We start from the raw sequence: 113070 nt of genomic DNA, 5'->3' as shown, positions 1-113070 counted from the left end.
CCGCGAAGTGTGCATCTATCGCCCCGTCGACCGTTCGCTGTCGCCGTCCGCCGATGGCTTCGCGGAGTTTCTCGGCGTCTGTCTGAAGACGTGGGACCGCAAGACCCAGGGCGTGGGCGCGTCAAGGTGACCTTTCGGCAGTACCGTTGCACGAAGCAGGCAAGCTTCCCGGCGAGGCGCACATTCGTCGCCATCGATCGCATCGCTCGTCAGTCGAAAGACTCGGGCGCGATCTTACCGCCCGCTATCACAAGGTGCGCGGCATCGACACCGGGCGCGAAGAATCGCCAGTCTTCATGATCCTCCACAACATCGGGGATAACGGTGAGGCGGAAGCCACGCGACATGGAAAGCACGACGCTGGCCGCTTCGCTCACTGAGACCGCGTCGACAGTCACGGTGCCATGCTCAACCAATATTTCCCGGAGACGATGAGCGCTCGCGTGCGCCTTTTCATCCGGCCCACGAAGATCATCCTCCATTGCTACAACTCGACCCGCTTCTTCGAGCCGCCACGCGCATTGCACATGAAGCGCCCATTCACCAACGTGTTTGAGCTTCCCTCTAAAGTTGGTGACCGGCCGCAGAGCGCCAAAGCTCAGTGTAAGCATGTCGGCGGCGTGATTCACGCCACTTAGAACCAGCCCGCGTAGCACCGACAGCCGCTGCTCAATTTCTTTTCGAGTATCGATCATCGAATCATTCCGTTCGTGTGCTGGTGCGCTACCACAGATCGAACATATCCTTTGCGCGTTCCATGAGATCGTGGAAGCCAAGACCTTCGCCAGAAATCTCGTCATGAAGTCGCCAGGATTGACTGGGAGTCAGGCCCAAAATCCGGGCGACATCATTGGTCTGTTTGTTCTGCGCCTGATTATTTCGGGGCGTGCCTTCGCCGCCCGCCAGCTCGTCGACGTCGCCATCGGACGGTGTGTTCGGCTGGTAGTCGAATGGCTGCGCATCGCTGAGCGGTGTTGATGCATCGTCATCAGGATCAGAGCCGTCCGTCAGGCTCTCGACCATGTCGGGTGTACCTTCGCCATCATCGTCCGGGTCTGATCCGCCGCTGAGCACGGCCCCGGCCACGCCGAGCAAACTGCCGCCGTCATCGCCCCCGCTGTCGTTATCGCCGCCGCTCGCACTCAACGCGGCGCGCGCCGCCTTCAACTGTGCCTCTACGGTAGAGGGATCGTATGGCCCTCTCAGCACCGGTTCACCATCCCATACCAAAGGCCCTGGCCCGGCATTCCTGAAGGCGGCCCACACCGTGCCGCCGCCGCCGCTGCCGAATCCGCCACCGCCTGACTGCTGCGGCCAGCGCAGCGGCGCAGGCGTGGGCCTGAACGTCATCGGAAGCGAGCGCCAGTAGGCTCAAGCCGGCTCACGCGCAGCGACCATCTCGATCAGCCCCTTCGCCTTCGAAAGCGGCTCGACGATCGACGCGTCCAGCCCATAACCGACGACGAGCGCATCCGTCACGTCGTCGATAGCAAGCCAGGTGGCGCGCGCATCGTCCTCCCACACGAGCGCCTTCAACGGCAGCAGCAGCGCCGCACACGGATTCGCCTGCATCACGGGCGTGCCGCTCTTCGGGTTGCCGAATACGATCAGGCGCGTCGGGCGCAGCGTCATGCCGACCTGCGCGGCGGCGTCGGCCTGATCGATGTCGACGAAGATCGTCATGCCCTTGTCGGCGAGCAGGCCGCGCAATCGCGCGACCGTCACGGAAAATCCATGCGCGCTCTTGAACGTCGCAACCGACGCGGGAGCTTTCCCTGCGCAAATATTCGTAGCTTCAGTCATCGCATACCCCGGTGATGGCATTCACCGCAGTTTAGACATCGCACCGCGACAACAAAAGCGCGCAAGCGAACGATCAAGCCTGTACGTGAGCTTGAGCTTGCGCGGCGAGTGCGCGGAAATTCTCGGGCGTCGCGAACCTGCGATACTGCGCCTGCATGTCGGGCGTCAGCAGCTCGATCAGCGTACCGTTCTCGATCCACAACTCGATCACGTCGAAGAAGTTGTTGCCGCGCGTGCAGCGCACCGCGCGCCACCCTTCGCGCTCGCCGATCGCGATCACTTCCTGCTCGGAAAGCGGCGTCGCGACGGCCATATGGAAGCCGCTGTATTGCGCACGCGTGCCCATCTTCGAAGCAAGCGGCTCCTGTGCGTCGCCGGGCGTGAGCGTGAGATCGCTTGGATAGGTCTCGATGATGGTGCCGCGATCGTCGCCCGCGACCGCCATCCAGGCGCCTTCGAAAGGCGAAAACGGCGCGGCGAAACCGCCCCACAATTCGGCGAGCGTGCGCGCGACGCGCTCAGGGTTGTGCGTGGGAATGGACGCGTGAAAGATCATCGAAGCTCTCCAGTGACTCGTGCAGTGACTTTTGTTGAACGACACTCAGGCGCAAAGACGGTCTCGAGATCCGCGCGACGATTGCACGCGTGAACGCCCGAGGTCTGCTGCGTCGTGCGTTTTCGTTTTTGTTTTCACGCGCGCGGCACGCGCGATGTCGAGGGCTGCTGCATGCGCCTCGCCTGCAGCGAACCATTCAGTGATCTGTGAGCAATACGACGAGAACGGGGCCGGCTTGCCGCGTTTGAAAAGACGGCAACGGTATGAGCAATGCGATCCGAACGAACCGCCGACCCATCGATGCCGCGTGTCTGAACATCGCACAGCAGGAGTCGCGGGCACGCTGCATCGATCGCCATGCTAGAAGCGCATCGCGACGCGACCAATCGGGAGTTTTACCAACGGCTTTCGATTCGTCCGACGAACCGCTTTCGCGCGCGTTCGCGGACAGCCTATGGCAGCTCGATGACTGACGATTACGATAAGCCGCCCGCCGTTGCAGCGGGGCGGCATGTTTGACATTTGTGTCGACGTTAGACGGCCATCACCGTCACGGCCTTCGTCACCAGATAGGCTTCCATCGCCTCCGGTCCGCCTTCCGAACCATAGCCCGAATCCTTCACGCCGCCGAACGGCATTTCCGGCGTCGGCGTGGCGGGCTGGTTGATCCACAACATGCCGACTTCGAGGTTTTGCGACAGCAGATGCACGTTGCGGAACGACTTCGTGAACGCATAGCCTGCGAGACCATACGGCAGACGATTCGCTTCCGCGATCGCGTCTTCGAGTTTGTCGAAGCCGCGAATCGCGGCGACGGGGCCGAACGGCTCGTTGTTGAACACATCGGCTTCGAGCGACACGTTGGTGAGCACCGTCGGCGCGAAGAAGTTGCCCTCCGAGCCGACGCGCTCGCCGCCCGTCGCGATCGTCGCGCCCGTTGCGCGCGCGTTCTCGACGATGCTCGCCATCGCCGTCAGACGCCGTGCGTTTGCGAGCGGCCCGAGTTGCGTGCCTTCGGCAAGACCGTCGCCGATCTTCAGGCCTTCGGCGTGCTTGATGAGCGCGGCCGCGAATTCCTCGCGGAGACTGTTGTGCACGAGAAAACGCGTCGGCGAAATGCAGACCTGGCCCGCGTTGCGGAACTTCGCGGCGCCCGCTGCCTTGACGGCGAGCGCGACGTCGGCGTCTTCCGCGACGATCACGGGCGCATGGCCGCCCAGTTCCATCGTCGCGCGCTTCATGTGCTGGCCGGCCATCGCGGCCAGTTGCTTGCCAACAGGCGTCGAGCCCGTGAACGTGACCTTGCGGATCACGGGATGCGGGATCAGGTAGCTCGAAATCTCAGCCGGGTCGCCGAACACGAGGCCGACAGTGCCGGGAGGCACGCCTGCATCGACGAAAGCCTTCAGCAGGCCCGCGGGCGACGCGGGCGTTTCTTCAGGCGCTTTCACGAGGAACGAGCAGCCGCTTGCGAGCGCGGCGCTCAACTTGCGGACGACCTGGTTGACGGGGAAATTCCACGGCGTGAACGCGGCGACAGGACCGATCGGTTCCTTGATCACGAGCGACTGCGCATTCAGGTTGCGCGACGGCACGATGCGGCCATAGACGCGGCGGCCTTCGTCGGCGAACCACTCGATGATGTCGGCGGCCGACAGCACTTCGATGCGCGCTTCGGCAAACGGCTTGCCCTGCTCCTGCGTCATCAGGCGCGCGATGCTTTCGGCGCGCTCGCGCACGAACGCGGCCGCCTTGCGCATCGTCGCGGCGCGCTCGTTGGCGGGAACCTTGCGCCACGCTTCGAAGCCCTTTTGCGCAGCTTCCAGCGCGCGGTCCAGATCGGCCTTGCCCGCGTGCGCGACCTTGCCGATCGGCTTGCCCGTCGCGGGATTGATGACGTCGAGCGTCTTGCCGCTGGCGGCGTCGCACCACTCGTTGTTGATCAACAGACGGGTATCGGTGTAGCTGCTGGATGTGACCATGCTGTATTCCTGAAAGTGGAAAGACGCCGGGCCGCGAGCGCTGCACGCGGTCCGGATCGGGCTGCTGGGAACGTCGATCTTAGCCGATTGCGCGAAACCTTACCTGCGAGCCGCACGACCGCCTGCCGCGCGAAGCCCGAAAAAGTTACCGGTCACAACGCATGGAGCGGTAAGGTTGCATCGTCATCGAAGGGGCGACGCGGCGTCACGCGTACTTGAACACGCCCTGCGCGCTCGCGATCAGCACCTTGTGGTCGACCCACGCTTCGGCGCGCGCAAAGAACACCGAACGGCCACGGCGTTCGAGAAAACCCTTGCCGATCACGTTTTCTCCGAGGCCCTTGTCGAGGTAGCTGATGGTCAGCGATAGCGTGAACGCATGGATCGGATCGCCGTCGCTATAGAGGCCCGAATAGCCCGCCGCCGCATCGAGCAGCGTGGCGATCGCGCCGCCTTGCAGCACGCGCTGGCGATTGAGCGTCGCGGGCCGGATCGGCATGGTGAGTTCGGCGTAGCCGTTTTTCCATTCGGTCAGCTCGACCGACAGCGATTCGAGAAAAGGATTGTCGAGAGTGGGTCGCGGCATGACGGGCTCCTGGTGAGCCCCCAATGCTAATGCAGCCGCGCGCACAGCGTGAAACGGCCCGCGCTTATCACGTGCATGGCCACGGCCGAAGGCGGCATGAGATCACGCCGATTTCGGCCGCGCCACTGACGCGCGCATCGTCACCGTCACCGGAAACTCGCGGAAGATCTCCCACTTCGTGCCATAGCACTGGTTGACGAGCCAGCGCACCGCGTTCTGCGTGAGCTGCGCGGTGGGAATGTGCACGGACGTCAACGCGGGCGCGGCATAGACGGCCGAGTAGTCGTCGTCGTAGCCGATCACGGAGACATCGCCGGGCACCGAGATGCCGACTTGATGAAAACGCGCGAGCGCGCTGACGGCCATCATGTCGTTCGCGCAGAAGAGCCCCGTGAACGGCACCTTCGAATCGAGCAGCTGGCACGTCGCCGCATAGCCGCCTTCGGGCGAGAAGTCCGATTCGATCAACGGCACCGTATCGCGCTCGATGCCGTGACGCGCGAGCTCGTCGAAGAAGCCGTCGAGCCGCTCGACGTTGTCCGATGCCGTAAACGGCCCGGAGATCACGGCGATTTGCCGGTGCCCGTGCTCGAGCAGCGTTGCCGCCGCCAGTTCGCCTCCGCGCCGATGGTCCGCGCAGAACGACGCATCGGGCGACTGCTCGAATGAACGATTGAGAAAGACCATCTTCGGATGCATCCGGTGCAACTCGTCGAGGTCTTCGTCATGCAGGTCGTGGCTGATCACGACGACGCCGTCGCAATCGCGCCCGATCAGAAAGCGCACGGCTTCGAGCGCCTGCTCGCGCGGCGACGACTGCCCGCAGCCCGTCGCCACGACCACATGACGATGCACCGCGCGCAGTTCGAGATCGGTCTGCGTGAGGATCGTGCCGTAGTACGAGCCGAAGAACGTCGGCACGAACAGGCCGATGATGCCGAGCTGCTGCGTGGCCATCGCGCGGCCGATCGACGACGGCCGGAAGTTGAGCTCGGCGATCGCGGCCTTCACGCGCGCGGCCGCATCGGCCGATACAGGTCCTTTGCCGGAAATGGCGCGCGAGGCCGTCGACAGCCCCACGCCCGCCAGCTCCGCGACATCCTTGAGAGTCGCCACGGTATCTCCGTCCGCTTGTGTTGTTGCGCGTACTGCTCAGAGGCGCGCGCCGCCAGCCTCGTCGAACAGCGATATATGCGCGTCGTCGATCGCAAACGCGATGGAATCGCCTACGGCAACGGGCGTTTTCTCCTGGTCAATCGACGCGATCTGGATGCCATGATAATCGAGCCAGACAACGCGGTGGTTGCCCATTGGTTCGATAAGCGACACTTGTCCGCGTTGATCCGGGTCCGCGCCGATCCGCACGCGCACGTCCTCGGGTCGCACACCGAGCACGCTCGGCTGGCCATGCACGGGCTGCGCGGCGAACGCGTAGCGCGACACGTCGACGTCGAGCTTCGCGCCCGTGAAGCGCACGCCGCCGCCTTGCACCGCGAGCGTGCCGTCGAGCAGGTTCATGGACGGCGAGCCGAGGAAGGTCGCGACGAAGAGATTCGCGGGCCGTGCGTACACTTCGGCGGGCGTGCCGAACTGCTGGATCACGCCGCTCTTCATCACGGCCATGCGCGTGGCGAGTGTCATCGCTTCGACCTGATCGTGCGTCACGTAGATCATCGTCGCGCCCAGGCGCTGATGCAGTTGCTTCAGCTCGCGGCGCAATTCCGTGCGCAGCTTCGCGTCGAGATTCGACAGCGGCTCGTCGAACAGGAACACATCGGCTTCACGCACGATCGCGCGTCCGATCGCGACGCGCTGCCGCTGTCCACCCGACAGTTGCGAGGGCTTGCGCTTGAGCAGCGGACCCAGTTGCAGCATGTCGGACGCACGCGCGACGCGCCGCTCGATTTCCGCCTTCGGCGTGCCGTTGATGCGCAGCGCGAACGACAGATTGCGCTCGACGCTCATCGTCGGATAAAGCGCATACGACTGGAACACGAGCGCGACGCGCCGGTCTTTCGGATCGGCCCACGTCATGTCCTCGCCGCCTATTTCGATGCTGCCTTCCGTCACGTCGATCAGGCCCGCGATGCTATGAAGCAACGTCGACTTGCCGCAACCCGACGGGCCGAGCAGCACGACGAATTCGCCCGCGCGCACGTCGAGATCGAGCGCGTCGATCACCGTGTTCGCGCCAAGCTGGATCTTCAGGTCGCGGACTGCGACGTTGGCCATGTTCGCCGCGGTTGCCATATCCGTTGCCATATCGGTTGCCATATCAGCCTCGATCTGTGCTCTAGCCCTTCACTGCGCCCGTCGCGATGCCGCGCACGAACCAGCGGCCCGACACGAAATACACGGCAAGCGGCACGATCGACGTCAGAATGGTCGCCGCCATGTTGACGTTGTAGATCTTCTCACCCGTCGTCGTGTTGATGATGTTGTTGAGTTGCACCGTCATCGGCAGATTCTTCGTGCCCGCGAACACGAGGCCGAGCAGGTAGTCGTTCCAGATGTTCGTCACCTGCAGGATCATCGCGACGACGATGATGGGCAGCGACATCGGCAGCATCAGCTGAAAGAAGATGCGCCAGAAACCGCCGCCGTCGATGCGCGCGGCCTTGAACAGTTCCAGCGGAATGCCCGCGTAGTAGTTGCGGAACAGCAGCGTCATCACGGGCATGCCGAAGATCGTATGGATGATCACGATGCCGGGCAGCGAGCTGAACAGATGCACGCTCGCGAGCACGCGCACCATCGGATAGATCATCACCTGATACGGAATGAACGCGCCAAGCAGCAGCACGCCGAAGAAGAGCCCGGCGCCGCGCGGCCGCCAGAACGACAGCGCATAGCCGTTGATCGCGCCGATCACGATCGAGAACACCGTGCTCGGCACGACGATGCGCACCGAGTTCCAGAAGCCTACGCGGATGCCGTTGCAATCGAGCCCCGTGCACGCCGACTGCCAGGCGTCGCCCCACGGTTGCAGCGTGAAGTGCACCGGCAGCGCGAGCAGGTTGCCCAGACGTATCTCGCTCATCGGCTTCACCGACGTTACGAGCATCACGTAAAGCGGCAACAGGAAGAAGAGCGCGGCGACGATCAGAAAGCCGTACACGCCCAGACGCGCGGGAGAAAGGCGCCTTTTGCGCGCATGGCGGCGGCGCTGCGTGTGGGCGGAAGGCTCAAGCGTCACGCTCATCACAGCTCCTTGCGAGATGAAGCGCGGCTTCGCGCATACAGGAACGGCGCAAGAATCGCGAGCACCGTCGCGAGCAGCACGATCGACGCCGCCGACGCGAGACCGATGTTCGCGCGCCCGAACAGATAGTCCATGATGAACTTCGCGGGCACTTCGCTCGCGGTGCCGGGGCCGCCTTGCGTCATCGCGACGACGGCGTCGAACAGCTTCACCACGGCGACGAACAGTAGCACGAAGGCCGTCGATATCGACGGGCCGAGCATCGGTATCACGATGCTCACGTAGACGCGCCAGCGCGGAATGCCGTCGATGCGCGCGGCCTTCCACAACTCGTCGTCGATGCCGCGCAGGCCCGCGAGCATCACCGCCATCACGAGCCCCGACGCCTGCCACACGGTCGCGATCACGATCGTGTAGATCACCCAGTCCTGATCGACGATCCAGTCGAAGCGCGCATGCGCGAAGCCCAACCTGTGCAACAGAGACTGCGCGCCAAGCCCGGGATTGAGTATCCATTGCCACACGAGGCCCGTCGCGACAAACGACATCGCGTACGGATACAGGAACACCGTGCGCAGCACGCCTTCCGCCATCACGCGCTGATCGATGAAGATCGCGAGCAGCGTGCCGATCGCGAGGCACGCGACGATGAAGCACACGCCATAGATCGCGATGTGCTGCAGCGACACGAGCCAGCGGTCGTTATGAAAGAGCCGCGCGTATTGCGCGAAGCCGGCGAAGTCGCTCGACGGAAACGTGTGCGAGTTGCTGAGCGACACGCGCGCCGTCCACAGCATCGTGCCGAGATACGCGAAGACGACCGTCAGCATCATCGGGATCAGCGCGATCCATGCGGCGAGTTGCCAGCGCTTGCGCAACGGCCGCGCGCGCGTTCTCGCGACGGGTGCGCCCTTCGTGCCCTTCGTGCCTTTCATCCCCTCGGCGGCCATCTCCGGCAGCGCGTGCGACTTGAGCATCCCCATCGTGCGTCAGCCCTTGAGTGCGCTCGCAAAGGCCTTTTGCGCGTCGTCGACCGACTGGTTCTTGTTCCAGAAGTTCGTGATGACGTCCGTCAACGCGCCCTGCAAGTCAGGCGACACGAGCATCTCCGGATTCGGCAGCTGACGCGACTTGTCCTTCATGATCGCGATGCCCTCCTTTGCGCACATATCGAGCTGGTTCACGTCGACGTCGGGCCTGATCGGAATCGAGCCCTTCTTCGCGCTGAACGCAACCTGCGCCTGTGGCGACGTCATCACGGTCGCGAGCAGGTTCTGCGCCTTGATCGAGTTCGCGTTGTCCGTCTTCGGGAACACGAACACGTCGCCCGCCACCAGATACGGCGAGTGCGGACCGAAGCCAGGAAAGCAGCCGAAGTCCTTGCCCGGCAACTGCTTCGCCGCCGAGAACTCGCCCTTCGCCCAGTCGCCCATTATCTGCACGCCCGCCTTGCCGGAAATCACGAGCGCCGTCGCATCGTTCCAGTTGCGGCCCGGCGAGCCCGGGTCGACATAGTCGCGCAGCTTCTTGAACGACGCGAGCACCTTCTTGAACGCATCGGAGTTGACGGCGTTCGCATCGCGGTCTCGATACACCTTCAGATAGAGATCGGGCCCGCCGACATCGGCGAACACAGCGTCGAAGGTGATCTTCTCCTGCCACGGCTGGCCGCCGAGCGCGAGCGGTATCACGCCCGCTTTCTTCAGCCTGTCGAGATCGGAGAGAAATTCGTCGAAGCTCTTCGGGTCGCCGGCAATGCCCGCCTTCGCGAACACCGGCTTCGAATAGAAGAACCACGCGGGCATGTGGATATCGACGGGCGCCGCGTAATAGTGGCCGTTGACCTTGATGCTGTCGAGTATCGATTGCGGAAAGATGGTCGCCCAGTTCTCTTTCGCGGCGACGGCATCGACGTTGTTGAGCAGGCCCTGATCGATCAGGTCATGGAACTGCTTCGACGTATTGAACTGCGCAGCCGTGGGCGGATCGCCGCCGACGATGCGATTGATTGCCGTCGCGCGCGCCTGGTCCGCGCCCGCCACCGCGTTGTCGACCCATTGGCCGCCCGCCTGGTTGTACGCGTCGGCGAACTGGCGGATGGCCGCCGACTCGCCGCCCGAGGTCCACCAGTGGATCACATTGGCCTTCAGCGGCTCGGCGTGCGCGACGACGCCCGCGATGGCCAGCGCGAGTGCGGCAGCGCTTTTCAACCCCCACTGCTTCGTGCTGTTCATTCCGTCTCCTTCGGGCTCGAGGTCCGAATTTTCAGGTCGCGAACCAGGCAGCTTGACGCGGCCATGTGTCATTTTTTCCGGTCAATTCTTCGGGTCGCTTTCGGTCGCTTTGGGTTGCTTCTTCGGGTCGATTCTATTGCGTCAGTGCTTCTCGCTGCGCTCCCTGATGAACTTCGCGATCAGCTCGCCGCTGCGCTTGACCGTGCGCTGCTGCGTCGCGTAATCGACATGCACGACGCCGAAACGCCGCTCGTAGCCGAACGCCCATTCGAAGTTGTCAAGCAGCGACCACACGAAGTAGCCGCGAATATCGACGCCCTGCTTGACGGCCTGATCGACGGCGGCCAGATGCCGCCTGAGGAACGCGATGCGTTGCGTGTCCTCGACGCGGCCGTCGCGCACCGTGTCGTCCGAAGCCATGCCGTTCTCGGTGATGTAGATGGGCGGCAGGTTCGGATACGCGCGATCGAAGCCCGTCAGCAGATCGCGCAGTCCGTCCGGACATACCTCCCAGCCCATCTGCGTGCGTTCGACATCGGGCAGCGGCACGTCGACGAAACCGCGCGCGCCGTCGCTCTTCACGTTGGTGCGGAAATAATAGTTGATGCCGAGGAAGTCGAGCGGTGTCGCGATGGTTTGCAGATCGCCTTCGAGCACGAGCGGCTCGGCGCCGGGCCACAACGCCCACAGGTCCGCCGGATACTCGCCCTTGAGCAGCGGGTCCAGAATCCACGCGTTGTGCTGCACTTCGAACAGATGCGCGGCGCGCACGTCCGCTTCGCTCGCCGACGCCGGCGTGCCGCGCCCGACGTTCGCGACGATGCCCTTCATCGACGCGGGATCGTTCGTGCGCAGCGCCTGCATCCCATGGCCATGCGCGAGCAGCAGATGATGCATCGCCTGCGTCGCGTAGCGCACGTTCGCGCGGCCCGGCGCATGATGCCCGTTGCCATAGCCGAGGAACGCCGAGCACCACGGCTCGTTGAGCGTCATCCACGCATCGACGTGACCTGAGAGTTCGCGGCTCATCAGGTCCACATAGTCGGCGAAGCGATAGACAGTCTCGCGGTTGAGCCAGCCGCCGCGATCCTCCAGATGCTGCGGCAAGTCCCAGTGATAAAGCGTGACGAAGGTCTGCAAGCCCTTGTCCTTGAGCTTGCCGAGCAGACGCTTGTAGAAGCCGATGCCCTTCGCGTTGGGACGGCCCGCTTCGTCCATCACGCGCGGCCATGCGATCGACAGCCGGTACGCCTCGAAGTTGAGCCGCTTGAGCAGATCGAGATCGCTTTCCCATCGGTGATAGTGATCGCAGGCCACGGCGCCCGTGTCGCCCGCGAGCACCTTGCCGGGCGTCGCCGAAAAGGTGTCCCAGATCGACGGCAGACGGCCGTCCTCGTCGACGGCGCCTTCGATCTGATACGACGCCGTCGCCGCGCCGAGCAGGAAGTCCTTGCGCCATAGCGCGGAATCGGGCGGCGGCGTGAAGGGGTCGTTGAGAGAATCGCTGCGGGAGCAGGTCCTCGTGTCCCGATGAGTGTCGCGCTGATCACGTTTTGCGGATGCCACTGCGTCGTATGCCACGGAACCTCCTCTCGCTGAACGGATTGGATTGGTCGTTTGACTGGTCGGCTGGACCGTGCGGAAGCATCGCGTGGAAGCGCTTCCACACATGACCCGCGCACGATAGCAGCGGCGCTTTCGGCGCAGCAATCAGGGTTTGTCTGGAGCGCGCCAAGGCTCTCGCGAAGCGTCATGCAAAGGACATCGATGGCGCAGCGCGAACGTCTGCGAAGCCGCCGAAGAGGCAGGCGCAAACGGACCAAACACCGAAAGACGAACGGCGCTTGTCGCGCCGTTCGTCTTTTGTCTTTCGTCTTTCGTCGTTCGAAGCAGGCGTTCGTTATGCCCAGTGCGCGGGCACCCACACGCGGCCGACCCAGTGGCCCGGAATCAACACGAGGGGACGCGGCTTCGGCGCGACGTAGACGACGTGCGGCGCGGGCGGCGGCACAGCCACGACGACGTGCGGCGCAGGCGGCGGGACCACGATGGGAGCCGGCGCGACCACGACAGCGGGCGGGGGCGGCGGCGCGACCACGACAGGCGCAGGAGCCGGAACGGGAGCCGCGACGACCACAGTCGACGTAGGCGGCGGCACGACGACAGCCGCGCCGACCGTGGTCGTGGTGCCCGTCACCACCGTCGTTCCGCCCGTCGTGACGGTGCCGCCATGCACGACCGTGCCGCTCGTCGTCACCGTGTTGCCGTGCGTGCCCGTCGCGCTGCCCGACGTGACGACGACGCCCGGTGCGACGCTCGTCGCGCTGCCCGAATGCGTGACCGTTCCGCCGTTGCTGCCCGTCACGGAGCCCGAGCGCGAGCACGTCCAGCCGGCGCAGTTCGTCGACGCCGAGTGGTTGTACGTGTTGCCGTTGCCGCCCGTCACCGTGCCCGACGATGTGTACTGGCCGGGCGCCGTGCGCGTCACGTCGCCCGAGGTCGAGGCCGTTCTGCCGTCCGAGCCCGTCATCGAACCCGTGTGCGCGCAGCTGCCGTTCGCGCAACTGGTGTCGCCGGAATGCTGGACCGAGCGTCCGTTGGGACCGTAGGCCGTGCCCGTGTTCGAGAACTGGCCCGGCGCCGTGCGCGTGACGCTGCCCGAATTGCTCGCGATGCCGCCGTACGGGCCCATTGCGCCGCCTGCATGATTGCAGGTGCCGCCGCCGCACGAAGCCGCATGCGCGCCGCTATACGTGCCGTGCGACGTGTAAGCCGTGCCGTGGCCGTACCATCCTGCCCACGCCGGCACGCTGACGAGCGACGCGCTTGCGCCGACCACGGCGGCCGCCGCTGCGAACGCGATGCGCCGCGACACGCCGCGCGCCATCGTCGCGGACGACGAGCGCTTCAGCAGATCGGAAAACGAGGAGAAGAGTTGCGAGCGGATTTTCACGGCGGTGTCCTTCACGGTTCGGGCCACTTCGCAGATGCAGCGTGGCGACGGATCAAACTGTAGAAGAACCTGCCCGCCAAGTCAGTTCAAAAACTATGTCGGGAAATGTCATGGCGGCGTGCAAGAACTGCCCGCGCACGGTGGGCGTCGTGACCGCCGTGACATAAATGGACTCGCGCGCGTCGGCGCATGAAAAAAAGACTTTAAAAAGGCTGTGAAAATCGTCGCGCTATGAAGAGCGGTCGCGTCCGCGCGCGCGGGTCGCGCCCGTGACGATGCCGATGCCCAGCAGGATGACGGCGACGATCGCCACGTAATGCTGCGCGACGTGCATGGTGATGAGAGCCCACGAAACGCCGCCAATAAAAATCAGCCAGCCGATCAGATAAATGACCAGGGTCATCCGGGTTCTCCCTTCTCGCTTCGACACGCAAGCCATCCGCAAGAAGCGTGCCGCCACGCGGCGCGAAGATCCCGTGATTTACCTCGTGCAAAGGCTCGCGCGAAGGCTCAAGCGATTACATCGGCCCCGTCTGCGGCGCTCTCGGCCCTGGCGGACGCGCTCTGGCCAGGCGGCATGTCGCGCCCGGCTCGCGCGCGTTGCAGCGCGAGCACTTCCTGATACGAGATCCACGCGCCCGAGCCGCCCGATTTCGCCGCATACATCGCGGCATCCGCGTTGAGCAGGAGTGTTTCGGCCGAGTCGCCGTCCGTTGGAAACTGGCTGATGCCGATGCTCGCGCCGACGGCTATGTGACGATCGCCGACCATCACTTCGTCGTCGAGCGTGCGCACGATGCGCGCCGCGATCGCGGGCGCCGCATCGGCCGAGCGCTCGCCCTTCACCAGCACGATGAACTCGTCGCCGCCCAGCCGCGCGACCATATCGCCGCTATACAGCACGTGCAGCAAACGCCGCGCGACGATCGCGAGCACGTCGTCGCCGACCGAGTGGCCGTACTCGTCGTTGATCTGCTTGAAGCGGTTCAGATCGATGAACAATACGGCGAGCCGCTCGCCGTTCGCCTTCGCCTCGTCGATCGCTTCCTGCAGCTTCTGCATGAACAGCATCCGGTTCGGCAAACCCGTGAGTCCATCGTGACTCGCGAGATGCGTCAGCTCGTGCTGCTTGCTGTGCAACTCGTCCATCTGCAAATGGATTTCGCGCCGCATCCGGTCGAAGCAGCGCGCGAGCACGCCGATTTCGTCGGTGCGCTTGAGCGGCAGCGCCATCATCGCGTGCTCGGAGAAGAAGTGGGTCGCCGCGTCCGCGAGCAGATGCAGCGGACGCGTCAGCGCGCGTGCAAAGAGAATCGCGAGCAGGATCGCGAACGCGCTGAAGATCAGCACCATGCGCACGATGCGGTCGCCGAGCATGTTCGCGCCCGTCAGCACGTCGTGCAGCGGCTTCGCGAGTCCGAGCACGATGAAGCGGTTGCCCTGCGATTTGCCGAATGGCCGGCGCACGAATGCGTAGACATGTCCATGCGCTTCTTTCGGCCGCGACAGCCCGTTCATCAGCACGGGCTGGGTCGACTGATCGAAAAGCGGTTTCGTCGCCGCGAAGCTGTCCTGCATGAAGACGCGCCGGCCCTTGTCGAAGCCGAAGGTCTGCGAAGGATCGGGATGCACGAGAAAGTCGCCCCACTCGTTCGCGAGATAGACCTGATAGTCGGCGGGCAGATCGGCCTGCGAGAGCCGCAGCAGGCTCGCGAGATCGACGTCGATGACGACCGCGCCGACCACGTCGCCGTGCGGATCGGCGACGGGCGTGCCGACCCGCAGTGTCGGCTTGCCCTCCGCCGCATGCGCGCCGTGCTCGTGATTGACGGCGATCGGCGAAATGTAGATGCGCCCCGGCGTCAGCGCGAGCGTATCGAATACATACGCGAACTGGCCTTTTTCCTGCAGCGCGCTTTCCTGCACGCGCACGGTGCCGCCCGCTTCGCGATCGATGCGGATCAGCTCCAGCCCGTAGTGATTGCGCGCGATGAGCCGCACTTGCAGATACTCCGGATGCTGCGCGATGAAGCTCGTGAACACCTGCGCGAGCCGGTCGCGCATCGGGTTTTCCGGCGACGTGCCGTCGTCGCTGATCGCGACAGCCGCTGACGATGGCATCGTCGACAGCACGAGCGCGTCGGCGGCGATATCGCTGATGGCCACCGTGAAGCGCTGGCCGAGCAGTTCCGTCGACGTGAGCAGGCTGCGCTCGGCTTCGCGCACGAGCATCGTGCGGTTTGCCTGATACGCGTAGAAGCCCGTCGTGCCCGACGCGAGCACGCCGATCAGCGCGAGCAGTACCGAGAGCTTGAACGTGAGACCCTGGCGCATGATCAGAAACGCTCCGGGCGGTCGCCCGATACGATGCGGCTCCACAGCGCCTCGCGCTTCTGGATGTCCTCGACGGGCTCGATCCAGATGATGTGGCTCTTGCCCGTGCTTTCGGGCGGCTCGGTGAGCGTGTTCGCGAGCCCCTGGCGCTGCGTCAGCAGCTGGCTCACGCCGGGTTCGATCATGTAGTTGATCCACGCGAGCGCGAGCGGCCGGTTCGCGGCCGCAGTCGTCATCGACCAGCAGTCGAGCCATGCGAGCACGCCTTCGTCGGGAATCACATAGCCGACGTCGGCGCCCGCGCGGCGCAGCAGTTCGACCTGCTGCGTGCCGTAGTTGCCGAACATCAGCGCGGCCTTGTGCTGCACGAAATACGCGGCGGCTTCCTCGGGCAGGTTGTAGTAGGTGAGCAGATTGCGCCGCAGATCGACGAGCTTGCGGGTGATCGTCTGGATCTGCGCGCCGTTCAGCTGGAACGGATTCGAATAGCCGAGCGCGAGCGCCGTGAACGAGAAATTGTGCTGCGCGCTGTTGTAGTCGAGTACCTTGCCGCGATAGCGCGGATTCCACAATTCGTTCATCGAATGCGGCGCGACGCTCACCTGCTTGCGGTCGTAGATCAGGCCCATCGTCGAATACGTGAACGGAATCGCGTAGACGTTGCCTTGATTCGTGAGCCCTTCGATCGAAGAGAGCGCGCGAAAGCGCGGCAACTGACGGCTCGTGTTCGGCAAGCGCGCGAGATCCAGCGGCGCGAGCAGGTTCTCGTGCGCGTAGCGCTGGATTTCGGCCGTATTCGCCGCGAGCACGTCGAATTGCGGCTGCGAGCCCTGATGCATCTTGTCCCAGAGCGCTTCGTCGGAATCGACGAGCGTGACTTCGACTTTCGCGTGATAGCGGTCTTCGAATGTCTTGACGACGTCGGCATCGGCATAGCCCGGCCATGCGAGCACGCGCAGCACGTTTTCGCCGGCGCTCGCGTGCGCGATCAGCAGAAAGCTGCAGACGAAAAGGATGACCGAGTCAACGAAATGCCTTCGATGCGCGTCGGTGCATGCGATGCTCGAGAGCACGCTTCGCCGTGAGACACATGAGCAGCACCACCGCATTTCGTTTTCCTTTTTGCGATTCGTGTTCGATGCACTCCAAACCACGCTTCAAACCGGCTTTCGTCAGACGCGATCCACGCGATGCGCTCGTTGCCGGCGTTGCGCCGGCGAGCGTCGCGGGAACACGGCGTCGCGTCGCGTGTGAACGATGCGTGACGAAATCTTCAGGTGAAGGAACAGCAGTCTAGCTGGAATCGCGCGCGCCAAAAATAGGCTTGCCGGCGTGTACACGCTGATAACGGCGCGGGCGAGCACATCTTTAACCCGTCGTTAACGATTAAAGCGCTCCAACTTTTCAACTGCTATTTTCAGAGGATTTTAACGGCGCGATATTTCGCGAGTGTTTTAAACCCGCGTTTGTTTTTGCTTTTGCCGCGCGTTTTCGTGCGTTTTCCGCGCGTTTTCCCGTAAAGCACGCGATGCAGGCTGCGCGCGCTTTACGCTGTCATAGCGCTCACTGCGCGGATACGGCCACGCGTCCGCCCTTCTGCGCGGTGCCCGCCGGATGCAGCTCGAAGCAGAACGTCGTGCCTGCCCCTTCGCGCTCGACGAGCCGTATCTGGCTGTCGTTCAGTTGCAGCATGCGCTGGACGATCAGCAGGCCGAGTCCGCCGCGATGCGCGCCGCCCGACGTGAACGGCCGCTGGAACAGGCCCTCGCGCACATCGGCGGGAATGCCGGGCCCCGTGTCGCTCACCGTCACCGACACCTTGCCGTCGCGCACCGCGAGATCGACATCGACGGCACCGTCATCGGGCGTGTGACGGATCGCGTTGTCGAGCAGATTGGTCAGCACGCGCTCGATCATGCCGAGGTCCGCCGTCACGTTCGGCAGTCGCGGCGCGATGCCCGCGCGCAACCGGATGCGCCGCGCCTCCGCCGACAGCTCGAACTTCTGGAACACGTCCTGCACCAGATCGACGAGCGAAAAGTCCTCAAGCGCGAGCTGCACGTTGCCGTGCTCGAGACGCGCAAGCTCGAACAACGACTGCGCGAGCTTGCCGACCTTCACGCTTTGCGCGAGCGCGATCGCGAGATAACGTTTGCGCTCCGTGTCGCTCAGCGAATCCGCTTTCATCGACAGCGTTTCGAGGTAGCCGTGCAGCGAAGTGAGCGGCGTGCGCAGATCGTGAGAAATGTTCGCAACGAGTTCGCGCCGCTCCTGGTCCTGCTTCGTCAGCGCGCGCCATTGCTGGCCAATGCGCTCGGCCATTTGCGCGAACGTCGATTCGAGCGTCGCGATCTCGTCGCGCGAACGGGACGGCGCGACGCGCGCAGCGGCACCACCCGATGCGGAAACGGGAGGCTGCGCATCCGGCTCGCCGTTCGCGTCGAACTTGCGCATCGCGTCCGTCAGACGTCGCAGCGGCCGCGTGATCAGCCCGAACGCCACCACGCCCGCGACGAGGCCGCACAGCGCGACGACGCCCATCGACCACAACGTCGTGCGCAACACCGAGCTTGCCCTGAAGCGCGCCGCAAGCTCGTCGTGCGCTTCGCCTTGCAGCACGACGTAGATGTAGCCGGGCGGCCGGTTATCCGCATGCGGCAGCAGCGCCGCGCTGAACACCTTGCGGCCGTCGACGCTGCGCGGATCGTCGCCGAGTATCGGCAGCGGGTCGCCCGCGACGAACTTGCGCACAGGGGCAACGTCGACCTGCATCCGCTTCAGATGGCCGGCGGGCGCATCGTCGCCTTCGATGTGCCCGTCCTGATCGAGCAGATACACTTCGACGCTCGGATTGACCACCATCAGCTGCCCGAAGATCTGCCGCAGCGCGTCCTTGCGCGCCGCGCCGCCGCTGTCGCCGGAGAGCGCCGGATTGAGGGCGGGATTGAGCACAATATGCGACGCGAGATCGCGCGACAGGCTCTGTATCACTTCCTTTTCGTGCAAATCGCTGGAACGGATCTGCAGCCACGCCGACGCGCCGCAGCACGCGAGCAGCAATACGGAAAACACCAGCAACAGCCGTTGCGTCAACGACAGGTTCACGGCGCTTCTCCTTCGCGTGCGGCGGGATCGGCGACGAACTTGTAGCCGCGTCCCCATACCGTGAGGATGCGCGTCGGCTCGGCGGGATCGGCCTCGATCTTCGCGCGCAGCCGGTTGATGTGCGTGTTCACCGTGTGCTCGTAGCCTTCGTGCTGATAACCCCATACGGCATTGAGCAGGTCCATCCGCGAGAAGACCTTGCCGGGACGGCTCGCGAAAAAGTACAGCAGGTCGAACTCGCGCGGCGTCAGCTCGATCCGCTTTCCGTCGACGCTCGCTTCGCGCGTGAGCGGATCGACGAACAGACCCGCGAGATTCAGGCTGCCCGATTCCATCCGCGCGTCCTTTGCCATCGCATCGGCGCGACGTAGCAGCGCCTTCACGCGCGCGACCAGTTCGAGCACGGAAAACGGCTTCGCGAGATAGTCGTCGGCGCCGAGTTCGAGGCCGAGTATCCGGTGCACCTCGCTCGAACGCGCGCTCGTGATGATGATGGGCGTATAGCGCGCCATCGCGCGGGCGCGCCGGCAAATCTCCAGACCGTCGACGCCCGGCAGCATCAGGTCGAGGATCAGCGCATCCCAGTTGCCCTGCTCCAAGAGCCGCAGGCCTTCGTTGCCGTCGGCGCTATGGACGACTTCATAGCGCTCGTCCCGCAGATGCAGGCTCAGCACATTCGCTATATCGACATCGTCTTCGACGATCAGTACGCGCTTCGGATGGTCCATCGGCTTGCTTGATTGGAGGCGGCCATGGCCGCTGAAACCCGCCTTTCACACAAGCGGCTGGCGGAACGAAAAGCTGGATTAAACACTGCATTGCAACGTTTACAGGTGTAGACATTGTGCAGAATTTTCGGCCGCCGAGTTATCACAATTAATTTAAGTTTCCGTGAGGACCCCGATACCAGGGTGGACTTACGCTACGGCCACGTTCAGTCGAGTTGCACGAAGGAGCACACGATGAAAAGCCGCAGGCAGTTCCTCTTATCGGGCGGCAGCGCGCTCGCCGCGCTGGCCGCGCTCACGCAGTGGCGCGTGTTCGCCGCCGACACGGCACACGCCGGCGACGGGGAAAATGGCAGTACGGCCGGGCGCTTCGAAGTCACGCATACGGACGCGCAATGGCGGCAGATGCTCACGCCCGCGCAGTATCACGTGCTGCGCGAGGAAGGCACCGAGCGCCCATACAGCAGCCCGTTGAACGACGAGCATCGCAGCGGCGTGTTCGTGTGCGCCGGCTGCAAGCTCGATCTTTTCTCGTCGCGCACGAAGTTCGAAAGCCACACCGGCTGGCCGAGCTTCTGGGCGCCGCTCGATCACGCCGTCGCGACGCGCGAGGACGGCTCGTTCGGCATGGTCCGCACGGAAGTGCACTGCCGACGCTGCGGCGGCCATCTGGGCCATGTGTTCGACGACGGACCGAAGCCAACGGGGCTGCGCTACTGCATGAACGGCCTGGCGATGACCTTCACGCCGCAAGCCGCCTGACGCCCTTTTCCATTTCGACGCCTTATTCGACGAGTTCTCTCGACGCCTTCATTCCGCACGATCCATCGGCTAACCATCATGCTACTCATCGTTCTTGCTTACCTTGGCGGCGCGCTCACGATCCTGAGTCCGTGCATCCTGCCCGTGCTGCCCTTCGTGTTCGCGCGCGCCGACCAGCCGTTCGCGCGCAGCGGCCTGCCGCTGCTCGGCGGGATGGCGCTCACGTTCGCGCTCGTCGCGACGCTCGCGGCCATCGGCGGCGGCTGGGTCACGCAAGCGAACCAGTACGGCCGCTGGGCCGCGATCGTGCTGCTCGGCGTGTTCGGGCTGGCGCTGCTGATGCCGCGTCTCGCCGATCGCCTGATGCACCCGCTCGTCAGCGCGGGCAACCGGCTCTCCGCGCTGGCTCAGTCCGACGAGCACAAGCCGCGCATCGGCGCGTCGTTTCTGCTCGGCATCGCGACGGGCCTGCTGTGGGCGCCGTGCGCCGGTCCCATCCTCGGTCTCGTGCTGACGGGCGCGGCGTTGCGCGGCGCGAGCGTCGGCACCACGCTGCTGCTGCTCGCCTATGCGGCGGGCGCGGCGACGTCGCTCGCCGTTGCATTGCTGATCGGCGGACGCGTATTCACTGCGATGAAGCGCTCGCTCGGCGCGGGCGAATGGGTGCGGCGCGGCATCGGCGCAGCGATGCTGGCGGGCGTCGCCGCGATCGCGCTCGGCTTCGATACGGGCGTGCTCGCCCGCGTGTCGACGGTAGCGACGGGCGGGCTCGAACAGCATCTCATCGACACGCTCTCGCCCTCCAAAGGCACGGGAAACGCGATGAAATCCGCGAATGCCGCGAGCGACACGAACGCGACGATCGCTGCGACCGCGGCGAACGAAATGCAACGCGCCGCCGACGCTTCGAACGCAAAGCCGGGCGAAACCAACGAAGCCGCTACGGGCGCAATGATGCGGGCGTCCGCGGCAGCCGCGCCGCTTCCCGTCGAAGGCACGCTGCCGCCGCTCACAGGCGCCGTGCAATGGCTGAACTCGCCGCCGCTCACGACTGAGCAGTTGCGCGGCAAGGTCGTGCTGATCGACTTCTGGACGTATTCGTGCATCAACTGCCTGCGCACGCTGCCGTATGTGAAGGCGTGGTCGCAGAAGTACCGCGACATGGGGCTCGTCGTGATCGGCGTGCACGCGCCGGAGTTCGCGTTCGAGCGCAATATCGACAACGTGAAGAAGGCAGCGCACGATCTCGGCGTCGATTACCCGATCGCGATCGACAACAACTACGCGATCTGGCGCGCGTTCGGCAACCAGTACTGGCCGGCGCACTATTTCGTCGATGCGCAGGGGCGCATTCGTCATCATCATTTCGGCGAAGGCGAATATGAGCAATCGGAGAAAGTGATCCAGCAACTGCTCGCGGAAGCAGGCCATCCCGACGCGATGAAAGTGACGACGGGTCTCCCGCAGCGTGCCAATGGCGTCGAGGCGGCCGCCGACGGCAACGACATGCAGTCGCCGGAGACGTACATCGGCTATGAACGCGCCGAGAACTTCGTATCGCCGGGCGGCGCGGCCGCGGACCGCGCGCATGCGTACGCCGCGCCGTCGAAGCTCGGCGTGAACGACTGGGGGCTCGCGGGCACCTGGAAAGTGGGCGCCGAGCACGCGACGCTCGCTGCGCCGGACGGACGCATCGTCTACCGCTTCCATGCGCGCGACCTGCATCTGGTGCTCGGCCCGGGCGCGGATGGCAAGCCGGTGCGCTTTCGCGTGACGATCGACGGCGCCGCTCCCGGCGACGCGCGCGGCACCGACGTGAAGGCCGACGGCACGGGCGTCGTCACGGAACAGCGGCTGTATCAGCTCGTGCGTCAATCGGGCGACGTGGCCGACCACACGTTCGCGATCGAGTTTCTCGATCCGGGTGTCGAAGCCTATGCGTTCACGTTCGGCTGATCACGCAGCGCTTCTATGAACCAATCGCCAGCAACGCGTATTCGAGGACCTCTCACCATGAACATGACATTCATCACCCGCGCATTCGGTTGGACCCGCACATCGACGGGCCGAGTGATCGCGCTGATCGCACTTGGCGTGGGCGCCGTCGCCTGGCAGCACGTCGCATCGGCGGAACAGGCGGTCAGGATTCCGCCGCCCGCGCAGGACGAAAAAGCCGCCGGCGCGCACACGGAGACGGCCGTGTTCGCAGGCGGCTGCTTCTGGGGCGTCCAGGGCGTGTACGAGCACGTGAAAGGCGTGAAGCAGGTCGCGTCGGGCTATTCGGGCGGCGCGGCGGGCACCGCGCAGTACGAGACCGTCAGCGGTGGCGACACGGGACACGCGGAGTCGGTGAGCATCACGTATGACCCGACGCAGATTACCTATGGCCGCCTGCTGCAGATCTTCTTTTCGGTCGTCCACAATCCGACCGAGCTGAACTACCAGGGCCCCGATCACGGCACGCAGTACCGGTCGGCCGTGTTTCCGCAGAACGCGCAGCAACGCGCGATCGCGCAGGCCTACATCGCACAGTTGAACAACGCGAAAGTGTTCTCCGCGCCGATCGTCACGCGAGTCGAGGAATTCAAGGGCTTCTATCCCGCCGAGGCGTATCACCAGAATTTCCTCGTGCGGCATCCCGACTATCCGTATATCGCGATCAACGATCTGCCGAAGATCGACGAGCTGAAGCAGATGTTCCCTGACGTCTATCGCAGCGACCCTGTGTTGCTGAAGGCGTCCGCGTCCTCGTCCGCTTCGTGAGACATCAGGCGCCGATGGCTTCGACGATCCGCTTGCACATCGCCTTGTCAGGATACGGTCCGACGCCCGCGTGAATGTTGTCGCTCATGTATTCGGGCCGGCCCGTGCCCGGAATCACGACGGTCACGGCCGGCTGCGCGAGCACGAATTTCAGCAGGATCTGCGCCCATGTCGTGCAGCGGATATCGGCGGCCCACGCGGGCACCCGCTGCTTCATCACGCGCGACAGCAGCCCGCCCCCGCCGAACGGCTGATTGATCACGACGCCGATGCCCAGATCGTGCGCGAGCGGCAGGATGCGGGCTTCGGCGTCGCGATCGTCGGCGGCGTAGTTGATCTGCACGAAGTCGGGCTTCTCGCTGCGCATCACGCTCGCGACTTCGTCGAAAGCACTCGACGTGTAGTGCGTGATGCCGATATAGCGAATGCGTCCGCGCGCTTTCCAGTCGCGCAGCGTCGCGATCTGGGTGTGCCAGTCGACGAGGTTGTGCACCTGCATCAGATCGATGCGCGGCTGCTGCAGACGGCGCATCGACTCCTCCATTTGCGCGATGCCCGCCTCGCGGCCCTGCGTCCACACCTTGGTCGCAACGAAGGCCTTGCGATGCGCGTCGAGCCGCGTGAGCAGCGTGCCCGCGACGGCTTCCGACGAGCCGTACATCGGCGATGAATCGATCACCGAGCCGCCCGCCGCGAACAGCACGTTCAGCACTTGCGCAAGCCGCGCCTGGCCGTTCGCGTCGTCGCCGACGTCGAACGTTCGCCACGTGCCGCAGCCGACGACGGGCAACGCTTCGCCCGTCGATGGAATCGCGCGGCGCTCGACGCGCGGCATCGGCGTTTGCTGTGCGTGGTCAAATGACGGAATGGACATGGCGAACGGCACCATCGATGCGCGTAGCAGGAAATCGCGCCGCGTGGACGGTTCGACGGAATCGGACATCGGCGGTCTCGGATGTTTCGGCGCGCGGCGCATATCAACGCGGCATCAACCCGGACGGCGCGCGATGAAATCGATTTCGACGAGCGCATCGCGCGCGAGTCCCGTCACGCCGACGCAGGTGCGCGCCGGCAGGCGGCCGGGCGGAAAATGCGCGGCGTAGACAGCGTTCATCGTCGCGTAGTCGCGCTTGAACTCGGTCAGGAAGATCCGCGCCGATACCACGTGCTCCAGCCCCAGACCGATGCCCTTGAGCACCAGCACGAGGTTGTCCATCACGCGTTTGGTCTGCGCGGCGACGCCTTCCGGCAAGGGCGCTGCATCGTCGTCGGGCGACGTGGGCATCTGGCCCGTGACGAACACCCAGCCACCCGATTCCGTCGCGTGTGAAAACGGGCCGACGGGCGTCGGCGCGCCTTCGACCATCCAGCACTGCGTGGTTTCGCTCATCTGATGACGCTCCATAGACATTGAAGACTTGCGCGGCCATCGCAATGGCGCGCGCTCGATCGAGACTGACGCATACCTTAGCGCGCTTCGCCCGATGCTGCATGAGCCTGTGTGCAAACGCACCGCATACTCGCCGGACAAAAAGAAGAGGCGCCTCTCTTTGCAGAGAAGGCGCCTCGCTTTACGGCCGTTATGCGCAGCGGCTCAACGTCATGGGCCCAACGTCATGTATTGCTCTGCCCCGCCGGCCTGCACGCGACGCGTCGGCGCGATGGCTCGCGCAGACGGGCCACCTCCACGACTTCGACGACTTCGCGCCACCAGCGCTCGCCCCGATGCGGCGACGCCAGATGGAGCCGTTCGCCCATGCGCGGCGTCGCGAGCGCAATGCCGCGCGCGGCCGCGAGTCCGACGACACGCTCGAACGGCTCCTGCCAGCGATGCATCGCCAGATCGAACGTGCCGTTGTGAATGGGGACGAGCCAGCGGCCGCGCAGATCGATATGCGCCTGCACGGTATCGTCGGGCTGCATGTGGACGTACGGCCATTGCGCGTCGTACGCGCCCGTTTCGAGCAAGGTCACGTCGAACGGCCCGAGTCGCTCGCCGATCGTCTTGAAGCCGTCGAAGTAGCCGGTGTCGCCGCTGAAGAACACGCGCAGGTCGCCGTCGACGATGACCCACGACGCCCACAGCGTGCTGTTGCCGTCGAACAGGCTGCGCCCCGAGAAATGCTGCGCGGGCGTCGCCGTGAACTGCACGCCGTCGATCTCGACGCCTTGCCACCAGTCGAACTGGCGCACCTTCGACGCATCGATGCCCCACTCGATCAGCCGGTCGCCGACGCCGAGCGGCGTCAGAAACACGCCCGTCGTTCCGGCGAGCGCGAGCACCGTCTCGCGATCCAGATGATCGTAATGATCGTGCGAAAGAATCACGCCGCGCAGCGGCGGCAACGCGTCGCGCGCGATGGGTGGCGCATGGAAGCGCTTCGGCCCCATCCGCTTGAACGGCGACGCGCGCTCAGCAAAGACGGGGTCCGTCAGCCAGAACTGACCGCGCAGCTTGAGCAGCAGCGTCGAATGGCCGAGCCGGAACAGGCTCCTGTCGGGCGCGGCGTCGAGGTCCTCGCGCGTCAGCGGATCGACGGGCAGCGAGCCGGAAGGCACAGTGCCGTCGGGCTTGTTGAGCAGCACATTCCACATGATGCGCAGCGTCTTGCGCAATCCTTGCGCGGGCCGCGGCTTCACGTTGCGAAAGCGTTGCCCGTCGTGCTGCGGCGACATGCTGGACAGCGCGCGCCCGCGCTCCGCCGCCGCGAAACCCAGAATCTGACTGAGGTGGCCGATGATCGAGTTCATTCGAAGCGTGATGTAGTCAAAGGTAGACTGCACAGTGTAGTTTATTATCTCAAAAAGTAAACCCGTCGGTGTAAAATCGACGGATGGACGACAGCGACACCCCACAACGTCTGACCGATCGCAAGCGCGCGGCCGTGATCGAAGCGGCCATCGACGAATTTCGCGCATCCGGTTTCGAGGCCACCAGCATGGACCGCATTGCGGCGCGCGCGAGCGTGTCGAAGCGCACGGTCTACAACCATTTCCCCAGCAAGGAAGCGCTCTTCGCAGCGATTCTTCAGCGGCTATGGGACGCGAGCGCGGCGGGCGAATCGCCCGGCTATCGCGCGGACGCACCGCTGCGTCCGCAGTTGCTCGAATTGCTTGCGCAGAAGATGCGGCTGCTGAGCGACGAGGCGTTCATGTCACTTGCGCGGGTCGCGATCGCGGCGGGCATTCATTCGCCGGAGCGCGCGCGGGACATGGTCGCGCGCATCGGCGAGCGCGAAGAAGGACTGACCGTCTGGATACGCGCAGCGACCGCCGATGGCCGCCTCGCGACGCATGATCCCGCGTTTGCCGCGCAGCAGCTTCAAAGCCTCGTGAAGGGCTTCGCGTTCTGGCCTCAGGTGACGATGGGACAGCCGCCGCTGACGGCCGCCGGGCAGAAGGCAATTGCGGAGACTTCGGCCGATATGTTTCTCGCGCGCTATGCGGCGGCGGCAACGGCCGGCTCCCATCGATAAGGCCTGAGCCGCGCAACGCAACAGGCGTTCACGGCGCGGCAAGCGCAGTCAGCGTATCGCCGAACCCGACCTCACTCTCGACGCGATCCGCGCGCCCGTCACTAGGCGTGGCGCCGCGCTTCACGCGATCCGCGCGCCCGTCGCGACGAGCGCCGCATCCTCACTGCATGCAAGCGGCGTAACTCCGCCCGCGCGGAAACAGGCGAGCGCCGACACGCCGACGTTTGCGCCATGAACATGTCGATGCCCGTCGCGTTCACGTACGCGCGAGAACGCATCGCGCGCCATCGTTTGTATCGCGGCGCGAATGTGCGCTTCGTTCGCGCCCGATCCACACCGCATTCAGGCTTCATTCGTGAGCGAGCTTGCAGTGCTCGCCCGCGTCTTCGTCATCGAGCAGCAACTTCCCCAACGCGCATTCATCGCGTTCCGCGTGGCTCTGCCGCAGGAACACGGGCAGATCGGCGATCGCGTGCGCGAACCATCCGTGTGTGCAGAACGGCACAGCGCCGAGCGCGCGCGACACGTGCTCCATCACCCGCGCGGCCGCCTGTTCGACGGCGACACGCACGCGCAGCGCGCATTGCCGCGCGTCATCGCGCGGATGTTCGTCGATCCATGCAGCCGACTCGCGCAACAGCGCGGCGACGGTTGACAGTTCGGCATCGACGGCGCCGAGATGCACGCGCGCACGCGGATCGGCGTGGCGTCTGACACTGCCGCGCAGCACCGACGCGAGCGCCGCTGCGCACCCATACCAGCACGCTGCGATGCCCGCGCCACCGTGCCAGAAGCCATGACGCGCGAGATACGCGCCCGCCCCGCCGACCTTGACGGCGCGCGCGCCATCGAAGCGCACCGCGCCCGTGCCCGTCGCGCGCATGCCGACGGCTTGCCAGCCGCTGATATGGACCGTGATCGCGGGTTGCGACAGTTGGACGGCGGCCAACACCGGCTCGCCGCCGCGCCATGCCGTCACCAGCGCATGCGTCACGTGCTGCGCGCCCGAGCACCACGGCCTGATGCCTTCGAGCGTCAACGCGTCGCCGCCTGCCTCGCGCGCCATCAGTTTGTGGTCGGGCGGCTCGGCGGCCCACACGGCCCAGCGGCCGTCATCAGCGAGTTCGGCGCGCTGAAGTTCCGCGAGAATCGCGAGCGCATCGGTGTGGCCCTCGTAGAGCTTCACGAGCGACAGGTCGCACGCCGCGACGGCCGCGAGGCCGCGCCAGCGCGTCGCCGTTTCGCCACGCCCCGGAAGCGGCAGCCAGTCCATGCCGCGAGCGCGCAGCGCATCGAGCGTCGCGGCACGGCTCGCGGAATTCTCATCGGCGTAGCGCACGGTCGCGAGATAGCGCTCCAGTGCGGGCACGAGCGCATAGCGCAAGCGCATCGGTGGCTCGGACTCTGCGTCCGGTTCCTCGTCGTTCAGACGCAGTGCGCTGTTGATGTACCACGCAGCGGGCGCGGCGCGCCGCAACGGATCGTGGCCGATGTCGTTCATCTGTTCCTCCGTGGCAAAACCAGGCGACGGCATCGCGCTGTGTTGGGGCGCAACTGACAAATGCCGGCGCGAGCGAACTGCACGCAAGCGATGTGCCCATTTTGCGCGTGCGTCGTGCTCGCGATGACATGCGTGCGCCGTGCTGCATTCGCACATGCGCGCCCGCTGCGCATTCGAAATCTTGTACGGCATGGCGCTTGCGGAAAGGAAGTGGATCGACGCATCGCACGGCTGCGCCGCGGACCCGAATGAGGAAGACGATGACTCATACCAGCGACATGCAGAAGGTGGCCCGGCTCTCCGATCTCGCTAGCGGCATGAAACGCGTCGACGCAGATGGCACGCCCATTCTGCTGATCCGTTCGGGCAAAGCCGTCCATGCACTCAGCGCGGAATGTCCGCATGCAGGCGCGCCGCTCGAAGAGGGCGCGCTGTGCAATGGGCGACTGGTGTGTCCATGGCACAAGGCGACGTTCGACATCGCGAGCGGCGCGATCATCGAGCCGCCTGCGCTGCTGCCGCTGATGCGCTACCCCGTGCATCTCGCAGATGACGACGTGCTCGTCAGCAACACGCCGGAGCCCCAGCCGGATGCGCGTTCGGCCTCTGCTTCTTCCGACAAACGTACATTCGCGATCGTCGGCGCGGGCGCGGCGGGCGCCGCTGCGTGTGCTGCGCTGCGCGAATTCGGTTTTGCGGGACGCATCGTGCTGATCGACCGCGAGCCGCGCACGCCCTACGACCGCACGGTGCTGAGCAAATTCGTGCCGTCCGGCGAGATGCCGCCCGACGACATTCCGCCGCTCTTGCCCGACGATTTCTTCGCGACGCATGCGATCGACGCGATTCAGGCCGACGTCACGGCACTCGATGCAAGCGCGCGGCGCATCGATATCGGCAGCGCGCCGTCCATTCGCTACGACGCGGCACTCGTCGCAACGGGCGGCGTGCCGAAGCGTCCGTTGTTGCAAGGCATCGACGACGACGGCGTTGCGGAGCGTATTCGTCTGCTGCGCAATCGCGACGATGCACGAAGGCTCGTCGAAACGGCTGCGCAATGCGAGCATGCTGTCGTATTGGGCGCGAGCTTCATCGGGCTGGAAGTGGCGTCGGCGCTGCGCGAGCGCAAGCTGCGCGTGACGATCGTTTCACCCGGAAACGTGCCCTTCGAGAGGCAGTTCGGCCCGGATCTCGGCAGGCTTTTCATGCGGCTGCACGACGCGCATGGCGTGCGCTTCCGGATGGGACGCCGCGCGCAGGCCGTCGAGCGCAGCGAAGCCGACGATGGCGCGTTGCGCGTCACGCTCGACAACCGCGATACCTTGTCGTGCGATTTCATCATCGTCGGGATGGGCGTTACGCCCGCGACGGGTTTCATCGAAGGCGTGACGCGCAACGACGACGGGAGCCTCAATGCCGATGCGTCGATGCGCGTAACGGATGATCTGTACGCAGCAGGCGACGTCGCGCGCTTCGAATTGCAGGCGCTTGGCGGCGAACGCGTGCGAATCGAACACTGGCGCGTCGCGCAACAGCATGCCCGCCTCGCCGCGCGCGCAATGCTGGGGCTGCCCCCGGGCGAACCGCTCGTGCCGTTCTTCTGGACCTATCACTTCGGCAAGAACTTCAACTATGTCGGCCACGCGCGGCATTGGGACGAGACGATCTTCGCGGGTACGCCCGATACGTTCGAATTCATCGCGTTGCTCGCCGAGAAAGGAAGACTGGTTGCCGCGGTGGGCTGCAATCGCGATGCGCAGATCGGCGCGCTGGGCGAAGCGATGCGCAAACCGCTGGACATCGCGGACGCGATCAGGCTTGCGGAATCGCCGTGATGGACGCGTGATGGACGCGTGAGAGGCACGCGAGCGCATTGCGCCCCGCATCATGGTGCGAAGCGCAATGCGATGGATGAAATTGAAGCGATGTCGTGAAGGACTACTCGTCGTGCCGTTTCGTCGACGCCGCGCGATGCGAAGGACGTCCGCCGCCGCCCGGCGGTTCCGGATGATCGCCCGTGCCGAGCGGTACCTCCGCCGTTTGCTTCGGATGAGGATTCGACCGTTGCGGCGTGGTGTCCTTCATCGTCTCCGTCGGCTCGCCAGGCTCAGTCGTCGTGCCTCTCTTCGGCTGATCGCGTGGTTTGGTCTTTTGAGTGTGATCCATGTGGGTGCTCCTTCTACTGCTTGCGCCGGTGCTGGAAGATCTACATGCCCGGCTGAAAGCTTTGCATGCGGCGCTATGCTGCCCGTGGCGCGGCTGCGCGCACGCCGTTGCGTTACGGTTGACGCTGCCCGCCCTGATGTGGAGGCGGCTTCTGATTTTGCTGTTGCTGACCGCCATCGCGATTCGGTTGGCGAGGATTCGCGGGTTGGTTCTGTGTCGACTTCTGATTCACGTGCGACCTCCTTTCGTTGGTTGCTGCTACGTGCCTTTTCTGTTGCGGCAAGCGGTGTTCCTGTCGTGCGCGTCGTCATGCTCGTTGTCGCAGAGCGTGATAGAGGAATGGGACTTGCTTGATCCGATGTCGTTTCATGACCCGCAATACGAAGCGAGGATTTCGACAAAACGCACAGCGCACCGATGAATCAGGCCCTCAACGTCACACCACAATTGCCTTCTCGAAACGGCGCACACTCGCTGCTCCGTCCCACGCGCAACTGCCAGCAGCGAGAAAATGCCGACCACTTCCGCATCCTGGTCGACGCCGCCGATTACTTCTCGACGCTTCGGGCCGCGATGATGCGCGCGAACCACTCGATCTACATCGTCGGATGGGATATCGACAGCCGCCTGAAGCTCGTCCCCGGCGAGCCGCAGGACGATCTGCCCGCAGGGCTCGCGGACTTCCTCTGCGCACTCGCGGAAAAGAACCACCACTTGCGCATCCACATTCTCGCGTGGGACTTCGCGATGCTCTACGCGTTCGAACGCGAATGGCTCCCCGTGTACAAGATGGGCTGGCGCACGCATCGGCGCATCCGCTTTCGCCAGGACGGACGGCATCCGCTTGGCGCGTCGCATCATCAGAAGATCGTCGTCATCGATGACGCGCTCGCCTTCGCGGGCGGCATCGACCTCACGCGTTCGCGCTGGGACACGCCCGCGCACGACCCCGACTCGCCGCTGCGCCGCAATGCCGACGATGCGCGCTATCAGCCGATGCACGACGTGCAGGCGATGTTCGACGGCGATGCCGCGCGCGCCATCAGCGTGCTCGTGCGCGAGCGCTGGCAGCGCGCGACGGGCAAGCCGCTCGACCTCTCGCTTGCCTCGATGCACGAAGCGCATCAAGCGCATCAAGCGCATCAAGCGCATCAAGCGCATCAAGCGCATCAAGCGCATCAAGCGCATCAAGCGCATCAAGCGCATCAGGCACATCAAGCGAACGATGCGAACGATCGCGCGGACATCTGGCCCGCCAATGTGGCCCCCGATATCGAAGACGTCGAGCTCGGCATCTCTCTGACGGAGCCTGCATACGAAGGAAGGCCCGTCGTCGCGCAGATCCAGCAGCTGTATCTCGATGCGATCGCAGCCGCGACACGCAGCGTCTACATCGAGAACCAGTACTTCACAGCGAGCCGCGTCGGCGCGAGCCTCGTCGCGCGTCTTGCCGACAGCGACGCCCCGGACATCGCCGTGGTCGGCCCCGAGCGGCAAAGCGGCTGGCTTCAGGACGCGACGATGGGCGTGCTGCGCGCGAAGCTGCACGAATCGCTGAAGCGCGCCGACGGCCACGGACGTTACGCGATGTACGCGCCGACCATCGGCGGCATCAGCGGACAGATCATCAACGTGCACAGCAAGCTGATGATCGTCGACGACGAACTGCTGATCGTCGGCAGCGCGAATCTGAACAACCGCTCGATGGTGCTCGACACCGAATGCAACATCGCACTCGACGCGCGTGGCGAGCCGCGCGTGCAAGCGGCCATCGCGTCGGTGCGCAATCGCCTGCTTGCCGAGCATCTCGACGTGTCGCCCGACGATGTGCGGCGCGCGCTCGACACGCAGCGCCTCAACGAGGCCATTGCCGCGCTGCGCCACGGCAAGCGCACGCTAATGCCGCTCGATCCCGTCGTATCCGGCGACCTCGAAGATCTCGCGGCCCGCGTGTCGGTGCTCGATGCCGAAGCACCCGTTGCGCCGCATGAGCTCGTGCAGCACTTTCTGCCCGAAGAGCGCAGCCGTCCGCTGACGGGCAAGCTGCTCGCGTTCGGCGCGCTGGCGTTGATCGTCGTCGTGCTCGCCGTGCTGTGGCGCTTCACGCCGCTTCGCGACGCGATCAGTTTTTCGGCGCTCGTGCACGGCGCGCAGCAGTTGCATGCGTCGCGTCTCGGCCCGCTTGCGATCGTCGCGGTGTATGCGATCGCCGCAAGCGTGTCGGTGCCCGTCACGCTGCTGATCGCCGTGAGCGGCTTCGTGTTCGGCGCGCTCGCGGGCAGCGCCTACGCGTTCACGGGCACGATGATCTCGGCGTTCATCACGTACTACGCGGGCGCGTCGCTCGGTCACGACGCGGTGCGACGGCTCGCGGGCAGCCGTCTCAACCGCATCAGCGAAAAGCTCGGCAAACGAGGCCTCGCCGCGATGATCGTGCTGCGCGTCGTCCCCGTCGCGCCGTTCACCGTGATCAATCTCGCGGCGGGCGCGTCGCATATCGGGCTGCGCGATTTTCTCGTGGGCACGGCGCTCGGCATGGCGCCCGGCATCGCGCTCGCGACGACCTTCGCGCATCAACTGGTAGCCGCCGTCCGGCATCCGACGGCGGCCGGGCTCGGACTCGTCGCGTTGATCGGCGCGGCGTTGATCGGACTGTCGATTGCCTTGCATCGTCTCTTCGCGCGCCGCACATGAACGACACGCTAACGAACCAGCACGCCGAAGCACCCGACGCTGCGCCCCATGTCGACGCGCAGGCGTTGCGTATTGCCACGTACAACATTCACGGCGCGATCGGCACGGACGGCGTGCGTTCGGCCGAGCGGATCGCCGCCGTGATCGCCGAACTCGACGCGGACGTCGTTGCATTGCAGGAAGTCCCGCTCGGCGGCAGCTTCGCGCCGAATGCGCTGCCGATCTTGCGCGAAACGACGGGTATGGAGGCCATCGCGGGTCCGACGCTCGATACGCCCGAGCGCCGCTATGGCAACGCGATCCTGAGCCGCCTGCCGATTCGCGCGACACGCGCGCTCGATCTGTCGTTCGGCAAGCGCGAGGCGCGCGGCGCGCTCGATGTGGATGTGGATGTGGAAAGAAGCTGCGTGAACGGCCTGCCCGGCGCGCTGCGCGTCGTCGCGACGCATCTGGGTCTGTCCGCGCGCGAACGCCGCGCGCAGATCCGCGCGCTGATCGCCGCGTTCGACACGCCGCGCATGCCCGTGATCCTGATGGGCGACATCAACGAATGGTTCGTCTGGGGCCACGCGCTGCGCATGCTCGTCACGCACTTTCGCGCCGCGCCCGCACCGCGCACGTTTCCGTCGCGCTTTCCCGTGTTCGCGCTCGACCGCATCTGGATGCACCCTGCGAGCCGCCTGCTCGACGTGCATGTGCAACGCAGCATGCTTGCGCGTGTTGCATCGGATCACTTACCACTGGTCGCGCGGATCGCACGAGAGCATCATGTATAGTCAGCCGGGAGACGCAGGAGCACTGCCTGCTCGCTCTGCCGGTCCGTTCAACTTCCTTCATGGAGCTGCCAATGGTCAGAAAGAATTACGCCCCGGACGAAAACGCCCCGCGCCAACCTTACGCGGACAAGGATGTGGGCGTCGGTATGGGCCGAATACTGCTCGAAGACGAAGACGAACTCGAGGACGACCTGGATGATGAAGAAGACGAGGACCAAGGCCGCTGATCCCGCGAGCGGACGAGGCGAAGAGCCACCCGGCATTGCATCGCTAAACGCGTAAAAAATCCGGCTCAGTGACTCCTCATTGACTCGTAATTGCATCGCACTTGCCCTGCACAAGGGCAACGAACGCGGCGAAAGCCCAATGAAAGAACGCAGCGCGCGGCATCACCGCGCGCTGCGTTCGTTTCGTCCATACAGCTGCATTCAATGCTTCGAACAGCCTGTTTGAACACCCTGTTTGTTACGCATGCCGTTCGCGCGGTCCGTCCCCGGCGGTTCGTTCGGCTTGCACCGGCTGCGGCGGTCGTGTCGGATCGAAGTCCGCCCAGCGTCCCTGCTGCCAGCGTCCCGTCGCGCGCTCGATCGACGCGCCTCCCGCGTCGCGCAGCACTTGCGCGGCCTGCTGCTGCGTTTCCGGCGTCACATGGACGGCGAGCAGCACGCCGGAGTCGCGCTGCTCGTAATGGACGTGCTCGGACCGTACGTTCTGGCCGGTGTCGCGCGTCCTGTACATCGCGCCGACCAGCGAGCCGATATACGCACCGACCCCGGCCGCAATCGCGGATACCAGCACAGGCGCCGAAAACGCCGTAAAAATGCCGACGCCGACGATCGCGCCGATCACAGCGCCGATCGTCACACCCATGCCAGCGCCTTTGGGCGCATCGACAGATGCGGCGTCCGTCTTCTGGTCTCCGCCGATCGGATAGCGCGCGTGCTGCCCGCGCGGATTGACGAAAAACAGCGACACGTCTTCTTCGACGAAACCGGCTCGAAAGAGCCGTTCCGCAGCGGATTCGGCTGCCGGAAAAGTGATGAATCGTGCGGCAACGATGAGCGACATGATGCCTCCCTTCTTTCAGACTTCATACGATCAGGACGGCAGTGCTCTGCCGTCCCGCTACGCATTGAATCGAGCAAGGCATGCGCCCGCGTGCGCTGCCCGTTCTTGTCCGCTGTTCTGCTTCTTGCCTTCGTGCGGCGCATCGCGATGCATCAGGTCTTTCGTTCGTCCTGCTCGTCATCGGTCTGCTCGTCGTCGGTCTGCGCGTCTTCGACGGAGCCTTCGGCCAGATCGTCCTCGATGCCTTCTTCCGACTCCTCTTCTCCCGTCGCGCCGATCACGCGGTCCACATCGATGTCTTCGTTCTGTTCGAGCGTCGAATCGCCGTCAGCGGATGCGCGTTCGCCCGTGCCTGCGCGGTCCGAATCGCTCGACAGTTCGGCTTCGCCTGTTTCGAGCGCGTGATTGTCGAGCTCGTCTTCCTTGTCGAAGTCGTGACGCTTCGCGCCCATCGAGTCGCTGCCGCTATCGGAAGAATCGCTCGGGCCAAGCGATGCATTGTCGTGCCCCGTCTTTCGCACCACGGGACGTCCTTCATCGTCGGGATTCAGTGTGCTCATATTGGCCTCCACAGTGGGTCATGATTCGGGTACTGCCCCGCCCTGTCGTGCCGCAAAAAGCATTCCGCTGCGTTGGTCGGCTCTTCGGCTCCATATTGCAGCTTGAATCGCGAAACGTGAATTGACACCTGCCTCGCAAAGGAAAGGAACGTCTATTGCTCGCAATGACCGTACATGCCGCGCACACATCTTCGAACGACGTCATGAGCACTCGCAAATCCACTTCGCCATCCGATGACACGGCTCCATCGAAACGCGCCGCGCGCGACGATGCAGACGTCGCCCCCGATCAGCAGCCCGAGCGCCTCGACGATTGCAGGCGCTGCGCGTTGTGGTCGAAGGCGACGCAAGCCGTCGGCGGCATGGGTCCGAAGCGCGCGCCGATCATGCTCGTCGGCGAGCAGCCGGGCGACTACGAGGACCAGCAGGGCACGCCATTCGTCGGTCCCGCCGGCCAGTTGCTCGACGATGCGCTCGAAGAAGCAGGCGTGGCCCGCCATGATGTCTACGTGACCAATGCCGTCAAGCATTTCAAATGGGAGCCGCGCGGCAAACGGCGGATGCACAAGACACCTGCACAGCGCGAGATCGATGCATGTCACTACTGGCTGGAGCGCGAGCTAAGCTCAGTCGGGCCGCGTGTGATCGTCGCGCTCGGCGCGACCGCATTGAAGGCGATCCTCGATGATCGCGACGCGCGGCTTCAGGCGGTAGTCGGCAAGGTGATCGAGCACGGCGGCCGCCATGTCGTGCCGACCTATCACCCGTCGTTTGCGTTGCGCGCGCCGGATGAAGCGACGCGTCATCGCGCGTATGCGGCGATCGTCACGGCGTTGCGCGAGGCGGGAACCGTTGCGCATCGTGAAGCAACGCGAGAGCGCGGCAACGACGAAGAGCACGACGGCAAGACGCCGGATCGCAAGCAATGAATCTCGCGCACTACGCGTGCGAATCGAGCGCGTGCTTCAGTTGATCGAGCGAATACGGCTTGCGCAACGAAATCCATGCGAACGTCAGCGACGCGTCGCGCAGCGGCGCTTCGGCGCCCGAAGCGAATACGACCCGCTCCGCCGACTTCATCCTCATCGCCTTGCGCGCGAGGTCGAGACCCGACATGCCGGGCAACGTGAGATCGGTGAACAGCACATCGAACGGCTGACGTTGCAGCCACGCCAGCGCCTCTTCCGCGTCGCCCGCCGCTTCGTATCTGTGACCCAGCATGCCGAGCAGCTCGCACAGCGCCTCGCGCGCATCGGCCTCGTCTTCCACCACGAGTATGCTCAACGCACGAGTCGTCGCGGGCTCGTCCGCACGCGTCGCGAGCGGTGTGCCGTCGAGCATGTCGCGCAGCTTGCGCGCCAGCTGCAAACGGCTGTACGGCTTTTGCAGCAGATCGGCGCCTTCGCGGATCTGCGTGTCGAGCCCCGTCGTGTCGCGCGTATGGCCCGACGTGAAAAGCACCTTCAACGCGGGCCGCATCAACAGCGCCTGGCGCGCCATCTCCGGGCTCAACAGCGTCCCTGGCATCACGATGTCGCTGAACAGCAAGTCGACTTTCGCGCCGCTGCGCAATACGGTCAGCGCTTCGGACGCGTTGTTGGCCGTCAGCACGCTATAGCCGAGCTGCGACAGCATGTCGACCACGGTTAGCTGCACGCGCCGGTCGTCCTCGACGACGAGCACCGTTTCGCTTCCGTGCAAATCCGTCTCCAGCTCCGTCACGGCTGACTCGACGGGCCGCGTGACAGCCGCTTCGAGCGAGCGCGGCAAATAGATCGTCACCGTCGTGCCCGCGTCCGGCGTGCTCGACAGTTCGATATGGCCGCCGCTTTGCAGCACGAAGCCGTATGCCATGCTCAGCCCGAGGCCCGTGCCCTGGCCCTCGGGCTTCGTCGTGTAGAACGGATCGAACGCGCGCTCGACGACTTCGGCGCTCATGCCCGTGCCCGTATCGGCGACAGTGAGCTTCACATAGTCGCCGGGCTCGATCTGCGATGCCGCCGTGGCCTGACTGTCGAGCACGGCATTAGACAGCTCGAGCGTCAGCACGCCGCCTGCCGGCATCGCGTCGCGCGAGTTGATCGCCAGATTGAGCACGACGTTTTCGAGCTGATGCGTATCGACGAGCACGTTCCACAGCTCGCCGTCCGCAGGCATATCGTGGATCTTCACGCGCACGCGTTCGCCTAGTGCGCGGCGCAACAGGTCTTCCATGCCGCGCAGCATGTCGCGCAGATTCGCGACGACGGGCAGCAGCGCCTGGCGACGCCCGAATGCAAGCAGTTGCGACGCGAGCTTCGATCCGCGCTCGACGGCCTCGATCGCGCGGCCGATGCGCGTCCTGCTCCACGCATCGTCCTGTCGCGCGCCGAGCAGTTCGAGGTTGCCGCGCAGCACTTGCAGCACGTTGTTGAAGTCGTGCGCGACGCCGCCCGTCAACTGGCCGAGCGCTTCCATCTTCTGCGACTGGAACAGTGCATGGCGCGTCTGTTCGAGAAGTTCCGCTGCCTGGCGGCGCTCGGTGACGTCGCGCGTGATCTTCGCGAAGCCGATCAGCGCGCCATGATCGTCGCGGATCGCATCGATCACGACGTGCGCCCAGAATCGGCTGCCGTCGCGACGCACGCGCCAGCCTTCCGCCTCGAAGCGCCCTTCGCGCGCGGCCGTCGCCAGGCCGCGTTGCGGCACGCCCGCCGCCGCATCTTCCGGCGTATAGAAGCACGAGAAATGCGAGCCGATGATCTGCTCGTCGGTGTAGCCCTTGATGCGCCGCGCGCCCGGGTTCCAGTTCGTCACGTAGCCTTCCGGCGACAGCATGAAGATCGCGTAGTCGTTCACGCCCTGCACGAGCAGGCGAAAACGCCGGTCGCTTTCCGTCGCGGCATCGTAGGCGTTCTTCTTGTCGCTGATGTCGCGCTCGATGCGCCCATAGCCGAGCAGTTCGCCATCGGGCGAATACAGTGCCGTCGTGATGACGTTCGCCCAGAAGAGGCTGCCGTCCTTGCGCAGGCGCCAGCCCTCGAATTCATGGCGGCCCTCATCGCGCGCGTGCCGCAGCCCCGTCTCGGGCAGGCCTGCGCGACGGTCTTCTTCGGTATAGAGCACGCGCACGTGCTGGCCGAGAATCTCGTCCGTCCTGCAGCCCTGAATAGTCTCGCCGCCCCGGTTCCAGCTGATGATCGTGCCGTCCGGCGAGAGCGCAAAGATCGCGTAGTCGGTGTTGGACTCGGCCCACAGGTGCAGCCATTCGGTGCCGAAGTTCGTGGTGCGCGCATGCAAGTTGCCGCTCGCCTCGGCGCACTGCGTCGCGTGCGGGGTGTGTGGTTCCGGGCTGGCTCCGGCAGCGCTGCCGGCAAGTCTGCTGTCGTCGCTCATTGCACGATGTCTGGTCGTCCCTTCTCGTTCGGCCTGATCTGGCCTCGTCTGGCCCGGTCCGAGCGCTTATTGTATAAGCGCTCGCCGTCTTGGGCATGCCGTTCAAACCCTGACGCCACGGCGCTTTGTGCATATCAAAGCGGGAACCTGGTCGTGGAGAGGATTTCCTTGAGCACCATGAAGCTGCGGATTTGCCGCACGCCGGGCAGGTACAGCAATTGCTCCGCGTGCAGACGGTTGAAGCTCTCGCTGTCGCGCGTTCGCACGAGCATGAAATAGTCGAACTCACCCGTGACGACGTGGCATTCCATGCAGCCCGACACCTTCTGCGCGGCCTTTTCGAACGCGGCGAAAGTCTCGGGCGTCGAACGGTCGAGCACGACGCCGATCACCACCAGCATCCCCGCGCCGACCGCTTTCGGATCGAGCAGCGCCACCGTCGCACGGATCAGCCCCATCTCCTTGAGCCTTTCGACGCGCCGCAAACAGGCGGGCGCGCTCAGCTTCACCTTTGCCGCGAGCGCGACGTTCGAAATCGACGCGTCCTGCTGAAGCTGCTTGAGGATCGCACGGTCGATGCGGTCGAGCTGCGAGAGCGGCGCCGATTCGGTTCGACTTATGCCTGTACTCGTTCTGCGTAATTTTGTTGCGCACATATGTTTTCGTGAAAAATAAAAGAATGCTGGTACCGCCCATGGCCTTCTGAAAGTATCTTCAACTATTTAATTTCGCAAGCTCATTTCGCGTGGTCTTTTCTATCATGTCTGTCAGCGCGCGGCATCATTTGCGGCTTCGCTTGCGCGCCCTTCCCAGACCAACGGACCTCGACCATGAACCTGCAACGCTTCCCCCGCTATCCCCTGACCTTCGGGCCGACGCCGATCCAGCCGCTCAAGCGCCTCTCGCAGCATCTCGGCGGCAAGGTCGAGCTTTACGCGAAACGCGAGGACTGCAACAGCGGCCTTGCGTTCGGCGGCAACAAGACGCGCAAGCTCGAATACCTGATCCCCGATGCGCTCGCGCAAGGCTGCGATACGCTCGTGTCGATCGGCGGCATTCAGTCGAACCAGACGCGCCAGGTCGCCGCCGTCGCCGCGCATCTGGGCATGAAGTGCGTGCTCGTGCAGGAGAACTGGGTCAACTACTTCGACGCCGTGTACGACCGCGTCGGCAATATCCAGATGTCTCGCATCATGGGCGCCGATGTGCGGCTCGTGCCCGACGGCTTCGACATCGGCATTCGCAAAAGCTGGGAAGAAGCGCTCGACAGCGTGCGCGCCGCGGGGGGCAAGCCGTATCCGATTCCCGCCGGCTGCTCGGAACATCCGCTCGGCGGTCTGGGCTTCGTGGGGTTCGCGGAAGAAGTACGTCAGCAGGAAGCCGAGCTTGGTTTCAGATTCGACTACATCGTCGTGTGCTCGGTGACGGGCAGCACGCAGGCGGGCATGATCGTCGGCTTCGCGGCGGATGGGCGCGCGGATCGCGTGATCGGCATCGATGCGTCGGCGAAGCCCGAGCAGACGCGCGAGCAGATCACGCGTATCGCAAAGCACACGGCGGAAAAGGTCGATCTGGGCCGCGACATCACCGCGCAGGATGTCGTCCTCGATACGCGCTATGGAGGTCCCGAATACGGCCTGCCGAACGAAGGCACGCTGGAAGCGATTCGTCTGTGCGCGCGGCTCGAAGGCGTCATGACCGATCCCGTGTACGAAGGCAAGTCGATGCACGGGATGATCGACAAGGTACGGCGCGGCGAATTTCCCGAAGGCTCGAAGGTGCTGTATGCGCACCTGGGCGGCGTGCCCGCGTTGAGCGCTTATAGCTTCCTGTTCCGCGAAGGCTGATTGCGCGGGTACGCGCGGGCGTCGCTCCTCTGACGAAAAATGGCGATGCCACACGGCATCGCCATTTGTTTTCGCAACGTGTCGCGCGCTTACTTCACGGTATTACTTCACGCTATTACTTCACAATATCGCTCGACATCCATCCTTCCGCGACACCGATCTGCGCGACCTGCTTCGCGACCGAATCGGCGAGCTTCTTCGCATCGCTCGTGACGGTGTCGCTCTTGTGCTCCGAACCGACATGCAACGCGCCGCCCACCGCCGCCGACGTCGCGACATGTCCCACCGCCGCGCCGACACCCGCCGTTTCCGCGACGCCCGGCATATGGCCGCTGTTCGCATCGGCGTCGAATGTCTGCACGAGTTGCGGCATGCCGCCCGCCGGCTTGTACAGCACCTGCACATGCGCCTTCACTTCGCTCTTGCCCGCGCCCAGTCCGATCAGCATGCGGCGGCGATGATTACCCGCATCGATCGACGCGACATTACCCTGCACGATCAGCACGTTTTCGTTGGCGGGCGGCGGCGCATCGGTGCGGATCGCGTGCACGCCCATCGATTGCAGCTTCGCGACCACTTCGTCCGTCAGCTCGGCGCCGGCCGCGACGGCTTCGTTCGTCTGCTGCGACGCTTGCGACGAGCCGGAAAAGCTCGTGCTCAGCTTGTGGACGATGCCGCTGTTGTCGAGCTTCACGGCGTCCGGATTGCTCGCGAACGTGTACACGTAGACGTTCTGCGGATTAGCTTGCGTGAGCGTCGAGTATTGGGCTGTGTTCGTGACGCTGGCTGCCGCGCAACCGCTCAGCAGCATCGCGCTGAATGCGAGCGCAGCCGAAGCGCTGCGAAGGGTCTTGCCACGAACGGAGGGAAGAGAAGCAAACATGTGAAGTCCTGTCATCGGTCAGAAGATTGCGGGGATCGTCCGATGACGGATTGCTACGCTTATGGCGGCATCGGCGATTTCACGGTTGCGTGAATCGCCGGTTTCGTTGTGTTCTGCAGCTCAGCACGCGGAACGCAGTATGGGTCTCCAGCCGCGCGAAGGCTATCGATCAATTATGTCGGCTCGTGTCACGGGCCTCCGAACCTTGCGCGACGGGCTTCGCGGGCTGCTTCTGCACAGTTTTTTCTGCGAGCCGGTTGCGGCGCGGATGTGTTGTAATACAACTTGTCGCATCGCGAGAAGTCCCCCGCTAACTTTCTGTCACTAGGTTTGGACCATGACGAAAAAAATTGCGTTGAGCGGCGCGGGCGGCCAGTTGGGCCGCTTCCTGCGCGTCGCGTTGAACGGGCGCGGCGTGAATCTGCGTTCGGCGGCGGGTTCGCGCGCGCTCGATCCGCTGTTCGATGGCGAAGACGTCATGCACGGCGATCTGCGCGATCCTGCCGTGGTCGACCTGCTGATGCAGGGCGTCGATGTGCTGATCCATCTGGCGGGCACGAGCGTCGAGCGCCCGCTTGCCGAAATCATCGAGAACAATCTGCGCGCGCTCGTCGAAGTGTACGAAGGCGCGCGCCGCCACGGCGTGCGGCGCATCGTGTTCGCGAGCTCGAATCACGCGATCGGCATGTATCCCGTCGAGGACAAGCTGCCGCTGGACTGCGCATTCCGGCCCGACGGTTTTTACGGGCTCAGCAAGGCGTGGGGCGAATCGCTTGCGCGCATGTACTGGGACAAGCATGGCATCGAAAGCGTGTGCATCCGCATCGGCAGCTGCATCGAGAAGCCGACCGAGTTCAGGCACCTGAGCACATGGCTCGGCCATGACGACTTCCTGCATTTGATCGACCGCTGCATCGACGTGCCGGATATCGGCTTCGAGGTGGTCTGGGGTGTGTCGAACAATACGCGCAGCTACTGGGACAATTCGGGCGCCGCGCGTCTCGGCTATCGACCGCGCCAGAACGCCGAAGATTACGCCGCCGGGATTCTCGCAAAGCCGAATCCGCTCGATCCCGTCGCGCAGCGTTTTCAAGGCGGCGGATTCGTCACGATCGACTACACGCCGCCGGAGAAACGCAACGTCGCGCGCTGAGCGCTTGTGTGCGCAACGACTGCGATCAATAAAAAAGCGCCGCAAACGCGGCGCTTGTTGCTGCTTCCAATGCGTGAACAACAATCGGCGTCAGAACCGATGCACGATACCCACGCCCACGCCGACCATGCTGCGCGATGACGAAGGCGTCGAGTTGAAGCCGTCGCCGAGCGTCGCCGTCGCGTTGATGATGTGCGTGCCGCCGCCCGACGTGTTCGGCGCGAGCGTCTGGCCGTTCGCGCGCTGATAGGCCTGCAACGCGTACAGGCCCGTGCGCTTCGACAGCGAGTAGTACTCGGACAGGTTGAACTGCTGATACTGCGCGCTGCTCGCAATGCCGTTGGCCTTCGTCGCGCGCGTGTAGCTGTAGCCCGTCGCGAAGTCCCACACGGCCGTCGGCTTCCAGTGCAGCACGATGCCACCCGTGTTCCAGATCGCCTCGTCGCGGAACCCCGAACCGACGCCCGCAATGTACTGCACGTTCGTGTACGTCGCCGTGATGTCGAACTGGCTGTTGAACGTGTAGCCCGCGCCCACCGCGAAGCGCTGCTGTGCCCGCGCCGACTGGTAGCCGTTGGTCACGGCCGAAATGCCCGTCTGCGCGCCCGCGTTCGAGGTCGTCGTGTCCGAGCCGAACGCACCGCCGTTCGAGTTCGAGTTGTTGATGCGCGAGAAGCCGACTGCGAGACCGATCGGTCCCTGTGCGTACTGAATCGCCGTGCTCCATGTCGAGCCCTGATACGCGCTGCCCGGCACGCCCGCCAGCGAATACGAGCCGCTGAACTTGAAGCCATACAGTTGCGGCGACATGTACAGCAGCGTGTTGTTCGCGCGATAGATCGTATCGAGGCCATCGACGTCGCCGGGGTGCGCGCCGTAGAAGCCCGTGAGCCAGGTCGTCGGGCTATACGGCGACAGCAGCTGGTAGTACGACGCATACTGACGGCCCGCCGTCAGCGTGCCATACGTGCTGTTCGTCACGCCGACGAAGGCCTGGCGGCTGAACATCAGGTTGGTCGTCGACATCGCGCCGCTGTTCGCGCTGAAGCCCTCTTCCAGCGTGAAGATCGCCTTCGTGCCGCCACCGAGATCTTCCGCGCCCTTCAGGCCGAAACGGCTGCCTGCCCATACGCCCGTGATCATCTTGAACGCCGAGTGGCCGCCCGATGTCGAACCGAGCGTCGTCGAACTCGACTGATAACCGATGCCGTTATCGACGATGCCGTACAGCGTCACGCTGCTTTGCGCGAACGCGGGCGCCGCCGTGGCCAGCGACGCGCCGATCACCAGTGCGGCCTTCACGCCCGGAAATTGCTTCCTTTCCATCCTTATCTCCTCCTTCACTTCGTCTCGATGTTGTTGCGTGGTGTGATCGCGATGCACGGCATGGCGCCGCGACCGCGAGGTTGCTTCGTTGCTCGCTTTCCTTCTTTCCTTCTTCAAGAGATCAAAAGACGGCTGGCAGGTGTGCCGCGTCGTCACGCAAGACGTACGCGCTCAGTGAATCTCCGGCTCGCCGGACGTGGTGCCCGCGCCGCCGCGTTGCAGGAAATCGAAGTCGCAGCCCTTGTCGGCTTGCAGCACGTGCACCTGATGCATCGCGCCGTAGCCGCGCGAGAAACGGGGCTCGGGCGCGACCCATTCAGTCTTGCGTCGCGCGAGTTCATCGTCCGATACCAGCACGTTCAGCTTGCGCTGCGGCACATCGAGCTCGATCAGGTCGCCGTCGCGCACCAGCGCGAAAGGCCCGCCGATAAACGATTCGGGCGCCACGTGCAGCACGCACGCGCCGTAGCTCGTGCCGCTCATGCGCGCATCCGAAATGCGCAGCATGTCGCGCACGCCCTTTTGCAGCAGCTTCTTCGGGATCGGCAACTGGCCCCACTCGGGCATACCCGGCGCGCCCACGGGGCCCGCGTGCTGCAGCACGACCACGCAGCTTTCGTCGATGTCGAGGTCTTCGTTATCGATGCGCGCGGCCATGTCGTTGTAGTCCTTGAACACGACTGCGCGGCCCGTGTGCACGAGCAGATGCGGCTCGGCGGCGCCCGGCTTGATCACGGCGCCATCGGGCGCGATGTTGCCGCGCAGAACAGCAAGGCCGTTGTCCGGCATCAGCGGATTGCTGCGCCGGCGGATCACGTCGTCGTTGAAGATCTGCGCGCCTTCGAGGTTCTCGCCGAGCGTGCGCCCGTTGACCGTCCTCTGCGAGCCGTCGATCAGATCGCCCAGTTCCGCGAGCATCGCCTGCAGGCCGCCCGCGTAATAGAAGTCTTCCATCAGATACGCGCCCGTCGGCCGGATGTTCGCGAGCACGGGCGTGCGGCGCGAGAGGCTGTCGTAGCGGTCGAGCGTCAGCTCGATGCCCGCGCGGCGCGCGAGCGCGATCATGTGCACGATCGCGTTCGTCGAGCCCGACAGCGCGAGACAGGTCGTGACCGCGTTGTCGATCGACTGCGCGGTGAGGATGTCCGACGGCTTCAGGTCTTCCCACACCATCTCGACGATGCGCATGCCCGTCTTCGCGGCCATCTGCGCGTGACGCGAGTCGGGCGCGGGAATCGAAGCGAAGCCAGGCAGCGTGAAGCCGAGCGCTTCGGCAGCGCTCGTCATCGTCGACGCCGTGCCCATCGTCATGCAGTGGCCCGGCGAGCGCGCGATGCCGCCTTCGACGCCCTGCCAGTCTTCTTCCGTGATCTTGCCCGCACGCAGATCGGCCCAGTATTTCCACGTGTCCGAGCCTGAGCCGAGCGTCGCGCCGTTCCAGTTGCCGCGCAGCATCGGACCGGCGGGCAGGAAGATGGTCGGCAGGTCCATCGAGATCGCGCCCATCAGCAGCGCCGGCGTGGTCTTGTCGCAGCCGCCCATCAGCACGACGCCATCGGCGGGATACGAGCGCAGCGTCTCTTCCGCTTCCATCGCGAGGAAGTTGCGGTAGAGCATCGTCGTGGGCTTCTGGAACGGCTCGGAAAGCGTCTGCACAGGCAGCTCGATCGGGAAGCCGCCCGCCTGCCAGATGCCGCGCTTCACTTCTTCCGCACGCTGCTTGAAGTGCGTGTGGCACGGGTTCATCTCGCTCCACGTGTTGAGGATCGCGATGACGGGCTTGCCCGCATATTCCTCGCGGCTGTAGCCCATCTGCGCGGTGCGCGAGCGATGCCCGAACGAGCGCAGATCGTTCACGCCATACCAGCGATGGCTGCGCAGTTCCTCTGGCGTCTTCTTCGCCTTCTTCCGTTCGTTGCCGTCGGTGCTCACGTTCGTCTCACTCCAGATCAAGCTTCTGTTCCACTGCGATGTATTCCACAGCAATGCGGCTGCACGTCATGCGGATCGCGCCGCGCGATCGTCGCGCGGCGCGTCCGTAGTCATCAATTCGGGTGCGTTCAATTCGGGGGCACTCGATTCGCTCATCGATCACACGCGCGCATTGCCGGCAAGCTCGCATTCGAACGCGAGCAGTTCGCGCGCGGCCTGCGCAATCGCTGCGTGCTGTTCGACGGGCGCTCCGCTCAGCAGCGGCAGAATCGAGCCCATGTCCGCGATGCCCGAGAACGTGACAGCGTCGTGCAGCACGCGAATCAGCGAGATCTCGTCGCGCAGCGTTTCGAGCGGCATGAACGCGTCGTAGAGGCGCTGTGATTCCGCGTCGCGGCCGGCTTTGACGGCGGCGAGCAACGCCATCACCGCATGCGAAGCGATGCAGCCCGAGCCCGTCGTCCACGAAGCGAGGCCGAAGTCGCGCACATGCACGAGCGCCGGGCGCTCGCCCATGCCCGAAATCACGCGCGAAGCGCTCACGCTTTCCAGCAGGCGCCGCAGGTACGGATCGTCGGCGGGATTCTCGCGGACGATCGCGTACTTCACCGCGATCAGCGTGCCGCGATCGACGAGGCGCGCGAGCGTATCGACGTCGACGTAATCTTCACTCTTGATGTAGAGCGTGAGCGGGATGCCCGCCGTATCGACGATGCGCGTGAGCCCCGCGTCGACGCCCGCAGGCGTCGTGAAGCCGGCGAGCGGCAACACCATTGCAGTGCGATACGACGTCTGCGACAGGATGCGTGCCTGGTCGAGCATTTTGCCGAAGTCCGGGCCGATGGCAGGAATCACGCGCGTCGTGGGCGCGGCGCTCGCCGCCAGCATGTCGAGCACCTCGCGGTATTCGCTGACGGCCACGTGATAGAAGTTCGCGTTGCCGCCATACAGCAGCGTGCGCACGCCACCCGCTTCGATATGGCGGATCAGCTTCTGGTTGGCATCGACGTCGAGCGACAAATCGGCGCGGCGCGCGAGCGGGGGGACTGCCATCACGGTCGACGCGAATTCGCGCTCGACGATCTGGGACTCGTTCATAAGATCTCGTGGGTCGGATGGGTGGCTGACAAGCCAGAAAGCTACATTGTTGCCGCGATGTTGTCAAACAACTAGGCGAGCAATTGGTGTTTTCCATGAAATCGTTTGACAACGATTTCCGACATGCCCGGTCTGCCGAGCTCGTTCAAACGCTGGACGTCAGCGGCCTCGACACGGCATTGCACCGATGTCGGCGACGCGCAGAGGCGGAAAATCAGACCGTCTTCGTTCGTCGGTGTGTCCACTGAAAAGTCGGTGGACACACCCTGCTTTGTTTCATGTGTCGTAGATCGCCCGCCTACTGTCAATCTCCGTCGTAAGGCTCCGCGACTTCGGCATCCGGATGCTTCCGGTTATACGCTTGCCGGATCGTTTCTTTCAGGTTGTACTCATTCGTTTCGACCGCTCGTGCATCATGCTGATCGGCCATGCCATTGCAGATCGCCCCAACTGTCGCAAGGATGATCGATACGAACGGCCCAACGACGGGAATGAAACCGCTAATTCCGCTGATCAGGTTGATGACTGCACCGGCGAAATCGAGTTTGTCCTGTTCCGTGAGCGTTCCCGCCCTCTGCTTCTGCAAATAAGTAGAAAGCGCAACCCCAAACGACACCGCACCCAGACCCGTATTGATCGCGGACGGTACCATTTGCATCCGCAACGGCTTGGATATTTTCATCCATTCCGGCCAACCGTCTGTTTGCTTCAAGAACGCGTTTTGCTGCTTGGCAAACCATTTTCCGTACTTTTCGCCCCATTCCTTTAACGCCTCTATGCCCCTGCCCTTCAGACTCTGAAGTTCTGCAAACGCTGTCCTCGCTTGCTGGAGCGTTTCCTTGCTGTCGTCCATGACCTTGTTGAACAGATCGTAGGCGGATCGCCTTAACTCGGCGTAGCGATCGAGTTCGCGAACGAGTTCGAGCGCTTGCGCATTCCCCGACGCTCTCGCAGCGTGGACACTATCGAAACCTAGCGCTTTGAGTCGCGACATTGTCTCCTGCGCCTTCGCGTCGATCTTCATGATGTTTTCATGCGTATCTCTAGCGACATCGCTCGCGCGTTGGTGAAGACTCTGCCCAATTTCCTGCAATTCAAAGTACTCGGGCGCAATCTCGTGGGTTGCGTCCTGCAGGACGAGTTGCTGGACGTCCGGGTGCGAAGCTTCGACTCTCGACAGCACCGTGTCACGCAGGCTTTGCTGCCCCTCGGACACTTGCGAATCGATAGACTGAGTTTCGGCGTTCACCCTGGCGTCTATCTGCTCCACCAGCGGATCGTTGGAGCCCAGACTGTCGAATTCATCGCCGGATCCTGTGGTGGGTGCGCTGCTGGGTCCTGCCGTAGGGGCGCGGCTGGGTCCGGTCGTGGGTGCGCGGCTGGGTCCCGGCGTTGGCGAAGGCGGTGTCGGTTCCTGTACCGCAACGGGGCTCGCCTTTTTTTGTTTATCCGCGTACAACTTGGCGAGATGATTTCCCAAGTCGGCACCAATGCCCACGGTCAGCTCGTTAACCCCTTGGCCAAAACTCATACTCGCTGTGACGTAATCTTTCCAGGCGTCCTTGTCGCCTTTGCTCGTCTTTTCCAACCCACTGAGAATCGAGTACACCCCTTTCGTGATGTAACTTGCTGCCGCGGCGCCGCGCGTCCCCAGCAAGAGACCTGGCCGCGTGTAGGGTCCTAGCTGACCGAGCCCGGCCCAATTCGGACGCTGTAGCATGCGACCCAGCCACGTTCCCTTCAGCAGATTCGAATTGTGGAACCGCGCCCAATCGAAGATCACCGCGCGTGTGTAGGTGCTCGCCAGCTTTCCGTATTTGATTTCATTGTCCGCAGCTGAATGATGCGCGACCCGCGACAGGTTGACATTGGCATTTTTCCCGATCGAATCGATCGAATCACCGGGGTTGGCATTCTCGATAGCGCGTTTTACCCGGCCGATTTTTTCCTTCTGTTCCGGCGAAGGGGTGTCGGCAGTATATATTTCCATCAGGTCATTGGCCGCCTTCGCAAGCTTGATCACATCGTCGGTGATGTCCCTGTTGTTTTGGATGTCGTCTACGATCGACCGCAACGCTGCGTTGTACTCGTCGAGTGCTTCCGTCATCTCTTCGCCCACGACTGCCTCCGTTGCCACCGTCTCGATTTCCTTATCGAGCGGATCGGACTGGGCCTCACTCACAGCCGCCTTACCTGTTGGTGCATCCGATTTCTTCCGGGCAGGCACCGGTACCGTGCCGCCTTGCGGCGATTCTCGCGCTGCATGCCTCGCCGGAGCACCCTTCCTCCCAGCAACTTCAGTGCGTGTGTTCGGCGGGTTGTCCGGTTCTTCGGGTTGAGGCTGATCGACCCACGAGGGGTTGTTTTGAGAATTGACTTTCATGAGAACTCCTGCGGAAAGTGCCTCCACTGTCTCATCAAGCCGCCGAGGCACGTGTAAGCGGCAATTCATTCTCATTCGCTCGCGCACACCGGCACTGTGAACTTACATTTTGTAGCGCCCATGTGTGGCGCCGTATGCAACGCTCTCTGGAATTCAAGTGCCTTGAGAAGGCTGGCTATCGTCGAGCATTCGATGCAGGGTGAGAAGGCTGGAAGACGCTCGATGGTTCGGCCGCGAGCGCAAGATGGCCGACAGCAAGATTGCGTCGGCGAGGAAACTGCTGGCCGGCGGCGTGCCGCTCACGGACCTGGCCAGCAATCCGGGCATGTCCGTTCAGGCGATGTATCGGTGGATGTCAGCCTCAGCGTACGTGTTTCTCGTGAACGCTGAGGCGCCCGATCATCCTGTCTGGCACGACACTCAATACTCGTTGCGCAAATAACCTTCTTTCGACGGATCACGCATGCGGAACGACACGAGTCCTGCAATCGCGCAGAGAGCGGTCACGTACCAGTAGAACATCGATTCGCTGCCCGCCTGCTTGAGCCACAGCGCGACGTATTCGGCCGAGCCGCCGAAGATCGCATTCGCGACCGCGTACGACAGGCCCACGCCGAGCGCGCGCACTTCCGGCGGGAACATCTCGGCCTTGATCAGGCCGCTGATCGACGTATAGAAGCTGACGATGGCAAGCGCGGTCACGACCAGCACGAACGCCATGACGGGACTCGTCACGTCCTTCAGCGCATGCAGCAGCGGCACCGTACCGATCGTCGCGAAGAAGCCGAACAGCAGCATCGAGTTGCGGCGGCCGATGCGATCCGACAATGCGCCGAACAGCGGCTGCAGAATCATGAACACGAAGAGCGCACCCGTCATCACGTTGCTCGCCGTCTTCGCATGCATGCCGGCCGTGTTGACCAGGTACTTCTGCATGTACGTCGTGAACGTGTAGAAAACCAGCGAGCCGCCCGCCGTGAAGCCGAGCACCGTGAAGAACGCGCCCTTGTGCTGCCACATGCCGTGCAGCGTGCCCGCTTCCTCGCGCCGACGCATCTCCGCCGTCGTCGTTTCGTCCAGCGAACGGCGCAGGTACAGCGCGACCAGCGCCGAGATCGCGCCGACCACGAACGGAATGCGCCAGCCCCATGCTTTCAGCTCTTCCGTCGTCAGTAGCTGTTGCAGGATCACGAGCACGAGCAGCGCGAACAGCTGGCCGCCGATCAGCGTCACGTACTGGAACGACGCGAAGAAGCCGCGACGTCCTTGTACCGCGACCTCGCTCATATAGGTCGCACTGGTGCCGTACTCGCCGCCCACGGACAGCCCCTGGAACAGACGCGCGACCAGCAGCAACAGAGGCGCGAGCGCGCCGATCTGCGCATAGGTGGGCAAGACGGCGATCACGAGCGAGCCGCCGCACATCATCAGCACAGAGACCATCATCGAGAAGCGCCGGCCGTGCTTGTCGGCGAGACGCCCGAAGAACCAGCCGCCGATCGGACGCATCAGGAAGCCCGCCGCGAACACGCCCGCCGTGTTCAGCAGCTGCGTCGTCGTGTTGCCGCTCGGAAAAAACGCGGGCGCGAAGTACAGCGCACAGAACGAGTAGACGTAGAAATCGAACCACTCGACGAGGTTACCCGATGACGCGCCGACAATCGCCATTACACGACGCCGGGTTTCATTTGCTTGAATTTCGATAGGATTGTTAAGATTTGTCATAGATTGGTGTTCTCCATTAGATCTCCTGCCTCAATATCGATATGAACTTCGTCTTTCTAAAACGCTCTTGCCGGCATCTTCGTTCGGCATTCTAAATGAATATGAAAGACTATTGTTTGTCGATGAAAAACCGGCCATTGATGAAGCACCGCGGTCGCTGATCGAACCGCTTTTTCAAAGCCACACCGTTTCCGATATCCAGCTCGCGAACGGGTGCAAGCCAGGTCAACGTGCATGGGGACCGCCGCTATGACCATGACAGTACGCCGCATCCGAAAAAGCTCCTGTACTGCCTCCTATAACACATGGAGCGTGGACCTCGGGCTTTAATGAGCCGTGGTCCGGCGCTTTCAGGTTGTTGCCGGACTCATGTGTGTACACAACTTCTTGGGAGCAATCATGAGCGTATCCACAATCGGCCAGACATACCCGGTTTATAAGGTCGACGACGATGGGCAGGATCAACCAACTCCAGAAAATTCGAGCCGCTACGGCGGCGATTATCAGCAACCAGAAAGCAGGAGAACGGATAACCCGAGCCGTAACACGCAACCCACGACGCCCTCCAGCGTACCCACGCCCCCGAAGGTGCCCATTGGCGGTTCAGCTCGTCAGCCGTTGGCAGGTGCAACCTCAGACGAGCTTCGGCACTTGAGCGACGTATTCGATTCGCGGGAGCAAGGTGGTCAAGGAGCGCCGCTTGGCCTGTCCAACGATGCAGCCGCAGCGGACAAGCTGCGCTCGGCACGCGAGATGGACACAGCCGGCTATCCGCCCGACGTGCAGGACTTCGAGGGCCGCGTGTGGGACTCGCAGGCGCTGCTCTCCGCGTTGTCGCCGAATGCGCGCGAGTTCTACGCAGGCGCGCTTGCCACGCTCGAAGCCGTATACCGCAATGCGGCCTCGGCGGATGAGAAAAACCAGATCAGGGCGAAGCTGCAATCGCTCCAGGATGACATTCGGGGCGAATACAACGAGGCGATCAACGATCCGCTGGAACGCGTGCTTTCTGTGTTCAACGAACCCGTCGGCGCGGGCTATCTGAACGCTGACGACAAGCAACGGCTTGCGCAGCTCAAGGAGATGCGCCAGAAGTTTCTCGACGCACCGGATGCGGTGACAAGGGAGAAAATCTTCAAGGATGCCGTGGCGTCGAAATCCCTGCTGCAACACGCGGCGATGATCGGCATCGACAAGTACATCAACGAGGACAAAAGGAAGTGGGACGATGCGAACCAGTACGTCAGTCAGATCATCGAGGAGGCAGGCCAGATCAGCGATCCGCTGGAGCGCTACAAATCGATTGGCAACAAGCTCTTTTCGCTCAATGCCGGCATGGGCGAGGATGACGTCGCGGACCGCCGCATCCTTGCCTTCACTCAGCGGATGCGCGACGACATAGATTTGCGCACGAAGCTCGACGAATGGGCGGTCAAGGCCGGCATACCGCTCAACAAGGCCGGCGTCGGCGGCGCGCCAGATTACACGGGCATTCTGAACGATCCCCCGCCCGCCGGCCCCGATTACATACGCGATCTTGCCGACCGATATACGGGGGTCCTCAAGGACACGGCCAAGGCGGAGCGCGAGGCGGGCAACCGGAAATACCGGCCGCTTCTACAGGTTGCGGAGGGATTGCTTCGCTTCCTGCTCGGCATGACGCCGCTTGCTCCGCTCGCAGCTGCTTTCGACGAACATTCGGTTCTCTCGCCTGGTGCCCGTATGGGGATCGAGTTCGCATCCGCCCTGTTGGGCTCCATCGACGCGGGCGGCGAACTGGCTTTCGCCGGGAAGCGGCTTGGCGCCTTTGTTGCGGACGTCGCCAGGGAAGCTGAAGAAGAAGGCAATGAGGGCTCCGCATTGCTGCGCTTGTCGACGGGCACCGCGAAGACGGCAGGCGAAGAGGCCGTTGGCGGCGCGGCCGAAGAGGCGGCAGGCGAGGCGCAAGCCCATTACTTGCATGTTCCGGAAGGGCCGACGTATGACCCGGCGCTGCTCGCCGCGAAAGCGCGTATCGAAGGGGAGGCACTGCCCGTGCCCGAAGGCTATCGGGTGCGGGTCGACGCGACCAGTCTGAAACCGGACGAGAACGCCCCCGGCGTTTATACGGACGATCAGTTCCACCACTACATCAAGAACGGCGATCACCATTACGCGGTCGACTACGATGCCGCCAACGATACATGGCGCGTGGTTCATCCGGACTCGCCGGGCCGCTACGCCTATCCGGTGAAATACGATCCGGCCAGCCGCACGTGGATGATCAACCCCGACGTCGGCCTGCAAGGCGGGAGCCCGTTGTCGCGGCTGGTTTCGCTGAAGCGTTTCATGAGCGATCCGCGCGTCGCGAAACTGGTTCAGTCGAAGATGCTGAAGCCTCAGAATCCCCATACCTGCTTCCTCGATCACGGCAGCGTGGCAAAGCATGCGGCCGACGTGCCCGATGGGCGCCTTGTTCCTGTTTCCACGGGACGGCTCACCGCGCCGCAGTTGCGCGCCGAACTCGATAAAGGGCCCGTCGTCCTCAGCGCCAGGAACATTGCGCGACCCGACTCCAATTACTCGGGGATGCATACCGTCGTGCTGCTCAAGACCGTGAAGGAGGACGGACGCGAATACGTGCTGGGTATCGATCTCGACGACACCGTGACGCGCAACGGGCAGGCGCAGAGTCTGGCGGAAGGCGATTTCGGCGGTGTCGAATACGACATCAACAAGCTGGTCGACGAGGCCGCGCCGTACGTCGATGAAGACACAGGCCACACTCTCGAGATGTATCACCGGCCGGAGCAGAAGTCGGGGCTGTGGAGCTGGTGGAAATAGAAGCGGTCCGTTGCGCCCGACGCGCGATCGAATGCGCCCTTCATCGCGCCCGGAGCGGTGTTGTCGGGCTCTCGGGCGCGATCGTTTCATCGTCTGGCGCAATTCGCAATGCGTTATCTATTCAATACATGCAACAGGCGACTGATCTCTAGACTACGCCTACCGGATCGAACACGCGCCAGCCTGTTTTTTTCCGGCAGATGCAAACAACCATCCTGATTGAAGTACCAACCATTCGAGGAATCATTCATGCAAGCAACATTCGACAGTAACGCCCACGCATTCATGGACATTTCATCCGCACTCACGGGGACCGGCACCGTGTCCCAAAGCGTGATGCAACGCTTAAAACCCACTTCGTTTGACTCCGGCTTTTGCGGCAACTTCTTGCCGAGTCAGCAAATCGATGCAACGAGTTATTTGCAGCAACTTTCGCAAACATCGGACAGCATCTCCGCTTCGATGTCCGCGACCAACTTCCACCAGTCCAGTGGACCGGGTGGCTTTGAACAGTTGTTCAGTTACGACAGCTTCCGGTTTCAGCAAGACTTTAAGGAATCCTCTTTTCTCAGCGAAAATGGATCGAGCCACTGCGGTTGTCAGGACAACAACTGGAGCAATACGCCCGTCAAGGACGGCAAGTCAACCATCGATCTTGGAGGCTACAAGCTCGATCTGAACAAGAAAGACTCTTCCATTACCATGACGAACAAGCAGACGGGCGAGACGACCCGCATCTGGGGGGACCCTCACATCGACACCAATGGCACGTCAGGCATGTTCAAGGGCCCAATGACGTTCAATCTGCCTGATGGGACGAAGGTGACCGTCGGTACGCAGCCGAAGGGCAATGTCAGCTACGCCGACAATGTGACGATCACGCGAGGCAACGACGCTTACGTGGTCAACGGTCTGAGCGAGCTGGACAGCAATCCGCTGACTGTGGAGCGCAATCACCACGGTTACGAGCTCGACGCATACACACCGGACGGCTATTCGCTCGTCCCAAGCCGCAAGGGCAAAGGCTGGATCGATCCGCAGACGGGCCGCGCACCGACTTCGGGGGACTTCAGCAAGCACTGATCGTGTGGTCGGGGCCGCCGGAATACGGCGGTCCAGTGAGTGATCTTCAAGTAGCGCAAGAGCACCGCAAGCTCGCACAGCCGATAACAGCGTGCTCCATTCGCCGTTTGACGATCAGTCTTCGGGATCGCAGCCCTCCTGCTGCACAGCCTTGAGACGGTGTCCGCGCTCCCGTGCATCGTCCGCGCCAAACATTTCCCGCTGCAAGGCACGGGACGCGGATACGACCTGCCTCTCTGCCAGCCGTTCGGCGTGCAGCGCAACAGCAAACGCCTCTTCCAGCGCGAACCTGCCCGCGTCGTGCCGATGCAAGGCCAGGCGCCACAGTGGCGCACTTCGATCACCATACGTGCATGTGGCGAGAATCTCGCAGCGCCTTGCCTCATGCCGCGCGATCAGATTTCTTTGCCGCGCGGTTTCGGCTGCCGCGCGCTGGACCTGAACGCGTGCGTCGTTCAAGAGGCGGCGCTTGCGCTCGACGCGTAGCTGCCGCACGCTTGCAAGCAGGGCCCACAAGCGCAGCTGCGCCGCGTCCTTCATCTGCGCGGCTCACGGCAAAGCACGCGCAGCGAGGCAATCGTGTTCTCCCAGTCGCAATACTCGTCGTGACGCTGACGAAGAAAGCGCTCGATCATCTCGTGCCGGTCGATCGCCTGATCGCTTGCGAGATCGTTGCCACGCCGGTATTCGCCGATCTGCAGCAGCAACTCGAGTTCCTGATACCGGCTCATCCAGCCACGCACCCGGCTGGCATTGTCTCGATGCGCGAGGTCCGTCACGCGCGTCATCACGCGGCTCTTGCTCTTCAGGACATCGATGGCCGGATAGTGTCCTGCCGCGCCGAGGCGTCCCGACAGCTGGATATGCCCGTCAAGCAGGGAGCGCGCCTCTTCCGCGATAGGGTCCGACATCTCTTCGTCTTCGGCCAGCACGGTGAAGAACGCGGTGACCGCGCCCTGCCGCGTGAGCCCCGCGGCTTCGACCAGCTTCGGCATCTCGGCGAATACGCGCGGAGGATAGCCGCGGCGCACGGGCGGCTCGCCGACCGCAAGTCCGACCTCACGCAGCGCGCGCGCATAGCGCGTCAGCGAATCGAACAGCAGCAGGACCTGCTTTCCTTCGGCACGCAGTTCGCTCGCGACGCTGCACGCAAGCTCGGCGGCCTTGATGCGCTCCGCCGCCGGCCGCTCGGACGTCGATGCGATCACCACCGACGACGCGCGCCGTGAATCGAGATGATCGTGAATGAACTCGGCCACTTCGCGGCCACGCTCGCCGATCAGCGCGACGACAATCGCATCGACAGTCGCGCCATTCGCGATCATGCCCATCAGCGTGCTCTTGCCGCCGCCTGCCGGCGCGAAGATGCCGACCCGCTGACCGACTCCACAGGACAAGAGGCCGTCGATTGCGCGCACACCCGTCGCGAATGGCGTCGAAATCACCGGGCGCTCGAGCGGATTGATACGCGCCAGCCCGCCCGCCGACGGCCTCGCGCTTGCCGTTGCGGGAGCCGGGCCGCCGTCGAGCGGCCGGCCTAGCCCGTCGACCACCCGCCCGAGCAGCGCGGGCGCGTCGAAGCGCCCCCATTCGAGCCCGCAGCCCTCCACCCTGGTGATATTCGACAATCCCGCGAGCCCGTCGAGCGGCACGACGAGCGCGCCGTCCTGAGCGAAGCCGACCACCTCGCCGATCTGCGCGTCGAGCGTATCGGGTCGGATAAGGCGGACCATTTCACCGATGCGCAACGAAGCGCCTACCACGCGAACGACGACGCCCCGGGCTTCGACGATTCTGGCATCGAGCGTCGGCGGGCTCGACAGCAGCCGCGGCGCCGGCACGAGCGTTTTCATCTTGCTGTTCATCGATTACGAAGACCGAGCCGGTGCGAGCGTCGCGATCACGCGGACCCGATATGTGTCGCGTGGAATTTCCTCCATCGCGAGCACTTCGGCGCGAATGCCCAGCGTGCGCAAAACGTGCGCGAGATGAGGACGCAGGCGAGCCGTCGTCATCACGACGCGCGCAGTATTGTTTTGAGCCGCAAAAACCCGCTGCACGCTCTCCAGTTGATCGGCGTCGAACGCGCATTGCGGCTCGCCGTTGGGATCATCGGTAATCTGCGCTTCGAGATGGGCTTCCCATGACGGTTCGAGCACGGCGGCGTTCACTTCCCAGTTGTTCAGATCCGCGTATGAGCGCACCAGTTGCGGCGCGAGGGCGATGCGTGCCTCGCGCACCATCCGGTCGAGCGAGCGCTCGCCGTCCGGCACGCGAACGATGGCTTCGAGAATGCCGCGCAGATTGCGGATCGGCACACGCTGCTCCAGCAGACTGCGCAGCACGGAAGCAAGCTGTACCGTGGTGACTGCCTGTTGAACCTGCGTCACGAGTTCGCGGAATTCGAGGTTGATCTGATTCAGCAGAAAACGCGTCTCCTGTGTGCCGACAAACGATGCGGCACGCTGCTCGCACACCTCCACCAGGTGATCGCAGAGCGCTGCGTCGGCACTCGATTTCGTGACTTGCGCGTCGTCGATCGCGGCGGCCGACTGCGGGTGCACCCACACCGACTTCTCCGCGCGAGGGCGATAGCCCGGCATGCCGTCTATCGTCACGCGCGCCGCATCGCCGCTCACCAGCACGTGGCCCGCGACGAGCGAGCCGCCGGAGATGGGCACGTCGTCGATATCGACGATATAACGATGTTCTTCGAGACGCGTATCGCGCAACAGTCCAAGGCCCGGAAACGGCACGCCGAGACGCACCGTCAGATCGCGGCGCAATTGCGCGAGCCGCCGGTTGAGTTCGTCCGGACGCAGCGCTTCGCAGGCCGCCGCGCCAAGCCGCACCCGAAGCAGCGAACTCGTGCCCAGCTCCACGTCGTCGAGAAGGCGCTGCACGTAGGTTCCGCCATCACGCGTCATCGCCGGCATTTTCGGCCGCGCGGAGCGGTCCGTCGCTGCACGCTCGCGCATCATCGCGACGGCCATGCCGATCAGCGCGGCCGCCGCGAGAACGAACTGGACGTGAGGAAACCCCGGAATCGCCGCGAGCGCAAGACATGCGGCGCCCGCCATCGCCAGCGCCTTCGGATGCAGCGAGAGCTGCCTGAAGATATCTCCGCCGAGATTCCCGCCACCGCCGCCCGACGACACACGCGTGACCAGCAAGCCCGCCGAGATGGATACGATCAGCGACGGAATCTGCGACACGAGACCATCGCCGACCGTCAGGATCGTGTACGTGTGCAGTGCGTCGCTGAACGACATGCCTCGTTGAGCGATGCCGACGGCAAGACCGCCGGCGATATTCACAAGCGCAACGACCAGCCCCGCAATGGCGTCGCCCTTGACGAACTTCATCGCGCCGTCGAGCGAGCCATAGAAATAGGTTTCGCGTTCCAGCGCGCCACGCAGCCGGCCGGCCTCGGACGGAGCGATCAGCCCGCTGCGCAGATCGGCGTCGATGCTCATCTGGCGACCGGGGATGCCGTCGAGCGTAAAGCGCGCCGACACTTCGGCGACGCGGTCCGCTCCCTTCGCGACAACGATGAACTGGATTGCCGACAACACGACGAACACCACGATACCGACGGCGACATTGCCGCCCACCACTATCTCGCCAAACGCGCCGATGATCTGTCCCGCGTGCGCATTGAGCAGAATCATCTTCGTCGACGCAATCGCGAGGGCGAGCCTCAACAACGTCGTCACGAGGAGCAAGGATGGAAAGCTCGATAACTCCACCGGCCTCGCGGCGTAAATCGTCGCCGTGAGCATCACGAAGCTGGCCGTGAAGCTCACGCAGATGAACAGATCCAGTATGAATGCGGGAATGGGCAGGATCAGCAACATCAGCACGCAGAGCAGGCCGCCCCCCGCCGCAAGATCCGCATGCCGCGCAATCAGGCCCGGCACGTCGATGCTGCCCAACTTCGAATTCTTCATCATGTCAGCGGCTCAACTCTCTGTGCATGGCTCGGCGGCGACCCTTGACGTGCGGATCGCCTTCTTCGTCGCGGTATTCGCGCTTGATCTCGTTCTTGTCCATTCTCAACCGCCGCCGCCACTGAAAGCGCTGCAATCCGAAGTCGACGGCGGCGGGCGCGAGTTGCGACGCGCTCATCATGGCCAGCAGACGCGCAAGCGACTGGCCTGTTGCGCTCAGCTGTCCGCCGAACGAAAGCGCAAACGAGGGCAGCAGCTGCGCGCACCATGTCGCGAGCGCATGCCAGAAGATGAACAGCAAGATGGCAAACTGCGCCAGCGTGATCGCGGTGTCGATCAGCGTCTTCAGGCCGAACAGGTTCTTGATTCCCGTCACCGGATTCAGGCGTTTGATGTCCGGCAGGACGCGCTTGAATGCGACCAGACCGCCCGTTTGCGCGGCTTCGGGCGCGACGATCGCGAGCGCGCCGACGCCGAGCGTCGCGAGCACGACGGGTAGCGCCGCTGCAAGCGCGCTCGTTACCTGCGTGTAGCGCTCGGCGAATGGCCGCGTCTGATCGATCTGCATGACCGTTTCCACCACATGCACGCAGACCTGATAGACATGCGGCGTTTCGATCACCAGAAACAGCCACCAGAAGAGGCCGCTCACCGCCGTCGTCACGTGCGTGCTCTTCGCGATGTCGCCGTCCTTGCGCGCGCGTCGCAGCCTTTGAGGCGTCGGTGCTTCCGTCTTGTCGCTCATCGCAGTATCGCGCTTCGCAGGAAGATAGCGTTGAGTCGCTCGAACAGCACCGGCACGCAGAAGACAATCGTGAACGAAAGCACGATCGCCTTCACGGTGCGCGCGGTCGTGAACGGGTTGATCCGCTTCGCGTAGCGGGACATCAATCCCAGCGAGACATCGACGAGCAGCATCAGCCCGATGAGCGGCATCGCGAACTGCACGCCGTCGGTGATCGAGAGCGCCAGTCTTTGCTCCGCCAGCTCGCGCATTACGCGCATGTAATCGGGGCGCAGCGCGCCTGCCGGCCAGAGCGCCCATGCATCGGCGAAGAAACCGTAGACAGCCCGCAGCCCTGTGCCCGTAAAAAACGTCAACGTGGCAAACCAGACGAAGAGCGTCTCGAAGAGCGCTGCCTCGTCGCGAAAGTTCGGGTCGTACGCCGCGCCGATCGCGTAGCCGCCCTGCTGGTCGATCAACGCACCGGCAGCGGAGGCCGCATGAAATGCCACGCTCAGCAGCAGGCCGAGCGTCAAACCGACCAGGACTTCAACAGCAGTCGCGGCGATCGGGTTGACCGGCCAGCCGATCTGCTGCGGCAGCGTCGCGAACATCAGCATCAACGGCACCCGCAACGCGATGCCGAGCGACTCCTTGCCTCCAAACGGAATCAGCGATAGCGCGATGGCCGGCCGGATGCTGCAGAACGCGAACCCTTCGATATATCCGATGACGTCGGCCATCACTGCACCCTGCCCGCCGCGATATAGGAGAACGCATGCTCCAGAAAACGGGCGACCTCATTGTTGCCCCACGGCATCGCGACGATCATCACCAGCCCCACACCGATGATCTTCGCGCCATACGGTAGAGCCTGATCCTGAATTTGCGTGATGGATTGCACGAGCCCGAGCAGAACACCGATCGCCGTGGCGACCGCGAGCGCGGGTAGCGAGAGCCAGAAGACGAGCAGCAATGCATCGCTCGACAGCGAACCGAGGGAAGGATATGAATTCATCCTGCGTAGCTGACAATCAGGCCGTGCATCAGCTTTGAAATGCCTGAGACGGACACGAGCACAAAAAGCTTCAACGGTGTCGAAACCGTGGTGGGCGACAGCATCACCATGCCCATTGCCGTCAGCACGTTGGCCACGACGAGGTCGATGATGAGAAACGTCATGTAAAGCAGGAAGCCCGCTTCGAAGCCGCTCGAAATTTCGCTGATCATGAACGCGGGGATCAGCAGCGAGAAGTCGGTCTCCTGTGCGTCGCGCGCGGGGTCAATGCGTTTTGCCGCCGTCACCATGAACGCGCGCTCGGCGGGCCGCGAATGTTCGAGCATGAATTCGCCGAGCGGCCCGCGCACTGCCCGATAGACCTCCGTGACGTCGGGCAGCTCGCCGCGCTCGATGCGTTCGTCCAACGACAGATCGGCGCCGATCTTGCCCACGGTCGGGCCCATCACGACGAGCGTCGCCGCGAGCGCCAACGCCGAAATCGCCATGTTGCCCGGCGCCTGCTGCACGCCGAGCGCCGAACGCAGCAGTGTCAACACGATGCTGAACTTGGTGAACGACGTGGTCATCGTTACGATCAACGGAAGCAGTCCGAGGACGAAAAACAGAACGATGATCTGGAAGTTGACGGCCTGCTCTCTCATGATGCGGTTTGTGTCTCCGCCATGTGTGCCAGATCGACGATGCGTACACCCAGAGCGTCGTCGATGTCGATCAGTTCGCAGCGCGCAAATGGAACGCCCTGGCACAGCAACAAGACCGCATGCCTGCGCACCGGAAATTGCAAGGACACGATCGAACCGGCTCGCAGGCGCGTCAGCTCATCGAGCGTCAGCGACAACGTGCCGATCACGGCATCGAAGGAAAACGTGAGCGCGCTGGCGGGAATCAGTTCGCTCGTCATCTCGGCGGATGCGTTGGCATCGTCGATCATCGGTCGATCTATTGACATGTAATCTCCAGAAGGTTGAAGCAGAATGCGGCGCGCGCCGTGGCGAAGCGGCAGGCGCAGATACTGTGACGAGCGGTTGAGGAGCAGCGCATCGCCGCGCCTGATCCTGCGCAGACGCTGCAGCGTCAAGGCGGGCCCCGCCATGCACACGGACACGGGCAGCACGAGCCGACGCGCGAGCCGGGACGAGTCCTCGACGCGAACCGGCTGGCGCTTCAGCCATTGATCGACTGCCGTGCTGTCCAGCGCGAAGTGCGCAGCGCGATGGCTTCCTGCATGCGTGAGGACAAGACCGTATGCGCCAGGCTGCGGCACCGAATCGAATGACACGCCCGTCACGCCGATCGAGAATCCGAACACGCCTTCGAGCGCGCTCAGCCAGTCCTCGAAGGCTTCCTCGATCAACAGCGCGGCCCGCTCTCCTGCCTGCGCCAGCGATTGCCGGGCCAGGTCGGGAAACAGCGCCTGCGCATCGCAATCGAGCGTGAGCGGCGCGCCCATCGCGTGTGCATGAAGCCGCAACGGATAACTCGCTCGACAGGGTTCGAATTGCAGCGTGAACGTACGCTTGCCGACGCTGATGGGATAAGCCATGCCGAAGTGCAGCGCGGCAATGTTGTGCCGCTCCGCATGGATGAGCGAGATCCGCTCCATGTCTTGCCATGGACTCATTTGATCTCTCCGCCATACTGCACTTCACAAGTCCGTGCGAGAACGTCGATCACGTCGCGCAAGCCGCTCTCGACCACCGCAAACTTCTTCGCTGACTCGCCGTCGATGTAGCGGTACTCGTCCAGCACTGCGGCGATCGCGTCTCTCATGCCGCGCTCCAGCGCGCGCAGTTGCGGCGTCAGGCTGCCGTCGATCACGCCGCGCTCGGTTTCGATGACGAGCGAATGCGGCGGCAAGCCGGCGTCGGCCAGCACCACGAAAAGCGGGACGTCGAGTTCGTGTTCGAGCGCGCTGACGATGCGCTGTGTCTCTTCGCAATCGTCCGCCGATACCCGCACCGACAGCACCTGTTGCGTACGCGACGCACCAATGCAGCGCCGCAGCCGGTTGCGCAGCAACATGCCGGCAGGAAGCTCGCCGACTAGCTCGACGATCGCTTCAAGTGCGACACCCGCGAGACGCTCTTCCAGACAGCGGGATGCGAACGATGCGGCTGCCGACGGCGCAACGAATTCGTGCAGTGCGGCCCGGCGCCCTGCGTCATATCCGCGACGCCACGCCCGGCGCTTCAACGCACGCGCGCGCTGCGCGAGACAGGCGCTCGCGTATTCGGCGTCCCGCGCGCGGGACGCTTCGACTTCGCGCAAACCCTCAAGTTCGCACAGGTCAGCGGACGACACATAGCCGTCCGACTCCACGCGCCACTCGCCCTTCCGGCAGATCAACATGCTTTGCCTCCTGCGAGTGCGTACGCGGCATCGAGCACATCGCCGGCGTTCTGGACGCTCATGCCGCTGACCCGAAATAGCGCCGCGCGTTGCGCGACGGCGCACGGCAGGCGCAATTCCGTCAGCACGTGCAGCGCCGGGTCGCCCAACGCGTGCAGCGCGAGCCGCAGGCCGGCCGCCGTCATGTCGGAGCGATCGAACACATTGAGCATCACCCCCAGGTCCGCGTCCTCGTATTCGCCGCGCGAATCACGTTGAATTGCGCTCAGCACGCCCGGCGCAATGACGGCGGCGAACGTCCCGTGCGCCGCTCCGCTGATCACCCTGCGCAGCGAACGCGCATGGGCAAGCGCTGCGGCCACGCGTAAGACTTTCGCGCATGCCGGACGCGGCAAGGCGGCGACCCATGGCTCAGGTGGGATCGCGTGCATGACGATCAATTGAGGAAAGCGCATGAGCAGACGGGCGTTCGCATCGGCCTGAGCCCGCTCGGTGAGCGCGGGTACGCCGCGCGGCAGCCAGCTGTGGTGCGCCCACTTCGACAGCGCAAGAACGGGGACGCGGCTCATGATGCACCTCCGCCGTCGGAAGGGCCCGGCTGTTCGTCAGCACGCGCCTCGGCCGCCTTCTTGAGCTTGCGGCGCCGGTAGAAGGTCGGCGTGAACGAGGAGATGCCCTTGTTCCATACCCACGCGGATATGATCAGCAACATCGCCATCACGGTCAGGGCGATCAGCGTCAACGTGCTGTCGTGGCGCGCTGCGTCACCGGGCGCGGCGACGTATGAACCGCTGTCGCTGCCCGCGTCGCGTGATTCGACAACTGGCGTGACGGGAATGAATGTCAGGTACACATGGTCGGGCGTCAGACCTTCGACGCTGCCCGCGACGAGGCCGCGAATCTTGTCCCTCATGTATTCGAGGTTGTAGTCGCTGCGATAGCGCAGCATCACCGACGCCGACGGTGGCGTGACCTGCCGCATCAGCGGATCACGCTCCGGCTGCACGATGTGCACGCGCGCCACCAATACTCCGTCGATCTTTTCGAGCGTTTCCGATAGCTCCTGCGTCAAGCCGTACACATAACGCACCCGGTCTTCGTCGGGATTCGAAATCAGCCCCTGCCGGCTGAACAGATCGCCGAGATTCGCATGACTGCCGTGAGGCAGTGCATATTCGCGCGTGATCTCGGTTGCGGTGACGATGTCATCGCTTTCGACAGACACGTTCCACGTCTTGTCGGTGTTGCGTTCCTTGGCCCCCTCGATGCCGTGCTGACTCAGCACGGCAATGATCTGGTTGGCCTGGTCCTCTTCCAGGCCCTCGAACAATGATGATTTGCAGCCGACGAGGAATAGTAGCGGCAGCAGGATCAGTGCGCGGCGCATCAGTTCCTCTGTGTAAGCGTGTTGAGTGCCTGGTCGAATTTTTCCGCGACGTTTTTCGCCATCGCGGCGGTTTCCTGCATGTGATCGAGGTCTCTTTGCAGATCAAGAAGACTGAGCAGCCTCGCCGTCGAGGACCGGCTTCTCGCATACGCGTTTTGATCGCTTGCGATACGCTTGTCCTGACTGTTGCAGATTTCTTCCGCACGATCGAGCATCTGGCTGACGAGCGAATCCCCGGCATTGCCAAACGGGTTATCGGGCGATCGAAGTTGTCTCGGGTCCGAAACGGAATCCGGCGGAAACAGGTTCATCACCACGGGTTGCAATTGCATGTCGTTGCCTCTCTTCAACGATGGATTGATTTGAGGCGCCGTAAACACAGCGCCTCTTTCACATGATTACTTCATGTTCTGCAGCACGGACATGCGGTCCTGGTGCTTTCTCGCTTGCTCATTGCTTGCTTTCGTGATTGCCTCCGAAGTAGCGTCTTGAGCCTTTTGATCGTTTAGATCGCCGCCGACTTGAGCGTTGGGAGCACTGCCGGTGTACGGCGACTGCGTTACAGGACTGATCGTACTCATGATTAAGACTCCAAATTAAAATATCAACGCGTGTTATGTTTCCACAACTAATTGCACACCGAGTCACGCGCAAACACCCGGCGAGCAAAACCTGTCCTGACGCTCAGCTACATTTGCTGCTGGCCTTTCCGCCCTTGGCGGAGAACTCGTATGCCGTTCCGTCGTCATTGTGCATGATCGTCACCGTGCAACCCGAGATGCTCGTGATCCTGCCGAGCTGCAGCTGTGCGCCGCTGAAATAGCGCACGCCTTTGTTATCGACGAGCCAAGCCCCATGCGCCGAACGCCCGAGGTTCATGCCGATGGCTTCGAGCGGCGCGCGCACGGAACCGTTATCCGCGACATGGCCCGCGAATCTCAGGTCTCGTAGACCGTTGATCGATTCGCGCGCAAGGCGTGCAACACGCCTGTAGTCCCATGACTCCGGCAGAACGTAGGCATCTTCGTCCGGCGGAACGATCGTGAACGAACCAGGCGCGCCCGGCTCGATCCGCGCGTCGCGGTAGTACTTCTGCAGAAAGTCCGCAAGCTGCTCCTTCAACTGATCGACTGCGATCACGCGTATCACGGGTGCACGCGTATCGCGGCGGGCAGTCGCGATCAATGACGCAAGATCCGGCGAACCCGGCACATAGCCTTCGTAGACGTATGCATGCGTCTTCGGATCTTCATGCACGGTCACAAAGCGGAATGCACCGTCGAGGCGCGGCGGCTTGCGCTCGACGTCGTGCGGACCGTAGATCCCATATATCGCCCCTGCTCCCGCCGACGTCGTCAACAGCAGCAGCGCCAGCTTCGTGCCGCGCGAGGCCAGCGCCCAACGCTTCGCGACATACGCAAGCGGCGCATGTGCCATCAACCACGCAAGCTCGGCGTGGCGCACCGCATCCGGCGTGAGCAAATCGCGTCCGCTGAACTGCAATTGCGCATCGCCCAGCGTGAAGGACGCACCGCGTCTCAACACCGTGGCCTTTCCCGGTGCCAATGGATAGCCGAATACCGACACACCGTCATGAAGCGCAGTCAGCTTCAGCACGTTGCCGCTCAGCCGAATGGTCGCGTGATGAGGCGCGATGCCGTTGTCGACGAGCACGAGATTCGCAGCCTCCGCGCTGCCGATCGTCAAATCGTGGCCGTCGGACAGCAGCACGCTGGCGCCGGAGTGAATGCCGACCGTAACGGCAATGATTCCGCCTGTGCTCATCGAATCTGCCCCTTCGTCGCGGTCGCGCCGGGTGGCAGGCCGGGAGGAAGCGGGGGAAGCAGAGGAAGCGCACCCGTCCACGCCGGCACGCTTGCCGCGCGCTCCCGCATTGGCGCGCGCGCAGTCGCGTCGCTACGGACCAACTCGGGTGACGGCTGCGCAGGCGCCGAAGACAAAGGCGCGCTCGCGGCGGCTGGCTGCGCGGCCTTGTTCGTCATCGGTTTAATGCGCGGGGTAATCAGGATGAGCCGTTCAACACGCTCGACCCGCGTCTGCTTGTCGCGAAACAATGCGCCCATGTACGGCAGATCCCCCAGTACGGGCACTTGCGAGGTGGACGTTTCGCTGTGTTCATATTGGTATCCGCCGAGGAGCAGGCTCTCCCCGTCCGCGATGACGGCCTGCGTCATGATCGAATGGTTATTGACCTTGGGAATGCCATCGACAGAGAGCGATGAATCGAATGCGCCATCGTCGATCTGCACGCTCAGAAGAACGTTCTTCGCGCCATCCGGCATGGACTCCACAGTAGGCGTGACCTTCAGCGTCAGCCCCGTATCGACGTTGTAGAGGTCTACGTCCTGATTGCCTGCGACTCGCACGTACACGGAGTTGCGCGAGGACAGAACCGCCTCCGAGTTGTTCAACGTCAGCACCTGGGGCCGCGACAGGATACGCGCCTTGCCGCTCGTTTCCAGCGCGTGAATCCTCGCGAACAGATAGTTCGCCGAACTGCCGATCATCGTGGCCAGATTCACGCCCGCCAGCACAGGTACCAGCGACGCGTTCATCGCCGCGTAACCGGCACCCCAATCGCTTTTCGTTCCGCCGCCCCAGCGTATGCCTAGCTCGCTTGCAGCATCCGTAGACACATCGATGATGACGGCCGTGATCTCGACGAGATCTTCCGGCTTGTCGAGCATTGCGATCGTGCGCTCGTAGCTCGGCATCATCGACGGCACGTCATAGATCACGACCGAATTCGTGCGCGCATCGGCCACGATGTTGCGCCGCATCGGCGTCGCATCGGTGCGAATCGCTTCGGCGTCCGGCAATGGCGCGTCGATCGCGGGCGCCGTATCGGCCAGGCCCAGTCCGCGCAGGCCCGGCAGCGGCGGCGGCCCGCCGCGCGCGACGCGCGGCTGGTTGCGCAATCTCGCGGGCGCCTCCCGGGCCGGCACGGAAACGGGGACATCGGCCATCAGCTTGCGCAACAGCGACGCCACGCCCGGCACGATTTGCTGCCGGTTGCCGGAGGTGTATGTGATGTCCTGTGCCTGCGCATAGTGAAGTGGAAAGACGCGTATCTGCGTCTCGTCGACGGCAGGGCTGACGGTGGTCTGCTGCTGCGCCTGCGCAACGGCATCGGCAATCGCATCGACGAATTCCGACGGGCCGGACGCGACGGCCGTGGTATCCGAATACCGAACGGGCAAATGGCTGTCGTCGAGGTCGAGGCTCGACAGCAAGCCGGCCACGGCTTCGCGTGTCATCGGAGCAAACGGGATCGTCCGGCGTCGGATATCCGACGCGGACGAGACATGAATCACATGACCATCGAAGTACCAGGCGAGTCCGTACGCTTCGATCAGTCTCGCGAACACGCGCGCAGGCGGTTCGTCGAACGCGCCGTTGACAGGGTCCTTCAGGCCGCGCGCGACTTTCACCTGAAGACCACCTGCGCTCGCCACCTCTCTCAACACATCGGGCAGCGGCGTATCCCGTGCGAAGTAATGCATCACCTCCGCGCGCCAGACCGGTTCGACAGCACTGCCCGACGATGCGTGCAACACGATTCCGGCAACCACGGCGCGACGTATGCCTGCGGCGGCTACATATCGCCTTGCACGCCTTCTTTCGCTTTTCGCGCGTACGTCACGCCGCGTCATGAACATATGATTTTCCTCGTAGACCTGTCGAATGCGACTTGACGAGAATTTATCTTCGCCCGCGTTTGCCAGGTCATACGGATATACCACCGCGACAGGTATGAGTCGGCGAGCATTGCAAGCATGATTTCTGGATGGAGGCGAACACAACATTCGATATTCCTAACGATATGGAATACCTTGAAGTTTCACGAAAAAGAAATTCCCTGTTCTCCACTTTGACTGGAGCATAGGGATGTCAAAGAAATTGTGAGAGTCAAATGGCAAGTACAACGTATTGCAGCTTCAACGCTGATCTTCTGAAACCAAGGCAGCGGTCAGTTCGCGTGAACGGTCTCGCGACGTGTCTCAGGCTGGAAGAAATCTACTGGTCGATCATTGAGGAACTTGCCCGTGAAAAATCGCTGACTGTCGGCAAGTTGATATCACGATGGGCGATGGAAATGGATCTTGCACACGAGTACGTGTGGAACTTCACTGGCTACGTACGCGTGATCTGCGTCGTGCAACTTATCAAGCGAGTAGGCTCATCAGCACACCTGATGGATTTCAACAGATCACCTTCATCGCCTAAAAAACGGAACGTTCGATAGCGCCTCGCGCTCAACGCACGCATTCACTCTTCGGGAGGTTCCATGTAAAGAATTGTCACTACTCTCCAGCATGGCGGACACTTCATGTGTCCATCGCAACATTCGCCCTTCGTGAATGGGCTCACATCAAGGAAACAAACATGTCAGTTAGCATTTCGAACTCAACCGCCACGCAAACCTCCGTCATTGGCGGCCACAATCATTCTTCCCCGTCGACTGATGGGTTTGCAGGCAATGCTTCTCAAGCGTCCAATCAATCGCCGCAGATGTTTTCGCCGGATTCTGGCGGCGGCGGCACGCAATCGGCAGGTGGCGGCGGCAATCTGCTCAGTGACCTGATGAACCTGCTCAAAGATCTGATGAGCCTCGCGAGCCAGGCCATGGGAATGGGGGCAGGCGCAGGCGGCATGATGGGCTAACGCGCATCTGTTGCCAGTGTGACGGCCGCCGCGGCGAACATATCGCTGGGGAATACCCGGTATCTGTTATCTGGACTTGCGGCGGCCGCCAGAAACATGCAGTACCGACGGGGGCACCTCGCCCCTGCCGCGCACCGACGAAAGGGATAGACTGGCTTTGGCATTCACGGGCACCTATGTCACCGAGACAACGCTGTAGCGAGGCGATGTCGAAGTTGCCTGGAATACCGTTGAAAGACGATAACTCCACCCTTCCCGCCGTGGACCGCAATGATTGAACAGATCAGATTTCCGGCGCAGTCGCGTTCACCATCACAGGAGAGTCACATGACCATCAAGTACGCGTTGTTCGCACGTTTCGAAGCGAAGCCCGGCAAAGAAGCGGAAGTCGAAGCGTTCCTGCAGAATGGGCTCGAACTGGCGAACCAGGAAACCACGACGCCGATCTGGTTCGCGCTGAAGATCGCCGAGCACACTTACGGCGTGTTCGATGCATTCCCCGACGAGGCCGGCCGCCAGGCGCATCTCGACGGCCCGATCGCCAAGGCGCTGATGGGCGTCGCCAACGATCTGTTCACGGGGCCGCCGCAAATCGGCCGCATCGACGTACTCGGCATGAAGAACACGCTCGGCTGACGGCGCGCCCGGCGCAGGCGCGCAATCCGTCTGCGCCAGCGGCGGCGCTCGCCGGCGCTCGCGGCCAGCCGGCATGAAACCATGCATGAATCAACACGAAGCCGACGCGAGACCGTGTATAACTACTATCCGCTAAAGGAGACCTCACCTCATGTCCATTCGTATCGTTCAGCTCGGATCGGACCGTGCGCCCGACGAGGGCGTGCGCATCGGCACGGTGCGGCGGCCGCCGCGCGGCGTGCCGAAGGCCGAGTTCGGCAGCCGCAACTACTACGACGTCTGGCTGCCGATCCTGTCGCCGACGCCGGAACTCGTCACTCAGGCGCTGGCCGCGACGACCGATGCCGAATGGCACACGTTCGTGCGCAAGTTCCGCTCGGAGATGAACAACGGCGATGCATCGAAGGTGCTCGACACGCTCGCCGCGTTGTCGCAGACGGCAAATTTTTCGGTCGGCTGCTACTGCGAGGACGAGAACCGCTGCCACCGCAGCGTGCTGCGCCAACTGCTCGCCGACCGGGGCGCAAAGCTCGCATAGTGCCCGCCTCCGCGCGGTGCGCATCGCGCGCTCACGCAATCGCGCCGCGTCTATCGACGAGCATTGTCGAGCCCGTCGCGCAAGTCGTCGTCGGGAGATAGACGATCGCGTTCGCGACGTGTCCCGGCTGGCCGACGCGCTTCGCCGGCAAACGGTTCGCTGCGCCTTCGAACATGGCGTCGCGGACATCGCCGGAGAGCTTCGACCACAATGGCGTCGCGATCAGCCCCGGCTACACCATGCTCACCCCGCACGGGCGACAGTTCGAGCGGAAGGCCGCGCGCAAGCGCTTCGAGTGCGGCGTTGATCGCGCGTTGCAGCACCGACGTCCTGCTCGGACGCGCGGCGAGAAAGCCCGATACGAACGTCAGCGATCCGCCTTCCGCGATCTTCGCGGCGCGCGCGATGCGGTCGTCATCTGCGCGCCGGGCGCGGCGAAAGGCGTGGCAGCCGCCGCGCCGATGGCCGAGCGGCCGCCGACGATCCGCACGCGCGTGGCTTGAGGCGAGTTCGTGAAGGGATCTCCCGCTGAATAGGGTCGATGAAAACAGGTCGACGCAACGGGATTGATCAAATCCACATCGCATCGCGACGACGCCAGTCTATCGCCCGAACGTCCCTATGCTAGTCTTCGCGCTACGGAAGAAATGCCGCTTCAAGATTGCCGAATCCTTGCTTTTTTGAAAAGAATGAACTCCATCCGCAGCGACAGCCTGCCTGCGCTGATTGCGTTCTCCCGTGTGGTATCGGCGGGCCGTCTGTCGGCGGCTGCGCGGGAAATGGACCTGCCGCTCTCCGTGGTCAGCAAGCGGCTCGCGCAGCTTGAGAAAAGCGTCGGCGTGCGGCTGATCCAGCGCACCACGCGCCGTCAGACGCTCACCGAAGAAGGCGCGCTGTTTCATGCGCGCGTCGTGCGCATCCTCGACGAAATCGAGCAGGCGGAAGAACTGCTGTCGCAGCGCCGCCATGAAGTCAGCGGGCTGCTGCGCGTGGCGGCGCCAGGCCAGCTCGGGCGCCAGAAGATCGCGCCACTGGTCGCCCGTTTTCAGCGGCTACATCCGCAGATCGACGTGCAACTGGAATTGACGGATGCCGTCGTCGATCTCGTCGAAAGCGGTTTCGATCTCGCGATCCGCTTCGGCAGTCTCGCGGATTCATCGCTGATCGCCCGCACGCTCGCGCCGAACTTCCGCGTGCTGCGCGCGTCGCCCGCCTATCTGGAGCAGCACGGCGTGCCGCGGCATCCGCGCGATCTCGCCTCGCACCGCTGCATCCTGATCCGCGACCAGCGGCGCGCGGAATGGCGCTTCGAAGGCGACGAAAGCATCGCGGTGCGCGTGGACGGCGCGATCGTCACGAACGACGGAGAAGCCGCGCATCTGCTCGCGCTCGCCGATGCGGGCATCGCCGTGAAGTCGATCTGGGATGTCGGCAACGACATTCTCAACGGCAGGCTGCGCCGCGTGCTGCCGCATCACTGTATGTCGGCGGCGCCGGTGCACGCGATCTATCCGCATAGCCAGCATCTCGCGGCGCGTGCGCGTGTTCGTCGATCATCTGCGCGAGCGTCTGGCGCAGGGACGCGTTGTAGCGCGGTCGTCGTGCTTTTGTAGCGGCGCGATCCGGCCGCGATCTAACGGCTTGCGCATGGGACCACCCGGCGCATATGTTGCAAAGTCCCGAGTTGAAGCGGATTTCCAGCGCCTTTTGCGATAATGAACTGCCATGTGATCGTGTAGTTTGCTCATAGCATCGGCATGGACCGTCGGGACATTCGACCACCCGCACGCCACTCACAATTTCACCGGATAAGTCATCGACAATGGCCACAGCGACGTCCCGCACAAGCGACACCGATCTGCCCGACCCGAAGCGCGGCGCCCGCCTGTCGCTCGGCAGGCGGATCGTGCTGAGCTTCGGCGTGCTATTCGTGCTGATGCTCGCGATGGCCGCCATCTCGTACACGTGGCTGCGCGTGATGGACGACGAGGCGCTCAGCATGGGCCGCGACTCGGTGCCCGGCCTCTATCTCGCGACCACGCTGCGCGCGACGGCAAACAGCGGCTACTCGACGCTCGAACGCGCGCTCTTCGTCGATAGCGACGAAGACGCGACCAAGCGCGATCTCGACCGCCTGCCGCAGATCATGCGGCAGTTCGATCAGGTGTCGGCCGAATACCAGGCGACGCTCTTTCGCAACCAGGACCGCGCGCACTTTCGCGACTTCAAGGCCGCGTGGGACCAGTACCTTCCGCAGCAGCACGAAGCGATGCGCCTTGCCGCGACGTCGAAACCCGATGCGCAGGCCGCGTTCATCAAGCTCGCGCCCGCGTGGGACAACGTATTGCGCACGGCGAACGAACTCGTGACCGAGAACCGCGGACAAGCCGACGATTCCGCGAAAGCGATCCGCGATTCGGTGACGAGCATGGAGATCACGCTCGCGACGGCGCTCGGCGTGACGCTGCTCGTCGCGCTCGTGACGGGTTATTCGCTGTATCGGGCGATCACAGTGCCGATGTCGAGTGTCGTCGAAGTGCACAACGTGATGCGCACGGGCAATCTCACGCAGCGGCTCAAGCTCGGACGCCGCGATGAATTCGGCGCGCTCGAAGATGGCTTCAACCGGATGGCCGAGGAACTGAACAGCCTCGTCGCGCAGGCGCAGAGATCGTCGCTGCAGGTGACGACTTCCGTCGCCGAGATCGCGGCGACGTCGAAGGAGCAGCACGCGACGGCTAGCGAGACGGCCGCGACCACGGTTGGGATCGGCGCGGCCTCGCGGGAAATCGCCGTGGCCTCGCATGACCTGTTGCACGCGATGAACGAGTTATCGGTAATCACGGAGCAGTCGGCGGTGCGCGCCGGCAACAGCCAGAGCGGCCTCGCGCACATCGAAGCGACGATGCGCAGCATGATGAAAGCGGCGGACTCGCACAGCGCGAAGCTCGCGATCCTCAACGAAAAGGCGATCAACATCAACCACGTGGCCGCGGCGATCGCGAAGGTCACGGATCACGCCAACCTGCTGTCATTGAACGCGGCGACCGAAGCAGGAAAGGCCGGCGCACATGGCCAGGGCTTTGCCGTTGTCGCCATGGAAGCCCGGCGTCTCGCGGATCAGACGGCCGTCGCCAACCATGACGTTGAACCGGCGGTAAACGAGATCCAGTCGGCCGTAGCGGCGTGCGTGGCGGCCATGGACGAGTTCTCCGAAGAAGCGCGGCGCGGCATGCACGACATGCAGCAGATGAGCGGGCAACTATCTCAGATCATTCGCGACGCGCAGACGCTCGCGCCGCGATTCCATCACGTCAACGAAGGCATGCAGACCCAGGCCGCGAGCGTTGGGCAGATCGCGCAGTCGCTGTCGCAGCTGTCGGAGACAGTGCAGCAGACGGCGGAGTCGTTGCGCCAGTCGTCGCGGGCAATCGACGATCTGACGCTCGTCGCCAATCAACTGCGCACGGGCGTTTCTCGCTTCAAGATCGAAGGGTAACGGCGCCTGCGCTATCGACGGGACCCGAAAGCGCCCTAGCCCGGCTTGCCGTCCTCGCGCGGGCGCATCAGCGGCAGCGCATACGCGAGCGCGTAGATCACAAACGCCGCGATCCAGCACAGGCCCGCGCTCCAGATCCACACGTGATAGAGACCCGGCGCGACGAACGGACCGATGATCCGCAACGCCGAGCCCAGCGTGACGAGCGCATAGCTCGCGACGTCGCGCGTATCGGCGACGAGCGGCCTGCCCGTGTGGCCGCGCGCGGTGCGCGTGATCATCGCGATGATCGCGCCGCCGATCACGCCCGCCGTGAACGCATGCAACGCGACGGAATGCGGCACGAACCCGAGCGCACTCGCGCCGAGCAGCGCGAAGCCGACGGGCATCCACGCATAAGCGACGTGGAGGATCAACAGTATCGCGGGCCCACGCACCTTGTACGAGCGCCAGCCGATCAGGCGCGCGCAGTGAACCGCGCAGGCCGCGAACGCCAGCGCCGCGACAATGACGGGATGCACGGCGGCTGCGTCGGCGAACAGCGCGCCGAGCGTCAGCGGCGCGGAGATCGTTTCGACTGGTTTCCAGCGGCGCGTGACGAAACCAGGAATCGCGTTCGACGTGAACATCGGGATTACGCGCGCGCCGATCACGCTGACCAGCAGCACGACGATGCCCGCCGCCGCGTACAGGCAACGCAGCGCGAGATCGGGCCGGCCCGTCTGCACGAGGATGTGAAACGCGGCGTTGAGCGCGCCGAAAACCAGCAGCACGGGCACGAGAAAATAGTTGCGGCGGTTGCCCGCCTTCGTCAGCACGCGCAGCAGCACGCAGGCGACGGCGGGCAGAAACGCGCTGTCGACGATCGCGGCGGGCACGGCGGGCCCGCTCCACACCAGCACGCGCGCGCACAGCCACAACAGCGCAAGCGCGGCGAGCACGCGATGGCTCGTCGTCTGCATGCCCGTCCATGCGCGCACCGCCGTCAGCAGAAAGCCCGCGACAATCGACGCGGCGAATCCATACACCATTTCGTGCGCGTGCCAGCCGATCGGGTCGATCCTCAGCAGGTAGTTGCCGTTGACGGGCACGCCCGCGAGCATCAGCAGCCATACGGTCAGCGCAAGCGCAGCAAAGAAAGCGCCCGCCAGATAGAACGGCCGAAAGCCCAGGTCGAACAGTGCGAAGCGCCGCCCGGGCCGGTAGCGTTCGGGGAACGGGACGAAGGTTGAACGCGGTTCGACGATTTTCATGATTCGCTCGTTTCAGGCATCGGAAGAACGGCAAGCGGCGCTGCCGCTGCGCGGCTCTTGACGGGCTTACTCGCAGTGCTGACAGTCACGGCTTGTTATGGCCGCGTAAACCCTTACACACGATTCGTGCCAACAACTTAGATGTGGAAAAACAGCGACTTGTAGTATTTGCTAGTCGATTTGACAGAGTCGCCATGACTCAATGCGGAGTCCGACCGACTCATCACGCCGATTCCCGCTCCACCACGCTAAACCCTACATCGACGAACGCGGGCTCGTGCACGCCATTCAGCCGGTCGAGCAGAAAGCGCGCGGCGCTCACGCCGATGCGGGTGCCGTCGACGCGCACTGTCGTCAGTTGCGGCGACGTTTCCGACGCGAAGTCGAGATCGCCGAAGCCGCAGATCGCAAGCCGCGACGGCACGTCGAGGCCGAGGCGCTTCGCCGCGCCCAGCGCGCCGATCGCGAGCAGATCGGAGCCGCAGAACACGGCATCGACTTGCGGCGCGCGTTCGAGCAGTTGCGGCAGCGCCGCCTTGCCCGTCGCCAGCGAGCTCGGCGGCTCGACGATCACTTCGGCGACGTCCGTCATCCCCGCTTTCGCGAGCCGGTCGCGGAACCCGGCGCGGCGCGCGAGCGCGCGCGCATCGCTCGCCGACATCAGCGCGGGCCGCTTCACGCCGCGCGACAGAAACCGCTCCGCCACCGCTACGCCGATCTGGTAGTGCGAAAAGCCCACTAGCATGTCGATGGGCGTATCCGTCATGTCCCACGTCTCGACGACGGGAATGCCGACGTTGCGCAAGCGCTCGCGCAATGAATCCGTGTGCGCGACGCCCGTCAGCAGCACGCCTTCGGGACGGCGGCTCAGCACGGTATCGAGCAGGCTTTCTTCGTTCGTGTCGCTGTAGCCGCTCAGCGCGAGCAGCACTTCATACCCCGCGCGCGACATCGTCTCGCTGAACACCTGGATGGTCTCGGAGAACAGCGAGTGCGCGATGGTCGGCACGATGGCCGCGATCAGCCGCGAGCGCGCCGACGACAGGCCGCCCGCGAGCCGGTTCGGCACGTAGCCGAGTTTCTGCACGACCTGGCGCACGCGTTCGAGCGTTTCGGGCGCCACGGAAGCGGGATTGTTGAACGCGCGCGACACCGTGATCGGCGACACGCCCGCCTGCGCCGCGACATCCGTGATACGCACGCCCTTCGGCCCGCCGCGCGTGCGGCGCGCGGGCGCGGCGCTGTCCTTGAGCGCGATCGATGCGTCGTTTGGCTTGGCGGTCGACATGAATGTGTGCACCCGAAAATGTGGCGCGGCTATTGTAGCCAATGCCTCAAGGCGGCTTCACTCCGTCACGGGCGCGCTGCTCACGTTTTGCGCCGCATTGCCGCTACGTCGCAGAACGAAGCTCGTCACGACCGCGAAGATCAGCATGCAGGTGGCGGGAATCAGCATCGGCGCCTGCGTGCTGCCCGTCGTCTGCTTGACGAACGGCACGAGGTTCTGCGCGATGAAGCCGCCGATATTGCCGAGCGAATTGATCGCCGCGATGCCCGCCGCGGCGCGCGCGCCGAACAGGAACTTCGGCGGCAGCGTCCAGAAACACGGGATCAGCAGATACATGCACGGCGCGCCGAAGCACAGCGCGATGAAGCGCAGCGTGTTGGTCGGCATGAACACCGACGACAGGAAGAACACCATGCCAAGCAGCGCCGATGCGAGCATCGCGATGAGCGCGCGATTGCCCGCGCGCAGTTTCGACGGTAGCCATGCGAGCACGATCGTCGCCATCAGCCACGGAATGATGTTGAGAAAACCGTTCGTCGTGTTGCTGACGCCGAAGCCCTTCACGAGTGTCGGCAGCCAGTAGCTGACGCCGTACACGGAGATCGACAGCATCATGTAGTAGAGCGCCATGCCGATCACACGCGGCTCGGCGAGCACGCTCAGCAGCGATGCGTGGCGCGCGGCGTTCTTGCGGGCCTGCGCGCTTTCCGTTTCGAGCGTGCGCGTGAGCCATGCCTTCTCGTCGTCCGAGAGGAACGTCGCTTCACGCGGCGACGCGGGCAACAGAAACAGCACGACGAGCGTCAGCAGCACGGACGGAATGCCCGTGACGACGAACACGAGCTGCCAGCCTTGCAGGCCGAGGAAGCCGCCCTTGTCGAGCAGCCATCCGCAGATCGGCGCGCCGACCATGTTGCCGAGGCTGCTGCCGACCGTGAAATAGCCGAGCATGCGCACGCGATGCCGTTGCGGAAACCACAGCGTCAGGAAATAGATCACGCCCGGATAGAGCCCCGCCTCCGACGCACCCAGCAGAAAGCGCAGCACATAGAACATCGTCGCGTTCTTCGTGAACGCGAGCAGGATCGTCACGACGCCCCACGTGAACATGATGCGCGCCATCCACTTCGGCGCGCCGTACTTGTGAAGCATGACATTGCTCGGCACCTCGAAGATCAGGTAGCCGATGAAGAACAGCGATGCGCCGAGTCCGTACGCCACTTCGGAAAGCCCGAGGCTGCCCAGCATCTGCAGCTTCGCGAAGCTGATGTTCGAGCGGTCGATATACGCGACCAGATACAGGAGGCCGAGCAACGGCATGAGCCGCAGCCCGAGCCGGTTGATGAGGCGCGATTCGTCGATCGCTGAAGTGACGGTGTTCACGGTGTCTCCCGGGCCCGCTGCCTGCGCGCGGACCTCGCTCGCTGTTCAGGTTGTGTTCGTGACGGATGGCGCTTTGCTTCGTTACTTCTGTGCTTCGCGCCACGCGTCGTACGCGGCAAGCGTTTCGTCGTTCGGCGGATAGTTGCCGCGCAGCGGATTGCCTTGCGCGATGCGCCCGGTGATGAACGCTTCGAGCCGTTCCTGCTCGATCGAATCGCGCGCGACCTCTTCGGCCATTTCGCGCGGCACGATCACCACGCCATCGACATCCGCGACGACGATATCGCCCGGATACACGGGCACGCCGCCACATGCGATCGGCACGTTCATGTCGACGGCGTGATGCTTCGCGAGATTCAGCGGCGCGCTCGCGCCCGCGCACCAGATGGGCAGGCCGAGTTCCGAAATCGAGCCGCTGTCGCGCACGGGACCGTCGGACACCATGCCCGCGACGCCGCGCTTCGCGAGCCGCAACGCGAGAATCGAGCCGACGGATGCGACGGAACGCTCGCCGCGGCAGTCCTGGACGAGAACGCTGCCGGGCGGCGCCGTCTCGACGGCCTTGCGCTGCGGATGATCCGGGTTCTGGAACACGCCGACATGATCGAGGTCCTCGCGCGCCGGAATATTGCGCAGCGTGAACGCGGGGCCGACGAGATTCGGCGCGCCGGGCGCGGGCTTCGCGAGCGGCGCGACGCCTTGCAGGAACACGTTGCGCAGTCCGCGCTTGAAGAGTTGCGTGGTGAGCGTCGCCGTGCTGACGTGGCGAAGTTGTTCGAGCGCCTCGGCGCTCACGGTCTGCTGTTCGGATGCGGTCATTTTCAGTCGCTTATGACGTAGTGTGCGTTAATGGATTTCCGGCTCGTCGCGGTTCACTTCCGGCGACGCCGCGAGTTTTTCTTCGAGGAAGTCGAAGTCGCAACCCTTGTTCGCCTGCGTGACGTGCAGTTGATGCATCACGCCGAAGCCGCGCTCGAACGGACGCTTCGGCGGCGTCCACGCCTGCCTGCGCTTCGCCAGTTCTGCATCGCTGACATCGACATGCAGGCGCCGCGCGGCCACATCGAGTTCGATGATGTCGCCGTCTTTCACGAGCGCGAGCGGTCCGCCGACGAACGATTCGGGCGCAACGTGCAGCACGCACGCGCCGTAGCTGGTGCCGCTCATCCGTGCATCGGAGATGCGCACCATGTCGCGCACGCCCTCTTTCAACAGCTTCTGCGGAATCGGCAACTGGCCCCATTCGGGCATGCCCGGCGCGCCGACGGGACCCGCATGCTGAAGCACGATCACCGAGTCGGCCGTCACGTCGAGTTCGTCGCTGTCGATGCGCGCGGCCATGTCGTTGTAGTCCTTGAACACGACGGCGGGGCCACGGTGCTTCAGCAAATGCTGCTCCATCGCGGCGGGCTTGATCACGGCGCCATCGGGCGCGAGATTGCCCGTCAGCACGGCGAGACCGTCGCGCTCGACGAGGGGATTGCCGCGCTTGCGAATCACGTCGTCATTGAAGATCTCCGCGCCCGCGATGTTCTCGCCGAGCGTCTTGCCGTTGACGGTCATCTGCATGCCGTCGATCAGCTCGCCCAGCTCGACGAGCAATGCGCGCAGGCCGCCGGCGTAGTAGAAGTCCTCCATCAGATACTGGCCGGCGGGACGAATGTTGCCGAGCACGGGCGTCACGCGCGCGAGCTCGTCGAAGCGCGCGGTCGTCAGATCGATGCCCGCGCGGCGCGCGACGGCCACGAGGTGCACGATCGCGTTCGTCGAACCCGACATTGCGAGCACCGTCGTGACGGCGTTATCGAAGGACTTCGCGGTGAGAATGTCCGACGGCTTCTGGTCGGTCCACACCATCTCGACAATGCGCTGGCCCGTCAGCGACGCGTACTGCGCGTGCCGCGAATCCGCTGCGGGAATCGACGAGAAGCCCGGCAGCGTGAGGCCGAGCGCTTCCGTCGCGCTCGTCATCGTCGATGCCGTGCCCATCGTCATGCAGTGGCCCGGCGAGCGCGCGATGCCGCTCTCGATGCCCTTCCATTCGTCCTCGGTGATCTTGCCCGCGCGCAGTTCGGCCCAGTACTTCCACGTGTCCGAGCCGCTGCCGAGCGTGCGGCCGTTCCAGTTGCCGCGCAGCATCGGACCGGCGGGCAGATAGATCGCGGGCAGGTCGATGCTGATCGCGCCCATCAGCAGGCCGGGCGTGGTCTTGTCGCAGCCGCCCATCAGCACGCAGCCGTCGAACGGATACGACTTGAGCAGTTCTTCCGTCTCCATCGCGAGGAAGTTGCGGTAGAGCATCGTGGTCGGCTTCTGGAACGGCTCGGCGAGCGTCATCACGGGCATCTCGACGGGAAAGCCGCCCGCCTGCCAGATGCCGCGCTTCACTTCCTCGACGCGCTGCTTGAAGTGTGTGTGGCACGAGTTGATCTCGCTCCACGTGTTGACGACGGCGATCACCGGCTTGCCCATGTAATCGGACGCGTGATAGCCCATCTGCGCGGTGCGCGAGCGATGGCCGAACGAACGAAGATCATTGACGCCGTACCAGCGGTAGCTGCGCAACTCTTCCGGCTTCTTGCGATTCGAGGACAAATGAGTCTCCTTGGTAGCGCTATCATTTCCGCTCGAAGCAAAGCGGGCGGACGCGACGGGCGTTCTTTCTGTGCGGATCGATGACGATGGGATGAACGGATGGTAGCGTTATCATCCAAGGCAGTCCGCCAGGGATTACACGTAGAAGCGGCCTGGATAGTGCGTCTGCGCGCGGAAAAGCCGCGAGCCGCGAGCAACGAGCCGCGCGAACGCGCGATATACGGCGCGAACGCGCAGCGTGTTGCGTTGCGCGTCAGACTTCCTTCGTGTCGAACACGAGCAGTTCGACGCCGGCCTGCGCGAAGTTCTGCAGGTCGGCGGTGGTCGCGGCCGCTTCGGGCGTGGTCATCGCCTGTTGCAGCGCGTCGAAGCTGTCGAAGCTGAGGATGGCGGCGAGCGCGTACGGCGATTCGCCTTTCGCGCTCGCGACGGGCCCCACGCTCACTTCATAGCGGCGCAGGCCCGGAATGGTCTTGGCGAGTGGTACGTGTTTCTCGAAGTAATGGGCGTCGAATGCGTTGCGGTCTGCGGGTACGTTGTACAGCGCGACGAGCTTTGCCATGTCATGCCTCCTGAAACGGGCGTCCAGCGTGCAGTGACGTTCCTCTCGAACGGCTCATGATTTTACGCCCGGCCTGTGCGATCCCTTTGTGAAGGGATCGCGTTTTCGAGTGCCGCGGTCCATGTGCGCCACGCTCCGCGCACTCAGCGCGGCATGCGGCGCCGGAACCCCCACCAGCCCGCGAGCAAGGTGAAGCTGACGACGAGCAGCACCATCATCCAGAAGCCGTGCTTGTTCTCCGCGAGCGGAATGCCGCCGACGTTCATCCCGAACAGCCCGGCGATGATATTGATGGGCAGCGCGAGCACCGTGACGATGGTCAGCGTGAACAGCGTGCGGTTGGTCTGCTCGTTCAGGCGCGCGGCGATTTCTTCCTGCAGCAGCTTGATACGCTCAGCGAGGCCGGACAGATCGCCGAGCACCAGCGAGAACTCTTCCGTCGAATCGCGCAGGCTCTGGACATCGGCGGGCGACAGCCAGGCGGGCGGCCGGACTAGCAGGCGAAAGATCGAGCCGGGCTCCGGCGCGAGCAGCCGTTGCAGACGCACGAGCACGCGGCGCATCGCGCCGAGATCGCGGCGGCTCTCGTACGCGCGCAGCGACAGGAAGTGATCTTCGATGCGGTCCACTTCGATGCTCGTTCTGCGCACGATCTCGACGAGCAGATCGGCCTGATCGCGCAGCAGGTGGATCAGCAGTTCGGCCGCCGTATCGAAGCTCTCGCCGTTGCGCACGGACGCGCGCAGCCGGTCGACGGAGCGCAGCTGCTTCAGGCGCGCCGTGACCATGATGCGCTCGTGTGTGTAGACCCAGAGCGTCGAGATGTCGGAAGACGTCTGCTCGAAGTCGTACATCACGTCGTTGACGACGGCGAGCAGCGCGCCGTACTGATGCTCGATGCGCGTCGAGTGCGAGCCTTCACGAAACGCTTCGAAAAAGCTTTCGGGCAGGTCGAGATGCGTGCGCATCCAGCGTTCGCTCGATACATGCGCGAGATTGAAATGGAGCCACAGGAACTCGCCCGAATTGGCATTGTCCGTCGCCTTCGCCACCTCGTCGAGCCATTCGGCGGCGGAGTCGGCATCGAGAGCAATGCCGGGCTTGTCGGGAGCAAAACGAAAGCCGCAGACAAGGCCGGAGCGGTCGGCCCCATACGTGGCGGGCGCCAGGTTCAGGTTCATGTGCGTTTCGAGGGTGGGGTCCACGAAAGCGCCATTCTGACATGAGCTTGCGGCACTCGCGTTACGTGACAGCCGCTTGACAGCCGCTTGATGGCTGCTTGACGGCTCTGCTTGACGGCTCTGCTTGACGGCTCTGCTTGACGGCCGCTCGACGGCTTTTTGACGGGAGAAAAAGGGCAGCGTGCCAATGGTGCGCGCCATCGCAACGACACATCATGAAACGAGCCGTCCGCGTCGCACGCGGACGGCCATGCTCAGTCGATCACGCGTTGAAGCCGCCGTCGATCGTGAGGCTCGAGCCCGTTACGAAGCTCGCTTCCGGGCTCGCGACATACGCGACCATGCCCGCGATTTCCTCGGGACGCGCATGACGGCCAATCGCCATCAGGCCATGCAGCGAAGCGGCGAACTCGCTGGACTCGGGGTTCATGTCGGTATCGGTCGGACCGGGCTGCACGTTGTTGACGGTGATGCCCTTCGGTCCCAGATCGCGCGCGAGACCTTGCACGAGACCTTGCAGCGCCGACTTGCTCATCGCGTACGCGGCGCCGCCCGCGAACGGGATGCGCTCGGCGTTGCAACTGCCGATGTTGATGATCCGCCCGCCCTGCCCCATGTGCGCCAGCACGGCCTTCGACGCGACGAACACAGCGCGCACGTTCACCTGCAAGGTCGCATCGAAATCCTCGAGCGAGAACGTGTCGATCGTGCCGAGACGCAGCACGCCCGCGTTGTTGACGAGAATGTCGATCTTGCCGAGCCGGCGCGCCGTCTCGTTGATCGCATTGGTCAGCGAAGCGGGGTCCGCGACATCGGCCTTGACGGCAACCGCGCGGCCGCCCGCATTCTCTACGCTCGCGACGAGATCGTTCGCGCCCGCGGCCGAGCTGTGATACGTGAAAGCCACCGTCGCGCCCTCGCTGGCGAGCCGGCGTACCACGGCCGCGCCGATGCCGCGCGCGCCGCCCGTGACGAAAGCGACCTTGCCTTGCAGATTCGTGCTCATCCTGTGTGCTCCAGGTGATGTTGAGGTGAGTTGAGTATGGCAAGCGGATTCGTGCACCGGTAGGATCGAATCCGGACTAACAGTTTCAACCACAGGTATAAGCCGACATCGCGATGGAAGCGCTCAATCTCATCGAATCGTTCATCCAGACGGCCGAAACGGGCAGCTTTTCGGCGGCGGCGCGGCGCCTGGGACTCACGCCCGCCGCCGTCAGCAAGAACATCGCGCGGCTCGAAGCGCATCTGGGCGTGCGGCTCTTTCATCGCAGCACCCGCAAGCTCACGATGACGCCGGCCGGCGAGCAGTTGTGGGCCGACGCGAGCGGGCCGTTCACGAGCCTGCAGGACGCCTTCGAACGGGCCGCGCAACACAACGGCAAGCCGTCGGGCGTGCTGAAAGTGAGCATGGCCGTTGCGTTCGGGCGCGAGTACCTGGTGCCGCTGATCGGCGAATTCCTGCAGCGCTATCCCGACATCGTGCCCGACTGGCACTTCGACAATCGCGCCGTCGACCTGATCGCAGGCGGCTTCGATGCCGCGATCGGCGGCGGAATCGAACTGACGCAAGGCGTGATTGCACGCGAGCTGGCGCGGCCGTGCGTGATCATCGCGGCATCGCCGGCGTATATGGCGGGAAAGCCGATGCCCGCGCATCCGTCCGAACTGGCCGAACTGGACGGCATCGCGCGCCGCTCGAGCACCACGGGCCGCGTGCGCGCGTGGACGCTGCGCAATCAGATCGGTGAAGAGGCGCTCGCCGAATGCCGCATCCGCATGATCTTCGACGACCCCGAAGCGATGGCGCATGCGGCGATGCAGGGGCTCGGCATCGCCTTTCTGCCGACGCCGCATGCCGCTCCCTGGCTTGAGAACGGCAAGCTCGTGCGGCTGCTGCCGGGCTGGCACGCGGAACTGAGCCCGCTCACGCTCTACTACCCGAACCGCAAGCTGCTGCCCGCGAAGACACGCGTATTCATCGACTTCGTCGTCGGCGCGTTCCGCGATAAACGGCTCGCCGCGCGCTTCGACGCCCGCTGACAAACAGCGCGCCCCTATCCGGCATCCCTGCGCGGTAGCAGGGTTTCCCACTACAAAAGTGACGGCCACATCGGTCGATATATCAGGCGGAGACATGCGCGTGTCACGTTCTTCAGCGCGCACATTTAAATAAGAAGCCCACCTTGAGAGGCGTCGCAATGCTGAAGCTGAGTTTTACCCAGAAGCTGTGGTTGCCGCTCGTCATCAGCCTGTTCGCGTTGTTGCTGGTGTCGTTGTCGGCCGCGTGGTTGTCGCGCGAGACGCGCATCGAGGAACGAAAGAACGACCTGGTCAACGTCGCGCATGTCGGGCTGTCGCTGGTCAAGGAATACGCGGCGCTCGCGCAGAGCGGCAAGATGAGCGAGGCCGACGCGCGCAAGCAGGCGCTCGACCGCCTGCGCGAAGTCCGTTACGGCGAGGACGGCTACTTCCTCGTGCTCGATTCGACGCCGCGCATGGTCATGCATCCGATCAAGCCCGCGACCAACGGCAAGGATCTCGCGGGCACGGCCGACGCCGACGGCCGGCATCACTACGTGAGCTTCGCGAAGATCGCGCAGTCGCCCGAAGGCGGTTTCGTCGACTACGTGTTTCCGCACTCGAAGACCGCTTCGTCGTCGGGACCGGCCGAAGCCGTCGACAAGATCGGCTACGTCGTGCGCTTCGCGCCGTGGGACTGGATTATCGCGACGGGCGCCTATGTCGACGATATCGACGCCGCGTTCATGCGCTCGCTGTACTGGATCGGCGCGGTGTTCATCGGCATCGCGCTGCTGCTCGCCGCGCTCGTCGCGCTCACGAACCGCAGCATTCAACGCACGATAGGCGGTGATCCGGGCTATGCCGCGGACGTCGCGAACGCGATCGCCGTCGGCGATCTGACCGTTTCGATCGACACGCGCCACAACGACGAACAGAGCCTGTTGCGCGAAATTCGCCGCATGCGCGACACGCTGACGGACACGATCCGCGCGATCAAGTATGCCGCCGATCACGTCGCGACGGGCGCGCACGAGATCGCGAGCGGCAATGCGGACCTGTCGTCGCGCACCGAGAACCAGGCGGCATCGTTGCAGGAGACGGCGGCGAGCATGGAGCAGATGACGTCGATGGTCCGGCAGACGGCCGAGAACGCCCGGACCGCGAGCGAACTCGCGGAGCGCGCCGCGCGTATCGCGAACGAAGGCAGCGAGATGGTCGGCGAGGCCGTGTCGACCATGCGCGACATCTCCACCGAATCGCAGAAGATGGTCGAGGTGATCGCGGTGATCGAGAGCATCGCGTTCCAGACGAACATCCTCGCGCTGAACGCCGCCGTCGAAGCCGCGCGCGCGGGCGAACAGGGACGCGGCTTCGCGGTCGTCGCGGGCGAGGTCCGAACGCTCGCGCATCGCAGCGCGGGCGCCGCGAAGGAAGTGCGCCAACTGATCAGCCGCGCCGTCGACAAGGTCGGCAATGGCGCGGGCCTCGTCGAGCGCACAGGCACGACGATCGAACAGGCACGCGACGCGATCGCGAGCGTGACGAACGTGATGCAGGAAATCGCCGCGGCGGCGGCCGAGCAGAGCGCGGGAATCGATCAGGTCAATCTCGCCGTCACGCAGATGGACAGCCTCACGCAGGAAAACGCGGCGCTCGTCGAACAGGCGGCGGCCGCCGCGCATTCGCTGACCGAGCAGGCCGGGCGGCTGAAGACTTCCGTCGACGCGTTCCAGGTTGCCGAGACCGCCTGATAAGCCTGACGCGCGACGAAGGCAACGTCGCGCGCGAATCTGGTTGGACCAGTTTTCGATCCGCTGGCTTCGGCTCAGCCGTCCCGTTCGTGGATGCTGCGCACGTAGTCGATATGCGTATGCATCGCCGTGCGCGCCTCTTCCGGGCGCCGCGTGCAGATCGCGTCGCAGACCGCGCGATGCTGGACCAGCAATTGCCCGGATGCCTCTGGGCCGCGCAAGCGCACATCCGTGCCGTTGATCGTGATGTGCTCGCGCAGCATGCCGAGCACGCTCGTATGCAGATGCAGGAACATCGTGTTGTGCGACGCGAGCGCGATGGCGTCGTGCAACTGCGCGTCGGCGGACGCCTCGCTTTCCTTGTCGTCGCACGCGTGCGAGCGTTCCAGCTCGCGCATCAGCGCACGGATGCGCTTGATGTCGGCGGAACTCGCGCGCATCGCCGCGAAATAAGCGGTTGCGCCTTCCAGCACGCGGCGAAATTCCAGAATGTCGTCACGCAGCACCGGGTGATCGGCGACCAGTTGACCCCATGGCGATGCGATGCCCGCGCGCAACTGATCCGTCGCGAACACGCCCGCTCCTCGCCGGCTCTGCAACAGACCGCGCGCCGCGAGCCGCTGGATCGCCTCGCGCACCGTGTTGCGCGACACGTCGTACTGCTCGGCGAGCGTGCGCTCGGCCGGCAGCCGCGAACCCGGCGGCCACGTGCCGTCGAGCAGCGCCGTTTCCATCCGGCGCATCACGTCTTCCACCCTGCCCCTGCTTCTCGTCCCCATCGCCATGCGGTTTCTCCTGCTTGAATCGCGTCCAGTGGTCCAACCAATTTGAATTGTCGCGCAGATTTCGGAATCATGCGCCAACGATTCAAGCGATCCGCGAAGGCCGCATGCAATGTAGGCAACGCAAAAAGCGGACGCACTCTGGAGCGAGATATGAAGGAAAGGCAATACCCGGCGGCCCCGCGCGACGTCTATCTGTTCGCGACCTGCCTCGTCGATCTGTTCGTGCCCGAAGCCGGACTCGACGCCGTCAGGCTGCTCGAACGCGAAGGGCTCGTGGTGCACTTTCCTCAGGAGCAAAGCTGCTGCGGCCAGCCCGCGTATAGCAGCGGCAATCCCGAACAGGCGCGCGATGTCGCGCGCGCCCAGCTCGATCTCTTCTCGAAGCCATGGCCCGTCATCGTGCCATCGGGTTCATGCGCGGGCATGATGCGCCATCACTGGCCGAAGCTCTTCGCCGACGAGCCGGCGCTAGCGGAAAGAGCCCGCGAGCTTGGCGAGCGCGTGTACGAGCTGAGCGAGTTTCTGCTGCGCGTGCTGCATATCGAACTCCCCTCCACCAGCGACGCGCCTGCTGAACGCGTCGTGCTGCATACGTCGTGCGCGGCGCGGCGTGAAATGGGCACGCGCGTGCATGGCGTCGAACTCGTCGATGCATTGCCGGGTGTCACGCGCATCGAGCACGAACGCGAATCGGAATGCTGCGGTTTTGGCGGCACGTTTTCGTTGAAGCATCCCGACATCTCGGGCGCGATGGTACGCGACAAGGTAGCCTCCGCTTGCGCGACGGGCTGCGAGCGGATCGTTTCCGCCGACTGCGGATGCCTGCTGAACATCGGCCATGCGGCACGCCATCAGGGCGCGCCCATCGAAGTCGAGCATCTCGCGAGCTTCCTGTGGCGGCGCACGCAAGGCCTCACCGCCCGCAACGAGGGCAAGGGAGGCAAGGCATGAACGCGCGCGAACGCATGCTCGGACGGTTGCGCGCAGCCACATCCGCCCAGGTTTCGAGTGACGAACTGAAGCGCCTCGACGCACGCATCGATCTGCACTACGACAGCCGTCGCGCCGATCGCCCCGCCGACGAGCTATCGACGCAAGCGCTCGTCGAATCGATGCAGGCCGCGCTCGCCGCCTCGCATGCCGAGGTGTTTCGCGCGACGGAGCGCACGTGGCCCGCGTTGATCGCGCAACGGCTCGTCGATGCGAACGTGAAGCGCGTGCTGCTCGACACGTCGCGTGCAGAAGGCGCGGCGTTGCAACGGGCGCTGCCGCTTTCCGTCGCGACGCACACTTACGACCGGCCGATCGAAAACTGGAAAGCCGAACTGTTCGAAACGATCGACGCCGGCTTTACGGTCGCGCGCTCGGGCATTGTGTCGACGGGCACGCTGGTCGTCGCCCCCGACGCTGGCTCGCCGCGCACGATGTCGCTCGTGCCGCCGCTGCATATCGCGCTCGTCTACGCCGATTCGCTGCACACGGACCTGCACGCGGCGATGCGAGCCGAGCAATGGCAAGCGGACATGCCGACGAATCTCGTGCTGATCTCCGGGCCGTCGAAGACATCCGATATCCAGCAGACGCTCGCTTACGGCGCGCATGGTCCGCGCGAACTGTGGGTCGTGATCGTCGAGAATCAAGCCGGACATACTGACGGCACGCACGGAGACGCCGCATGAATGCCACCCCGATGCACTTCGTGCCGACGCAGGACTTCAAGGCGCGCGCGCGTGCTGCGCTCGACGATTCGAAACTGCGCAGCAGTTTTCGCGGCGCAATGGACTTTCTGCAGACGAAGCGCCGCTCGCAGTTTCCCGACGACGACGAACTGCAGCATCTGCGCGATCTCGGCGAAGCGGTGCGACGTCATGCGCTGTCGCGCCTGCCCGACCTGCTGGTGCAACTCGAAGAAAATCTGACGGCGCGCGGCGTGCACGTGCACTGGGCCGAGACGGCCGCCGACGCCACTTCGATCATTCACGGCATCGCGCAAGCGCACGATGCGAAGCGCGTGATCAAGGGCAAGTCGATGGCGAGCGAGGAGATCGAGCTCAACCACTACCTCGAAGCGCGCGGCATCGACTGTATCGAGTCCGACATGGGCGAGTACATCGTGCAACTCGCGCACGAAAAGCCGTCGCATATCGTGATGCCCGCGATTCACAAGACGAAGGCCGACATCGCGGAGCTGTTCGAAGCGCACATCCCCGACACGCGCTATACCGAAGATGTCGATGAACTGATTCAGACGGGCCGTCGCGCATTGCGGCGCGCGTTCGTCGATGCGGACATCGGCCTATCGGGTGTCAACTTCGCCGCCGCCGACACGGGCACGCTGTGGCTCGTCGAAAACGAAGGCAACGGACGCCTGTCCACGACCGTGCCCGACGTGCACATCGCGATCATGGGCATGGAGAAGGTGGTCGAGAAGCTGTCGCACATCGTGCCGCTGTCGAGCCTGCTGACGCGCTCCGCAACGGGCCAGGCGATCACGACATACTTCAATCTGATCACGGGCCCGCGACGCGAAGGCGAGCGCGATGGTCCGCGCGAAATGCACGTCGTGCTGCTCGACAACGGCCGCACGCAGGCCTACGCCGACGAGCAGTTGCGCGCGACGCTGCAATGCATCCGTTGTGGCGCGTGCATGAATCATTGCCCCGTCTATACGCGCATCGGCGGACATGCGTACGGCACGACGTATCCGGGCCCGATCGGCAAGATCATTTCGCCGCATCTGCTCGGCCTCGAAGAAACGGCCGATCTGCCGACGGCATCGAGCCTGTGCGGCGCATGCGGCGAAGTGTGCCCCGTGCGCATTCCGATTCCCGAACTGCTCGTGCGTCTGCGCACGGAAGCGAACCGCAATCCGAACGAAGTGGTCGCGCATCCGTTGCGTGGACAGGGGGCGAAGTTCAGTCGCGAAGAACAGTTCGTGTGGCGTTTCTGGAGCGGCGCATTCGCGCATCCGCGCGCCTACCGGATGCTGCGCTGGGCCGCTACGCGACTGCGTGCATTCGCGCCGAAGAACCAGATGGGCTGGACCCAGCACCGCGAACCGCTGAAGCCCGCAACGCGCAGCCTGCACGACCTGATGCGCGAGCGCAGACAGCCCGAGTAGCCCGCGCGCTTCGCAGCTTCGGCAACCCACATCGACGCGCACGCATCGCCCATGAGTGGCCGTGCGTCCGCACGCGGCTGCGCGCCGCCGACAACGATTCATTGACGCATATTCGGAGGAGACCGACATGCACCCGTGGTATCAGACCTATCTGCCGCTCGGCAGTCTATGGCTCTCCGCGCTCGCGGCCAGCATCCCGATCATCTTTTTCTTTGTCGCGCTCGCGGGGCTGCGCCTGAAGGGGCATGTCGCGGCGGCGGGCACGCTGCTGCTTTCGCTTGCGGTGGCCGTGTTCGCGTACAGCATGCCCGTGCAACAGGCGCTGGCCGCCGCTGGTTTCGGCTTTGCGTATGGCTTGTGGCCGATCGCGTGGATCATCGTGACGGCCGTGTTCCTCTACAAGCTCGTCGTGAAGACGGGACAATTCGACATCATCCGCGCATCGGTGCTCGCGCTGACGGATGACCAGCGCCTGCAACTGCTGCTGATCGGCTTTTCGTTCGGCGCGTTCCTCGAAGGCGCGGCGGGCTTCGGCGCGCCCGTCGCGATCACCGCGGCGCTGCTCGTCGGCCTCGGCTTCGATCCGCTGAAGGCGGCAGGCCTCTGCCTGATTGCGAATACGGCGCCCGTCGCGTTCGGCGCGATGGGCATTCCCATCATCGTCGCGGGCCAGGTGACGGGCATCGATCCGTTCCTGATCGGCGCGATGGCGGGCCGCCAGTTGCCGCTGCTCTCGCTCGCCGTGCCGTTCTGGCTCGTGTTCATGATGGACGGCAAGCGCGGCGTCAAGGAGACGTGGCCGGCCGCGCTCGTCGCGGGCGGCAGCTTTGCGATCACGCAGTACTTCACGTCGAATCACATCGGGCCGGAACTGCCGGACATCACGTCGGCGCTCGTGAGCCTCGTCGCGCTCGCATCGTTCCTGAAGGTGTGGCAACCGCGCCGCGCGCACGATACGGCACGCGGCACGGTCAGCGGCGGCACGGCGGCGCTGTCCGGTTTTGGCGGGGGCTTCGGCGGCGGCATGGGAGGAGCGAATGGCGCAGCGGGCATGAGCCGCCGTGCGTCGCCCTACACGGTTGCGCAGACCATCCGGGCATGGGCGCCGTTCGGCATTCTGACGGCCGTCGTGACCGTGTGGAGCCTGCAACCGTTCAAGGCGCTGTTCGCCGCGAAGGGCGCGCTCGCCGGCACGATCCTCAAGTTCAAAGTGCCCGGTCTCGACCAGCTGGTGATGAAGACGGCGCCTATCGTCGCAACGCCGAAGGCCTATGAGGCCGTGCTGAAGATCGATCTGCTCTCGGCGGTCGGCACGGCGATTCTCATCACGGCGCTGATCTCGATGGTGTTGCTGCGCATGAAGCCGCGCGATGCGCTCGCGACGTTCGGCGAGACGCTGACGGAATTGCGCCGCCCTGTGCTGTCGATCGGTCTCGTGCTGTCGTTCGCGTTTGTCGCCAACTACTCGGGCATGTCGTCGACGCTCGCGCTGCTGCTGGCCGGCACGGGCGCCGCGTTCCCGTTCTTCTCGCCGGTGCTCGGCTGGCTCGGCGTGTTCCTGACGGGCTCTGATACGTCTTCCAATGCGCTCTTCTGCTCGCTTCAGCACACGACCGCACATCAGATCGGCGTATCGGACACGTTGCTCGTGGCCGCGAACACGTCGGGTGGCGTGACGGGCAAGATGATCTCGCCGCAGTCGATTGCTGTTGCGTGCGCGGCGACGGGTCTCGTCGGACGCGAGTCGGAACTGTTTCGCTTCACGGTGAAGCACAGCCTGCTGTTCGCATTGGTGGTCGGTTTGATCACGCTGTTGCAGGCCTATGTGCTGACGGGCATGGTGCCGGGCTGATTCTCTATCGCCCGTTGTTCGCATGAACGCCCGCTGCCATGCGGGCGTTTTTCCTTCTGCTGATGCGACGAGCCATGCCTTCAGCGTCTGCGCGCCCGGCTTGAGTTCGATCGACAGCGGATCGTTCCAGTGCGGATGCGGCGTGTTGTGCAACAGCGTCGCGCGCCGCAAATCGTCGGCGCGTTTGAGCTTCAGACACCGTGCGTACGACGGACTGCAATAGACGCGCGCTTCGTCGGGATGCAGCAACTGCACATGCAGATCGGGCGCACTGGCGGCTTCGAGCGTGACCTACATTCCGCCTGTCGCCGCGTTGATCATCGGCGTGTTGTTCGCGCACGAGCCGATGCGCGCACTCGATCGGCTTGCGATGGCCTGCATTCCCGGTGGCGTGTATCTGCTGCAAAGCGGGCGCGATCCGAAGAACGCGGCACCCGCTGCATCGGCGGCACGGCGCGTGGCGTAGCCGCTCGCGCTTGCGTCGAGTCGCGTCAGGTCTCGCTCCACATACGCAGCAGGTTGTGATAACAGCCGACCAGCGTGCGGCGCGCGGCCTCGTCGCCATTCGATGCGTTGAGCCGCTGGATTGCGCCGTCGAGATCGAACAGCATCGCGCGTTGCGTGTTGTCGCGCACGAGGCTCTGCACCCAGAAGAAGCTCGACACGCGCGCGCCGCGCGTGACGGGGCGCACCTGATGCAGGCTCGTGCCCGGATAGACGATCGCATGTCCCGCCGGCAGCTTCACTTCGTGCACGCCAAACGTATCTTCGATCAGCAGTTCGCCGCCATCGTATTCGTCGGGCGGCGTGAGAAACAGCGTCACGGAGATGTCGGTGCGCACGCGCGCGCCGCTGCCCGGCACGAGGCGTATCGCGCCGTCGACGTGATTGCCGAAGTGCATCCCGCCTTCATAACGATTGAAGAGCGGCGGATACACCTTGTTCGGCAGCGCGGCGCTGATGAAGAGAGGGTGACGCTCCAGCGACGCGATGATCCGATCGCCTAGCTCCAGCGCGATCGGCGAGCCTTCGGCAATCTGCTGGTTGCGCTTGACGGGCGCGCCCTGATAGCCGGCTGTCGCGCGGCCATCGACCCACGCGTCGCTGGCTTCGAGTTGCGCCCGCATGTCGGCGACTTCGGCGGGACTCAGTACGTCCGGGATCGAGACAATCATCGTTCAACGTTCCTGCACAACGGTGCGTCATCGCGCGCTTTCTGCATGAAAGCTTCGTGCAGAAAGCGCGGTGTTTCGTGGACCTTTCGCTTCAGGCGATCAGAAGAAGCGATAGTTTAACGTCGCGAGGAACGTGCGGCCGAGACCTGGCACCGCGCGTCCGCCGTCGGACGGAATCAGCGCATCGTAGTAGTTCTTGTCCGTAACGTTCAGCACGTTGAACTGGATGTCGTAACGCTTCGCGTGATACGCGGCCATTGCATCCCAGCGCGTATAGCCGCCGACCTGCACGAAGTTGTTGTTCGCCGCGTAGCGCGACGACACGTAGGTCGGGCCGCCACCGACTTCCCAATGCGGCGTGAACGCGTACGTGGTCCACAGCGTCAGCATGTTGCGCGGCGTATTCGCGGGCACCTTGCCTTGGGTGCCGTCGAACGCCTTCAGGATCTCGCCGTTCATATACGTATAGCCACCGAACACCTGCCACTTGTTCGTGATGTGACCAGCCAGACCCAGCTGATACCCGCGCACGCGGATATCGCCGTCGAGCGTATAAGAGCCGTCCGCATTCAGAGTGCGCGCATTCGTCTTCTCGATGTTGAAGAGCGATTGCGTCACCGACAGGCCGCCGCCGAGCAGATCCCACTTCGAGCCGACTTCATATGATTTGTTGTGCTCGGGCGGCAGGTTCTGTTGACCGTTGGTCAACGTGAGCGCTTCGAGCGACGGATCGAACGACGTGCCATACGACACGTAGTACGACTGCCAGTCGGTCGGCTGCCAGATGATGCCGCCGCGCACGCTGGTGAAGTAGTTGGTCTGCGTCGCATAGCTTGGCGCGTTGATCGAGTTCCTGATCGACGCCTCGTAGCGGTCCCAGCGCACGCCGCCCACCACCTTCCAGTGCTGCCCGATCGACACCGTGTCGTTCGCATAGATGCCCACGCCGTTCGCGCTCGATTCAGCAAGATTGGTGGCGAGTTCCTTCACGTTCGACGGACGCGGCGTGTACGGCGGATCGATGAGCGGAACGACGCCGATCGTGTTCGACGGCAGTCCCGGCGAAGTCGCAGTGAAGGTCTGGTTGCTGTACGTTTCGTGGCTCAGATCGATGCCCGTGACCACCTCGTGCTTGAGAGGACCCGTATCGAACTTCGCCTGCAAGTCGGTCGAGTTGTAGATCGAATGATCGTTGATGTTGCGGTCCTTGCCCTGGAGCTTGACGAACAGCTTCGACGGATCGAGCGTCGTGAAGTTGCCGTTGGTGAGCGCCGTCGACGTGGCAAGCGGGCTCGTCAGCACCGATGCCGCATTGGTTGCGCGCGCATCCGTGCTGTAGTGGCTGAACTGCGTCTGGTTGCGCAGGACGAGGCCGTCGTCGAAGCGATGCTGGATGCGCGCGCTGAAGGTCTGCACGTCCTGAATCGTGCGGTCGTCGGTATAGCCGTAGAACGTGCCGCGATTCACGGGCGCGGGATGGCCGTTCAGCGGCGGAATGCCGTAGTCGGGCTGATCGCGGTTGTGCTGGATCAGCGCGGACAGCGTGATCTCCGTCGGCGTGCCGATGCCGAACTTCACTTCGGGCGCGACGCCGTAGTCCTTGTTCTTCATCACGTCGCGCGACGAACCGAGGCTCTGGCCGAAGGCGTTGATACGGAACGCGGAGGTGTCGGTGATCGGCGTGTTGAGGTCGACCGTCGTGCGATAGCGGTCGTGCGTGCCCGCCTGCACGGAGACGTCGGCGCGCTTCTTCAGTTCCGGCTCCTTGCTCACCTGGTTGATCACGCCGCCCGTCGAGCCGCGCCCGAAGTACAGCGACGACGGGCCATACAGCACGTCGATCGATTCGAGGTTGAACGTGTCGCGATAGTACTGGCCGCGATCGCGGAAGCCATCCAGATAGATGTCGGTACGCGCCGAGAAGCCGCGCAGGTTGATGTTGTTGCCGATCTGTCCGCCTTCCGCCGCGCCGATCGTGATGCCGGGCACGTTGCGTAGCGCGTCGCTGAACGAGCTCACTGCCTGCGATTGCAGCACGGCCTTCGGCACCACCGTTACCGCCTGCGGAATGTCGCGCAGCGCTGTCGGCACTTTGGCGCCCACGCTCGACATTTCCGGCTGGAAGTCGCGGGAGTTGTCGGCCTGGCCCGTCACCTTGACGGCGGGCAGCGTGGCGTTGTCGGAGGGCTGGCTGGCGGGAGGCTGGCTGGCGGGAGGCGTCGACGGGTCGGCCTGGGCAATGCTGGCTGCCGGTGCTGTGGCAGGCGGCGTCGTTTGGGCGTAGAGCGGCGTCGCAAAGACGGCCATGACGGCCGCTGCGAATGGCGTAGTTCGATGCATCTCGATTCCTGTCGTTGTCGCTGATTTTTCTTGGTGCGACGGGCAAGCAGCACCCGTCCGGTTCGCGCGATGGGTGCGCGAACCGCCCCGCCAAGCCGGATTGCTCCAGCTCGCAATTTGCTAAATGCGAATCGATATCATTACACGACCAGTAATAATTCGCAATATGCTCGAGGCATCTGTGGTCGTTGCGCGTCACTCTTTTGATCGCGCGAATCGCCCTTCGGCGTCGGCTAAAAGATGTGCGTGCACTACTGCTTCGACGGCGACACGGCAATACCGGCTCGCGCTCGCTCGTTTAACGATGCGATGAGGTCGAGACAAGTCGAACGCTTCACGTCATACATAGCGCGGCATTGCACGCGATGAGTCGTGGCCGCATGCGAAGCGCGATGCGTCAGCTTGCCGGCGATGCGTTCATGCTTGCACCGCAGTTGCGATGCGACGCGTTTTCCCGGAGTACTCCATCCGCGCGCCGTTCGGAAAATGCCTTGTTTTGCAGTGCTTTTTCGATTGGCAGCCCGTCACGGCTGCTTTTGCAGCGCATGCGACCGAATACGGGTATACGTTGATTTGTACGCACGGACCCTCCCCGTTTTACTTGATGAAAGCCAGGTCGTCCGAACTACTTTGATCAGACATGATCGAGGGGTCGGACGTCGTTCTTTTGTACCGGAGGTGTAGCATGGCGAATCTGCCCAGCAGTGCAATCGATGAACTCAAAGCTCTCACGCGAGGCCAGGTGGTATTGCCCGGCGATCCATCGTTCGATGAAGCGCGCAGCATCTGGAATGGAATGATCGACCGTCGCCCCGCGATCATCGTGCGCTGCGCGGGCACGGCCGACGTGCGTCGCGCCGTCAATTTCGCGCGCGACAACAGCCTGCTGCTGGCCGTGCGCGGCGGCGGCCACAATATCGCGGGCAGTGCCGTGTGCGAAGATGGCATGCTGATCGACCTGTCGCCGATGAAGTCCGCGCGCATCGATCCCGTCGCGCGCCGCGCTTATGTCGAACCGGGCTGCACGTTGCGCGACTTCGATCATGAAGCGCAAGCCTTCGGTCTCGCTACGCCGCTCGGCATCAACTCGACGACGGGCGTCGCGGGCCTCACGCTCGGCGGCGGATTCGGCTGGCTGAGCCGGCGCTTCGGGATGTCGGTGGACAACCTGATTTCGGCCGACGTCGTCACCGCCGACGGCGAATTGCTGCGCTGTAGCGCCGATGCTCACGAGGACCTGTTCTGGGCGATTCGCGGCGGCGGCGGCAACTTTGGCGTCGTCACGATGTTCGAGTTCCAGCTGCACGCTGTCGGCCCGGAAGTGTACGGCGGCCTCGTCGTGCTGCCGATGGATCAGGCGCGCGACGCGCTCGCCAAATATCGCGCCGCCTTCGAAACATGGCCTGACGAACTGACCGTGTGGGCTGTCGCGCGCTTCGCGCCGCCACTGCCCTTCCTGAGCGCCGACGTGCACGGCAAGCCGATCATTGCGTTCGCCATCTGCTACACAGGGCCTGCCGCGAATGGTCCGGGCATGGTCGAAGAGGTGCGCAAGTTCGGCACGCCGTATGGCGAGCATCTCGGGCCGATGCCGTACACCGCATGGCAACAGGCCTTCGATCCGCTGCTCACGCCCGGCGCGCGCAACTACTGGAAGTCGCACAATCTCGCGACGCTGGACGATGGCCTGATCGACGCGTTCGTCGATGCGATCGGCAATCTGCCGTCGCCTCAGTGCGAAATTTTCTTCGGCGCAATCGGCGGGCAAACGATGCGCGCCGCGCCCGACGCGACGGCCTACTCGAATCGCGACGCGAAGTACGTGATGAACGTGCACGGCCGCTGGACGGAAGCCGCCGACGACGAGCGCTGCATCGCGTGGGCGCGGGCGTTCTTCGACGCGTCGGCACCGTTCGCGCTCGGAAGCGTCTACGTGAACTTCATGACGGAAGAAGAATCGACGCGCATCGGCTCGGCCTATGGTCCGAATTACGAGCGTCTCGTCGCCGTGAAGGACCGTTATGATCCGCAGAACCTATTCCGTCACAACCAGAACATCAAGCCGTCCGCGATGGCCTGATTGCGATGCAGGGGCGCGCCTCGTCGTCATGACGTGGCGCGCATGAACTTCACGATTACCGGATAGCAAGCACCTTGTCGTTGCTGTCCGGCGCTTTCGTTTTTGCGCCTTCGCTATCGCCTTGCGTTGCACTGCGCGATGCGCGCATGCCTGACCCGACGTTAAAGTATCGTGCGCACTTCCGACGCAACCCTTTCCTCGCCGCTTTCCATGCGCATGCGCATCGCCTTGCTGACGATCGTCGCGATGCTCGCATTCGCGGGCAACTCGCTGCTGTGCCGTGTTGCGCTAAAGGGCACGTCCATCGATCCCGCCACCTTCACGACCGTGCGCCTCGTGTCCGCGGCTGTCGCGCTGTGGGTCATTCTGCGCACGCGTCGGGTTTCGCTGCCCGTCGGCGGCAACTGGATTTCAGCCTTCGCGCTCATTGCATACGCAGTCGCGTTTTCGTTTGCGTATGTGTCGCTCGCGGCGGGTACGGGCGCGCTGCTGCTGTTCGGCGCCGTGCAGGCGACGATGATCGGCTACGCTCTCGCGCGCGGCGAACGTCTGCGTGCTCGACAATGGATTGGCGTTGCATGCGCGCTCGCGGGCCTCGTCGGTCTGGTGCTGCCCGGCCTCAGCGCGCCGGCGCCGCTCGCGTCGCTGTTGATGCTGAGCGCAGGCGTCGCGTGGGGCGTGTATTCGCTGCGCGGCAAAGGCGCCGCCGATCCGATCGCCACGACGGCGGGCAACTTCATCCGCGCTGTTCCTTTCGCCGTGGCCGTCAGCGCCGGCACATTCGCTCACATGTCGATCGACCCAATGGGGTTGCTGTTCGCGGCGCTGTCCGGCGCGTTGACGTCGGGTGTCGGCTACGTGATCTGGTACGCGGCGCTCAAGGAACTCAGCGCCGCCACGGCCGCGACTGTCCAGCTGAGCGTGCCGCCGATCGCCGCGATCGGCGGCATCGCGCTGCTCGGCGAACCGCTGACCGCGCGCCTCGCGCTAAGCTCGATCATGATCCTGGGCGGCATCGCGCTCGTCGTCGCGCGCCGCTGACAGCCGCGCCACGCGCTTTGCACATCGCGCTGCCACGACACAAACGGGTTGCATCGAGACCCAGCACCCGCCCTTTCGCCGAACCGCTTACTGATCGACGCCGACGATCACGCTCGACGCCTTGAAGATCGCCGCAGCCGCCTTGCCGCTCGCGAGGCCAAGCCGCTCGACGCTGTCGTTGGTGACGATGGCCGCGATCTGCGCGCCGCCCGTGGCCGAAATGATGACCTCGCTATTGACGGCCCCCTTCGTCACCGACGCGACCGTGCCCGCGACGCAATTGCGCGCCGACACCTTGCTGCTGTCCGCATCGACCATCACGATCACCGACGACGCCTTTACCAGCGCGAACGCCGGCTTGCCCGCCGCGAGTCCCAGCGATGACGCGCTGCCGTGCGTAATCACCGCGACGATGTCGAGACCGTCCTGGGTGCGCAGCGTGATTTCGTCGTTGACGGCTCCCGTCTTGACGGCTGTCACCTGACCGGCGAAGTGATTGCGGGCGCTTGTACGCATGGCGATGGCTCCTTTGGGTTGCCGTTGTTCGTTGTACGTTGTTCGCTGTTGCAACGGTGGTCGTTGGAAGCTTGCAGTGTACCGCGCGCGAATGACGGTCCGCCGTCCAGGTGCCGCATCGGGATGGGCACCCCGGTTGCTGCAAAAGAAGGATGAAACCCGGGATGAACCTTCGAAAGGAGCCGCCATGAAAACGATCGATCTGTCGCAGCGCATCGAGGAAATCGAACTGGCCCTCGCCGCTACCTTCGAATCGCCGAAAGCGCCGACTGTCAGCACGTATCAGGAGGGTGGGATCACGTTTCTCACGCTGTCGTGGGTCGTCGAAACGGGACGCGACACGACGCTCGACGCCCGCTGCGTCGCGAGGCTGGAGATCAGCGATCGCCAGATCAACCACTATGCCGCGCTCGACACCGCGAAACGGCGCATCGTGCAAGGCCGCCTGAAGGACCTGCTGCGGCAGCGCGTCGATGCGATGCGCTCGGAACCGGGCTCGGCGGAAAACTGCTCGCTGCAGATCGACATCGACGACGCCCTGTTCGACGTGCCCGACGAGCCTTACAACGTCATCTAGCGTCGGCAGTGGCGGCGAACGCGTGTTCGATGGGGAGTCCGCCCCAAACGTAATCGCCACGCACAGGGGCTGCCGCGCGGGACGCGCTCACTGGCGCACACGACTTCCCGTCCTTTTACGGGGACAATAGACTATGCTAACGCGCGAGCCGCAACACGCGCGCGATTGCGCGCCGCCGCATACAACCCGAGCCTATTGCCGATGAACTCCACCACCGACGATTCCCCGCGCCCCGCGATGCGCGCGCTCACGCCGCTCGAAGCGCGCGTGCTGGGCGTGCTGTTCGAGAAGCAACACACCGTGCCCGATACCTATCCGCTGTCGCTCAATTCGCTCGCGTCGGGCTGCAACCAGAAGACCTCGCGCTCGCCCGTGATGAACGTCAGCGAAAGCGAGATCATGGATGCGATCAACAGCCTGAAGCGCCTGTCGCTCGTGCTCGAAGGCAGCAGCAGCCGCGTGCCGCGCTACGAGCACAACATGGAGCGCGTGCTCGGCTTGCCGCGCCAGTCGGCGGCGCTGCTGACCGCTTTGCTGCTGCGCGGTCCGCAGACGGCCGCCGAACTGCGGCTCGCGACGTCGCGCCTGCATGGTTTTGCCGATACGTCGTCGGTCGAAGCGTTTCTCGAAGAACTCGCGGCCAATGATCCGCCGCGCGTCGTCAAGCTCGCGCGCACGCCGGGCGAGCGCGAAAGCCGCTGGATGCACCTGCTGTGCGGCGAGCCGTCGCCCGAACTGATACGCGGCGCAGCACTGTCCGATGAAGCGCTGCCGCCCGGCGAACTCGAATCGCTGCGCGCGCAGCAACGACATCTGAGCGAACGCGTCGAACGGCTCGAGGCACTCGTCACGCGTCTCGCGGGTGAACTCGGCGTATCGCTCGACGATCCGAAGGACAGCCCATCATGAAGCCGTGGAAGAAGACGTAGAAAGGAAAACGCATGTTTGTCGTGTACTGGCTCGAAGGAGGCAATGCGTCGACGGCTACCGCTCGCTTCGAGCGGTTCGGCGATGAGGACATGACACAGGCGCTCGCGTTCACCGAGAACTTGCGCAAGAAACAGGCGGCGGGCGATGACGTGAGCTTCGTCACGTTGTGCAGCGAGAACCCGCGCTCGGTCGGCAAGGCGGGCGCAGCGGACCCGCCCGCCGGTTACGCGTGGAAAAAGCGCCGCCCGTGACAGCCATCGCGCGCGAGCGCTGCTGCGACGAGTGAAAGCGCCGCCCTTAATACCCGTTGCGCGTGAGCGCTCCAGCGCGGCGAGTGCTTCGCAGCGTGACACTTCTTAGGCCGGAATGTCACTCATTGAGTAAGCGATCGGCGCGCGTCGGTCGCGATTCAGCCCATCGTGGCTCGCACACTTCACAACACAAACGCGCCCGCAAAAAGCGCGAATGCGAAGCTGTGTAAAACATTCTGGATTCCGGAAGCAATCGTCAACTTTCATTGTCGGAGCGGCGTTCTACGCGTTTGGGCCGCGAGCCGTCCCGGCGCGCCTACGTGCCCCCCATGGCCGAACGACAAGAGGAAGACGACATGACATACACGCAATCGAACCGCCGCGCGCATCTGATGCTGGGCGCAGGCCTCGCGCTGCTATTGGCGAACGCCGGTTGCACGTCGCTGCCCTGGCAGATGGCTCCCGAGGACCGGTCGTCCGGCCAGCCGACGCACGCGTCGACATCGGCGAGTCAACCGGTGCCGCGCGTGACGGCCAGCACGGCGAGGCCGCTCGCGCCTGTGAAGGAAGGCTATTACCGCGTCAAGCCCGGCGACACGCTCTATCGCATCGCCACGGCGCACGGCCAGCGCGGCGACGACATCGTCAAATGGAACAGCCTGCCGGACGCGAACCATATCGAACCGGGCGGCGTGCTACGCGTCGCGCCGCCCGACATAGGCGAAGACAGCAAGTCCGTCTCGACAACGACTGTGCGAGCCACGTCCAAAGCGCCCGCGAAGCGCGAAGCCGCCGCCGACAGAAACAACAGCGACAGGAAAGACATCGACAAGAGCGACAAAGACAAGGGAGACAAAGACAAAGACAAGGGTAACAAAGACACCCGCTTCGGCTGGCCCGCGCGCGGCATGCTCAATGCGGTGTACGGACAGGGCAAATCGAAGGGCATGGTGATCGCGGCCAAAACCGGCGATCCGGTGAAAGCCGCTGCCGCTGGCCGCGTCGTGTTCGCGGGAGATGGCGGCAAGCCGTATGGGAAGCTGATCGTCATCAAGCACGACGACACGCTCGTGACGGCGTATGGACACAACCGCAAACTGCTCGTGAAGGAAGGCACGACCGTCAAGCGCGGCGAGACGATCGCAGAAATGGCGGAGGGCGAAAAGGGTGCAGGCCCCGGAGTCGGCTCACTGCGATTCGAGGTCCGCAAGGACGGCAAGCCCGTCGATCCCGCGCCCTATCTGCCGCGCGTCGGTTCGTGACGGTCGCGGACGCGGGCGCTGCAAAAGAAAAAGCCGCGAACAGCCTGCACCGTTCGCGGCTCCAACATCTCACCACGTGTTGCGTTTAACGCACCGCGTTCACGTCGAGCAGCGGATCGAGACGCCCCGCCGTCTCCAGCGCATTCAGATCGTCGAAGCCGCCAACGTGCGTGTCGCCGATGAAGATCTGCGGCACCGTGCGGCGTCCCGTGCGCTCGATCAGCGCAAGCGCTGTCGCGCGATCGTTCTGCACGTTGATTTCCTTGTACGACAGGCCCTTGTTCGCAAGCAGCGCTTTGGCCGCGAGGCAGTACGGGCAAGTCGGCGTCGTATAGATCGTGATGGCGGACATGGTTGACTCCTTGTGTGTGTCGGAAGCAGCGGGTTACTGGCCGCGATAGATGCTGTCGTACGCGGACGGCGGCGCCGCGAGCGGCCGGATACGCGTCGCGCGGAAGCCCGAATCGGAACCGCCCCGCGCCGACGGACCATACGAAGCTGCGATGAACGCATGCGAGTTATGGAACACGTGCGGTGCGGCGGCCGAATAGCTGACGGGCTCGGGATAGCTGGTATCGCTTTGCGGAAGCTGGCCGGACTGCTCGGCGGCGACGAGTTCGGCGCGGACTTGCGCGCGCGTCGCCGTCGATTGCGATTGGGCGCGGCTCGCAAGCGGCAAACCGAGTGCAGTTGCAATGACAAGCGCTTGATAAAAGCGATTCAGATTCATGTTGAGCACCTTCGAGAAAAGTCGCCGTGGGCGATGGGACGGCTCAACTGTAGGTGCGCGAGACTGCGCCGTTAATGTCGGCGCGTCTCACGAAGATGCTCGTTCGGCTCAACGGTTGCCGGCGCAACGGCGTCGAAGCGCGATACGCGCTTGCCGCGTGTGCGCCGAAGCCTTGCGTGTCAAGGGTTTCGGCACAGCGTACGCATTCAGCGCGAACCCGCCCGGCGCAGCTGTCCGTTTTCTGAAACTCTCTATTTCGCTGCGTCGGCGAAAGCGGCCTGCACGTGTCCGCCCGATGCGCGCCAGCGCGCCGGCGTCACGCCGATCTGCTTCTTGAACACGCGCTGGAACGCCGCTTCCGATTGATAGCCGACCATCTCGCCGATATCGCCGACGGGCGTCGTCGATTCGAGCAGCGAGCGGCCCGCGATCGTCATGCGGACTTCGGTGAGCACGTCGGTCGCCGAGCGGCCGATCGCTTCCTGGAACTGCCGCACGAAGGTCGCGCGCGACATGTTGCAGAGCGCCGCAAACTGGTCGAGCGTCCACGGCTTGCCAGGCGATTCGAACATCGCCGATACGGCCGGCTGCAAGCGCGGACGCCCCGCCAGCGCGAGCAACCCGAGCGGCGGTTGCGCCGATTCGCTGGCGAAGCGCAGCGTCAATGCAAAAAGCGCCGCCGACAAATGATTGACGAGCGTCTCGCTGCCGGGGCACTCGTCCATCGCCTCTTCGCGCATCAGCTCGATCAGGCGCGCGAGCCGCGAGCCCGCGACGCTCTTCACCGAATCCTGAGCGCCGCCGTTCGGCTGAGCGCCGCCGTTTGCGCTCGCATGCGCACCGCTGCGCACCACGAGCCGCGACGGCAGATGGTCGCGCAGCAGTCTGTCCGGCACCGCGCCGAGTAGAAAGCGGCCGCACAGGATGTCGGCCGCTTCGCCCGCACCAGCATTCTCGGCGACCGTCAACGTGATGTTGCGCCGCTCTGTCGCCGGGATGGGTTTTGCGCCGCTGCCGTCGTGGATGCGATGCGCGTCGCCCGTCGGAAACACGATGATGTCGCCCGCCATCAGCTTCTCGGGCGGCCCGCTGCCGTCTTCGAGCACCGCGTGCCCCGACAGCAGCACGTGATACGGAATCTCGCGCACGCCCGCCGGGCCTTCTTCGATCGCCCACGGCGCGCCGAAGTGACAGCGGACATCCACGCGTCCGCTCACCGGCATCAGCGACAGAAATCGACTTAGCAGATCCATTTGAGCCGAATGAGCATGTATTTGAATCGTTCGAGGATTAGCACGCCGGACGGCGAACCGTACAGTGGCAACAGTGCAATGCAAACCGATTCTACTGGACGGCAGCAAGGCGCGCGGCAGCAACCCGTTGTATTGCGCCACCCGTCCGTCAGAGCGAGGAACATCATGAAGACGCTTCATATCGATGTGGCTGTTATCGGCGCCGGCAGCGCCGGCCTGCCCGCCTTTCGCGCCGCGAAGGCCGCGGGCGCGAGTGCCGTGCTGATCGAGGGCGGTGCATATGGCACGACCTGTGCGCGCGTCGGCTGTATGCCGTCGAAGCTGCTGATCGCCGCCGCCGAAGCCGCGCATGCGGCGCGACGCACGGCGCCGTTCGGCGTGCATGTCGATGGCGCCGTGCGCATCGACGGACGCGAGGTAATGGCGCGCGTCAAAGGCGAGCGCGACCGCTTCGTGGGCTTCGTCGTCGAATCGACGGAAGGCATTCCGGCCGACGAGCGGCTGATCAGCTACGCGCAGTTCATCGACGACAACGTGCTGCAAGTCGGCGACCATACCCGCGTGCATGCGAAGAGTGTGGTGATCGCGACGGGCTCGTCGCCGTTCGTTCCGCCGATGTATCAGGCGCTCGGCGACCGCGCGATCGTCAACGACGACGTGTTCGCATGGGACGACCTGCCGCGCAAGGTGGCCGTGATCGGCGCAGGCGTGATCGGGCTCGAGCTGGGCCAGGCGCTCGCGTGGCTCGGCGTCGACGTGACGATGCTCGGCGCGCGCGGCCGTGTCGGTCCGCTCAGCGATCCCGCGATCAAGGGCTACGCACAACAGGTGTTCAGCGAGTCGTTCCGTTTCGAGCCGCATGCGCAAGCGGAAGCGGCGACACGCGAAGGCGACAGCGTGCATCTGCGCTATCGCGACAGCGCGGGCGAGCTGCGCGAAGACACGTTCGATTACGTGCTGGTCACGGCGGGCCGCCGCCCGAACGTCGACGGGCTCGGGCTGCACAACACGACGCTCGAACTCGATGCGCGCGGCGTGCCCGTGTTCGATCCCGTGACGCTGCAAGCGGGCCAGCATCCCGTGTTCATCGCGGGTGACGCGAACAACGTGCTGCCGCTGCTGCACGAAGCGGCCGACGAAGGCCGCGCGGCTGGCGAAAACGCCGCGCGCTTTCCCGACGTGAAGCGGCTCGTGCGTCGCGCGCCGATTTCAGTCGTGTTCACCGAGCCGGGCATCGCGATGGTCGGCGCGCGTCACGCGGACCTCGCCGCCGATTCGTTCGTGACGGGCGAAGTGAGCTTCGAAGACCAGGGCCGCAGCCGCGTGATGCTGCGCAATCGAGGGCTGATGCACGTGTATGTGGACAAGGCATCGCGCCGTTTCGCCGGCGCCGAGTGGATCGGGCCGGATGCCGAGCACATCGCGCATCTGCTGTCGTGGGCGCTGCAGATGAACCTCACGGTCGATGCGATGCTCGCGATGCCGTTCTATCATCCTGTCGTCGAGGAGGGACTGCGGACCGCGTTGCGCAATGCAGCGGCGCAACTGCCGACGGCCTGATGAGCGTACGGCTGGATCACTGGTTTGCCGGCAACGAACGCGGCGAACCAGAAGATCGCATCGTCACGCGCCCTCTTCATGCGGCGGCAAGTACTCCATGTGTTCTTCTTCGTATAGCCGATAGATCAGTTCGAGCATCTGCGTGAGATCTTCCGATTCGTCGAGCTGCCGCATGCTCATGATGATCGGCGACACCAGATTCGAATCGTCGAGTTCCTTGTAGCTCACGTCGTCGCGCTTGAGTCCGTACACGCTCGTCGGCACGACGGAGATCCCCTCGCCCGCCGCGACGAGTCCCAACGCTATTTGCAGTTCACGCGTCTCGTAGATGCGCTTCGGCTCTAATCCGCGATCGCGGAATGCGGCAAGCACCTGGTCCGCGTAACTCGGACGCGGCGCTTTCGGAAAGATGATCAGTGTTTCGTTGACGAGATCGTGCAGCGACAACACCGGCTTCAATTCCGATAACGGATGCCCGACGGGCAGTCCGACGATCATCCGCTCTTCGCGCAACACGATGCGCTTGATGCTCGGGTCTTCATGACGGATGCGCCCGAAGCCCACGTCGATCACGCCTTCCTTGAGCGCCTTGATCTGATCCATCGTCGACATTTCGATCAGCGTCAGTTCGACAGCGGGATGTTCGATGCGAAAGCGGCGAATGATCTTCGGCAGCATGCCATACAGCGTCGAGCCGACGAAACCGACCGACAGGCTGCGCTCGATCTTGCCGACGCGCCGCGTCATCGATTCGAGTTCCGCCGTTTGCGCGAGCAATTGCACCGCGTGCGAATAGAAGAAGCGCCCCGTGTCCGTCAGTTCGACGGGCCGCGAGTTGCGCACGAAAAGCTGCACGCCGAGCAGGTCTTCGAGCTGCTGCATCTGGCGGCTCAGCGGCGGCTGCGCGATGTGCAGCCGCTGCGCGGCGCGCGTGAAGTTGCGCTCTTCGGCCACGGCGACGAAATAACGCAAATGGCGCAACTCCATGACGATACCCCTCGGATATGGACCTGATACTAATTCAGTGTTGGACGCACCATATGCGCGCCAACTACTCTTCACACAACCGCAGCGCCCTCACAAATTATACCTTTCGGGTAGCAACCGAATGGGCGAGCGAGACAGCAACCCCGTTGCAGGAGACATCCGATGATCCCCATCTACCCGGACCGCAGTCCGAAGCTCAAGCACATCGACGACTATCTGGTCGAAGACCCGGCGCGCGGCGACTACCGCCTGCACCGCAGCGCCTTCACGGACGAAGCGCTGTTCGAACTCGAGATGCAGCACATCTTCGAAGGCAACTGGATCTATCTCGCGCACGAAAGCCAGATTCCGTCGAACAACGATTACTTCACGACGACGATGGGCCGCCAGCCCATCGTCATCACGCGCAACCGTCAGGGCGAACTCAACGCGCTCGTCAATTCGTGCACGCATCGCGGCGCGATGCTGTGCCGCCACAAACGCGGCAACAAGGCGACGTTCACCTGCCCGTTCCACGGTTGGACCTTCAACAACAGCGGCAAGCTGCTGAAGGTGAAAGACCCGCAAGAAGCGGGTTATCCCGAGTGCTTCAATCACGAGGGCTCGCATGATCTGAAGAAAGTCGCGCGCTTCGAAAACTATCGCGGCTTGCTGTTCGGCAGCCTGAATCCCGATGTGAAGCCGCTTGCCGAGTATCTGGGCGAAGCGGCGCGCATCATCGACATGATCGTCGACCAGTCGGAAGATGGGCTCGAAGTGCTGCGCGGCTCGTCGACGTATACGTATGAAGGCAACTGGAAGCTGACCGCGGAAAACGGCGCGGACGGCTATCACGTGTCGGCCGTGCACTGGAACTACGCGGCGACGACCAGTCACCGCAAGGAAAAGAACGCGGCCGAAGACAAGATCCGCGCGATGGATGCGGGCGGCTGGGGCCGTCAGGGCGGCGGCTTCTATGCGTTCGAACATGGCCACATGCTGCTGTGGTCGCGCTGGGCCAATCCCGAAGACCGTCCGAACTTCACCCGCCGCGACGAGTTCGCCGCGCGCTGCGGCAGCGAGACGGCCGACTGGATGATCCAGAACTCGCGCAACCTGTGCCTCTATCCGAACGTGTATCTGATGGATCAGTTCGGCTCGCAGATTCGCGTGCTGAAGCCGCTGTCGGTGAATAAAACGGAAGTGACGATCTATTGCATCGCGCCCAAAGGCGAATCCGATGAAGCACGCGCGCGCCGCATTCGCCAGTACGAAGACTTCTTCAACGTAAGCGGCATGGCGACGCCCGACGACCTCGAAGAATTCCGCGCCTGCCAGCAAGGCTATGCTGCGCGCGCCGTCGAATGGAACGACATGTGCCGCGGCTCGACGCACTGGATCGAAGGTGCCGACGAAGGCGCGCAAAAGATCGGCCTCAAGCCGCTTTTGAGCGGCGTGAAGACGGAAGACGAAGGGCTTTACACGATCCAGCACCGCTATTGGGTGGAGACGATCCGCAGCGCGCTCGCCGAGGAAATGCAAGCCGGTGCAGGGAAAAGCGCGGAAAGGAGCGCGGCATGAGCACGACCATCACAGCGCCGACGCTTGCAGAGATTCAAGCGTTTCTCTACCGCGAAGCGCGTCTGCTCGACGACGAGCAATGGGACGAGTGGCTCGATCTGTATCACCCGGATGTCGTCTTCTGGATGCCCTCGTGGGACGACACGGATCAGTTGATCACCGACCCGCAACGCGAGATCTCGCTGATCTACTACCCGAGCCGCCAGGGCCTCGAAGACCGCGTGTTCCGCATCAAGACCGAGCGCTCGAGCGCGACGATTCCCGACACGCGCACGAGCCACAACATCAGCAATGTCGAACTCGAAAGCGAAGACAACGGCGTCTGCACGGTGCGTTTCAACTGGCACACGCTGAGCCATCGCTACAAGACCAATTACAGCTATTTCGGCATGTCGCGCTACGTGATCGATTTCAACGGCGATTCACCGCAGATTCTGAACAAGTACGTCGTGTTGAAGAACGACTACATCAATCAGGTGATCGACGTCTATCACATCTGAGCGCGCGCATTTCGCGATCCGCCACGAGTCGACCACAAGACGCGAGCAGCACAGGAAAGTCAGGAGCAGTCCATGGAACATCGCATTGCACTTCAGTTCGAAGACGGCGTCACGCGTTTCATCACGTGTCGCGACAACGAAACGCTGTCGGATGCCGCCTATCGGCAGAAGATCAACATTCCGCTCGATTGCCGCGACGGCGCATGCGGGACCTGCCGCGGCTTTTGCGAATCGGGCTCGTACGACCTGCCGGAATCGAGCTATATCGAAGATGCGCTGACGCCCGAAGAGGCTGCGAAAGGCTATGTGCTCGCGTGCCAGACGCGCCCGCGCTCGGACTGCGTGATCCGCGTGCCCGCTTCGTCGGCTGCGTGCAAGACGGGCGTCGCGCGTCATGAAGGCACCCTTGCGAGCGTGCGCAAGCTCTCCGATTCGACGATCGAATTTTCGATCGACGTCGATGCACCCGATCAGCTGTCGTTTCTCGCGGGCCAGTATGTGAACGTCGAAGTGCCGGGCAGCGACCTGTCGCGCTCGTATTCGTTCAGCTCCGCGCCGGGCGAATCGCGCGTGTCGTTCGTCGTGCGCAACGTGCCCGAAGGCAAGATGAGCACGTATCTGAGCAGCCATGCGCAGCCGGGTCAGCGCGTGGCGTTTTCGGGGCCCTACGGCGCGTTCTATCTGCGCGAAGCGGCGCGCCCCGTGCTCTTTCTCGCGGGCGGCACGGGCATCGCGCCTTTCCTGTCGATGCTCGATGTGCTGGCCACGAAGGACGCTGCGAAAGACGCCGCGAAGCAGCCGGTGCGGATGGTGTACGGCGTGACCAACGACATCGATCTCGTCGCGCTCCCGCAACTCGATGCGGCCCGAGGCAAGCTGCAAGACTTCGTGTACCGCACCTGTGTCGCCGATTCGTCTAGCAGCCATCCGCTGAAGGGCTACGTGACGGCCCACGTCGAGCCCGAATGGCTCAACGCCGGCGACGTCGATGTGTACCTGTGCGGCCCCGTCGCAATGGTCGATGCGGTGCGCGGCTGGCTCGGCGAAATCGGCGTGACGCCCGCGAGCTTCCACTACGAAAAATTCTCTGCCACCAACGCGGCCTGACCATCATGAATCAACGCTTCGAAGGAAAAGTCGTCGTCGTGACGGGCGCGGCGCAAGGTATCGGGCGCGGCGTCGCCATCGCGGCGGCACGCCAGGGTGCAACGCTCGTGCTGTGCGACCGCTCGGATTTCGTGCATGACGTGGCGGCCGAAATCTCCGCGCCGGGCGCGCGGTGCATCACCGTCATCGCCGATCTGGAAACGTATGCGGGCGCACGCAAGCTGGCCGACGCGGCGCTCGACGCATTCGGCCGCATCGATGTGCTGATCAACAACGTCGGCGGAACGATCTGGGCGAGGCCATATCAGGAATACGAGGAAGCGCAGATCGAAGCCGAAGTGCGGCGCTCGCTCTTTCCGACGCTCTGGTGCTGCCGCGCGGTGCTGCCCTCGATGATCGAGCGCAAGCGTGGCGCGATCGTCAACGTCTCGTCGGTTGCGACGCGCAGCATCTATCGCGTGCCGTATGCGGCTTCGAAAGGCGGCGTGAATGCGCTGACGGCGAGTCTCGCATTCGAACATGCCGCCGACGGCATCCGTGTCAACGCGGTCGCGACGGGCGGAACGGATGCACCTGTGCGGCGCGTGCCGCGCAACACCGACAAGCAGACAGAGCAGGAAGCGCTCTGGTACCAGGCCATCGTCGACCAGACGAAGGCGACGAGCCTCATGCATCGTTATGGAACGGTCGACGAACAGGTCGGCGCCATTCTCTTTCTCGCATCCGACGAAGCGTCGTACATCACGGGCACCGTGCTGCCCGTGGGCGGCGGCGATCAGGGCTGACGTCTCGCGTGCACAAAAACGCGGCTGTCCGATGCGTTTGCGTGGCGGCACAGCGCCGAAATTGGCTCAAACATTCTGTCGATAATGGCTCTTTCTACAGGCCATTATCATCGGTAATCTCCGTGTGACGGGCTGCGAAGCCCGGCCTACACGGAGATCACCGGATGAACACGAAAGTCTTTCTTGCGGGCGCGACGGGTGCCGTCGGCAGTGCGCTGGTGCCGCTGCTCGTCGATGCGGGCTATGCCGTCTACGGCAGCACACGCAGTCCCGAACGCGCGGCGCGGCTGGAACGGGCGGGCGCCGTGCCCGTCGTCGTCGACGTGTTCGATGCGCGTGCGCTCGGCGAGGCGCTGATGCGCATCGAGCCTGCCTGCATGATCCATCAGCTGACCGACCTGCCGCCCGCGCTCGATCCTTCGAAGATGGCAGGCGCGCTCGCAGGGAACGCGCGGATTCGCGACGAAGGCACCCGCAATCTGCTTGCGGCGGCGTTGGCAGCGGGCAGCACGCAGTTCATCGCGCAGAGCATCGCGTGGGCGTACCGCGAAGGCACGCAGCCCCACGACGAAACGCAGCCGCTCGATACCCATTCGGAAGGCAGCCGGCTCGTCACCGTGCGCGGCGTCGAGTCGCTCGAAACGCAGGTGCTGGAGGCGCCTCTCGCCGGCGCGGTGCTGCGCTATGGGCAACTGTATGGCCCGGGCACGGGCTTCGTTCAAGCTCACGGCGCGAGCCCGCTGCACGTCGACGCAGCGGCGTTCGCGGCGCTGCTCGCCTTGCAAGGCGGCGCACGCGGCGCGTTCAACATCGCCGAAGACAATTCCGTCGTGTCGACGGAGAAAGCGAAGCGCGAACTCGGCTGGTCGGCGAACTGGCGGCGCCCGCTTGCGGGCGTCGAGCGATGAACGCCGCACGCAGGCTCCTGACGCCCTGAACGGGCACATGCGCGCTCTCGCGCTCGGGTCTCACGTGCGGTACAGCATCCGCTGCAACACGCGCGCGAGCGTTCTCGCGCCCGCGTCGATCTCTAGCGCATCGATGCCCGCGAAGCCCAGCACGAGACCCGCAGGCGCTTCGCGCTGCACCGAGTACGACGACAACGGCCGCGTCTCGATGCCCGCTTCGGCGGCAAGACGGGCGGCGAGCGCGTCGTCCGTGCCGGCGGGCAGAAACGCGGGCGCATCGAGACCCGCGACGATGGGCGGCAATGCGAGCAGCCCCGTCCAATGCCGGCGCGCCGCTTCGCGCAGTGCGTCGGCACGCTCGCCATACAGCTCGCGCATGCGACGCACATGCCGGCCCGCGTGCCCTTCGGCGATGAACGCGTGCAGCGTCGCCTGCTGATCGTGCGGCACATGACGGCTCGTCAGCGACAGCGCCGCGACGAACGGCTCGACGAGACGCTCGGGCAGCACCGCATACGCGATGCGCAACGCGGGAAACAGCAGCTTGCTGAACGTGCCGCAATAGATCACATGTCCTGCGTTGTCGAGACTCTTGAGCGCGGCAAGCGGACGTCCTTCGAAGCGGTACTCGCTGTCGTAGTCGTCCTCGATGACGAGCGCGCGATGCGCGTGCGCCCAGTCGAGCAGCGCGAGCCGCCGCTCCAGGGAAAGCGCAGAACCGAGCGGCGCCTGCCGCCCCGCCGTCACGTAAGCGAGCCGCGCGCGCGGCGCGAGTTGACGGCCCGCCGCGACATCGATGCCGTTCGTATCGACGGGCACGGCGGCGATGCGCGCGCCCGCTGCTTCGAACAGCAGACGCGCGCCCGGATAGCCGGGGTCTTCCATCCACACGGTGTCGCCGGGATCGAGCCATAGCCGCCCGGACAGATCGAGCACCTGCTGCACGCTGCCGACGATCGCGACATGATCCGCCGAACAGGCGATGCCGCGCGTCACGCGCACGTGTGCCGCAATTGCCTCGCGCAGCGGCGCATAGCCTTGCGCCTCGCCGTCCGCGAGCATCGAACGGTTCGACTGGCGCGAGCGGCGCGCGGCGACACGCGCCCACAGCGCGAACGGAAACGACTGCAGATCGGGCTGGCTCGGACGAAACGCGCGCGCCGGGAACGAGCGTCCGTCGACGGCAAACGCACTGCGCGCGAGCAGCCGTCCGCGCGCGGACAAACCGATGCCTGCGTTGCCGACGACATCGCTGGATGCGCGTGTATTCGCCGCTCGACGAACGGCCCGCGTGCTCGCCAAAGCCGGCGCCGCATCCGGTGCTGACTCGAGTCGCACATCCGGCAATTCGCTCGCGACGAAACTGCCGCGTCCGACAGCACCCGACAGATAACCCTCGGCCGCGAGTTGCGCGAACACGCCCAGCACCGTGCCGCGCGACACGCGATGTCGCGTGGCCAGATCGCGGGTCGGGGGCAGGCGCGCGCCCGGTGCGAGCCGCCCGTCCAGAATCGCCGCGCGCAGTTCGCCGTACAGCCAGCGCTGCAGCGGCATGCCGTCGGGCCGAGCGTGTAGCGCGATGTCGATTTCGGTTGCGCGACGCATTTCGATGTGACTCCTTGCGTAAATGGCTCAATGTCTGATCGATGAAACGCGAATTCGACCAAGCCAATTCCAGCATTATGCCGACACAACGATTCCCTACGTCAGACAAAAGCGCGTCGCGCAATTGATAAACTGTAATAGTCGGCGAAAGCGCACCAGACGCACTTTTCCGCCCGGCCTGCCTCTTGCTTTGCATTGCAGGCCCACCAATGGCGCGCGCCACCCGCCGACAGACGAACATGCCGAGAACAACCGTGTCAGGCAACGCCCAGGCAAGCTACCGCCGCGCATCGATTGCGCGGACGGTGAAGCTGTACCGCACACCGCGCTCGCGCATCGACTTGCAAAGCCAGGCTGTCCTGCAGCACAAGCCTGCTGCGAGCCGCGCGCCGCGCACTCTTTCGACCACCTCATGAAACTGCCCCTCACTCCACAACGGC

At 64.1% G+C, this 113070-nt stretch carries 106 protein-coding genes and 3 pseudogenes (2 of these 109 running past the window's edge); 43 read left to right on the top strand and 66 right to left on the bottom strand.

Features of this window, described 5'->3' with window-relative positions; genetic code table 11:
• Positions 1 to 130 carry the 3' portion of a LysR family transcriptional regulator gene (locus tag AB4Y32_RS07665; protein ID WP_368720744.1) on the top strand. Its footprint begins 806 nt before the window's first position, so the window shows 130 of its 936 coding nt (coding positions 807-936); the start codon falls outside the window, past its left edge; its stop codon occupies positions 128 to 130.
• Positions 131 to 209: 79 nt separating this feature from the next.
• On the opposite strand, the gene AB4Y32_RS07660 is transcribed toward AB4Y32_RS07665, so the two are convergent.
• The 18 genes from AB4Y32_RS07660 to AB4Y32_RS07575 all read right to left on the bottom strand — a co-directional run bounded on the left by AB4Y32_RS07660 (position 210) and on the right by AB4Y32_RS07575 (position 19483).
• Positions 210 to 695 (bottom strand): hypothetical protein, encoded by a 486-nt coding sequence (locus AB4Y32_RS07660; protein ID WP_368720743.1) that lies wholly within the window; start codon positions 693 to 695, stop codon positions 210 to 212.
• Positions 696 to 723: 28 nt separating this feature from the next.
• Complete coding sequence (locus AB4Y32_RS07655) at positions 724 to 1350, bottom strand: hypothetical protein (protein WP_368720742.1); 627 nt, start codon at positions 1348 to 1350, stop codon at positions 724 to 726.
• 21 nt (positions 1351 to 1371) lie between these two features.
• On the bottom strand, positions 1372 to 1803 hold the full coding sequence (locus AB4Y32_RS07650) for a DUF302 domain-containing protein (protein ID WP_368720741.1): 432 nt from the start codon (positions 1801 to 1803) through the stop codon (positions 1372 to 1374).
• A gap of 73 nt (positions 1804 to 1876) precedes the next feature.
• Positions 1877 to 2359: a hypothetical protein gene (locus AB4Y32_RS07645; protein WP_368720740.1), complete on the bottom strand. Its 483-nt coding sequence runs from the start codon at positions 2357 to 2359 to the stop codon at positions 1877 to 1879.
• Between the two features lie 533 nt (positions 2360 to 2892).
• Positions 2893 to 4341 carry an NAD-dependent succinate-semialdehyde dehydrogenase gene (locus tag AB4Y32_RS07640; protein WP_368720739.1) on the bottom strand — a complete coding sequence of 483 codons (1449 nt, stop codon included), beginning with the start codon at positions 4339 to 4341 and terminating at the stop codon, positions 2893 to 2895.
• A gap of 205 nt (positions 4342 to 4546) precedes the next feature.
• Complete coding sequence (locus AB4Y32_RS07635; protein WP_368720738.1) at positions 4547 to 4927, bottom strand: PaaI family thioesterase; 381 nt, start codon at positions 4925 to 4927, stop codon at positions 4547 to 4549.
• A gap of 102 nt (positions 4928 to 5029) precedes the next feature.
• A complete protein-coding gene (locus AB4Y32_RS07630) occupies positions 5030 to 6043 on the bottom strand; it encodes a LacI family DNA-binding transcriptional regulator (RefSeq protein WP_368720737.1) in 1014 nt (337 codons plus the stop codon).
• A gap of 36 nt (positions 6044 to 6079) precedes the next feature.
• Positions 6080 to 7177: an ABC transporter ATP-binding protein gene (locus AB4Y32_RS07625; RefSeq protein WP_368721080.1), complete on the bottom strand. Its 1098-nt coding sequence runs from the start codon at positions 7175 to 7177 to the stop codon at positions 6080 to 6082.
• Positions 7178 to 7220: 43 nt separating this feature from the next.
• On the bottom strand, positions 7221 to 8129 hold the full coding sequence (locus AB4Y32_RS07620; RefSeq protein WP_368720736.1) for a carbohydrate ABC transporter permease: 909 nt from the start codon (positions 8127 to 8129) through the stop codon (positions 7221 to 7223).
• Positions 8129 to 8962 carry a carbohydrate ABC transporter permease gene (locus AB4Y32_RS07615; RefSeq protein ID WP_439899764.1) on the bottom strand — a complete coding sequence of 278 codons (834 nt, stop codon included), beginning with the start codon at positions 8960 to 8962 and terminating at the stop codon, positions 8129 to 8131. Before AB4Y32_RS07615 ends, AB4Y32_RS07620 begins: the two co-directional genes overlap by 1 nt.
• 156 nt (positions 8963 to 9118) lie before the next feature.
• Positions 9119 to 10363 carry an ABC transporter substrate-binding protein gene (locus tag AB4Y32_RS07610; protein WP_368720735.1) on the bottom strand — a complete coding sequence of 415 codons (1245 nt, stop codon included), beginning with the start codon at positions 10361 to 10363 and terminating at the stop codon, positions 9119 to 9121.
• Positions 10364 to 10504: 141 nt separating this feature from the next.
• Entirely contained in the window at positions 10505 to 11944 is a 1440-nt protein-coding gene (locus tag AB4Y32_RS07605; RefSeq protein ID WP_368720734.1) for a GH1 family beta-glucosidase, read from the bottom strand.
• 319 nt (positions 11945 to 12263) lie between these two features.
• The gene (locus AB4Y32_RS07600) at positions 12264 to 13250 is read right to left on the bottom strand and encodes a hypothetical protein (RefSeq protein ID WP_368721078.1); all 987 of its coding nucleotides are present in this window, start codon (positions 13248 to 13250) and stop codon (positions 12264 to 12266) included.
• Between the two features lie 295 nt (positions 13251 to 13545).
• Complete coding sequence (locus AB4Y32_RS07595; protein WP_368720733.1) at positions 13546 to 13719, bottom strand: hypothetical protein; 174 nt, start codon at positions 13717 to 13719, stop codon at positions 13546 to 13548.
• A gap of 107 nt (positions 13720 to 13826) precedes the next feature.
• On the bottom strand, positions 13827 to 15653 hold the full coding sequence (locus AB4Y32_RS07590; protein WP_368721077.1) for a diguanylate cyclase domain-containing protein: 1827 nt from the start codon (positions 15651 to 15653) through the stop codon (positions 13827 to 13829).
• Entirely contained in the window at positions 15653 to 16759 is a 1107-nt protein-coding gene (locus AB4Y32_RS07585) for a PotD/PotF family extracellular solute-binding protein (protein ID WP_368720732.1), read from the bottom strand. Before AB4Y32_RS07585 ends, AB4Y32_RS07590 begins: the two co-directional genes overlap by 1 nt.
• A 454-nt stretch (positions 16760 to 17213) precedes the next feature.
• Positions 17214 to 18755, bottom strand: a complete 1542-nt coding sequence (locus AB4Y32_RS07580) for an ATP-binding protein (RefSeq protein WP_368720731.1) — start codon at positions 18753 to 18755, stop codon at positions 17214 to 17216.
• On the bottom strand, positions 18752 to 19483 hold the full coding sequence (locus AB4Y32_RS07575) for a response regulator transcription factor (protein WP_368720730.1): 732 nt from the start codon (positions 19481 to 19483) through the stop codon (positions 18752 to 18754). The genes AB4Y32_RS07580 and AB4Y32_RS07575 overlap by 4 nt, the downstream gene beginning before the upstream one ends.
• A 234-nt stretch (positions 19484 to 19717) precedes the next feature.
• On the opposite strand from AB4Y32_RS07575, the gene msrB reads away from it, so the two are divergent.
• The 3 genes from msrB (at position 19718) to msrA (ending at position 23008) form a co-directional block, all read left to right on the top strand.
• A complete protein-coding gene (gene msrB / locus AB4Y32_RS07570; protein WP_368720729.1) occupies positions 19718 to 20245 on the top strand; it encodes a peptide-methionine (R)-S-oxide reductase MsrB in 528 nt (175 codons plus the stop codon).
• Positions 20246 to 20323: 78 nt separating this feature from the next.
• A complete protein-coding gene (locus tag AB4Y32_RS07565; RefSeq protein ID WP_368720728.1) occupies positions 20324 to 22201 on the top strand; it encodes a cytochrome c biogenesis protein DipZ in 1878 nt (625 codons plus the stop codon).
• 57 nt (positions 22202 to 22258) lie between these two features.
• Entirely contained in the window at positions 22259 to 23008 is a 750-nt protein-coding gene (gene msrA / locus AB4Y32_RS07560) for a peptide-methionine (S)-S-oxide reductase MsrA (RefSeq protein ID WP_368720727.1), read from the top strand.
• A 4-nt stretch (positions 23009 to 23012) separates the two neighbouring features.
• On the opposite strand, the gene AB4Y32_RS07555 is transcribed toward msrA, so the two are convergent.
• The 3 genes from AB4Y32_RS07555 to AB4Y32_RS07545 form a co-directional block, all read right to left on the bottom strand.
• Entirely contained in the window at positions 23013 to 23897 is an 885-nt protein-coding gene (locus tag AB4Y32_RS07555) for an aldo/keto reductase (RefSeq protein ID WP_368721076.1), read from the bottom strand.
• A gap of 99 nt (positions 23898 to 23996) precedes the next feature.
• On the bottom strand, positions 23997 to 24398 hold the full coding sequence (locus AB4Y32_RS07550) for a RidA family protein (protein WP_368720726.1): 402 nt from the start codon (positions 24396 to 24398) through the stop codon (positions 23997 to 23999).
• Between the two features lie 224 nt (positions 24399 to 24622).
• On the bottom strand, positions 24623 to 25759 hold the full coding sequence (locus tag AB4Y32_RS07545; RefSeq protein ID WP_368720725.1) for an MBL fold metallo-hydrolase: 1137 nt from the start codon (positions 25757 to 25759) through the stop codon (positions 24623 to 24625).
• Between the two features lie 83 nt (positions 25760 to 25842).
• On the opposite strand from AB4Y32_RS07545, the gene AB4Y32_RS07540 reads away from it, so the two are divergent.
• Complete coding sequence (locus AB4Y32_RS07540) at positions 25843 to 26484, top strand: TetR/AcrR family transcriptional regulator (RefSeq protein ID WP_368720724.1); 642 nt, start codon at positions 25843 to 25845, stop codon at positions 26482 to 26484.
• A gap of 28 nt (positions 26485 to 26512) precedes the next feature.
• Here AB4Y32_RS07540 and AB4Y32_RS07535 read toward each other — a convergent pair.
• Positions 26513 to 26742: pseudogene (locus AB4Y32_RS07535) on the bottom strand (glycosyltransferase); the annotation flags it as partial.
• A gap of 91 nt (positions 26743 to 26833) precedes the next feature.
• The gene (locus AB4Y32_RS07525) at positions 26834 to 27985 is read right to left on the bottom strand and encodes an acyl-CoA dehydrogenase (RefSeq protein ID WP_368720723.1); all 1152 of its coding nucleotides are present in this window, start codon (positions 27983 to 27985) and stop codon (positions 26834 to 26836) included.
• A gap of 260 nt (positions 27986 to 28245) precedes the next feature.
• Here AB4Y32_RS07525 and AB4Y32_RS07520 point away from each other — a divergent pair, with 260 nt between their 5' ends.
• Positions 28246 to 29820, top strand: a complete 1575-nt coding sequence (locus tag AB4Y32_RS07520) for an FAD-dependent oxidoreductase (RefSeq protein WP_368720722.1) — start codon at positions 28246 to 28248, stop codon at positions 29818 to 29820.
• Between the two features lie 103 nt (positions 29821 to 29923).
• Here AB4Y32_RS07520 and AB4Y32_RS07515 read toward each other — a convergent pair whose 3' ends face one another.
• Positions 29924 to 30151, bottom strand: coding sequence for a hypothetical protein (locus tag AB4Y32_RS07515; protein ID WP_368721098.1), 228 nt, complete (start codon positions 30149 to 30151; stop codon positions 29924 to 29926).
• Between AB4Y32_RS07515 and AB4Y32_RS07510 the strand changes: the two genes are divergently transcribed.
• The 4 genes from AB4Y32_RS07510 (at position 30150) to AB4Y32_RS07495 (ending at position 33848) form a co-directional block, all read left to right on the top strand.
• Positions 30150 to 30572, top strand: coding sequence for a hypothetical protein (locus tag AB4Y32_RS07510; protein ID WP_368720721.1), 423 nt, complete (start codon positions 30150 to 30152; stop codon positions 30570 to 30572). The genes AB4Y32_RS07515 and AB4Y32_RS07510 overlap by 2 nt on opposite strands.
• Positions 30569 to 32845, top strand: coding sequence for a VTT domain-containing protein (locus tag AB4Y32_RS07505; RefSeq protein ID WP_368720720.1), 2277 nt, complete (start codon positions 30569 to 30571; stop codon positions 32843 to 32845). Before AB4Y32_RS07510 ends, AB4Y32_RS07505 begins: the two co-directional genes overlap by 4 nt.
• Positions 32842 to 33621 (top strand): endonuclease/exonuclease/phosphatase family protein, encoded by a 780-nt coding sequence (locus AB4Y32_RS07500; RefSeq protein ID WP_368720719.1) that lies wholly within the window; start codon positions 32842 to 32844, stop codon positions 33619 to 33621. The genes AB4Y32_RS07505 and AB4Y32_RS07500 overlap by 4 nt, the downstream gene beginning before the upstream one ends.
• A gap of 71 nt (positions 33622 to 33692) precedes the next feature.
• A complete protein-coding gene (locus tag AB4Y32_RS07495; protein WP_368720718.1) occupies positions 33693 to 33848 on the top strand; it encodes a hypothetical protein in 156 nt (51 codons plus the stop codon).
• 238 nt (positions 33849 to 34086) lie between these two features.
• Here AB4Y32_RS07495 and AB4Y32_RS07490 read toward each other — a convergent pair whose 3' ends face one another.
• Positions 34087 to 34689 carry a hypothetical protein gene (locus AB4Y32_RS07490; RefSeq protein WP_368720717.1) on the bottom strand — a complete coding sequence of 201 codons (603 nt, stop codon included), beginning with the start codon at positions 34687 to 34689 and terminating at the stop codon, positions 34087 to 34089.
• A 152-nt stretch (positions 34690 to 34841) separates the two neighbouring features.
• Positions 34842 to 35249, bottom strand: coding sequence for a chemotaxis protein (locus AB4Y32_RS07485; RefSeq protein WP_368720716.1), 408 nt, complete (start codon positions 35247 to 35249; stop codon positions 34842 to 34844).
• Positions 35250 to 35413: 164 nt separating this feature from the next.
• Between AB4Y32_RS07485 and AB4Y32_RS07480 the strand changes: the two genes are divergently transcribed.
• Positions 35414 to 36178 carry a UdgX family uracil-DNA binding protein gene (locus tag AB4Y32_RS07480; protein ID WP_368721075.1) on the top strand — a complete coding sequence of 255 codons (765 nt, stop codon included), beginning with the start codon at positions 35414 to 35416 and terminating at the stop codon, positions 36176 to 36178.
• A gap of 10 nt (positions 36179 to 36188) precedes the next feature.
• Here the strand turns inward: AB4Y32_RS07480 and AB4Y32_RS07475 are convergent, their stop codons facing one another.
• Entirely contained in the window at positions 36189 to 38624 is a 2436-nt protein-coding gene (locus tag AB4Y32_RS07475) for a PAS domain S-box protein (protein WP_368720715.1), read from the bottom strand.
• 134 nt (positions 38625 to 38758) lie between these two features.
• Entirely contained in the window at positions 38759 to 39280 is a 522-nt protein-coding gene (locus tag AB4Y32_RS07470) for an Lrp/AsnC family transcriptional regulator (RefSeq protein ID WP_368720714.1), read from the bottom strand.
• A gap of 174 nt (positions 39281 to 39454) precedes the next feature.
• Between AB4Y32_RS07470 and AB4Y32_RS07465 the strand changes: the two genes are divergently transcribed.
• Positions 39455 to 40471, top strand: a complete 1017-nt coding sequence (locus AB4Y32_RS07465) for a 1-aminocyclopropane-1-carboxylate deaminase (RefSeq protein WP_368720713.1) — start codon at positions 39455 to 39457, stop codon at positions 40469 to 40471.
• Between the two features lie 115 nt (positions 40472 to 40586).
• On the opposite strand, the gene AB4Y32_RS07460 is transcribed toward AB4Y32_RS07465, so the two are convergent.
• Positions 40587 to 41354 carry a DUF4410 domain-containing protein gene (locus tag AB4Y32_RS07460; RefSeq protein WP_368720712.1) on the bottom strand — a complete coding sequence of 256 codons (768 nt, stop codon included), beginning with the start codon at positions 41352 to 41354 and terminating at the stop codon, positions 40587 to 40589.
• A 337-nt stretch (positions 41355 to 41691) separates the two neighbouring features.
• Between AB4Y32_RS07460 and AB4Y32_RS07455 the strand changes: the two genes are divergently transcribed.
• A complete protein-coding gene (locus tag AB4Y32_RS07455; protein ID WP_368720711.1) occupies positions 41692 to 42507 on the top strand; it encodes an NAD-dependent epimerase/dehydratase family protein in 816 nt (271 codons plus the stop codon).
• Between the two features lie 90 nt (positions 42508 to 42597).
• Here the strand turns inward: AB4Y32_RS07455 and AB4Y32_RS07450 are convergent, their stop codons facing one another.
• From AB4Y32_RS07450 to AB4Y32_RS07435, 4 genes are all read right to left on the bottom strand, one after another.
• Positions 42598 to 43833 carry a porin gene (locus tag AB4Y32_RS07450; protein WP_368720710.1) on the bottom strand — a complete coding sequence of 412 codons (1236 nt, stop codon included), beginning with the start codon at positions 43831 to 43833 and terminating at the stop codon, positions 42598 to 42600.
• Positions 43834 to 44004: 171 nt separating this feature from the next.
• Positions 44005 to 45765 carry an L-arabinonate dehydratase gene (gene araD, locus AB4Y32_RS07445; RefSeq protein ID WP_368720709.1) on the bottom strand — a complete coding sequence of 587 codons (1761 nt, stop codon included), beginning with the start codon at positions 45763 to 45765 and terminating at the stop codon, positions 44005 to 44007.
• 159 nt (positions 45766 to 45924) lie between these two features.
• Positions 45925 to 46863: a dihydrodipicolinate synthase family protein gene (locus AB4Y32_RS07440; protein WP_368720708.1), complete on the bottom strand. Its 939-nt coding sequence runs from the start codon at positions 46861 to 46863 to the stop codon at positions 45925 to 45927.
• A 304-nt stretch (positions 46864 to 47167) separates the two neighbouring features.
• A complete protein-coding gene (locus AB4Y32_RS07435) occupies positions 47168 to 49246 on the bottom strand; it encodes a hypothetical protein (protein WP_368720707.1) in 2079 nt (692 codons plus the stop codon).
• A gap of 199 nt (positions 49247 to 49445) precedes the next feature.
• Here AB4Y32_RS07435 and AB4Y32_RS07430 point away from each other — a divergent pair, with 199 nt between their 5' ends.
• Positions 49446 to 49688 carry a hypothetical protein gene (locus tag AB4Y32_RS07430; RefSeq protein WP_368720706.1) on the top strand — a complete coding sequence of 81 codons (243 nt, stop codon included), beginning with the start codon at positions 49446 to 49448 and terminating at the stop codon, positions 49686 to 49688.
• Here AB4Y32_RS07430 and AB4Y32_RS07425 read toward each other — a convergent pair.
• Positions 49667 to 50971, bottom strand: coding sequence for an MFS family transporter (locus AB4Y32_RS07425; RefSeq protein WP_368720705.1), 1305 nt, complete (start codon positions 50969 to 50971; stop codon positions 49667 to 49669). The genes AB4Y32_RS07430 and AB4Y32_RS07425 overlap by 22 nt on opposite strands.
• Positions 50972 to 51622: 651 nt before the next feature.
• Here AB4Y32_RS07425 and AB4Y32_RS07420 point away from each other — a divergent pair.
• The 3 genes from AB4Y32_RS07420 (at position 51623) to AB4Y32_RS07410 (ending at position 55363) form a co-directional block, all read left to right on the top strand.
• A complete protein-coding gene (locus tag AB4Y32_RS07420; protein ID WP_368720704.1) occupies positions 51623 to 53794 on the top strand; it encodes a hypothetical protein in 2172 nt (723 codons plus the stop codon).
• Between the two features lie 249 nt (positions 53795 to 54043).
• The gene (locus AB4Y32_RS07415; RefSeq protein WP_368720703.1) at positions 54044 to 54877 is read left to right on the top strand and encodes a DUF1521 domain-containing protein; all 834 of its coding nucleotides are present in this window, start codon (positions 54044 to 54046) and stop codon (positions 54875 to 54877) included.
• Between the two features lie 159 nt (positions 54878 to 55036).
• Complete coding sequence (locus tag AB4Y32_RS07410) at positions 55037 to 55363, top strand: hypothetical protein (protein ID WP_368720702.1); 327 nt, start codon at positions 55037 to 55039, stop codon at positions 55361 to 55363.
• Positions 55364 to 55413: 50 nt separating this feature from the next.
• On the opposite strand, the gene AB4Y32_RS07405 is transcribed toward AB4Y32_RS07410, so the two are convergent.
• The 14 genes from AB4Y32_RS07405 to sctC form a co-directional block, all read right to left on the bottom strand.
• A complete protein-coding gene (locus tag AB4Y32_RS07405) occupies positions 55414 to 56730 on the bottom strand; it encodes a FliI/YscN family ATPase (RefSeq protein WP_368720701.1) in 1317 nt (438 codons plus the stop codon).
• A gap of 15 nt (positions 56731 to 56745) precedes the next feature.
• Positions 56746 to 58830, bottom strand: a complete 2085-nt coding sequence (locus AB4Y32_RS07400) for a flagellar biosynthesis protein FlhA (RefSeq protein WP_368720700.1) — start codon at positions 58828 to 58830, stop codon at positions 56746 to 56748.
• A 1-nt stretch (position 58831) separates the two neighbouring features.
• Positions 58832 to 59572 (bottom strand): EscU/YscU/HrcU family type III secretion system export apparatus switch protein, encoded by a 741-nt coding sequence (locus AB4Y32_RS07395; protein WP_368720699.1) that lies wholly within the window; start codon positions 59570 to 59572, stop codon positions 58832 to 58834.
• Entirely contained in the window at positions 59569 to 60294 is a 726-nt protein-coding gene (locus tag AB4Y32_RS07390; protein WP_368720698.1) for an EscT/YscT/HrcT family type III secretion system export apparatus protein, read from the bottom strand. Before AB4Y32_RS07390 ends, AB4Y32_RS07395 begins: the two co-directional genes overlap by 4 nt.
• Positions 60294 to 60569: a type III secretion system export apparatus subunit SctS gene (gene sctS, locus AB4Y32_RS07385; RefSeq protein ID WP_368720697.1), complete on the bottom strand. Its 276-nt coding sequence runs from the start codon at positions 60567 to 60569 to the stop codon at positions 60294 to 60296. Before sctS ends, AB4Y32_RS07390 begins: the two co-directional genes overlap by 1 nt.
• Positions 60566 to 61213 carry an EscR/YscR/HrcR family type III secretion system export apparatus protein gene (locus tag AB4Y32_RS07380; RefSeq protein ID WP_368720696.1) on the bottom strand — a complete coding sequence of 216 codons (648 nt, stop codon included), beginning with the start codon at positions 61211 to 61213 and terminating at the stop codon, positions 60566 to 60568. The genes sctS and AB4Y32_RS07380 overlap by 4 nt, the downstream gene beginning before the upstream one ends.
• Positions 61210 to 62193 (bottom strand): FliM/FliN family flagellar motor switch protein, encoded by a 984-nt coding sequence (locus AB4Y32_RS07375; RefSeq protein WP_368720695.1) that lies wholly within the window; start codon positions 62191 to 62193, stop codon positions 61210 to 61212. The genes AB4Y32_RS07380 and AB4Y32_RS07375 overlap by 4 nt, the downstream gene beginning before the upstream one ends.
• Entirely contained in the window at positions 62190 to 62921 is a 732-nt protein-coding gene (locus tag AB4Y32_RS07370) for a flagellar biosynthesis protein (protein WP_368720694.1), read from the bottom strand. Before AB4Y32_RS07370 ends, AB4Y32_RS07375 begins: the two co-directional genes overlap by 4 nt.
• Positions 62915 to 63490: a hypothetical protein gene (locus tag AB4Y32_RS07365; RefSeq protein ID WP_368720693.1), complete on the bottom strand. Its 576-nt coding sequence runs from the start codon at positions 63488 to 63490 to the stop codon at positions 62915 to 62917. The genes AB4Y32_RS07370 and AB4Y32_RS07365 overlap by 7 nt, the downstream gene beginning before the upstream one ends.
• Entirely contained in the window at positions 63487 to 64308 is an 822-nt protein-coding gene (gene sctJ, locus AB4Y32_RS07360; RefSeq protein WP_368720692.1) for a type III secretion system inner membrane ring lipoprotein SctJ, read from the bottom strand. Before sctJ ends, AB4Y32_RS07365 begins: the two co-directional genes overlap by 4 nt.
• Positions 64308 to 64634 carry a hypothetical protein gene (locus tag AB4Y32_RS07355; RefSeq protein ID WP_368720691.1) on the bottom strand — a complete coding sequence of 109 codons (327 nt, stop codon included), beginning with the start codon at positions 64632 to 64634 and terminating at the stop codon, positions 64308 to 64310. The genes sctJ and AB4Y32_RS07355 overlap by 1 nt, the downstream gene beginning before the upstream one ends.
• Before the next feature lie 72 nt (positions 64635 to 64706).
• On the bottom strand, positions 64707 to 64889 hold the full coding sequence (locus AB4Y32_RS07350) for a hypothetical protein (protein WP_368720690.1): 183 nt from the start codon (positions 64887 to 64889) through the stop codon (positions 64707 to 64709).
• A gap of 103 nt (positions 64890 to 64992) precedes the next feature.
• The gene (locus AB4Y32_RS07345; RefSeq protein WP_368720689.1) at positions 64993 to 66093 is read right to left on the bottom strand and encodes an FHA domain-containing protein; all 1101 of its coding nucleotides are present in this window, start codon (positions 66091 to 66093) and stop codon (positions 64993 to 64995) included.
• The gene (gene sctC / locus AB4Y32_RS07340; RefSeq protein ID WP_368720688.1) at positions 66090 to 67901 is read right to left on the bottom strand and encodes a type III secretion system outer membrane ring subunit SctC; all 1812 of its coding nucleotides are present in this window, start codon (positions 67899 to 67901) and stop codon (positions 66090 to 66092) included. Before sctC ends, AB4Y32_RS07345 begins: the two co-directional genes overlap by 4 nt.
• A gap of 341 nt (positions 67902 to 68242) precedes the next feature.
• Between sctC and AB4Y32_RS07335 the strand changes: the two genes are divergently transcribed.
• The 4 genes from AB4Y32_RS07335 (at position 68243) to AB4Y32_RS07320 (ending at position 70168) form a co-directional block, all read left to right on the top strand.
• Complete coding sequence (locus AB4Y32_RS07335) at positions 68243 to 68575, top strand: ribbon-helix-helix domain-containing protein (RefSeq protein WP_368720687.1); 333 nt, start codon at positions 68243 to 68245, stop codon at positions 68573 to 68575.
• 86 nt (positions 68576 to 68661) lie between these two features.
• Positions 68662 to 68994, top strand: coding sequence for a hypothetical protein (locus AB4Y32_RS07330; protein WP_368720686.1), 333 nt, complete (start codon positions 68662 to 68664; stop codon positions 68992 to 68994).
• Between the two features lie 327 nt (positions 68995 to 69321).
• Positions 69322 to 69630: a putative quinol monooxygenase gene (locus tag AB4Y32_RS07325; RefSeq protein WP_368720685.1), complete on the top strand. Its 309-nt coding sequence runs from the start codon at positions 69322 to 69324 to the stop codon at positions 69628 to 69630.
• Between the two features lie 151 nt (positions 69631 to 69781).
• Positions 69782 to 70168 (top strand): DUF488 domain-containing protein, encoded by a 387-nt coding sequence (locus AB4Y32_RS07320; protein ID WP_368720684.1) that lies wholly within the window; start codon positions 69782 to 69784, stop codon positions 70166 to 70168.
• A gap of 31 nt (positions 70169 to 70199) precedes the next feature.
• Here the strand turns inward: AB4Y32_RS07320 and AB4Y32_RS07315 are convergent.
• Positions 70200 to 70578: pseudogene (locus AB4Y32_RS07315) on the bottom strand (SDR family oxidoreductase); the annotation flags it as partial.
• A gap of 288 nt (positions 70579 to 70866) precedes the next feature.
• Between AB4Y32_RS07315 and AB4Y32_RS07310 the strand changes: the two are divergent.
• Positions 70867 to 71728, top strand: a pseudogene (locus tag AB4Y32_RS07310) (LysR family transcriptional regulator); the annotation flags it as partial.
• Positions 71729 to 71990: 262 nt separating this feature from the next.
• Positions 71991 to 73667 carry a methyl-accepting chemotaxis protein gene (locus AB4Y32_RS07305; RefSeq protein WP_368720683.1) on the top strand — a complete coding sequence of 559 codons (1677 nt, stop codon included), beginning with the start codon at positions 71991 to 71993 and terminating at the stop codon, positions 73665 to 73667.
• Positions 73668 to 73702: 35 nt separating this feature from the next.
• Here the strand turns inward: AB4Y32_RS07305 and AB4Y32_RS07300 are convergent, their stop codons facing one another.
• From AB4Y32_RS07300 to AB4Y32_RS07265, 8 genes are all read right to left on the bottom strand, one after another.
• A complete protein-coding gene (locus tag AB4Y32_RS07300) occupies positions 73703 to 74920 on the bottom strand; it encodes an NnrS family protein (protein WP_368720682.1) in 1218 nt (405 codons plus the stop codon).
• Between the two features lie 223 nt (positions 74921 to 75143).
• The gene (locus tag AB4Y32_RS07295) at positions 75144 to 76208 is read right to left on the bottom strand and encodes a LacI family DNA-binding transcriptional regulator (RefSeq protein WP_368720681.1); all 1065 of its coding nucleotides are present in this window, start codon (positions 76206 to 76208) and stop codon (positions 75144 to 75146) included.
• Positions 76209 to 76265: 57 nt separating this feature from the next.
• On the bottom strand, positions 76266 to 77591 hold the full coding sequence (locus AB4Y32_RS07290) for an MFS transporter (protein ID WP_368720680.1): 1326 nt from the start codon (positions 77589 to 77591) through the stop codon (positions 76266 to 76268).
• 81 nt (positions 77592 to 77672) lie between these two features.
• Positions 77673 to 78410 carry a ribonuclease activity regulator RraA gene (locus tag AB4Y32_RS07285; protein WP_368720679.1) on the bottom strand — a complete coding sequence of 246 codons (738 nt, stop codon included), beginning with the start codon at positions 78408 to 78410 and terminating at the stop codon, positions 77673 to 77675.
• Between the two features lie 27 nt (positions 78411 to 78437).
• Positions 78438 to 80186: an L-arabinonate dehydratase gene (gene araD / locus AB4Y32_RS07280; protein WP_368720678.1), complete on the bottom strand. Its 1749-nt coding sequence runs from the start codon at positions 80184 to 80186 to the stop codon at positions 78438 to 78440.
• A 253-nt stretch (positions 80187 to 80439) separates the two neighbouring features.
• Positions 80440 to 80748 carry an EthD family reductase gene (locus AB4Y32_RS07275; RefSeq protein WP_087733456.1) on the bottom strand — a complete coding sequence of 103 codons (309 nt, stop codon included), beginning with the start codon at positions 80746 to 80748 and terminating at the stop codon, positions 80440 to 80442.
• 143 nt (positions 80749 to 80891) lie between these two features.
• Positions 80892 to 81929: a transporter gene (locus AB4Y32_RS07270; RefSeq protein ID WP_368721074.1), complete on the bottom strand. Its 1038-nt coding sequence runs from the start codon at positions 81927 to 81929 to the stop codon at positions 80892 to 80894.
• A gap of 262 nt (positions 81930 to 82191) precedes the next feature.
• Positions 82192 to 82935 (bottom strand): SDR family oxidoreductase, encoded by a 744-nt coding sequence (locus tag AB4Y32_RS07265; RefSeq protein ID WP_368720677.1) that lies wholly within the window; start codon positions 82933 to 82935, stop codon positions 82192 to 82194.
• Positions 82936 to 83048: 113 nt separating this feature from the next.
• Here AB4Y32_RS07265 and AB4Y32_RS07260 point away from each other — a divergent pair, with 113 nt between their 5' ends.
• Together AB4Y32_RS07260 and AB4Y32_RS07255 are read left to right on the top strand one after the other, a co-directional pair.
• Positions 83049 to 83972 carry a LysR family transcriptional regulator gene (locus AB4Y32_RS07260; protein WP_368720676.1) on the top strand — a complete coding sequence of 308 codons (924 nt, stop codon included), beginning with the start codon at positions 83049 to 83051 and terminating at the stop codon, positions 83970 to 83972.
• 158 nt (positions 83973 to 84130) lie between these two features.
• Positions 84131 to 85705: a methyl-accepting chemotaxis protein gene (locus tag AB4Y32_RS07255; protein ID WP_368720675.1), complete on the top strand. Its 1575-nt coding sequence runs from the start codon at positions 84131 to 84133 to the stop codon at positions 85703 to 85705.
• A gap of 74 nt (positions 85706 to 85779) precedes the next feature.
• Here AB4Y32_RS07255 and AB4Y32_RS07250 read toward each other — a convergent pair whose 3' ends face one another.
• Positions 85780 to 86490: a FadR/GntR family transcriptional regulator gene (locus AB4Y32_RS07250; RefSeq protein WP_368720674.1), complete on the bottom strand. Its 711-nt coding sequence runs from the start codon at positions 86488 to 86490 to the stop codon at positions 85780 to 85782.
• Positions 86491 to 86640: 150 nt separating this feature from the next.
• On the opposite strand from AB4Y32_RS07250, the gene AB4Y32_RS07245 reads away from it, so the two are divergent.
• The 5 genes from AB4Y32_RS07245 to AB4Y32_RS07220 all read left to right on the top strand — a co-directional run bounded on the left by AB4Y32_RS07245 (position 86641) and on the right by AB4Y32_RS07220 (position 91929).
• The gene (locus tag AB4Y32_RS07245) at positions 86641 to 87441 is read left to right on the top strand and encodes a (Fe-S)-binding protein (protein ID WP_368720673.1); all 801 of its coding nucleotides are present in this window, start codon (positions 86641 to 86643) and stop codon (positions 87439 to 87441) included.
• Entirely contained in the window at positions 87438 to 88169 is a 732-nt protein-coding gene (locus AB4Y32_RS07240; protein ID WP_368720672.1) for a lactate utilization protein C, read from the top strand. Before AB4Y32_RS07245 ends, AB4Y32_RS07240 begins: the two co-directional genes overlap by 4 nt.
• Entirely contained in the window at positions 88166 to 89611 is a 1446-nt protein-coding gene (locus tag AB4Y32_RS07235; RefSeq protein ID WP_368720671.1) for a LutB/LldF family L-lactate oxidation iron-sulfur protein, read from the top strand. The genes AB4Y32_RS07240 and AB4Y32_RS07235 overlap by 4 nt, the downstream gene beginning before the upstream one ends.
• Positions 89612 to 89738: 127 nt before the next feature.
• Positions 89739 to 91463: a lactate permease LctP family transporter gene (locus tag AB4Y32_RS07230; protein WP_368720670.1), complete on the top strand. Its 1725-nt coding sequence runs from the start codon at positions 89739 to 89741 to the stop codon at positions 91461 to 91463.
• A gap of 286 nt (positions 91464 to 91749) precedes the next feature.
• Positions 91750 to 91929 carry a hypothetical protein gene (locus tag AB4Y32_RS07220; RefSeq protein WP_368720669.1) on the top strand — a complete coding sequence of 60 codons (180 nt, stop codon included), beginning with the start codon at positions 91750 to 91752 and terminating at the stop codon, positions 91927 to 91929.
• A gap of 25 nt (positions 91930 to 91954) precedes the next feature.
• On the opposite strand, the gene AB4Y32_RS07215 is transcribed toward AB4Y32_RS07220, so the two are convergent.
• Together AB4Y32_RS07215 and AB4Y32_RS07210 are read right to left on the bottom strand one after the other, a co-directional pair.
• Entirely contained in the window at positions 91955 to 92638 is a 684-nt protein-coding gene (locus AB4Y32_RS07215) for a Fe2+-dependent dioxygenase (protein ID WP_368720668.1), read from the bottom strand.
• A gap of 99 nt (positions 92639 to 92737) precedes the next feature.
• Positions 92738 to 94978 carry a TonB-dependent receptor gene (locus tag AB4Y32_RS07210; protein WP_368720667.1) on the bottom strand — a complete coding sequence of 747 codons (2241 nt, stop codon included), beginning with the start codon at positions 94976 to 94978 and terminating at the stop codon, positions 92738 to 92740.
• A gap of 685 nt (positions 94979 to 95663) precedes the next feature.
• Between AB4Y32_RS07210 and AB4Y32_RS07205 the strand changes: the two genes are divergently transcribed.
• A complete protein-coding gene (locus AB4Y32_RS07205) occupies positions 95664 to 97058 on the top strand; it encodes an FAD-binding oxidoreductase (protein ID WP_368720666.1) in 1395 nt (464 codons plus the stop codon).
• A 210-nt stretch (positions 97059 to 97268) separates the two neighbouring features.
• Entirely contained in the window at positions 97269 to 98099 is an 831-nt protein-coding gene (locus tag AB4Y32_RS07200; protein WP_368721073.1) for a DMT family transporter, read from the top strand.
• An 87-nt stretch (positions 98100 to 98186) separates the two neighbouring features.
• Here AB4Y32_RS07200 and AB4Y32_RS07195 read toward each other — a convergent pair whose 3' ends face one another.
• Positions 98187 to 98615 (bottom strand): TOBE domain-containing protein, encoded by a 429-nt coding sequence (locus AB4Y32_RS07195; RefSeq protein ID WP_087733475.1) that lies wholly within the window; start codon positions 98613 to 98615, stop codon positions 98187 to 98189.
• Between the two features lie 187 nt (positions 98616 to 98802).
• On the opposite strand from AB4Y32_RS07195, the gene AB4Y32_RS07190 reads away from it, so the two are divergent.
• The 4 genes from AB4Y32_RS07190 to AB4Y32_RS07175 all read left to right on the top strand — a co-directional run bounded on the left by AB4Y32_RS07190 (position 98803) and on the right by AB4Y32_RS07175 (position 101635).
• Positions 98803 to 99192: a DUF3022 domain-containing protein gene (locus AB4Y32_RS07190; RefSeq protein WP_368720665.1), complete on the top strand. Its 390-nt coding sequence runs from the start codon at positions 98803 to 98805 to the stop codon at positions 99190 to 99192.
• Positions 99193 to 99393: 201 nt separating this feature from the next.
• Entirely contained in the window at positions 99394 to 100101 is a 708-nt protein-coding gene (locus AB4Y32_RS07185; RefSeq protein WP_368720664.1) for a YceH family protein, read from the top strand.
• A gap of 32 nt (positions 100102 to 100133) precedes the next feature.
• Entirely contained in the window at positions 100134 to 100373 is a 240-nt protein-coding gene (locus AB4Y32_RS07180; protein WP_368720663.1) for a hypothetical protein, read from the top strand.
• Positions 100374 to 100729: 356 nt separating this feature from the next.
• Positions 100730 to 101635: a peptidoglycan DD-metalloendopeptidase family protein gene (locus AB4Y32_RS07175; protein ID WP_368720662.1), complete on the top strand. Its 906-nt coding sequence runs from the start codon at positions 100730 to 100732 to the stop codon at positions 101633 to 101635.
• A gap of 85 nt (positions 101636 to 101720) precedes the next feature.
• On the opposite strand, the gene grxC is transcribed toward AB4Y32_RS07175, so the two are convergent.
• From grxC to AB4Y32_RS07160, 3 genes are all read right to left on the bottom strand, one after another.
• Positions 101721 to 101987 (bottom strand): glutaredoxin 3, encoded by a 267-nt coding sequence (gene grxC, locus AB4Y32_RS07170; protein ID WP_368720661.1) that lies wholly within the window; start codon positions 101985 to 101987, stop codon positions 101721 to 101723.
• A gap of 33 nt (positions 101988 to 102020) precedes the next feature.
• A complete protein-coding gene (locus AB4Y32_RS07165; protein ID WP_368720660.1) occupies positions 102021 to 102365 on the bottom strand; it encodes a DUF4148 domain-containing protein in 345 nt (114 codons plus the stop codon).
• Between the two features lie 251 nt (positions 102366 to 102616).
• The gene (locus AB4Y32_RS07160; protein WP_368720659.1) at positions 102617 to 103618 is read right to left on the bottom strand and encodes an AraC family transcriptional regulator; all 1002 of its coding nucleotides are present in this window, start codon (positions 103616 to 103618) and stop codon (positions 102617 to 102619) included.
• A gap of 165 nt (positions 103619 to 103783) precedes the next feature.
• Between AB4Y32_RS07160 and AB4Y32_RS07155 the strand changes: the two genes are divergently transcribed.
• Positions 103784 to 105178, top strand: a complete 1395-nt coding sequence (locus AB4Y32_RS07155; RefSeq protein ID WP_368720658.1) for a dihydrolipoyl dehydrogenase — start codon at positions 103784 to 103786, stop codon at positions 105176 to 105178.
• Positions 105179 to 105241: 63 nt separating this feature from the next.
• Here AB4Y32_RS07155 and AB4Y32_RS07150 read toward each other — a convergent pair whose 3' ends face one another.
• Positions 105242 to 106165, bottom strand: coding sequence for a LysR family transcriptional regulator (locus AB4Y32_RS07150; RefSeq protein WP_368720657.1), 924 nt, complete (start codon positions 106163 to 106165; stop codon positions 105242 to 105244).
• A gap of 162 nt (positions 106166 to 106327) precedes the next feature.
• Between AB4Y32_RS07150 and benA the strand changes: the two genes are divergently transcribed.
• The 5 genes from benA (at position 106328) to AB4Y32_RS07125 (ending at position 111025) form a co-directional block, all read left to right on the top strand.
• On the top strand, positions 106328 to 107725 hold the full coding sequence (benA, locus tag AB4Y32_RS07145; RefSeq protein ID WP_368720656.1) for a benzoate 1,2-dioxygenase large subunit: 1398 nt from the start codon (positions 106328 to 106330) through the stop codon (positions 107723 to 107725).
• On the top strand, positions 107722 to 108225 hold the full coding sequence (gene benB / locus AB4Y32_RS07140; protein ID WP_368720655.1) for a benzoate 1,2-dioxygenase small subunit: 504 nt from the start codon (positions 107722 to 107724) through the stop codon (positions 108223 to 108225). The genes benA and benB overlap by 4 nt, the downstream gene beginning before the upstream one ends.
• A gap of 72 nt (positions 108226 to 108297) precedes the next feature.
• Complete coding sequence (benC, locus tag AB4Y32_RS07135; RefSeq protein ID WP_368720654.1) at positions 108298 to 109332, top strand: benzoate 1,2-dioxygenase electron transfer component BenC; 1035 nt, start codon at positions 108298 to 108300, stop codon at positions 109330 to 109332.
• 5 nt (positions 109333 to 109337) lie between these two features.
• Positions 109338 to 110117 carry a 1,6-dihydroxycyclohexa-2,4-diene-1-carboxylate dehydrogenase gene (locus AB4Y32_RS07130; RefSeq protein ID WP_368720653.1) on the top strand — a complete coding sequence of 260 codons (780 nt, stop codon included), beginning with the start codon at positions 109338 to 109340 and terminating at the stop codon, positions 110115 to 110117.
• A 164-nt stretch (positions 110118 to 110281) separates the two neighbouring features.
• Entirely contained in the window at positions 110282 to 111025 is a 744-nt protein-coding gene (locus AB4Y32_RS07125; RefSeq protein WP_368720652.1) for an NAD-dependent epimerase/dehydratase family protein, read from the top strand.
• A 60-nt stretch (positions 111026 to 111085) separates the two neighbouring features.
• Here the strand turns inward: AB4Y32_RS07125 and AB4Y32_RS07120 are convergent, their stop codons facing one another.
• Positions 111086 to 112630, bottom strand: coding sequence for a MocR-like pyridoxine biosynthesis transcription factor PdxR (locus tag AB4Y32_RS07120; protein WP_368720651.1), 1545 nt, complete (start codon positions 112628 to 112630; stop codon positions 111086 to 111088).
• A gap of 412 nt (positions 112631 to 113042) precedes the next feature.
• Here AB4Y32_RS07120 and AB4Y32_RS07115 point away from each other — a divergent pair, with 412 nt between their 5' ends.
• On the top strand, positions 113043 to 113070 hold the beginning of the coding sequence (locus AB4Y32_RS07115) for an AI-2E family transporter (RefSeq protein ID WP_368720650.1). The gene runs 1871 nt beyond the window's last position; only the first 28 of its 1899 coding nucleotides appear in the window; its start codon is at positions 113043 to 113045; its stop codon lies off the right edge, out of view.

The sequence above is a fragment of the Paraburkholderia phymatum genome (genome assembly GCF_040965635.1).
Lineage (GTDB): Bacteria > Pseudomonadota > Gammaproteobacteria > Burkholderiales > Burkholderiaceae > Paraburkholderia > Paraburkholderia phymatum_B.
Note: the sequence above shows the minus strand (reverse complement) of the source record. Positions and strands in the feature narration are given on the sequence as shown.

Coding starts and splice junctions, on each gene's coding strand:
- AB4Y32_RS07660 (WP_368720743.1), bottom strand. CDS start 695: ATGATCGATACTCGAAAAGAAATTGAGCAGCGGCTGTCGGTGCTACGC.
- AB4Y32_RS07655 (WP_368720742.1), bottom strand. CDS start 1,350: ATGACGTTCAGGCCCACGCCTGCGCCGCTGCGCTGGCCGCAGCAGTCA.
- AB4Y32_RS07650 (WP_368720741.1), bottom strand. CDS start 1,803: ATGACTGAAGCTACGAATATTTGCGCAGGGAAAGCTCCCGCGTCGGTT.
- AB4Y32_RS07645 (WP_368720740.1), bottom strand. CDS start 2,359: ATGATCTTTCACGCGTCCATTCCCACGCACAACCCTGAGCGCGTCGCG.
- AB4Y32_RS07640 (WP_368720739.1), bottom strand. CDS start 4,341: ATGGTCACATCCAGCAGCTACACCGATACCCGTCTGTTGATCAACAAC.
- AB4Y32_RS07635 (WP_368720738.1), bottom strand. CDS start 4,927: ATGCCGCGACCCACTCTCGACAATCCTTTTCTCGAATCGCTGTCGGTC.
- AB4Y32_RS07625 (WP_368721080.1), bottom strand. CDS start 7,177: ATGGCAACCGCGGCGAACATGGCCAACGTCGCAGTCCGCGACCTGAAG.
- AB4Y32_RS07620 (WP_368720736.1), bottom strand. CDS start 8,129: ATGAGCGTGACGCTTGAGCCTTCCGCCCACACGCAGCGCCGCCGCCAT.
- AB4Y32_RS07615 (WP_439899764.1), bottom strand. CDS start 8,962: ATGATGCTGACGGTCGTCTTCGCGTATCTCGGCACGATGCTGTGGACG.
- AB4Y32_RS07610 (WP_368720735.1), bottom strand. CDS start 10,363: ATGAACAGCACGAAGCAGTGGGGGTTGAAAAGCGCTGCCGCACTCGCG.
- AB4Y32_RS07600 (WP_368721078.1), bottom strand. CDS start 13,250: ATGGCGCGCGGCGTGTCGCGGCGCATCGCGTTCGCAGCGGCGGCCGCC.
- AB4Y32_RS07595 (WP_368720733.1), bottom strand. CDS start 13,719: ATGACCCTGGTCATTTATCTGATCGGCTGGCTGATTTTTATTGGCGGC.
- AB4Y32_RS07585 (WP_368720732.1), bottom strand. CDS start 16,759: ATGCGGTGGTGCTGCTCATGTGTCTCACGGCGAAGCGTGCTCTCGAGC.
- AB4Y32_RS07575 (WP_368720730.1), bottom strand. CDS start 19,483: ATGGACCATCCGAAGCGCGTACTGATCGTCGAAGACGATGTCGATATA.
- msrB (WP_368720729.1), top strand. CDS start 19,718: ATGAAAAGCCGCAGGCAGTTCCTCTTATCGGGCGGCAGCGCGCTCGCC.
- AB4Y32_RS07565 (WP_368720728.1), top strand. CDS start 20,324: ATGCTACTCATCGTTCTTGCTTACCTTGGCGGCGCGCTCACGATCCTG.
- msrA (WP_368720727.1), top strand. CDS start 22,259: ATGAACATGACATTCATCACCCGCGCATTCGGTTGGACCCGCACATCG.
- AB4Y32_RS07555 (WP_368721076.1), bottom strand. CDS start 23,897: ATGGTGCCGTTCGCCATGTCCATTCCGTCATTTGACCACGCACAGCAA.
- AB4Y32_RS07550 (WP_368720726.1), bottom strand. CDS start 24,398: ATGAGCGAAACCACGCAGTGCTGGATGGTCGAAGGCGCGCCGACGCCC.
- AB4Y32_RS07545 (WP_368720725.1), bottom strand. CDS start 25,759: ATGAACTCGATCATCGGCCACCTCAGTCAGATTCTGGGTTTCGCGGCG.
- AB4Y32_RS07540 (WP_368720724.1), top strand. CDS start 25,843: ATGGACGACAGCGACACCCCACAACGTCTGACCGATCGCAAGCGCGCG.
- AB4Y32_RS07525 (WP_368720723.1), bottom strand. CDS start 27,985: ATGAACGACATCGGCCACGATCCGTTGCGGCGCGCCGCGCCCGCTGCG.
- AB4Y32_RS07520 (WP_368720722.1), top strand. CDS start 28,246: ATGACTCATACCAGCGACATGCAGAAGGTGGCCCGGCTCTCCGATCTC.
- AB4Y32_RS07510 (WP_368720721.1), top strand. CDS start 30,150: ATGTGGGTGCTCCTTCTACTGCTTGCGCCGGTGCTGGAAGATCTACAT.
- AB4Y32_RS07515 (WP_368721098.1), bottom strand. CDS start 30,151: ATGGATCACACTCAAAAGACCAAACCACGCGATCAGCCGAAGAGAGGC.
- AB4Y32_RS07505 (WP_368720720.1), top strand. CDS start 30,569: ATGAATCAGGCCCTCAACGTCACACCACAATTGCCTTCTCGAAACGGC.
- AB4Y32_RS07500 (WP_368720719.1), top strand. CDS start 32,842: ATGAACGACACGCTAACGAACCAGCACGCCGAAGCACCCGACGCTGCG.
- AB4Y32_RS07495 (WP_368720718.1), top strand. CDS start 33,693: ATGGTCAGAAAGAATTACGCCCCGGACGAAAACGCCCCGCGCCAACCT.
- AB4Y32_RS07490 (WP_368720717.1), bottom strand. CDS start 34,689: ATGTCGCTCATCGTTGCCGCACGATTCATCACTTTTCCGGCAGCCGAA.
- AB4Y32_RS07485 (WP_368720716.1), bottom strand. CDS start 35,249: ATGAGCACACTGAATCCCGACGATGAAGGACGTCCCGTGGTGCGAAAG.
- AB4Y32_RS07480 (WP_368721075.1), top strand. CDS start 35,414: ATGACCGTACATGCCGCGCACACATCTTCGAACGACGTCATGAGCACT.
- AB4Y32_RS07475 (WP_368720715.1), bottom strand. CDS start 38,624: ATGAGCGACGACAGCAGACTTGCCGGCAGCGCTGCCGGAGCCAGCCCG.
- AB4Y32_RS07470 (WP_368720714.1), bottom strand. CDS start 39,280: ATGTGCGCAACAAAATTACGCAGAACGAGTACAGGCATAAGTCGAACC.
- AB4Y32_RS07465 (WP_368720713.1), top strand. CDS start 39,455: ATGAACCTGCAACGCTTCCCCCGCTATCCCCTGACCTTCGGGCCGACG.
- AB4Y32_RS07460 (WP_368720712.1), bottom strand. CDS start 41,354: ATGTTTGCTTCTCTTCCCTCCGTTCGTGGCAAGACCCTTCGCAGCGCT.
- AB4Y32_RS07455 (WP_368720711.1), top strand. CDS start 41,692: ATGACGAAAAAAATTGCGTTGAGCGGCGCGGGCGGCCAGTTGGGCCGC.
- AB4Y32_RS07450 (WP_368720710.1), bottom strand. CDS start 43,833: ATGGAAAGGAAGCAATTTCCGGGCGTGAAGGCCGCACTGGTGATCGGC.
- AB4Y32_RS07440 (WP_368720708.1), bottom strand. CDS start 46,863: ATGAACGAGTCCCAGATCGTCGAGCGCGAATTCGCGTCGACCGTGATG.
- AB4Y32_RS07435 (WP_368720707.1), bottom strand. CDS start 49,246: ATGAAAGTCAATTCTCAAAACAACCCCTCGTGGGTCGATCAGCCTCAA.
- AB4Y32_RS07425 (WP_368720705.1), bottom strand. CDS start 50,971: ATGACAAATCTTAACAATCCTATCGAAATTCAAGCAAATGAAACCCGG.
- AB4Y32_RS07415 (WP_368720703.1), top strand. CDS start 54,044: ATGCAAGCAACATTCGACAGTAACGCCCACGCATTCATGGACATTTCA.
- AB4Y32_RS07405 (WP_368720701.1), bottom strand. CDS start 56,730: ATGAAAACGCTCGTGCCGGCGCCGCGGCTGCTGTCGAGCCCGCCGACG.
- AB4Y32_RS07400 (WP_368720700.1), bottom strand. CDS start 58,830: ATGATGAAGAATTCGAAGTTGGGCAGCATCGACGTGCCGGGCCTGATT.
- AB4Y32_RS07395 (WP_368720699.1), bottom strand. CDS start 59,572: ATGAGCGACAAGACGGAAGCACCGACGCCTCAAAGGCTGCGACGCGCG.
- AB4Y32_RS07390 (WP_368720698.1), bottom strand. CDS start 60,294: ATGGCCGACGTCATCGGATATATCGAAGGGTTCGCGTTCTGCAGCATC.
- sctS (WP_368720697.1), bottom strand. CDS start 60,569: ATGAATTCATATCCTTCCCTCGGTTCGCTGTCGAGCGATGCATTGCTG.
- AB4Y32_RS07380 (WP_368720696.1), bottom strand. CDS start 61,213: ATGAGAGAGCAGGCCGTCAACTTCCAGATCATCGTTCTGTTTTTCGTC.
- AB4Y32_RS07375 (WP_368720695.1), bottom strand. CDS start 62,193: ATGAGTCCATGGCAAGACATGGAGCGGATCTCGCTCATCCATGCGGAG.
- AB4Y32_RS07370 (WP_368720694.1), bottom strand. CDS start 62,921: ATGTTGATCTGCCGGAAGGGCGAGTGGCGCGTGGAGTCGGACGGCTAT.
- AB4Y32_RS07365 (WP_368720693.1), bottom strand. CDS start 63,490: ATGAGCCGCGTCCCCGTTCTTGCGCTGTCGAAGTGGGCGCACCACAGC.
- sctJ (WP_368720692.1), bottom strand. CDS start 64,308: ATGCGCCGCGCACTGATCCTGCTGCCGCTACTATTCCTCGTCGGCTGC.
- AB4Y32_RS07350 (WP_368720690.1), bottom strand. CDS start 64,889: ATGAGTACGATCAGTCCTGTAACGCAGTCGCCGTACACCGGCAGTGCT.
- AB4Y32_RS07345 (WP_368720689.1), bottom strand. CDS start 66,093: ATGAGCACAGGCGGAATCATTGCCGTTACGGTCGGCATTCACTCCGGC.
- AB4Y32_RS07335 (WP_368720687.1), top strand. CDS start 68,243: ATGGCAAGTACAACGTATTGCAGCTTCAACGCTGATCTTCTGAAACCA.
- AB4Y32_RS07325 (WP_368720685.1), top strand. CDS start 69,322: ATGACCATCAAGTACGCGTTGTTCGCACGTTTCGAAGCGAAGCCCGGC.
- AB4Y32_RS07320 (WP_368720684.1), top strand. CDS start 69,782: ATGTCCATTCGTATCGTTCAGCTCGGATCGGACCGTGCGCCCGACGAG.
- AB4Y32_RS07305 (WP_368720683.1), top strand. CDS start 71,991: ATGGCCACAGCGACGTCCCGCACAAGCGACACCGATCTGCCCGACCCG.
- AB4Y32_RS07300 (WP_368720682.1), bottom strand. CDS start 74,920: ATGAAAATCGTCGAACCGCGTTCAACCTTCGTCCCGTTCCCCGAACGC.
- AB4Y32_RS07295 (WP_368720681.1), bottom strand. CDS start 76,208: ATGTCGACCGCCAAGCCAAACGACGCATCGATCGCGCTCAAGGACAGC.
- AB4Y32_RS07285 (WP_368720679.1), bottom strand. CDS start 78,410: ATGACCGCATCCGAACAGCAGACCGTGAGCGCCGAGGCGCTCGAACAA.
- AB4Y32_RS07275 (WP_087733456.1), bottom strand. CDS start 80,748: ATGGCAAAGCTCGTCGCGCTGTACAACGTACCCGCAGACCGCAACGCA.
- AB4Y32_RS07270 (WP_368721074.1), bottom strand. CDS start 81,929: ATGAACCTGAACCTGGCGCCCGCCACGTATGGGGCCGACCGCTCCGGC.
- AB4Y32_RS07265 (WP_368720677.1), bottom strand. CDS start 82,935: ATGAGCACGAATCTGCAAGGCAAGGTCGCTTTCGTCACGGGCGGCGCG.
- AB4Y32_RS07260 (WP_368720676.1), top strand. CDS start 83,049: ATGGAAGCGCTCAATCTCATCGAATCGTTCATCCAGACGGCCGAAACG.
- AB4Y32_RS07255 (WP_368720675.1), top strand. CDS start 84,131: ATGCTGAAGCTGAGTTTTACCCAGAAGCTGTGGTTGCCGCTCGTCATC.
- AB4Y32_RS07250 (WP_368720674.1), bottom strand. CDS start 86,490: ATGGCGATGGGGACGAGAAGCAGGGGCAGGGTGGAAGACGTGATGCGC.
- AB4Y32_RS07245 (WP_368720673.1), top strand. CDS start 86,641: ATGAAGGAAAGGCAATACCCGGCGGCCCCGCGCGACGTCTATCTGTTC.
- AB4Y32_RS07240 (WP_368720672.1), top strand. CDS start 87,438: ATGAACGCGCGCGAACGCATGCTCGGACGGTTGCGCGCAGCCACATCC.
- AB4Y32_RS07235 (WP_368720671.1), top strand. CDS start 88,166: ATGAATGCCACCCCGATGCACTTCGTGCCGACGCAGGACTTCAAGGCG.
- AB4Y32_RS07230 (WP_368720670.1), top strand. CDS start 89,739: ATGCACCCGTGGTATCAGACCTATCTGCCGCTCGGCAGTCTATGGCTC.
- AB4Y32_RS07215 (WP_368720668.1), bottom strand. CDS start 92,638: ATGATTGTCTCGATCCCGGACGTACTGAGTCCCGCCGAAGTCGCCGAC.
- AB4Y32_RS07210 (WP_368720667.1), bottom strand. CDS start 94,978: ATGCATCGAACTACGCCATTCGCAGCGGCCGTCATGGCCGTCTTTGCG.
- AB4Y32_RS07205 (WP_368720666.1), top strand. CDS start 95,664: ATGGCGAATCTGCCCAGCAGTGCAATCGATGAACTCAAAGCTCTCACG.
- AB4Y32_RS07200 (WP_368721073.1), top strand. CDS start 97,269: ATGCGCATGCGCATCGCCTTGCTGACGATCGTCGCGATGCTCGCATTC.
- AB4Y32_RS07195 (WP_087733475.1), bottom strand. CDS start 98,615: ATGCGTACAAGCGCCCGCAATCACTTCGCCGGTCAGGTGACAGCCGTC.
- AB4Y32_RS07190 (WP_368720665.1), top strand. CDS start 98,803: ATGAAAACGATCGATCTGTCGCAGCGCATCGAGGAAATCGAACTGGCC.
- AB4Y32_RS07185 (WP_368720664.1), top strand. CDS start 99,394: ATGAACTCCACCACCGACGATTCCCCGCGCCCCGCGATGCGCGCGCTC.
- AB4Y32_RS07180 (WP_368720663.1), top strand. CDS start 100,134: ATGTTTGTCGTGTACTGGCTCGAAGGAGGCAATGCGTCGACGGCTACC.
- AB4Y32_RS07175 (WP_368720662.1), top strand. CDS start 100,730: ATGACATACACGCAATCGAACCGCCGCGCGCATCTGATGCTGGGCGCA.
- grxC (WP_368720661.1), bottom strand. CDS start 101,987: ATGTCCGCCATCACGATCTATACGACGCCGACTTGCCCGTACTGCCTC.
- AB4Y32_RS07165 (WP_368720660.1), bottom strand. CDS start 102,365: ATGAATCTGAATCGCTTTTATCAAGCGCTTGTCATTGCAACTGCACTC.
- AB4Y32_RS07160 (WP_368720659.1), bottom strand. CDS start 103,618: ATGGATCTGCTAAGTCGATTTCTGTCGCTGATGCCGGTGAGCGGACGC.
- AB4Y32_RS07155 (WP_368720658.1), top strand. CDS start 103,784: ATGAAGACGCTTCATATCGATGTGGCTGTTATCGGCGCCGGCAGCGCC.
- AB4Y32_RS07150 (WP_368720657.1), bottom strand. CDS start 106,165: ATGGAGTTGCGCCATTTGCGTTATTTCGTCGCCGTGGCCGAAGAGCGC.
- benA (WP_368720656.1), top strand. CDS start 106,328: ATGATCCCCATCTACCCGGACCGCAGTCCGAAGCTCAAGCACATCGAC.
- benB (WP_368720655.1), top strand. CDS start 107,722: ATGAGCACGACCATCACAGCGCCGACGCTTGCAGAGATTCAAGCGTTT.
- benC (WP_368720654.1), top strand. CDS start 108,298: ATGGAACATCGCATTGCACTTCAGTTCGAAGACGGCGTCACGCGTTTC.
- AB4Y32_RS07130 (WP_368720653.1), top strand. CDS start 109,338: ATGAATCAACGCTTCGAAGGAAAAGTCGTCGTCGTGACGGGCGCGGCG.
- AB4Y32_RS07125 (WP_368720652.1), top strand. CDS start 110,282: ATGAACACGAAAGTCTTTCTTGCGGGCGCGACGGGTGCCGTCGGCAGT.
- AB4Y32_RS07120 (WP_368720651.1), bottom strand. CDS start 112,630: ATGCGTCGCGCAACCGAAATCGACATCGCGCTACACGCTCGGCCCGAC.